Annotated in this window: 108 protein-coding genes and 1 tRNA gene; 60 read left to right on the forward strand and 49 right to left on the reverse strand. The window is 66.5% G+C overall.

Going from position 1 to position 111752, the window contains the following annotated elements:
- Window positions 1–173: 173 nt before the first annotated feature.
- Both nrdR and ITJ49_RS14450 read left to right on the forward strand, forming a co-directional pair.
- Window positions 174–650, forward strand: a complete 477-nt coding sequence (gene nrdR, locus ITJ49_RS14445) for a transcriptional regulator NrdR (protein WP_055957553.1) — start codon at window positions 174–176, stop codon at window positions 648–650.
- Entirely contained in the window at window positions 647–1714 is a 1068-nt protein-coding gene (locus tag ITJ49_RS14450) for a quinone-dependent dihydroorotate dehydrogenase (protein WP_194606303.1), read from the forward strand. Before nrdR ends, ITJ49_RS14450 begins: the two co-directional genes overlap by 4 nt.
- Window positions 1715–1806: 92 nt before the next feature.
- Here the strand turns inward: ITJ49_RS14450 and ITJ49_RS14455 are convergent, their stop codons facing one another.
- Entirely contained in the window at window positions 1807–2400 is a 594-nt protein-coding gene (locus ITJ49_RS14455; RefSeq protein WP_370544537.1) for a DUF3043 domain-containing protein, read from the reverse strand.
- Between the two features lie 44 nt (window positions 2401–2444).
- On the opposite strand from ITJ49_RS14455, the gene ITJ49_RS14460 reads away from it, so the two are divergent.
- From ITJ49_RS14460 to ITJ49_RS14480, 5 genes are all read left to right on the forward strand, one after another.
- Window positions 2445–3866, forward strand: coding sequence for a dipeptidase (locus tag ITJ49_RS14460; protein ID WP_194606304.1), 1422 nt, complete (start codon window positions 2445–2447; stop codon window positions 3864–3866).
- A 51-nt stretch (window positions 3867–3917) separates the two neighbouring features.
- On the forward strand, window positions 3918–4280 hold the full coding sequence (gene erpA, locus ITJ49_RS14465) for an iron-sulfur cluster insertion protein ErpA (protein WP_194606305.1): 363 nt from the start codon (window positions 3918–3920) through the stop codon (window positions 4278–4280).
- Window positions 4281–4531: 251 nt separating this feature from the next.
- Complete coding sequence (gene coxB, locus ITJ49_RS14470; protein ID WP_055957565.1) at window positions 4532–5428, forward strand: cytochrome c oxidase subunit II; 897 nt, start codon at window positions 4532–4534, stop codon at window positions 5426–5428.
- A 9-nt stretch (window positions 5429–5437) separates the two neighbouring features.
- Entirely contained in the window at window positions 5438–7183 is a 1746-nt protein-coding gene (ctaD, locus tag ITJ49_RS14475) for a cytochrome c oxidase subunit I (protein ID WP_194606306.1), read from the forward strand.
- Between the two features lie 7 nt (window positions 7184–7190).
- Entirely contained in the window at window positions 7191–7613 is a 423-nt protein-coding gene (locus tag ITJ49_RS14480) for a cytochrome c oxidase subunit 4 (RefSeq protein WP_055957571.1), read from the forward strand.
- Window positions 7614–8545: 932 nt separating this feature from the next.
- Here the strand turns inward: ITJ49_RS14480 and ITJ49_RS14485 are convergent.
- The 4 genes from ITJ49_RS14485 to ITJ49_RS14500 form a co-directional block, all read right to left on the reverse strand.
- Complete coding sequence (locus ITJ49_RS14485; protein WP_370544538.1) at window positions 8546–10234, reverse strand: cytochrome bc complex cytochrome b subunit; 1689 nt, start codon at window positions 10232–10234, stop codon at window positions 8546–8548.
- Entirely contained in the window at window positions 10231–11301 is a 1071-nt protein-coding gene (locus tag ITJ49_RS14490) for a ubiquinol-cytochrome c reductase iron-sulfur subunit (RefSeq protein WP_055961778.1), read from the reverse strand. Before ITJ49_RS14490 ends, ITJ49_RS14485 begins: the two co-directional genes overlap by 4 nt.
- Window positions 11302–11375: 74 nt before the next feature.
- On the reverse strand, window positions 11376–12230 hold the full coding sequence (locus ITJ49_RS14495) for a c-type cytochrome (RefSeq protein ID WP_123943708.1): 855 nt from the start codon (window positions 12228–12230) through the stop codon (window positions 11376–11378).
- 21 nt (window positions 12231–12251) lie between these two features.
- Window positions 12252–12887: a heme-copper oxidase subunit III gene (locus ITJ49_RS14500; RefSeq protein ID WP_084815852.1), complete on the reverse strand. Its 636-nt coding sequence runs from the start codon at window positions 12885–12887 to the stop codon at window positions 12252–12254.
- A 101-nt stretch (window positions 12888–12988) separates the two neighbouring features.
- Between ITJ49_RS14500 and trpD the strand changes: the two genes are divergently transcribed.
- Window positions 12989–14041, forward strand: a complete 1053-nt coding sequence (trpD, locus tag ITJ49_RS14505; protein WP_194606307.1) for an anthranilate phosphoribosyltransferase — start codon at window positions 12989–12991, stop codon at window positions 14039–14041.
- A 67-nt stretch (window positions 14042–14108) separates the two neighbouring features.
- On the opposite strand, the gene glpK is transcribed toward trpD, so the two are convergent.
- Window positions 14109–15626: a glycerol kinase GlpK gene (glpK, locus tag ITJ49_RS14510; protein WP_055957577.1), complete on the reverse strand. Its 1518-nt coding sequence runs from the start codon at window positions 15624–15626 to the stop codon at window positions 14109–14111.
- Between the two features lie 122 nt (window positions 15627–15748).
- The gene (locus ITJ49_RS14515) at window positions 15749–16468 is read right to left on the reverse strand and encodes an MIP/aquaporin family protein (protein ID WP_194606308.1); all 720 of its coding nucleotides are present in this window, start codon (window positions 16466–16468) and stop codon (window positions 15749–15751) included.
- A gap of 219 nt (window positions 16469–16687) precedes the next feature.
- Here ITJ49_RS14515 and dhaK point away from each other — a divergent pair, with 219 nt between their 5' ends.
- From dhaK to dhaM, 3 genes are read left to right on the forward strand one after another with little or no spacing between them, the layout of a single operon-like run.
- A complete protein-coding gene (gene dhaK, locus ITJ49_RS14520) occupies window positions 16688–17689 on the forward strand; it encodes a dihydroxyacetone kinase subunit DhaK (protein ID WP_055957583.1) in 1002 nt (333 codons plus the stop codon).
- A gap of 54 nt (window positions 17690–17743) precedes the next feature.
- The gene (gene dhaL, locus ITJ49_RS14525; protein WP_194606309.1) at window positions 17744–18388 is read left to right on the forward strand and encodes a dihydroxyacetone kinase subunit DhaL; all 645 of its coding nucleotides are present in this window, start codon (window positions 17744–17746) and stop codon (window positions 18386–18388) included.
- A 3-nt stretch (window positions 18389–18391) separates the two neighbouring features.
- The gene (gene dhaM / locus ITJ49_RS14530; protein ID WP_194606310.1) at window positions 18392–19084 is read left to right on the forward strand and encodes a dihydroxyacetone kinase phosphoryl donor subunit DhaM; all 693 of its coding nucleotides are present in this window, start codon (window positions 18392–18394) and stop codon (window positions 19082–19084) included.
- A gap of 13 nt (window positions 19085–19097) precedes the next feature.
- Here dhaM and ITJ49_RS14535 read toward each other — a convergent pair whose 3' ends face one another.
- Window positions 19098–19517 (reverse strand): YchJ family protein, encoded by a 420-nt coding sequence (locus ITJ49_RS14535; RefSeq protein WP_194606311.1) that lies wholly within the window; start codon window positions 19515–19517, stop codon window positions 19098–19100.
- 64 nt (window positions 19518–19581) lie between these two features.
- Here ITJ49_RS14535 and ITJ49_RS14540 point away from each other — a divergent pair, with 64 nt between their 5' ends.
- The 4 genes from ITJ49_RS14540 (at window position 19582) to ITJ49_RS14555 (ending at window position 23321) form a co-directional block, all read left to right on the forward strand.
- Window positions 19582–19764 (forward strand): hypothetical protein, encoded by a 183-nt coding sequence (locus ITJ49_RS14540; RefSeq protein WP_055957592.1) that lies wholly within the window; start codon window positions 19582–19584, stop codon window positions 19762–19764.
- 19 nt (window positions 19765–19783) lie between these two features.
- Entirely contained in the window at window positions 19784–21226 is a 1443-nt protein-coding gene (argG, locus tag ITJ49_RS14545) for an argininosuccinate synthase (protein ID WP_194606312.1), read from the forward strand.
- Window positions 21227–21447: 221 nt separating this feature from the next.
- Window positions 21448–22662 carry a histidine kinase gene (locus ITJ49_RS18270; RefSeq protein ID WP_194606313.1) on the forward strand — a complete coding sequence of 405 codons (1215 nt, stop codon included), beginning with the start codon at window positions 21448–21450 and terminating at the stop codon, window positions 22660–22662.
- Window positions 22659–23321 carry a response regulator transcription factor gene (locus ITJ49_RS14555; RefSeq protein WP_194606314.1) on the forward strand — a complete coding sequence of 221 codons (663 nt, stop codon included), beginning with the start codon at window positions 22659–22661 and terminating at the stop codon, window positions 23319–23321. Before ITJ49_RS18270 ends, ITJ49_RS14555 begins: the two co-directional genes overlap by 4 nt.
- Before the next feature lie 19 nt (window positions 23322–23340).
- Here ITJ49_RS14555 and ITJ49_RS14560 read toward each other — a convergent pair whose 3' ends face one another.
- From ITJ49_RS14560 to ITJ49_RS14570, 3 genes are all read right to left on the reverse strand, one after another.
- Window positions 23341–24498 (reverse strand): glycosyltransferase, encoded by a 1158-nt coding sequence (locus ITJ49_RS14560; protein WP_194606315.1) that lies wholly within the window; start codon window positions 24496–24498, stop codon window positions 23341–23343.
- Window positions 24499–24577: 79 nt separating this feature from the next.
- On the reverse strand, window positions 24578–25057 hold the full coding sequence (locus ITJ49_RS14565; RefSeq protein WP_194606316.1) for an NUDIX hydrolase: 480 nt from the start codon (window positions 25055–25057) through the stop codon (window positions 24578–24580).
- A 19-nt stretch (window positions 25058–25076) separates the two neighbouring features.
- Window positions 25077–25856, reverse strand: a complete 780-nt coding sequence (locus ITJ49_RS14570) for an SDR family oxidoreductase (protein WP_194606317.1) — start codon at window positions 25854–25856, stop codon at window positions 25077–25079.
- 137 nt (window positions 25857–25993) lie between these two features.
- On the opposite strand from ITJ49_RS14570, the gene ITJ49_RS14575 reads away from it, so the two are divergent.
- The 4 genes from ITJ49_RS14575 (at window position 25994) to ITJ49_RS14590 (ending at window position 28723) form a co-directional block, all read left to right on the forward strand.
- Complete coding sequence (locus ITJ49_RS14575) at window positions 25994–26491, forward strand: NfeD family protein (protein WP_194606318.1); 498 nt, start codon at window positions 25994–25996, stop codon at window positions 26489–26491.
- Between the two features lie 26 nt (window positions 26492–26517).
- Window positions 26518–27498, forward strand: a complete 981-nt coding sequence (locus tag ITJ49_RS14580; RefSeq protein WP_194606319.1) for an SPFH domain-containing protein — start codon at window positions 26518–26520, stop codon at window positions 27496–27498.
- Window positions 27495–28256 carry a glycerophosphodiester phosphodiesterase family protein gene (locus ITJ49_RS14585; protein WP_194606320.1) on the forward strand — a complete coding sequence of 254 codons (762 nt, stop codon included), beginning with the start codon at window positions 27495–27497 and terminating at the stop codon, window positions 28254–28256. The genes ITJ49_RS14580 and ITJ49_RS14585 overlap by 4 nt, the downstream gene beginning before the upstream one ends.
- 101 nt (window positions 28257–28357) lie before the next feature.
- Window positions 28358–28723, forward strand: a complete 366-nt coding sequence (locus ITJ49_RS14590; protein ID WP_194606321.1) for an RNA polymerase-binding protein RbpA — start codon at window positions 28358–28360, stop codon at window positions 28721–28723.
- 72 nt (window positions 28724–28795) lie between these two features.
- Here ITJ49_RS14590 and lnt read toward each other — a convergent pair whose 3' ends face one another.
- The 10 genes from lnt to ITJ49_RS14640 all read right to left on the reverse strand — a co-directional run bounded on the left by lnt (window position 28796) and on the right by ITJ49_RS14640 (window position 40230).
- Window positions 28796–30430 (reverse strand): apolipoprotein N-acyltransferase, encoded by a 1635-nt coding sequence (lnt, locus tag ITJ49_RS14595; RefSeq protein WP_370544539.1) that lies wholly within the window; start codon window positions 30428–30430, stop codon window positions 28796–28798.
- A gap of 44 nt (window positions 30431–30474) precedes the next feature.
- Window positions 30475–32994, reverse strand: coding sequence for a DEAD/DEAH box helicase (locus ITJ49_RS14600; protein WP_194606323.1), 2520 nt, complete (start codon window positions 32992–32994; stop codon window positions 30475–30477).
- A gap of 78 nt (window positions 32995–33072) precedes the next feature.
- On the reverse strand, window positions 33073–33828 hold the full coding sequence (gene tatC, locus ITJ49_RS14605; protein ID WP_194606377.1) for a twin-arginine translocase subunit TatC: 756 nt from the start codon (window positions 33826–33828) through the stop codon (window positions 33073–33075).
- 90 nt (window positions 33829–33918) lie between these two features.
- Entirely contained in the window at window positions 33919–34251 is a 333-nt protein-coding gene (locus tag ITJ49_RS14610) for a twin-arginine translocase TatA/TatE family subunit (RefSeq protein ID WP_194606324.1), read from the reverse strand.
- Between the two features lie 60 nt (window positions 34252–34311).
- Window positions 34312–35289: a WYL domain-containing protein gene (locus tag ITJ49_RS14615; protein ID WP_194606325.1), complete on the reverse strand. Its 978-nt coding sequence runs from the start codon at window positions 35287–35289 to the stop codon at window positions 34312–34314.
- Window positions 35282–36328 (reverse strand): WYL domain-containing protein, encoded by a 1047-nt coding sequence (locus tag ITJ49_RS14620; protein ID WP_194606326.1) that lies wholly within the window; start codon window positions 36326–36328, stop codon window positions 35282–35284. Before ITJ49_RS14620 ends, ITJ49_RS14615 begins: the two co-directional genes overlap by 8 nt.
- Before the next feature lie 32 nt (window positions 36329–36360).
- Entirely contained in the window at window positions 36361–37278 is a 918-nt protein-coding gene (locus tag ITJ49_RS14625) for an FKBP-type peptidyl-prolyl cis-trans isomerase (RefSeq protein ID WP_194606327.1), read from the reverse strand.
- Window positions 37279–37427: 149 nt separating this feature from the next.
- A complete protein-coding gene (locus tag ITJ49_RS14630) occupies window positions 37428–38402 on the reverse strand; it encodes an FKBP-type peptidyl-prolyl cis-trans isomerase (RefSeq protein WP_055961792.1) in 975 nt (324 codons plus the stop codon).
- An 8-nt stretch (window positions 38403–38410) separates the two neighbouring features.
- Window positions 38411–39514 (reverse strand): tRNA (adenine-N1)-methyltransferase, encoded by a 1104-nt coding sequence (locus tag ITJ49_RS14635; RefSeq protein ID WP_194606328.1) that lies wholly within the window; start codon window positions 39512–39514, stop codon window positions 38411–38413.
- Window positions 39511–40230: an HAD family hydrolase gene (locus ITJ49_RS14640; protein WP_370544540.1), complete on the reverse strand. Its 720-nt coding sequence runs from the start codon at window positions 40228–40230 to the stop codon at window positions 39511–39513. Before ITJ49_RS14640 ends, ITJ49_RS14635 begins: the two co-directional genes overlap by 4 nt.
- Before the next feature lie 127 nt (window positions 40231–40357).
- On the opposite strand from ITJ49_RS14640, the gene ITJ49_RS14645 reads away from it, so the two are divergent.
- On the forward strand, window positions 40358–41278 hold the full coding sequence (locus ITJ49_RS14645; RefSeq protein WP_123943759.1) for a proteasome assembly chaperone family protein: 921 nt from the start codon (window positions 40358–40360) through the stop codon (window positions 41276–41278).
- A 54-nt stretch (window positions 41279–41332) separates the two neighbouring features.
- Here the strand turns inward: ITJ49_RS14645 and ITJ49_RS14650 are convergent, their stop codons facing one another.
- Genes ITJ49_RS14650 through ITJ49_RS14665 form a run of 4 tightly spaced genes read right to left on the reverse strand, consistent with a single transcriptional unit; the run spans window position 41333 to window position 45334 of the window.
- Window positions 41333–41911, reverse strand: coding sequence for an AAA family ATPase (locus ITJ49_RS14650; RefSeq protein ID WP_194606329.1), 579 nt, complete (start codon window positions 41909–41911; stop codon window positions 41333–41335).
- Between the two features lie 15 nt (window positions 41912–41926).
- A complete protein-coding gene (gene mshC, locus ITJ49_RS14655; protein ID WP_194606330.1) occupies window positions 41927–43165 on the reverse strand; it encodes a cysteine--1-D-myo-inosityl 2-amino-2-deoxy-alpha-D-glucopyranoside ligase in 1239 nt (412 codons plus the stop codon).
- Window positions 43165–44004 carry an undecaprenyl-diphosphate phosphatase gene (locus tag ITJ49_RS14660; protein ID WP_055957644.1) on the reverse strand — a complete coding sequence of 280 codons (840 nt, stop codon included), beginning with the start codon at window positions 44002–44004 and terminating at the stop codon, window positions 43165–43167. The genes mshC and ITJ49_RS14660 overlap by 1 nt, the downstream gene beginning before the upstream one ends.
- Window positions 44005–44020: 16 nt before the next feature.
- Window positions 44021–45334: a M20/M25/M40 family metallo-hydrolase gene (locus ITJ49_RS14665; protein WP_194606331.1), complete on the reverse strand. Its 1314-nt coding sequence runs from the start codon at window positions 45332–45334 to the stop codon at window positions 44021–44023.
- A gap of 85 nt (window positions 45335–45419) precedes the next feature.
- Between ITJ49_RS14665 and ITJ49_RS14670 the strand changes: the two genes are divergently transcribed.
- From ITJ49_RS14670 to ITJ49_RS14715, 10 genes are all read left to right on the forward strand, one after another.
- Window positions 45420–45503: transfer RNA gene (locus tag ITJ49_RS14670), tRNA-Leu, on the forward strand.
- A 138-nt stretch (window positions 45504–45641) separates the two neighbouring features.
- Window positions 45642–46619, forward strand: a complete 978-nt coding sequence (locus tag ITJ49_RS14675; RefSeq protein ID WP_194606332.1) for an aldo/keto reductase — start codon at window positions 45642–45644, stop codon at window positions 46617–46619.
- Window positions 46620–46697: 78 nt separating this feature from the next.
- Window positions 46698–46961 carry a hypothetical protein gene (locus ITJ49_RS14680; protein ID WP_055957653.1) on the forward strand — a complete coding sequence of 88 codons (264 nt, stop codon included), beginning with the start codon at window positions 46698–46700 and terminating at the stop codon, window positions 46959–46961.
- 34 nt (window positions 46962–46995) lie between these two features.
- A complete protein-coding gene (locus tag ITJ49_RS14685; RefSeq protein ID WP_194606333.1) occupies window positions 46996–48321 on the forward strand; it encodes an NAD(P)/FAD-dependent oxidoreductase in 1326 nt (441 codons plus the stop codon).
- An 879-nt stretch (window positions 48322–49200) separates the two neighbouring features.
- The gene (locus tag ITJ49_RS14690) at window positions 49201–50760 is read left to right on the forward strand and encodes a sugar transferase (protein WP_194606334.1); all 1560 of its coding nucleotides are present in this window, start codon (window positions 49201–49203) and stop codon (window positions 50758–50760) included.
- Window positions 50760–51977: a glycosyltransferase gene (locus ITJ49_RS14695; protein ID WP_194606335.1), complete on the forward strand. Its 1218-nt coding sequence runs from the start codon at window positions 50760–50762 to the stop codon at window positions 51975–51977. The genes ITJ49_RS14690 and ITJ49_RS14695 overlap by 1 nt, the downstream gene beginning before the upstream one ends.
- Entirely contained in the window at window positions 51974–52741 is a 768-nt protein-coding gene (locus ITJ49_RS14700; RefSeq protein ID WP_194606336.1) for a CDP-alcohol phosphatidyltransferase family protein, read from the forward strand. Before ITJ49_RS14695 ends, ITJ49_RS14700 begins: the two co-directional genes overlap by 4 nt.
- Window positions 52738–53880 carry an archaellin/type IV pilin N-terminal domain-containing protein gene (locus tag ITJ49_RS14705; RefSeq protein ID WP_194606337.1) on the forward strand — a complete coding sequence of 381 codons (1143 nt, stop codon included), beginning with the start codon at window positions 52738–52740 and terminating at the stop codon, window positions 53878–53880. Before ITJ49_RS14700 ends, ITJ49_RS14705 begins: the two co-directional genes overlap by 4 nt.
- 2 nt (window positions 53881–53882) lie before the next feature.
- Window positions 53883–54320, forward strand: a complete 438-nt coding sequence (locus ITJ49_RS14710) for an adenylyltransferase/cytidyltransferase family protein (RefSeq protein ID WP_055961801.1) — start codon at window positions 53883–53885, stop codon at window positions 54318–54320.
- Window positions 54321–54479: 159 nt separating this feature from the next.
- On the forward strand, window positions 54480–55271 hold the full coding sequence (locus ITJ49_RS14715) for a hypothetical protein (RefSeq protein WP_194606338.1): 792 nt from the start codon (window positions 54480–54482) through the stop codon (window positions 55269–55271).
- A 57-nt stretch (window positions 55272–55328) separates the two neighbouring features.
- Here the strand turns inward: ITJ49_RS14715 and ITJ49_RS14720 are convergent, their stop codons facing one another.
- From ITJ49_RS14720 to ITJ49_RS14735, 4 genes are all read right to left on the reverse strand, one after another.
- Window positions 55329–55535, reverse strand: coding sequence for a hypothetical protein (locus tag ITJ49_RS14720; protein ID WP_194606339.1), 207 nt, complete (start codon window positions 55533–55535; stop codon window positions 55329–55331).
- 374 nt (window positions 55536–55909) lie between these two features.
- On the reverse strand, window positions 55910–57688 hold the full coding sequence (locus tag ITJ49_RS14725; RefSeq protein WP_194606379.1) for a DEAD/DEAH box helicase: 1779 nt from the start codon (window positions 57686–57688) through the stop codon (window positions 55910–55912).
- A 249-nt stretch (window positions 57689–57937) separates the two neighbouring features.
- Window positions 57938–59251 carry a DNA polymerase IV gene (gene dinB, locus ITJ49_RS14730; RefSeq protein WP_194606340.1) on the reverse strand — a complete coding sequence of 438 codons (1314 nt, stop codon included), beginning with the start codon at window positions 59249–59251 and terminating at the stop codon, window positions 57938–57940.
- 183 nt (window positions 59252–59434) lie between these two features.
- Window positions 59435–60598, reverse strand: coding sequence for an acyl-CoA dehydrogenase family protein (locus ITJ49_RS14735; RefSeq protein ID WP_194606341.1), 1164 nt, complete (start codon window positions 60596–60598; stop codon window positions 59435–59437).
- A 22-nt stretch (window positions 60599–60620) separates the two neighbouring features.
- On the opposite strand from ITJ49_RS14735, the gene ITJ49_RS14740 reads away from it, so the two are divergent.
- Window positions 60621–61421: an SGNH/GDSL hydrolase family protein gene (locus ITJ49_RS14740; RefSeq protein WP_055957681.1), complete on the forward strand. Its 801-nt coding sequence runs from the start codon at window positions 60621–60623 to the stop codon at window positions 61419–61421.
- Between the two features lie 146 nt (window positions 61422–61567).
- Here the strand turns inward: ITJ49_RS14740 and ITJ49_RS14745 are convergent, their stop codons facing one another.
- Window positions 61568–62764, reverse strand: coding sequence for a D-alanyl-D-alanine carboxypeptidase (locus tag ITJ49_RS14745; protein WP_194606342.1), 1197 nt, complete (start codon window positions 62762–62764; stop codon window positions 61568–61570).
- A gap of 44 nt (window positions 62765–62808) precedes the next feature.
- Window positions 62809–63636 (reverse strand): RNA methyltransferase, encoded by an 828-nt coding sequence (locus ITJ49_RS14750; RefSeq protein ID WP_194606343.1) that lies wholly within the window; start codon window positions 63634–63636, stop codon window positions 62809–62811.
- 74 nt (window positions 63637–63710) lie between these two features.
- Between ITJ49_RS14750 and ITJ49_RS14755 the strand changes: the two genes are divergently transcribed.
- Entirely contained in the window at window positions 63711–64565 is an 855-nt protein-coding gene (locus ITJ49_RS14755; RefSeq protein ID WP_194606344.1) for a Sir2 family NAD-dependent protein deacetylase, read from the forward strand.
- Window positions 64566–64614: 49 nt separating this feature from the next.
- Entirely contained in the window at window positions 64615–65253 is a 639-nt protein-coding gene (locus ITJ49_RS14760; protein WP_194606345.1) for a histidine phosphatase family protein, read from the forward strand.
- Window positions 65254–65338: 85 nt separating this feature from the next.
- Here the strand turns inward: ITJ49_RS14760 and ITJ49_RS14765 are convergent, their stop codons facing one another.
- A complete protein-coding gene (locus ITJ49_RS14765; RefSeq protein ID WP_194606346.1) occupies window positions 65339–66439 on the reverse strand; it encodes a glycosyltransferase family 1 protein in 1101 nt (366 codons plus the stop codon).
- A complete protein-coding gene (locus tag ITJ49_RS14770) occupies window positions 66436–67350 on the reverse strand; it encodes an alpha/beta fold hydrolase (RefSeq protein WP_194606347.1) in 915 nt (304 codons plus the stop codon). The genes ITJ49_RS14765 and ITJ49_RS14770 overlap by 4 nt, the downstream gene beginning before the upstream one ends.
- Before the next feature lie 145 nt (window positions 67351–67495).
- Between ITJ49_RS14770 and treS the strand changes: the two genes are divergently transcribed.
- The 14 genes from treS (at window position 67496) to ITJ49_RS14840 (ending at window position 82598) form a co-directional block, all read left to right on the forward strand.
- Entirely contained in the window at window positions 67496–69244 is a 1749-nt protein-coding gene (treS, locus tag ITJ49_RS14775; protein ID WP_194606348.1) for a maltose alpha-D-glucosyltransferase, read from the forward strand.
- 100 nt (window positions 69245–69344) lie between these two features.
- Entirely contained in the window at window positions 69345–70055 is a 711-nt protein-coding gene (locus tag ITJ49_RS14780) for an exonuclease domain-containing protein (protein ID WP_370544546.1), read from the forward strand.
- 91 nt (window positions 70056–70146) lie between these two features.
- On the forward strand, window positions 70147–71283 hold the full coding sequence (locus ITJ49_RS14785; protein ID WP_055957707.1) for a DUF475 domain-containing protein: 1137 nt from the start codon (window positions 70147–70149) through the stop codon (window positions 71281–71283).
- A gap of 61 nt (window positions 71284–71344) precedes the next feature.
- A complete protein-coding gene (locus ITJ49_RS14790) occupies window positions 71345–71935 on the forward strand; it encodes a TerD family protein (protein WP_123943795.1) in 591 nt (196 codons plus the stop codon).
- 51 nt (window positions 71936–71986) lie between these two features.
- Window positions 71987–72568: a TerD family protein gene (locus ITJ49_RS14795; protein WP_055957713.1), complete on the forward strand. Its 582-nt coding sequence runs from the start codon at window positions 71987–71989 to the stop codon at window positions 72566–72568.
- 178 nt (window positions 72569–72746) lie between these two features.
- Complete coding sequence (locus ITJ49_RS14800; RefSeq protein WP_055957718.1) at window positions 72747–73325, forward strand: TerD family protein; 579 nt, start codon at window positions 72747–72749, stop codon at window positions 73323–73325.
- Window positions 73326–73371: 46 nt separating this feature from the next.
- On the forward strand, window positions 73372–74601 hold the full coding sequence (locus ITJ49_RS14805) for a toxic anion resistance protein (RefSeq protein ID WP_370544541.1): 1230 nt from the start codon (window positions 73372–73374) through the stop codon (window positions 74599–74601).
- A gap of 94 nt (window positions 74602–74695) precedes the next feature.
- Window positions 74696–75205 (forward strand): hypothetical protein, encoded by a 510-nt coding sequence (locus tag ITJ49_RS14810; RefSeq protein WP_194606349.1) that lies wholly within the window; start codon window positions 74696–74698, stop codon window positions 75203–75205.
- Window positions 75205–75756 (forward strand): TerD family protein, encoded by a 552-nt coding sequence (locus ITJ49_RS14815; protein ID WP_228514537.1) that lies wholly within the window; start codon window positions 75205–75207, stop codon window positions 75754–75756. Before ITJ49_RS14810 ends, ITJ49_RS14815 begins: the two co-directional genes overlap by 1 nt.
- Window positions 75757–75758: 2 nt before the next feature.
- Complete coding sequence (locus ITJ49_RS14820; protein WP_194606350.1) at window positions 75759–76496, forward strand: hypothetical protein; 738 nt, start codon at window positions 75759–75761, stop codon at window positions 76494–76496.
- Between the two features lie 9 nt (window positions 76497–76505).
- A complete protein-coding gene (locus tag ITJ49_RS14825) occupies window positions 76506–77669 on the forward strand; it encodes an HpcH/HpaI aldolase/citrate lyase family protein (RefSeq protein ID WP_194606351.1) in 1164 nt (387 codons plus the stop codon).
- Window positions 77666–80179, forward strand: a complete 2514-nt coding sequence (locus tag ITJ49_RS14830; protein WP_194606352.1) for a phosphoribosyltransferase domain-containing protein — start codon at window positions 77666–77668, stop codon at window positions 80177–80179. The genes ITJ49_RS14825 and ITJ49_RS14830 overlap by 4 nt, the downstream gene beginning before the upstream one ends.
- Window positions 80176–81096 carry an HAD family hydrolase gene (locus ITJ49_RS14835; RefSeq protein WP_194606353.1) on the forward strand — a complete coding sequence of 307 codons (921 nt, stop codon included), beginning with the start codon at window positions 80176–80178 and terminating at the stop codon, window positions 81094–81096. The genes ITJ49_RS14830 and ITJ49_RS14835 overlap by 4 nt, the downstream gene beginning before the upstream one ends.
- Window positions 81093–82598: a hypothetical protein gene (locus ITJ49_RS14840; protein WP_194606354.1), complete on the forward strand. Its 1506-nt coding sequence runs from the start codon at window positions 81093–81095 to the stop codon at window positions 82596–82598. Before ITJ49_RS14835 ends, ITJ49_RS14840 begins: the two co-directional genes overlap by 4 nt.
- A gap of 93 nt (window positions 82599–82691) precedes the next feature.
- Here ITJ49_RS14840 and ITJ49_RS14845 read toward each other — a convergent pair whose 3' ends face one another.
- From ITJ49_RS14845 to glgA, 3 genes are all read right to left on the reverse strand, one after another.
- Complete coding sequence (locus ITJ49_RS14845; protein WP_055957737.1) at window positions 82692–82943, reverse strand: type B 50S ribosomal protein L31; 252 nt, start codon at window positions 82941–82943, stop codon at window positions 82692–82694.
- 229 nt (window positions 82944–83172) lie between these two features.
- Entirely contained in the window at window positions 83173–83955 is a 783-nt protein-coding gene (locus tag ITJ49_RS14850) for an ABC transporter ATP-binding protein (protein WP_055957739.1), read from the reverse strand.
- 67 nt (window positions 83956–84022) lie between these two features.
- Window positions 84023–85204 (reverse strand): glycogen synthase, encoded by a 1182-nt coding sequence (gene glgA, locus ITJ49_RS14855; RefSeq protein ID WP_194606355.1) that lies wholly within the window; start codon window positions 85202–85204, stop codon window positions 84023–84025.
- A gap of 47 nt (window positions 85205–85251) precedes the next feature.
- On the opposite strand from glgA, the gene ITJ49_RS14860 reads away from it, so the two are divergent.
- Window positions 85252–86493, forward strand: coding sequence for a glucose-1-phosphate adenylyltransferase (locus ITJ49_RS14860; protein ID WP_055957745.1), 1242 nt, complete (start codon window positions 85252–85254; stop codon window positions 86491–86493).
- Between the two features lie 22 nt (window positions 86494–86515).
- Window positions 86516–87154 carry a phosphoserine phosphatase SerB gene (gene serB, locus ITJ49_RS14865; RefSeq protein ID WP_194606356.1) on the forward strand — a complete coding sequence of 213 codons (639 nt, stop codon included), beginning with the start codon at window positions 86516–86518 and terminating at the stop codon, window positions 87152–87154.
- A gap of 60 nt (window positions 87155–87214) precedes the next feature.
- On the opposite strand, the gene fabG is transcribed toward serB, so the two are convergent.
- Window positions 87215–87925: a 3-oxoacyl-ACP reductase FabG gene (fabG, locus tag ITJ49_RS14870; RefSeq protein WP_194606357.1), complete on the reverse strand. Its 711-nt coding sequence runs from the start codon at window positions 87923–87925 to the stop codon at window positions 87215–87217.
- Between the two features lie 206 nt (window positions 87926–88131).
- Here fabG and ITJ49_RS14875 point away from each other — a divergent pair, with 206 nt between their 5' ends.
- Genes ITJ49_RS14875 through ITJ49_RS14885 form a run of 3 tightly spaced genes read left to right on the forward strand, consistent with a single transcriptional unit; the run spans window position 88132 to window position 89629 of the window.
- Complete coding sequence (locus ITJ49_RS14875) at window positions 88132–88506, forward strand: DUF3099 domain-containing protein (RefSeq protein WP_194606358.1); 375 nt, start codon at window positions 88132–88134, stop codon at window positions 88504–88506.
- Window positions 88503–88748, forward strand: a complete 246-nt coding sequence (locus ITJ49_RS14880) for a hypothetical protein (RefSeq protein WP_370544544.1) — start codon at window positions 88503–88505, stop codon at window positions 88746–88748. Before ITJ49_RS14875 ends, ITJ49_RS14880 begins: the two co-directional genes overlap by 4 nt.
- Window positions 88745–89629, forward strand: coding sequence for an SURF1 family protein (locus ITJ49_RS14885; protein ID WP_194606359.1), 885 nt, complete (start codon window positions 88745–88747; stop codon window positions 89627–89629). The genes ITJ49_RS14880 and ITJ49_RS14885 overlap by 4 nt, the downstream gene beginning before the upstream one ends.
- Before the next feature lie 123 nt (window positions 89630–89752).
- On the opposite strand, the gene ITJ49_RS14890 is transcribed toward ITJ49_RS14885, so the two are convergent.
- Window positions 89753–91351 (reverse strand): ABC-F family ATP-binding cassette domain-containing protein, encoded by a 1599-nt coding sequence (locus ITJ49_RS14890; protein WP_055957755.1) that lies wholly within the window; start codon window positions 91349–91351, stop codon window positions 89753–89755.
- Window positions 91352–91489: 138 nt separating this feature from the next.
- Between ITJ49_RS14890 and ITJ49_RS14895 the strand changes: the two genes are divergently transcribed.
- Entirely contained in the window at window positions 91490–92128 is a 639-nt protein-coding gene (locus ITJ49_RS14895; RefSeq protein ID WP_055957757.1) for a biotin transporter BioY, read from the forward strand.
- A gap of 175 nt (window positions 92129–92303) precedes the next feature.
- Here ITJ49_RS14895 and ITJ49_RS14900 read toward each other — a convergent pair whose 3' ends face one another.
- Genes ITJ49_RS14900 through sufB form a run of 5 tightly spaced genes read right to left on the reverse strand, consistent with a single transcriptional unit; the run spans window position 92304 to window position 96628 of the window.
- Window positions 92304–92636 carry a metal-sulfur cluster assembly factor gene (locus ITJ49_RS14900; protein WP_055957760.1) on the reverse strand — a complete coding sequence of 111 codons (333 nt, stop codon included), beginning with the start codon at window positions 92634–92636 and terminating at the stop codon, window positions 92304–92306.
- A 2-nt stretch (window positions 92637–92638) separates the two neighbouring features.
- Window positions 92639–93421 carry a Fe-S cluster assembly ATPase SufC gene (gene sufC, locus ITJ49_RS14905; RefSeq protein WP_123943814.1) on the reverse strand — a complete coding sequence of 261 codons (783 nt, stop codon included), beginning with the start codon at window positions 93419–93421 and terminating at the stop codon, window positions 92639–92641.
- A 43-nt stretch (window positions 93422–93464) separates the two neighbouring features.
- Window positions 93465–93812, reverse strand: coding sequence for a non-heme iron oxygenase ferredoxin subunit (locus tag ITJ49_RS14910; RefSeq protein ID WP_123943816.1), 348 nt, complete (start codon window positions 93810–93812; stop codon window positions 93465–93467).
- Window positions 93812–95209, reverse strand: coding sequence for a Fe-S cluster assembly protein SufD (gene sufD / locus ITJ49_RS14915; protein ID WP_194606360.1), 1398 nt, complete (start codon window positions 95207–95209; stop codon window positions 93812–93814). Before sufD ends, ITJ49_RS14910 begins: the two co-directional genes overlap by 1 nt.
- A complete protein-coding gene (gene sufB / locus ITJ49_RS14920) occupies window positions 95210–96628 on the reverse strand; it encodes a Fe-S cluster assembly protein SufB (protein WP_055961818.1) in 1419 nt (472 codons plus the stop codon). It abuts the gene before it with no gap.
- A gap of 239 nt (window positions 96629–96867) precedes the next feature.
- Here sufB and ITJ49_RS14925 point away from each other — a divergent pair, with 239 nt between their 5' ends.
- Window positions 96868–97830: a heme A synthase gene (locus ITJ49_RS14925; RefSeq protein ID WP_370544545.1), complete on the forward strand. Its 963-nt coding sequence runs from the start codon at window positions 96868–96870 to the stop codon at window positions 97828–97830.
- A gap of 247 nt (window positions 97831–98077) precedes the next feature.
- Here ITJ49_RS14925 and ITJ49_RS14930 read toward each other — a convergent pair whose 3' ends face one another.
- Entirely contained in the window at window positions 98078–99028 is a 951-nt protein-coding gene (locus ITJ49_RS14930; RefSeq protein WP_194606361.1) for a heme o synthase, read from the reverse strand.
- A 352-nt stretch (window positions 99029–99380) separates the two neighbouring features.
- On the opposite strand from ITJ49_RS14930, the gene tkt reads away from it, so the two are divergent.
- From tkt to pgl, 6 genes are all read left to right on the forward strand, one after another.
- The gene (tkt, locus tag ITJ49_RS14935) at window positions 99381–101483 is read left to right on the forward strand and encodes a transketolase (protein WP_055957774.1); all 2103 of its coding nucleotides are present in this window, start codon (window positions 99381–99383) and stop codon (window positions 101481–101483) included.
- A gap of 24 nt (window positions 101484–101507) precedes the next feature.
- Window positions 101508–102629 carry a transaldolase gene (tal, locus tag ITJ49_RS14940; protein WP_194606362.1) on the forward strand — a complete coding sequence of 374 codons (1122 nt, stop codon included), beginning with the start codon at window positions 101508–101510 and terminating at the stop codon, window positions 102627–102629.
- A complete protein-coding gene (locus ITJ49_RS14945) occupies window positions 102626–104239 on the forward strand; it encodes a glucose-6-phosphate isomerase (RefSeq protein WP_194606363.1) in 1614 nt (537 codons plus the stop codon). The genes tal and ITJ49_RS14945 overlap by 4 nt, the downstream gene beginning before the upstream one ends.
- Window positions 104240–104345: 106 nt before the next feature.
- Entirely contained in the window at window positions 104346–105902 is a 1557-nt protein-coding gene (gene zwf, locus ITJ49_RS14950) for a glucose-6-phosphate dehydrogenase (protein ID WP_055957786.1), read from the forward strand.
- A complete protein-coding gene (locus ITJ49_RS14955) occupies window positions 105899–106849 on the forward strand; it encodes a glucose-6-phosphate dehydrogenase assembly protein OpcA (RefSeq protein ID WP_055957789.1) in 951 nt (316 codons plus the stop codon). Before zwf ends, ITJ49_RS14955 begins: the two co-directional genes overlap by 4 nt.
- Window positions 106850–106851: 2 nt before the next feature.
- Window positions 106852–107622, forward strand: coding sequence for a 6-phosphogluconolactonase (gene pgl / locus ITJ49_RS14960; RefSeq protein WP_055957793.1), 771 nt, complete (start codon window positions 106852–106854; stop codon window positions 107620–107622).
- A 239-nt stretch (window positions 107623–107861) separates the two neighbouring features.
- On the opposite strand, the gene ITJ49_RS14965 is transcribed toward pgl, so the two are convergent.
- The 5 genes from ITJ49_RS14965 to gap are packed head-to-tail and all read right to left on the reverse strand — an operon-like array spanning window position 107862 to window position 111573.
- A complete protein-coding gene (locus tag ITJ49_RS14965; protein ID WP_055957795.1) occupies window positions 107862–108230 on the reverse strand; it encodes an RNA polymerase-binding protein RbpA in 369 nt (122 codons plus the stop codon).
- Entirely contained in the window at window positions 108230–108481 is a 252-nt protein-coding gene (secG, locus tag ITJ49_RS14970) for a preprotein translocase subunit SecG (protein ID WP_055957799.1), read from the reverse strand. The genes ITJ49_RS14965 and secG overlap by 1 nt, the downstream gene beginning before the upstream one ends.
- A 55-nt stretch (window positions 108482–108536) precedes the next feature.
- Entirely contained in the window at window positions 108537–109325 is a 789-nt protein-coding gene (gene tpiA, locus ITJ49_RS14975; RefSeq protein WP_194606364.1) for a triose-phosphate isomerase, read from the reverse strand.
- Window positions 109319–110530: a phosphoglycerate kinase gene (pgk, locus tag ITJ49_RS14980; RefSeq protein ID WP_194606365.1), complete on the reverse strand. Its 1212-nt coding sequence runs from the start codon at window positions 110528–110530 to the stop codon at window positions 109319–109321. The genes tpiA and pgk overlap by 7 nt, the downstream gene beginning before the upstream one ends.
- A 38-nt stretch (window positions 110531–110568) precedes the next feature.
- The gene (gene gap, locus ITJ49_RS14985) at window positions 110569–111573 is read right to left on the reverse strand and encodes a type I glyceraldehyde-3-phosphate dehydrogenase (protein ID WP_194606366.1); all 1005 of its coding nucleotides are present in this window, start codon (window positions 111571–111573) and stop codon (window positions 110569–110571) included.
- Window positions 111574–111752: the final 179 nt, after the last annotated feature.

A 111752-nucleotide genomic window follows, 5' to 3' on the forward strand; every position in this document is an offset into this window, starting at 1 on the left:
AAGCTCGGGCGCGGCGCGTGTCGCAGTGCCGGGTGGCCGAGCTTGTCGAGGTCCGGCTCCGCGACACGCGTCGCACCCATAAGCTCGGGCGCGGCGCGTGTCGCAGTGCCGGGTGGCCGAGCTTGTCGAGGTCCGGCTCCGCGACACGCGTCGCACCAATAAGCTTGAGCATCATGTTCTGCCCCTTCTGCCGTCACCCCGATTCCCGAGTCGTCGACTCCCGCACGAGCGACGACGGCACGTCGATCCGCCGTCGGAGGCAGTGCCCGAACTGCGGTCGTCGCTTCACCACGACCGAGACCGCGAGCCTCTCTGTGATCAAGCGCAACGGAGTCCTCGAGCCGTTCAGCCGCGAGAAGATCATCTCGGGTGTGCGCAAGGCGTGCCAGGGGCGACCCGTGACAGACGGCGACCTCGCTCAGCTGGCTCAGAAGGTCGAAGAGGCGGTCCGCGCGAGTGGTGCCTCGCAGATCGACGCGAACGAGGTCGGCTTGGCCATTCTCCCGCCGTTGCGAGAGCTCGACGAGGTCGCGTACCTGCGTTTCGCCAGCGTGTATCAGGCCTTCGATTCGCTCGACGACTTCGAGGCGTCCATCCGCACTCTTCGCGAAGATCACGCCACCGCGACCACGGCATCGGGCGACGAATGAGCCAGCACGACCGCAAGGGCCTCTACGACCTGATCTTCCGTACGGTCTTTGTGCGCATGGATCCTGAGAACGCCCATCACTTCGCATTCCGCTTCATCAAGCTCCTTCCCGTGAGCCCCGTGGTGGCGTCTCTTGTGCGGCGTTCCACCGGGCCTCACCGGTCGTTGCGCGTCGACACGCTGGGGCTCACCTTCTCCTCGCCGTTCGGTGTCGCTGCCGGTTTCGATAAAGACGCTAAGGGCATCGCCGGTCTCGGAGTTCTGGGGTTCGGTCACGTCGAGGTGGGCACCGTCACGGCCAAGCCGCAGCCGGGCAACGACCGTCCGCGCCTGTTCCGGCTCGTCGACGACCGGGCGGTCATCAACCGCATGGGCTTCAACAACGGCGGCGCGGTCAAGGCCGCCGGCGAGGTCGGTCGCGCCCGACACCTGCGCAATCGCCCGGTGATCGGCGTCAACATCGGCAAGAGCCGCGTGGTCGAGGTCGATGACGCCGTCGACGACTATCTCGTATCGACGCGCCTCCTCGCACCCCTGGCCGACTACCTGGCCGTCAACGTGTCGTCGCCCAACACCCCCGGGCTCCGCGGCCTGCAAGAGCTCGACAAGCTGTCGCCTCTCCTCACCGCGGTCCGCGATGCGGCGGGTACCACGCCCGTGCTGGTCAAGATCGCTCCCGATCTCGAAGACGATGCCGTACGCCGCGTCTCCGAGTTGGTCGTCGAACTCGGCCTGGCCGGAATCATCGCCACGAACACGACGCTGTCCCGCGAGGGGCTGGCAAGCGACCCATCGGTGATCGCGAAGGCGGGGGCCGGCGGCCTGTCGGGAGCACCGCTCGCGGCCCGCTCCCTCGCCGTGCTGCGAGTTATTCGCGCCAGCGTGCCGAGCGACCTCTGCGTGATCAGCGTCGGAGGGGTCGAGACGGCCGCCGACGTCCAAGAGCGAATCGACGCCGGAGCGACCCTGGTGCAGGGCTACACGGCATTCCTCTATCGAGGGCCGCTGTGGGCGAGACAGATCAACCGCGGGCTGCGCGAACTACGGCGGAATCGCAGCAAGTAGGGCGCTGGGCGCTGACAGGGCCAAAAACGAAGGATCCGGGGGCACGTGCCCCCGGATCCTTCGTCTTTGGCCCTGTGAAAGCCCGCGCGGCCCTACGCCGTCGGGAACTCGCCCCGCTTGACCTGCGGCTTCGGCAGGCGCATCGGCTTCATCTGCAGCGCGCGCATCGCGGCGTACCAGCGCAGGCCGGACTCGACCTTGTCGGCACCGCCGTGAGCGGCGGCCAGCTTGGAGCGGATCCGCTGGCCGACGAGGAGGCAGTCGATGATCGCGAAGACGAAGAAACCCCAGAGGGCGATGAGCGTGAACGCCGAGGCGGCGGGGATCAGGCTGAGGAGGATCACGATCACCATGATCGGGATCATGGCCTCGCCGACGCTCCAGCGAGCGTCGATGTAGTCGCGGACGTACTTGCGCTGTTCGCCCTTGTCTCGGGCGGGCAGGAACTTCTCTTCGCCGTTCGCGAGCCCGATGCGAGCCCGGTTGCGCTGTTCGGCGACGCGTCCGCGCTGCTCTTTGCGGGCCTCTTTGCCGACGGGGACGAGAGGTCGACGGTTGGCGGCCTCGCGCTCTTTGCGGCTGGGAGTCGGTCGACCCTTGCCGACCGGAGAGTCGACCGCGGTGGTGAACTCGGATGTCGTCTTCGACGCCGAGTTGTCAGGGGAGATGATGGGTGCCTTGGCCACGAGTGATCCTTGCAAGTTCGTCGGAGTACCTAAGATTACCTGTCATGACCGAGACCTCCTACCCCATCGAGCCGACCGACGCCGAACTCGCAGGGAAGCTGCGAGAAAGCGTCCACGCGGCTCTTCCGTCTTCCATCGCCGATCTGTCGACGCTCGTGAAGATCCCGAGCGTCTCGTGGGACAGCTTCGAGCCCGAGAACGTCGTGGCGAGCTCGCAGGCCGTCGCCGCGCTCGTCGAGTCGACAGGACTGTTCGACAGCGTGAAGACGAGTCGTGCGCCGATTGAGGGCGACGTGCTCGGTCACCCCGCGGTCCTCGCGACGCGAGCCGCCCGCAACGGCCGGCCCACCGTCCTCCTGTACGCCCACCACGATGTCCAGCCCGAAGGACGGGCTGAGCTGTGGGAGACCCCGCCGTTCGAACCCACGGTCCGCGGCGATCGGCTTTACGGGCGCGGTGCCTCCGACGACAAGGCGGGCGTCATGACGCACGTGGCGGCCCTCCGAGCGGTCCACGAGGTACTCGGCGACGACCTCAACGTCGGCGTCGTAGTCTTCATCGAGGGCGAAGAGGAGTTCGGCTCCCGCTCGTTCACGAACTTCCTCGCGCAGCATCGCGACGAACTCGCGGCCGACCTGATCATCGTTGCCGACGCCGACAACCCCTCGACGACCGTCCCCGGGCTCACCGTCGGTCTCCGCGGCAACGTCACGTTCAAGCTGACCGTCTCGACGCTGTCGCACGCTTCGCACTCCGGCATGAACGGGGGAGCGGTCCCCGACGGCATGCTCGCCATGATCAAGCTCCTGGCAACCCTGCACGACGACGAAGGATCCGTCGCAGTCGCCGGTCTTACCTCTCGTGAGGGCGACTACCCCGACTATCCCGAATCCCAGCTCCGCGAAGAGACCGGCCTTCTCGAGGGCGTCTCGCCGATCGGCACCGGCCACATCCTCAGCCGTCTCTGGTCGAAGCCCTCGATCACGGTCACCGGCATCGATGCGCCTAGCGTGCTCAACGCTTCCAACACCCTCAGCCCGGAGGTTTCGGTCAAAATCAGCGCCCGGGTCGCCCCCGGGCAGACGGCGGCTTCGGCGTTCGACGCTCTCGAAGCGCACCTGCGCGCGCACGCTCCCTTCGGTGCGCACGTCGAGATCGACGACGTCGACCGCGGTAACGCGTTCCTCGTTGACACGTCCGGCTGGGGAGTGGCCGAGGGCCTGCAGGCTCTCGAGGAGGGCTGGGGTGCGGCACCGCTCCAGGTCGGAGCCGGCGGATCGATTCCGTTCATCGCCGATCTCGCCGAGGTGTTCCCCGAAGCGCAGATCCTGGTCACCGGTGTGGAAGATCCCGACACCCGCGCTCACAGCCCGAACGAATCTCAGCACTTGGGCGTGTTCCACCGGTCAATTCTCAGCGAGGCTCTCCTGCTCGCGAGGCTCGACGGCCGAACCAACGAGGATTAGAATCAACTCAGTCGTGCACTCGTGCACATTCCGCTCTCGAAGGAGGCACTCATGACCGACACACTCACCACACCCGTCGACACCAAGGCCCACGGCATCGGTCTCACCGATGCTGCCGCGACCAAGGTCAAGAACCTCCTCACACAAGAGGGCCGCGACGATCTTCGTCTGCGCGTCGCCGTCCAGCCCGGTGGTTGCTCGGGGCTCATCTACCAGCTCTATTTCGATGAGCGTCTGCTCGAAAACGACGCCACGGTCGACTTCGAGGGTGTCGAGGTCGTCGTCGACAAGATGAGCGTCCCCTACCTCGATGGCGCTTCGATCGACTTCGAAGACACCATCGAGAAGCAGGGCTTCACGATCGACAACCCCAACGCGCAGGGTTCCTGCGCGTGTGGCGACTCCTTCCACTAGGGGTTACCAGGCGGCCGAATCGCCCGCGTGAAGGCTTCGCGCACTTGGCTCACAGTGAACGAAAGGGAACCATTCAGACGAATGGTTCCCCTTCGTTTTTTCGTCTCCACATCGAGCGAACCGCGGGAGCGAGCGGCGGAAGCACCCCCAGCCTGCGAGTAGGCTAAGCATGTTCCGTTTCTTACTGTGAGCCCTCGGGCCTGGTGACGAAATGGAGCGCGCCCCACAGTTGAGTCATCCGAGAGGTAACAGTGCGCTCAAAACGTCGTCTCCGACTCGCAGCCATTCCCGTGGCTGCAGTCTCGATCCTTGCCCTGTCGGGCTGCACCGAGCAGCAGATGATGGGATGGCTCCCGACGGAGCGCGGCACGACTAACCACGTCAACGCCACCATCGGTCTCTGGGTCACCTCCTGGATCGTTCTCCTCGGAGTGGGTCTCATCACCTGGGCGCTGATCATCTGGGCAGTCGTCGTGTACCGCCGCCGGAAGGCTGACACGGGCCTCCCCGTCCAGCTGCGCTACAACATGCCGATCGAGATCTTCTACACGATCGTGCCGCTGTTCCTCGTGCTCGGCTTCTTCTTCTTCACGGCCCGTGACCAGGCTGACATCGAGAAGCCAACGGCCAACCCCGACCAGACCATCACGGTCTACGGCAAGCGTTGGGCATGGGACTTCAACTACATGGACACCGCCAACAAGGCGAACAGTGTCTACTACCAGGGCATCCAGGCGCAGGAGCTCGGCGACGGCAACGTCGACGAGTCCAAGCTGCCTACACTGCACCTCCCCGTCGGCGAGACCATCAAGATCGAACTCAAGTCTCGCGACGTCATCCACTCGTTCTGGGTCGTCGACTTTCTCTACAAGAAAGACATGATCCCGGGCAAGACGAACTACGAGTACTTCACCCCTCTCAAAGAGGGCACCTTCACGGGTAAGTGCGCGGAGCTGTGCGGCGAGTACCACTCGCTCATGCTCTTCAACGTGAAGGTCGAGTCGAAGGCCGACTACCAGGCTTATCTCGACACGCTCCGTACCGAGGGGAACGTGGGTGACCTGGGCGACCAGTACAACACCAACACCAACGAACCCGACAACAAGGCCCCGGTCGCCGCAGGCACCGACAGCACCTCGAGCAAGTAAGGCCATTCGATGAGCTCAGCCACTGCAACCCGTCCTGCGACCGGCGGTCAATCGTCACAGCAGAACTTCAACACGACGCGCGTCGGCCGTAAGGGCAACGTCGTCGTCCGGTGGATCACCTCCACCGACCACAAGGTCCTCGGGTACATGTACCTGATCACCTCGTTCATCTACTTCCTCATCGGGGGAGTGATGGCTCTCGTCATCCGAGCGCAACTCTTCGCGCCCGGTGTCGACATCCTTCAGACCAAAGAGCAGTACAACCAGCTCTTCACCATGCACGGCACGGTCATGTTGCTGCTGTTCGCCACTCCGCTCTTCTCCGGCTTTGCGAACGCGATCATGCCGCTTCAGATCGGTGCGCCCGACGTCGCGTTCCCGCGTCTGAACGGCTTCGCGTTCTGGCTGTACTTCTTCGGTGCCATCGTGGTCATCGCCGGGTTCCTCACCCCGGCGGGTGCGGCATCATTCGGCTGGTTCGCCTATGCGCCGCTCTCCGACACGACCTTCACTCCCGGGCTCGGCGGAAACCTCTGGGTCTTCGGTCTCGCCCTGACCGGGTTCTCGACAATCCTCGGTGGCGTCAACTTCATCACGACGATCATCACCATGCGCGCCCCGGGCATGACCATGTTCCGCATGCCGATCTTCGTGTGGAACACCCTCGTCACGTCGATCCTCGTGATCATGGCCTTCCCGGTTCTCGCAGCGGCCCTCTTCGGCCTCGGTTTCGACCGAGTCTTTGATGCCAACGTCTTCAACCCCGCCAACGGCGGTGCCATCCTCTGGCAGCACCTCTTCTGGTTCTTCGGCCACCCCGAGGTCTACATCATCGCGCTGCCGTTCTTTGGCATCGTCTCCGAAATCTTCCCCGTCTTCAGCCGCAAGCCGATCTTCGGGTACAAGACCCTCATCTACGCGACCATCGCGATCGCTGCTCTGTCGGTGACCGTGTGGGCGCACCACATGTACGTCACGGGTTCCGTGCTCCTGCCGTTCTTCTCGCTGATGACGATGCTCATCGCGGTACCGACCGGCGTGAAGATCTTCAACTGGGTCGGCACCATGTGGCGCGGCTCGATCACGTTCGAGACCCCCATGCTCTGGGCGATCGGGTTCCTCATCACCTTTACGTTCGGTGGTCTGACCGGTGTGATCTTGGCATCGCCTCCTCTCGACTTCCACGTGTCCGATTCCTACTTCGTGGTGGCGCACTTCCACTACGTGGTGTTCGGTACGGTCGTCTTCGCCATGTTCGCCGGCTTCTACTTCTGGTGGCCGAAGTGGACGGGCAAAATGCTCAACGAGCGTCTCGGCAAGATCCACTTCTGGCTCCTCTTCGTCGGGTTCCACACCACGTTCCTGATTCAGCACTGGCTCGGCGTGATGGGTATGCCGCGTCGGTACGCGACCTATCAGCCCGAAGACGGCTTCGAGTGGATGAACCAGCTCTCGACGGTGGGTGCCATGCTCCTCGGCGTTTCGATGCTGCCGTTCATCTACAACGTTTACATCACCGCTCGGGTTGCTCCGAAGGTGGCCGTGAACGACCCCTGGGGTTACTCGCGTTCGCTCGAGTGGGCCACGTCGTGCCCGCCGCCGCGTCACAACTTCACGTCGATCCCGCGCATCCGTTCGGAGTCTCCGGCATTCGATCTGAACCACCCCGAGGCGGGTCTCCCCGTCGGTGTGGGTCCGTTGAAAGACGCCCCTGACGCCCCCACGTACGACGCTTCTGACGAGAAAGTAAAGTAGTCCGGCAATGAGAGCCCAATCGAACATCTTCTGGATCCTCGCGGTCTTCTTCTTCGTGGCCGACGCCGGCTACACCGTCTGGAGTCTCCTGTCGACTGAATTCCAGAAGGTGGAGTGGACGGGAACCCTCGGTATTGGCCTGGCCGGCATCATGTCGGTGTTCCTCGGCTACTACATGAACCGGTCGCACTTCGCCCAGTCGGGTGAACTGCCCGAAGACCGCCTCGACGCGAACATCGACGACGGCGACCCCGAGATCGGGTTCTTCAACCCGTTCAGCTGGTGGCCCATCTTCCTGGCCGCCGGTTGCACGATCGTCTTCCTGTCGCTCGCCGTCGGAATCTGGTTGATCTTCTTCGGTGTCGCCCTCACGGCGATTGCTCTCGTCGGCTGGGTCTACGAGAACTACCGCGGCGTCTACAAGCACTAAGCACCACTAACGCGTCTCGCGCCGAGCGGGGCACCACCTTCGGGTGGTGCCCCGCTTTCGTGTACGCCCGGGTTGCTAGGCGCCTCGGAGGCGCTCCTAACCGCCCGAGTCGTCCAGAGGCCATGATGACCGGAGGTAGAGGGTGACTGCGACGGCTGTGGAGGGTCCTGCGCCACGGGCGTTGAACCTCCGCGCCAGTGAGTGCCCGCGGGGTGCCCACCAGTCGACATGAGCCAGTGCGGACGGATGGTGAGCCGGGCTGCGATCACGGAGTGAGCTAGAGGCGGCGAGTGGCACGAGAGGCCGCAGGATCCGGCAGACGGGCTCTGGCCGGCTGCGACGGGCCTGGCGACGTCTGCCGGATCCTGCGGCCCCCTGGGGCCGTCCTGCGCTGGCGGGCTCCTGCCGAGCACCTCGCCCGCCCCGCCGAAGCACCGCTGACAAATCGCCTGCTATAGCGGCTCCGTCATCGCGCGCGTGATGAGGCAGGGCTCGCGCTTGCCGAATTTGACGAGACCACACGGGGCTCGCGGTACGTCACGAACCGTTTCACGCACGACTAACTGTTTTTGCGGTTAGCCATGCGTGATTCGGTTAGCCAAGGGCACGGCTAGCGGGGTTGCCCTGAGATGGTGCCTTCAGCAGGATCTCACGTTGGCCCCCCTCAACCGACGATGGCGTCGCACCTCATTCGCGGCGGCCCGACGGCATGGCGGCATGGCTCTTAGTCGCGTTTCGCACGTTTAGTCGCGAAATCGCGCGACTAGACCCGCAAAACGCGACTAGGAGTGCGCCCGCCCACGGGCCTCGGATGCGGAGCAGCGCGTCCTGCGCCCGAAGCGCGACTGCCCCAACAATCGACCATCGCGCCGCAACACGACGAAACCCGCCCGCACCGGAGGGTGCGAGCGGGTTTCGGGGGAGCGGAGCTGCTAGTGCTTGCCGCCGGGGCCGCCATCGATCTCGGCGTGCGAGTCGTGGTGCGCGGCCTCGATCTCGGCCTTGGTAACGGGCGAGATGCGATCTTCGAAGAAGAAACCCGACACGGATGCACGGATGCGCTCGACCGGAGTCACGACACCACGGGCATTCGGCCGAACCATGAGCGGCTCGTACTCGTTGTAGCTGACGAGGTTCCAGCGCTCGTAGTCGGTCAGCGGCTCGTGGACCTCGATGTACTCGCCGCCGGGGAGGCGGACAATTCGACCCGACTCGTGACCGTGAAGAACGATCTCGCGATCCTTCTTCTGCAGTGCGAGACAGACCCGCTTCGTGATCCAGAAGGCGATGAACGGACCGATCACCGTCAAGAACTGCATGACGTGGATCACCTGGTTCAGCGACAGCTTGAAGTGAGTCGCCATGAGGTCGGACGAAGCTGCGGCCCAGAGCGCTGCGTACAGCGTCATGAGAGCGGCACCGATCGCCGTACGGGTCGGGGCGTTGCGCGGGCGGTCGAGGATGTGGTGCTCCCGCTTGTCGCCAGTGACCCAACCCTCGATGAAGGGATAGAAGGCAACGGTGGCGAGCAGACCCATCAGCACGACGATCGGCACGAGGATGTTGAACGAGACGGTGTATCCGCCCCAGACGACTTCCCAGTGCGGCGGTGCGAGACGCAGAGCACCGTCGGCGAACCCGATGTACCAGTCAGGCTGGGTACCGGCGGAGACGGGCGAGGGGTCGTACGGGCCGTAGTTCCAGATCGGGTTGATCGTGAACAGCGAGGCGATCAGCACGATCACACCGAAGACGATGAAGAAGAACCCACCGGCCTTCGCGGCGAAGACGGGCATGACCGGAACGCCGACGACGTTGTTGTTCGTCTTGCCGGGGCCAGCGAACTGCGTGTGCTTGTTGATGACGAGCAGGAGCAGGTGAGCGCCGAGCATGGCGATCAGGAGAGCCGGCAGCAACATGATGTGCAGCGAGTAGAGGCGGCTGACCACCGCGGTACCGGGGAACTCTCCACCGAAGAGGAGGTAGCTGATCCAGACGCCGATGACGGGGATGCCCTTGACCATTCCGTCGATGATCCGCAGACCGTTACCGGACAGCAGGTCGTCGGGGAGCGAGTAGCCGGTGAAGCCCTCGGCGAGAGCCAGGATGAACAGGACGAAGCCGATGAACCAGTTGATCTCGCGGGGCTTGCGGAACGCACCGGTGAAGTAGATGCGCAGCATGTGCAGGCCGATGGCCGCGATGAAGAGCAACGCCGCCCAGTGGTGGATCTGGCGGAACAGGAGACCACCGCGGATGTCGAACGAGATGTTCAGCGCCGACTGCATCGCCGCCGACATATCGATTCCCTTGAGCGGCACATACGAGCCGTTGTAGGTGACCTCGGCCATGGACGGCTGGAAGAAGAAGGTCAGGAACGTACCCGACAGCAGGATGACGACGAAGCTGTAGAGCGCGACCTCGCCGAGCATGAACGACCAGTGGTCGGGGAAGATCTTGCGACCGACCTCTTTGACGAGTCCGGAGATGCTGGTGCGCTCGTCGACGTAGTTGGCGGCGGCACCCATGAACTTCATGCCCTTGGCCGGTCGAACCGGGGCGTTGCCCTGTTCGGCGTAGCTGGTGGGCTGGGATTCGGTTGTTGTGGTGGTGGTGATCATGCGCGGTCACGCTCCCAGAAACTCGGGCCTACGGGCTCGTGGAAATCGCTCTGAGCCACGAGGTAGCCTTCGGCGTCGACCGTGATGGGCAGCTGGGGGAGCGGCCGAGAGGCCGGGCCGAAGATGACCTTGCAGTTGTCGGTGACGTCGAACGTCGACTGGTGGCAGGGGCAGAGCAGGTGGTGGGTCTGCTGTTCGTACAGCGCGACCGGGCATCCGACGTGAGTGCAGATCTTGGAGTAGGCAACGATTCCGTTGTACTGCCAGTTCTCGCGACCCTCGGGCTCATTGAGGTCGTCGGGGTTGAGCCGCATGACGAGGACGGCGGCTTTGGCTTTCTCTTCGAGCAGATCTTCGGATTCGAGCAGGCTTTCCGGGATCACGTGGAAGGCCGAACCGAGGGTCACATCGGCAGCCTTGATGCGCGTGCCGGAAGGGTCAAGGGTGAGGTGCATGCCCTTTTTCCAGAGTGTATGCCGCAGGACGACATTGGGGTCGACCTTGGGGCCAAGGTCGCGGAAGATGACCACGCCAGGAAGGATGAAGGCGAAGAGCGCACCGAAGAGGCTGTTGCGGATCAGGCTGCGTCGGCCGAAACCGGACTCTTTGTTACCGAGTTCGAAGACTTCAGCGGCTTTGGCGCGAGTTGCGTCGGAGCCACGGGTGCCGTGGCGCATCTCGGTGATTTCGCGCGCCGGCATGATGGTTTTCGACCAGTGAACGGCACCGATGCCGATGGCCAGGAGGCCGAGTGCGATACCGAGACCGAGGAAGAGGTTGTTCAGCCGGATCGAGCCGGTGTCGCCCGGGGTGATCGGGAACGCGATGTAGGCGGCCACCGCGAGGCAGCTGAACACGATCGAGGCGAAGAACAGAGTGGAGACCTGGCGGGCCGCCTTCTTCTCTTCGACCGGGTCGATGTCGGTGACGCGAAGGTGGTGCGCGGGCTCACCCGGGTTCTCGAAGGGATCCGTCGGGATGACCGCCGTGCCGGCGGAGACCTTCAGCGGCTCGCTCTTCTCGACAGCCGAGCCCGCCTGGGGGGTCTCGTCGTCGTGATCTGCCATGGTGCTGCCTTTCGGTGAGCTCTTCACTCTATAAATCGTTGACTCTGGGCCTAGAGAGCCCGGGGATGATGCTGCTAGTTCGAGCGGGCCGTCAGCCACACGGTGATCGCCACGATGGCGCCGAGACCGAAGATCCAGATGAACAGACCCTCAGAGACCGGACCGAGGTTGCCCAACTCGAAGCCACCGGGAGAAGGGTTCTTCTCGAGGTACTTCAGGTAGGTGATGATGTCGGCCTTCTCCTGAGGAGTGATGTTCAGGTCGTTGAACACCGGCATGTTCTGCGGGCCCGTGAGCATGGCCTCGTAGATGTGCTTCGAGGTGACGCCCTTGAGTGCCGGCGCAAACTTGCCCTGCGTGAGCGCTCCGCCGGCGCCGGCCACGTTGTGGCACATGGCGCAGTTGATGCGGAAGAGCTCGGCACCCTTGGCGGTGTCGCCGTTGGCCTGGAGGTACTTCGTCTCGGGCTCGGACGGACCAGTGCCGAGCGAGGCAACGTAAGCGGCCATCGCCTGGATGTCTTCGTTGGTGAACTGCACGGGCTTCTTCAGCGCCTGCGGGCCATTCGCCGCCGCGGGCATGCGCCCTGTTCCGACCTGGAAGTCGACCGACGCCTCGCCGACGCCGACCAGGCTCGGTCCGGCCTCGGTGCCGGAACCATTGACGTTGTGACAGGTGGCGCAGTTCGCAGCGAAGAGCTTCTTACCCTCGTTGACCGTGGCCTGCGAGTTGCTGGAGGTGCTGGTCTCGGCGGTGGCGGTCGACGTGAACAGCGCGTAAGCGCCACCCGTGGTGAGGAGGCCCACGACGATGAGCGAGACGGTCGCGAGGGGAGACCGGCGACCCGTTCGCTTCGACTTGGCGCCGGCCGATTTGCGGGCGCCCTTTGTCGCTGACGAAGCGAGCTTTGCTGAGGGAGAGATCTTCATGGGGAGCAGGGGATCCAATGCCTATTTGAGGATGTAGATGACCAGGAACAGGCCGATCCACACGACGTCGACGAAGTGCCAGTAGTACGAGATCACGATGGCGCTCGTGGCCTCCCGGTGACCGAAGTTCTTCACCGCGTAGGCGCGACCGATGATGAAGAGGAAGCAGAGCAGACCGCCGGTGACGTGCGCGGCGTGGAAGCCGGTAGTCAGGTAGAAGGCGGAGCCGTAGGCGCTCGACTGCAGCGTCACGTGCTCGGAAATGAGGTTCGTGTATTCGTACATCTGGAGAGACACGAACACGGCGCCCATGGCATACGAGAGGAAGAACCATTCGACGAGGCCCCACTTGGAGACCTGGAAGAGCTTGCCGGTGCGCTTGCCCTGGAGGCGCTCCGCCGCGAAGACACCGAACTGGCAGGTGACGCTCGACAGCACCAGGGTGATGGTGTTGAAGGCGGCGAACGGAACGTCCAGCTTCTCGGTCTGGGAGGCCCAGAGCTCGGGAGAGGTGCTCCGCAAGGTGAAGTAGATCGCGAAGAGCCCGGCGAAGAACATCACCTCGCTTCCGAGCCAGACGATGGTGCCTACGGCAGCGGTGCTGGGCCGGTTGACAACCGGTCCGCCTGAAGGTCTCGAGAGAGAGGTACTTGTCACAGGTTCATTATGGCCGATAAACCGCCGAGAATTTCGCCTCCACAGACTGCCAGTCTCGATGACGAGATATCTGAAAGAAGCCGCTCAGTAAGCTGAGAGCCATGTCGAACGCACTCTCGTGGCCCCGTCTTCTCGATTCCCTCCTGGAGGGGAACGACCTCTCGATCGCCGATGCCACCTGGGCCATGGAGCGCGTGATGGTGGGCGAGGCGACCGACTCGCAGCTCGCCGCGTTCCTCATCGCCCTGCGTGCCAAGGGCGAGACCGTGGACGAGATCGTGGGCTTCCGTGACGCGATTCTGGCGCACGCGTTGCCCCTCGCCGTCGACACCATGGGGGTCGACATCGTGGGTACCGGCGGAGATCGTTTCGGCACGGTGAACGTCTCCACCATGGCCTCGATCGTCGTGGCGTCGGCCGGAGTGCCGGTGATCAAGCACGGCAATCGGGCCGCGAGCTCCTCATCGGGGTCGTCTGATGTCTTGAGTGCTCTCGGAATCGATCTCGATCGTGACCCCGCGCGTGTCGCCGCGGTATTGGGTGAGGTGGGCATCACCTTTGCGTACGCCGCGGCGTTCCACCCGGGCTTCAAGCACGCGGCCGCCACTCGTCGCGAGATCGGCGTGCCGACCGTGTTCAACTTTCTCGGTCCGCTCACGAACCCAGCACGGCCCGAGGCGAGTGCGGTCGGTGTGGCCAATGCCTCCAAGGTCAACCTCGTGGTCGGTGTGTTCCAGACCCGCGGCGCCACGGCTCTGGTGTTCCGCGGCGACGACGGTCTCGACGAGCTCACCACCACCGGCCACAGCCACATCTGGGAGATCTCGGGCGGCTCGGTGACCGAGCACGACCTCGATCCGCTCGAGCTCGGAATTCCTCGCTCCCGGATCGACGACCTTCTCGGCGGAGACCCCGAGCACAACGCCGAGGTGGCCCGTCGAACGTTGGCGGGGGAGCGGGGCGCGGTGCGCGACATCGTGCTTCTGAACGCGGCGGCCGGTCTGGTCTCGTTCCGACTGGCCCAGGATCCGGCCCAGCGCGATCGACCCATCGCCGAACGCTTCCGCGAGCAGCTCGTGGTCGCCGCCGACGCCGTCGACAGTGGGCGTGCGACCGCGAAGCTCGCGGAGTGGGTGGCCGCCACGCGGGCGTGACCGCAGGCAGAAAGCCCCGCCAGGTGGATCCTGACGGGGCTTTCTCTGTGTCTCTCGGGTCAGCGCGCTAGTTCACGTCTTCGTCGACCCAGTCGAAGGTCTTCGTGACCGCCTTCTTCCAGAGTCGGATCTGACGGTCGCGTTCGGCCTCGTCCATCGACGGGGTCCAGCGGGCGTCTTCCTGCCAGTTGGCGCGGAGGTCGTCGAGGTTCGCCCAGAAGCCGACGGCGAGGCCAGCGGCGTAGGCGGCTCCGAGCGCGGTGGTCTCGGCGACCACCGGGCGGACGACGGGAACGCCCAGGATGTCGGCCTGGAACTGCATGAGAACGCTGTTCGCGGTCATGCCGCCGTCGACCTTGAGTTCGGTCAAATCGACGCCCGAGTCGGCATTGACCGCGTCGAGCACCTCGCGGGTCTGGTAGGCGGTCGCTTCGAGTGCCGCGCGGGCGATGTGACCCTTGTTCACGTACCGAGTCAGGCCGACGAGGGCTCCGCGGGCGTCGGAGCGCCAGTACGGAGCGAAGAGCCCGGAGAAGGCCGGTACGAAGTAGGCCCCGCCGTTGTCGTCGACGGTTGCGGCCAGCGTCTCGATCTCGGGAGCCGACGAGATCAGCCCCAGGTTGTCTCGCAGCCACTGCACGAGGGAGCCTGTCACTGCGATCGACCCCTCGAGGGCGTAGTGGGTCGGGCCGTCTCCGAGCTTGTACCCGATGGTCGTGAGCAGGCCGTTCTCGCTCTTGACCTTCTCCTCACCGGTGTTGAAGATCAGGAAGTTACCGGTGCCGTAGGTGTTCTTCGACTCACCCTTGTCGAACGCGGCCTGGCCGAACGTGGCGGCCTGCTGGTCGCCGAGGATGCCCGCGATAGGCACTTCGCGGAGGAGCGAGGACGAGGAGGCATAGCCGTAGATCTCGGACGACGACTTGACCTCGGGGAGCATGGAGGCCGGGACGCCGAAGACGTCGAGGATGTCTTGGCGCCACTCGAGGGTCTCGAGGTCGAGGAACAGGGTGCGGGAGGCGTTCGTCACGTCGGTCACGTGCACGCCGCCGTCGACTCCGCCGGTGAGGTTCCAGAGCACCCAGGTATCGGTGGTACCGAAGAGGAGATCGCCCGCCTCCGCCTTCTCGCGGGCACCCTCGACGTTCTCGAGGATCCAGACGATCTTCGTTCCGGCGAAGTAGGTGCTGAGGGGGAGACCGACGATGTCTTTGAAACGCTCGACCCCGCCGTCTTTCGCAAAGCGATCCACGATCTCTTGCGTGCGGGTGTCTTGCCAGACGATCGCGTTGTACACGGGCTCGCCGGTGTTCTTATCCCAGACAACAGCGGTCTCACGCTGGTTGGTGATGCCGACGGCCTTGATGTTGTGCCGCGTGATGTTGGCACGGCTGAGCGCCTGGCCGATGACCTCGCGGGTGTTCTCCCAGATCTCTTTGGGGTTGTGCTCGACCCAGCCGGCGCGGGGGAAGATCTGTTCGTGCTCGAGTTGACCCGTCGACACGATCGAGCCCGAGTGATCGAAGACGATCGCGCGGCTCGAGGTGGTGCCCTGGTCAATTGCGAGGATGTAGTCGTCGCTCACTAGTGGTGCTCCTTCGTCGTTGATGGATGCTGCAGAGAAAGCTGATGGAGAGGTGTCGAGGCGAAAAGAACGGGTGACCTCACTCTCGCGAAATCACCCGTCCTTAGTCTGTGAGGCCCGTGTCAGGCCATGGGGAGGAGGGCCATCGACGCGAAGGCGGCGAGAGCGCCACCGACGAGCGGGCCGACGACGGGAACCCAGGCGTAGCCCCAGTCGCTGCCACCCTTGCCCTTGATGGGAAGGAAGGCGTGGGCGATGCGCGGGCCGAGGTCACGCGCGGGGTTGATCGCATAGCCGGTCGGGCCACCGAGGGAGGCGCCGATACCGACCACGAGCAGTGCGACGGGGAGAGCGCCGAGTTCGGAAGGCGACTTGCCGTTGCCGATACCGATGATGACGAAGACGAGCACGAAGGTCGCGATGACCTCGGTCACGAAGTTCCAGCCGTAGCTGCGGATCGCCGGGCCGGTCGAGAACACGCCGAGCTTGGCAGCCGGTTCGGGCTCCTCATCGAAGTGGTTCTTGTAGGCCAGGTACACCAGCACGGCGCCGATGATGGCACCGACCATCTGCGCCAGGACGTAGATCAGGAACTGCGGGAAGTCGATGTTCCCGAGGATGAGCTGCGCGATGCTGACGGCCGGGTTCAGGTGGGCACCCGACTTGTACGACACCAGGATTCCGGCGAAGACCGCGAGGCCCCAGCCGAAGTTGACCATGAGCGTTCCGCCGTTGAAGCCCTTGCTCTTGACGAGAGCGACGTTCGCGACGACGCCACCACCCAGGAGCAGGAGCATTGCGGTTCCCACCGTTTCGGAGAGAAAAATTGTTCCCAGATCCACTTCGACCGTCCTTATGTCGTCTAGGCAGAAACTCCCCTGCTGGGTGCTCTGCGGTGAGCGTGTGTCAACACAGTAGCGCTGTGCCGAGGCATTCCGATACAAACACCCTCGGACTTTGTTTCGTGTCTGGCTGTGTCCGTTAGAAGAAGGCTACGGTGGGGCAACACCCCCTGTCGTGGCGCACGTCACGGCGTGTCGCCCGCAGCCTGGAGGCCTTCAATGAAGAAGCTCATCAACGATCCGAAGAACGTCGTCGACGAATCCGTCGAGGGATTCGGGCTGGCGCACGCCGACCTGGTGACGGTCTCGCCGGATCCTTTGTTCGTCGTCCGCGCGGGGGGAGCGACGCAGGGGCACGTCGGCATCGTCTCCGGCGGTGGCTCCGGCCACGAGCCGCTTCACGCGGGCTTCGTCGGCCACGGAATGCTCACCGCCGCCGTGCCCGGTCCGGTGTTCACCTCGCCCACACCCGACCCCATCGTCGCCGCCACGATCGCCTCAGACGGCGGCGCGGGCGTGCTGCACATCGTGAAGAACTACACGGGCGACGTCTTGAACTTCGAGACCGCCGCCGACCTCGCCGACGCCGAGGGAATCCGCGTCGTCTCGGTGATCGTCGACGACGACGTCGCCGTCAAAGACAGCCTGTTCACCGCTGGGCGGCGCGGTGTCGCCGGCACCGTCGTCGTGGAGAAGTGCGCCGGAGCCGCGGCGGAACGGGGCGACGACCTCGATGCCGTAGCTGCCGTGGCGACGAAGGTGAACTCGGTGACCCGCACGATGGGTGTGGCCCTGGCAGCAGGCATCGTGCCGCACGCGGGGGAGCCGAGCTTCACCCTGAGCGACGACGAGATCGAGATCGGCATCGGGATCCACGGCGAGCCCGGCCGCGAGCGGATCGCGTTGGAGCCCGCCGACGCGATCGTCGATCGGATGCTGGGGCCGATCCTCGACGACCTGCCCTTCGAATCGGGTGACCGAGTGCTGCTCTTCGTCAACGGAATGGGCGGTACTCCACTGCTCGAGCACTACATCGTCTATCGCCACGCCGCCTCCGTGCTCGCCGAGAGAGGCATCGAGGTCACGCGTAGCCTCGTAGGCAACTACGTGACGAGCCTCGAGATGCAGGGCATCTCCATCACCGTCACGAAACTCGACGACGAGTTGACCGAGCTGTGGGACGCCCCTGTCGAGACCGCCGCCCTCCGGTGGGGTCGCTGAGCAGTCGGATCCTTCGGTCTGTCAGTCGAACGCAACACGAAAGGACGCCATTACATGAGCCTCGGTATCTCCTGGGTCACTGCCTGGATCGACGACACCGTAGAGGTCGTCTCTCACAACCGGACCCGCTTGAGCGAACTCGACCGCGAGATCGGCGATGGCGATCACGGCGAGAACCTCGATCGGGGTTTCTCCGCGGTCAAGATCAAGTTCGACACCCTGCCCGACGACGCGACCCCTGGGTCGGCGCTCAAGCTCGTGGCCACCACGCTGATCTCGACCGTCGGCGGCGCTTCGGGCCCTCTCCTCGGCACGGCGTTCCTCAAGGGCGCGCAGGCACTCGGAGACGCGTCCGAGATCGATGCCGACGGTGTCGTCGCCCTGCTCACCGCGGCCCGCGACGGCGTCGTGCTGCGCGGCAAAGCAGAGCCGGGTGACAAGACCATGATCGATGCGTGGACCCCTGCCGTCGACGCGGCGGGGGAGGCCGCCGCAGCAGGTGGCTCACCCGCCGATGTTCTTCGCGCCGCGGCGGCAGCCGCGTCAGCCGGAGCCGAATCCACCGAGCCGCTCGTCGCTCGCAAGGGCCGCGCGAGCTACCTCGGCGAACGCGCTATCGGTCACCGAGACCCCGGGGCGGAATCCTCCGCTCTCATCATCACGGCTGCTGCCGACGCGGCCGCCGCCACGGAAGGCTAATTCATGGCATCACCGGTTGGAATTCTGATCGTCTCGCACAGCGCGAAAATCGCCGAGGGGGCACTCGAGCTCGCTAAGCAGATGGCTCCGAGCGTCACCGTGGTCGCTGCCGGCGGCACCGACGAGGGCGCCTTGGGCACAAGCTTCGAGAAGATCTCGTCCGGAATCACCGCCGCCCAGCAGGGAAGCGGCGTCGTGGTCCTGTGCGACCTCGGTTCGGCGATCCTCACGGCCGAAACGGCTCTCGACTTCCTGGACGACGCCGAGCGAGCCCTCGTGGTCATCGCCGACGCGCCGATCGTCGAGGGGGCTGTCGCGGCAGCCGTCGCATCGGAGACGGGCGGATCCCTGCATGACGTCACGGCCGCGGCCCGGACTGCCACGGGCATCGCCGATCCCCACGCCGACGAACGGAGCCTCAGCCGCGCCGAAGTGCAGGGCGCAGTCGAGCGGTCTGCGACCCTCGTCAACCCTTCGGGGCTGCACGCGCGACCGGCCGCCGAATTCGTCAAGCACGCCGGCGCCTTCGAATCGACGATTCAGATCAACGGTGTCGACGCGAAGAGCCTGCTTCGCATCATGGGTCTCGGGCTGCCCAAGGGCTCAACAGTGTCGATCGTGGCAACCGGACCGGATGCCGGTGAGGCGGTGGACGCGCTGATCGAGCTCGTCGAGGGTGGTTTCGGCGAGCTCTGACTCGTCTGCTGCATCAGACGGCGCTCACATACAACCAGCGGCCCGACTTCTTCGAGAACGTCGAGCGCTCGCGAAGAATGTGGGCGCCGTCGTCGTCTCGATAGTGCGCCCGGAACTCGACGATTCCCGTGGTGTCGAGCATGCCGCCGCGTTCGGTGGCGATGATGTCGAGACGGTACCAGCGCACGCCCTCGTCGAGGTCGAGCGAATCGGGCCGAAGCGCAGGATCCCACGTGGCGAGCAAGTAGACCGCGTCGCCGACCGCAAAGGCCGAGTACCGAGACCGCATTAGGCGTTCTGCAGTCGGTGCTACTGCCAGGCCCCGGTGTAGTGGCCCGCAGCAGGCGCCGTACGTCTCGCCACTCAGGCACGGGCAGCGGGCGGTGTCGGCGAGCGTCGTCGAGGGGAAGTCGGACGCGGGGGAGGAGGTCACGGTGGCGCGGATCCTTTGCTCGGTCGGGAGCGTAACGTTCAGCTACACCCAGAAGGAGAATGCCATGCGTGCCTTAGTCCTCGTCGTCGCAGCCGTAGCGACCACCCTGTTCGTCGTCAACTCTCGAAAGAACGGTGCCCTTGCGCCGAAGTCGACGAAACGAAAGAAGGCGATTGGGCGTGCGGCGAAGCAGAAGCCCGGGCAGGTGGTCGTGCCGAAGACCCCGAAGGTCAAGCGCGGGGTCTGATCCCGCTAGGGTTTTGGGTATGTCCAAAGTCTTGAGCTCTCTTCCCGTCGGCGAACGCGTCGGCATCGCGTTCTCCGGTGGTCTCGACACGTCGTGTGCCGTCGCCTGGATGCGAGAGAAGGGTGCCGTTCCCTGCACGTACACGGCCGACATCGGCCAGTACGACGAGCCCGATATCGACTCCGTCGCGGTGCGGGCGAAAGAGTACGGTGCCGAGGTCGCTCGGCTTGTCGATGCTAAGAGCGCATTGGTCGAAGAGGGCCTCGTCGCTCTCCAGTGCGGTGCGTTCCACATTCGCTCCGGCGGCAAGACGTACTTCAACACGACGCCCCTCGGCCGCGCCGTGACCGGCACGATGCTGGTGCGCGCGATGAAAGACGACGATGTCGATATCTGGGGCGATGGCTCGACCTACAAGGGCAACGACATCGAACGCTTCTACCGTTACGGCCTCATGGCGAACCCGCGCCTGCGCATCTATAAGCCATGGCTCGACGCCGACTTCGTGAACGAGCTCGGTGGCCGCACCGAGATGAGCGAATGGCTCGTGGCGCGAGGCTTCCCGTATCGCGACTCCACCGAGAAGGCCTACTCGACCGACGCCAACATCTGGGGTGCGACTCACGAGGCGAAGAGCCTCGAAGAGCTCAGCGCCGGCATCGACTTGGTCGAGCCGATCATGGGTGTCGCCGCCTGGCGCGACGACGTCGAGGTCGCCACCGAGGTCGTCGCGGTCCGCTTCGAGGCGGGCCGCCCGGTCGCCATCAACGGCGTCGAGTTCTCCGACCCCGTCGCACTCGTCTACGAGGCCAACGCCATCGGTGGTCGTCACGGCCTCGGGGCCTCCGACCAGATCGAAAACCGCATCATCGAGGCGAAGAGCCGCGGCATCTACGAGGCGCCCGGAATGGCCCTGCTCCACCTCGCCTACGAGCGCCTGCTCAACGCGATCCACAACGAAGACACGGTCGCCGCCTATCACAACGAGGGCCGCCGTCTTGGCCGACTCATGTACGAGGGGCGCTGGCTCGACCCGCAGTCGCTCATGCTCCGCGAATCCCTGCAGCGGTGGGTCGCCTCCGCCGTCACCGGCGAGGTCACCGTGCGCCTTCGCCGCGGTGACGACTACACGATCCTCAACACGACGGGGCCGCAGCTCAGCTATCACCCCGAGAAGCTGTCGATGGAGCGCGTCGGCGACTCAGCGTTCGGTCCCGACGACCGCATCGGTCAACTGACCATGCGCAACCTCGACATCGCCGACTCGCGGTCTCGACTCGAGCAGTACGCGGCAGCGGGGCTCATCGGGGGAGCGACTGCCGAGTTGGTCGGAGAGCTCGAGGCGGGCGAGGCCGACCAGATTCTCGGTGGCGCCGGCGCGCCCGACTCGGCCACCGACGCACTCGGGCGGGCGACCGACGCCGCCTCCGAGTCGGCCGCGTTCGATTCCGGCACCGACTGACCCTGTCTCACGGCGTCACGCTAGACGCCACGAATGGCCCGTGTCTTTCTAAGACATGGGCCATTCGTGGAGTCTGGACGGGTGATGCGGTGAGGGGACGAAATGCGTGCTACTTGACATAATGTGCATTATCGGCGAACAGAGCGACACGAGGAGAGGGGTCTCGGAGCGTGCCCGCGGCTACCGGGACCACAGCTCCGCCGCACGCTAGCGTTACTCCTGTGTGGACCACCCTCGAACGTCGGCCGATGGTCTTCGACGCCATCATCGCCATCGTGGCGTTTGCCTTCTTCGGTGTGCTCGATGTCAGCCGCACCGGATGGGCGACTCTGCCCATCGACGCGGTGTTCGCCGTCGCGTTGCTCTTCCGTCGTCGTTCTCCCGGCGCGGCGCTCGGTATCGCCTGGGCCGGCGCCATCGCGCAACTGTTCGTCTTGCCGACGTTCATTAACGGCAACGTCCTCATCGCCGTCGTCATCTACGGCACCAGCGTCGCCGACAGTCGCCTCGTGAGTCGCCTGGGGCTCATCTCGAGCGTCGTCGGCGGAATCCTGGCAAGCGTCAAGCTCGTGTTGATCACGGGGCTGTTCCTGCCAGCGCATCAGCAGGATGGCGAGGCCGCCCTCTCGAAGGTGCTCTACTTCGTGGGCGTCGCGGGCGTCATCGCGGCGACCCTCTCGTTGTTCTGGCTGCTGGGAATGATCACCAGGATCCGCCGCGCCCTTATGAGCGAACGCGTCGACCGGCTCGAGAGCTCTCAAGAACTCCTCCGTGCCGAGTTGCGGGTGGCGCAAGAGACCGAGCGCACGCGGATCTCGCGTGAGATGCACGACGTCATTGGTCACTCCCTCGCGGTCATAATCGCGCAGTCAGACGGTGCCCGATACGCCGTAGCGAAGAACCCTCAGGTGGCGATCGAAGCTTTGGGTGTGATCAACAGTTCGGCACGCTCTGCCCTCGATGACGTCAGTGAGCTGCTGAGCGTCCTCACCGGGTCGGACGGACACGAGGGCTCGCTCGGCGTCGCCGACCTCGAGGGGCTTGCGAAGAACACTCGGGCAGCTGGCCTTGTGGTCGACATCCACGAGACGGGAAACCGGGCCCCGCTGGCGATCGGCCCTGATCTCGCGCTCTACCGTGTCGTCCAGGAAGCCCTCACCAACGCTCTCAAGCACGGCGGGCCCGGCACGACTGTCAAGGTCGATCTCGACTGGTCGGACGACGCGGTCTCGGTCCGCACCGAGACGACCGAAGGCGACGGTCCCGGTCTCCTCGGAGACGAACTGCAACCCAGCATCGGCGGCTACGGCATTCCCGGCATGATGGAGCGGGTCAGGCTCGTCGGCGGCACGGTCGACGCCCGCCCTCGCGACGACGGCACACCCGGCTTCCGAGTCGACGCGCGAATCCCCCACTCCCCCGGAGGCCCCGAGTGAACCTCATCCGAATCGGCTTAGCCGACGATCAACCGCTCTTCCGGGCGGGCATCCGCATGATCCTCGACTCACAAGACGACTTAGAAGTCGTCTGGGAGGCCTCCGACGGCGCCGAAGCCGTGCGACTCGCCGTCGAGCAACCCGTCGATCTGGTGCTGATGGATCTCGAGATGCCGGTGACCGACGGGGTCGAGGCGACCACCAGGATCCTCGACTCCACCGAGACAGGAGACGTCGCGACCCGCACCAGGGTCGTCGTTCTCACCACGTTCGAGTTGAACGACAAGACGTTCCACGCCATTCAGGCCGGTGCGAGCGGCTTCCTACTGAAGAACGCCGACCCGGAGTTCTTGCTCGCGTCGCTGCGGACGATCCACTCGGGATCAGCGGTTGTAGCGCCCTCGGTGATGAGCGGGCTCGTCGAGCGGTTCGCCCGAAAGACGCCGCGGGTCGAGACCGAGGCGCTCGGGCCGCTGACAACGAGGGAGCGCGACATCTTCGCCGCGCTGGCCTCCGGGCTCAGCAATAACGAGATCGCCGAGAAGCTGCACCTGAGTGACGCGACGGTGAAGTCGCACGTGAGTCGGATCCTCGCCAAGCTGGCGCTTCGCGACCGTGTGCAGCTCGTGATCTATGCCTATGAGAACGGGCTCGTCTGAGCCTGGTCGAACGAGGCGATCAGACGGGCTCGGTGGCTTTCACGGGGATAGCGGGCTCGTCGGCGCGAGCCTCTTCGGCCTCGATGATGTCGTCGAGGGTCGGCTCGGGCGCCATCTTCTTGTAGACGATGCGCGACTGGTAGAGGTAGCGCAGCGAGAAGCCGACGGCGATGAGCGCGGCCTGCACGAACACGCTGTGGAGCGACGTGTTCTCGACGATCACCCAGAGCACGAAGGTGCGGACGATCGACTCCGTGCCGTTGAAGGCGAAGGTGTGCCACCAGCGCTTCCACACCCCGCGGGCGCCGTGCTTCAAATCGTTAAAGATGAAGCGCTCCTGCAGCAGGAAGTTGCCGATGATGGTGACGAAGGCGGCGATGCAGGCGGCGGCGAGGTAGCCGACGCCGAACGTCTGCAAGCCGGCGAGGATCGCGAGGTTCGCCACGGCGCCGAGCGCGCCGATGGCCGCGAAGCCCGAGATGCGCCCGAATTTGAGGTCGAAGAGCTGCCGGCCGAGCGCGATGCCCTGCTTCATGTCGGCCTTCGACGTGCCGGCGAGGCGCGCCTCGAAGACGAGAGGCACTTCGGCGACCTGCAGCGGTTGGCGGGCGAGGATCTCGAGGAGGATCTTGAAGCCGCGAGCATGCAGCCCGTCGAGCTGGATGGCCCCGGTGCGGACGCCGAAGAAACCGCTCATCGGGTCGGTGGTGCCGTGCAGGCGGGTCGGGAACAGCGCCTTGGTGACCTTGATCGAGGCCTGCGACACAAGGCGTCGCACTCCCCCGGACAGCCCGTCGCTCGAGCCGCCGTCGACATGACGGGAGGCGACGACGACATCGGCGCCCGAGGCGTCGCCCTTGGCGATGATCGACGGGAGCGTCTCGGGGCGGTGCTGCAGGTCGCCGTCCATCACGATCGACCAGCGGCTGGTCGTCGACCGAAGGCCCTCGATGACTGCACCGGAGAGGCCGCCGACGGGAGTCTCGCGGTGGATGAGTCGCACGGGGAGATCGTGCTGGGCCGCGATCTCGCGGATCACGTCGGGCGTGTTGTCTCGGGAGTCGTCGACGAAGAGCACCTCGGCGTCGATACCGACGACCGCAGCCTCGACACGGCGCACGAGCTCAGCCACATTGGGCGCCTCGTTGAACGTGGGGACGATGACTGTGAGCTCCATAGCTTCAAGCGTACGGATCGGCCTTCGCGGGGGCACCGGCCGATCGGCCGCTTTTCGGCCTCATCACAAAGTATGAGGCTCAGGCCAAAAGCCGCTCGATCAGCTCTGGCAGGTCTTCGGGCTCGAATTTCTCATCGGACGTGCGCAGCTCGTCGCGGCTCCACCAGCGCGACTCGACGATGTCGACGCGCTCCTCGTCTGTCCAGTCGTCGTCGACGATCTCGAAGTGCGGCAGGCGCACGACATAGAACTCGGCGTGACCGTGGGTGTGGTCGGCGGCGTCCCACTCCACTTCGAAGTCGGACGTGTAGACGACCTCGCCCGGATCGTCGATCACCTGCCCGGTTTCTTCGTGCAGCTCGCGGATCGCGGCGTCGCGGTGCGACTCCCCCGGGTCGACGCCGCCGCCCGGCGTGATCCAGCGCGAGGCGCCGGAGGTGTCGGGCGACTTGGTGTCCATCAGTAGAATGCGGCCGTCTTCGTCGACCACGATCAGTCGCGAGGTGAGCCGCAGGATCTTTCTGGTCCCGTTCTCGGCGTCGGGCTCGGTATCAGACATGGTCGCGCGGCCGCTCGGCTCAGACGGCCTGGAAGTCGGCGGTGTCGCCGACCAGCCGCGTGTGATCGGCGGGGATGCCCTCGACGGCCGCCAGGGCGACCTCGGCGGCGAACTCGGCGACGTTGTAGAGCTTGCCCGCGGCCTCGCGGCGAGCCGAGATCGCACCGGGGTTGGTGCGCTCGAGAAGCGTCGCCGTGATGGTGCCCTCGATCATGTCGCCGGAGACGACCACGAAGTCGATGCCCTTCTCGGTGAGGCCGGGGATGAGATCGCGCAGAGCGTCTTCGCCGGCCCGCTTGGAGAGCGCTACGGGGAGGTACTCGGGCATCGTCTCGGTCGTCTTGATGAAGTGCGCCTGGTGGCTCGTGACGAACACCACTCGCGAACCGGCGGCCATGAGCGGCAGAGCCCGCGTCAGCACGTCGACCTGCGCGTCGCGGTTCAGCAGGAGGGCGTAGTTCTCGGCCATGCCCGACTCCATGCCGCCGGAGGCGTTTAGGACCAGGATGTCGAGGCCGCCGAACTCCGTTTCGACCTGATCGATCATGGCCTGGACGGACTCGCCGTCGGTCAGGTCGGCACCGATGGAGACGGCCTCGCCGCCTGTCTCTTCGATCTTCGAGACGAGTTGCAGGGCACGCTTCTCTTTATTGCGGAAATTGATGACGACCCGGGCGCCCGCGGCGGCGAGGTACTGGGCCGTGTCTGCTCCGACGCCGCGCGACGAACCGGTGACGAGGGCGCGCTTGCCCGAGAGGGAACCGGCCGCGAGGGGGGCGGAAGCGAGGTCGAGTGGCACGGGGAGACTCCTGTCGGTGCTGGCATTGAGGCAGTCCCCAGGCTACCAAGTGCCTCTGACGGAGAGGACCATCCGACTGCTAGCGTGGAAGCGCAAACAAAAATGCAGAACACCACCGAAGGAGATGGGTAGCTCAGATGGACAACCTGGTCGACTTCTTACAGCAGTATTCGTGGGTCGTCTGGCTGGCGCTCATCCTGATCTTCATCATCATCGAGGTGACGACGGTCGAGTTCACCTTCCTCATGCTCGCCATCGGCAGCGTCGGCGGTCTCCTCACCGGTCTCTTAGGCGGGCCCTTCTGGCTGCAGGTGATCGTCGCGGCGGTGGTGTCAGTCCTCCTCCTCTTCTCAGTCAAGCCACCCCTTCTTCGAGCCCTGAAACGCGGCGGCGACCCGACGCCGAGCAACGTCGAGGCTCTTCTGGGCCTCGGCGGCTCCGTGGTCGTTCCCATTCCCGGCGGTGAGGTGCACCCGGGTCTCGGTCAGGTCAAGCTGGCCAACGGCGAGACATGGACCGCCCGGCTTCTCGCACCGGCCGGGGTGAGTCTCCTCGACACGGGGTCGGCCGTCGTCGTCACGGCCATCGAGGGGTCGACCGCAGTGGTCGTCCCGTCCGACATCAAGTCTCTTTAGCCACCCCTACGCGAAAGGCATCACCAATGACCGACGGAGCAGCAATCGGCGGAGTCGTCCTCGCCATCTTCCTTATCATCGTCGTCATCTTCGTTCTGGTGATCCTGTTCCGGTCGGTGCGGATCATCCCTCAGGCGACAGCGGGTGTCGTCGAGCGGCTCGGCAAGTACCACAAGACCCTGACGCCGGGTCTGAACATCCTGGTGCCGTTCATCGACCGTGTGCGTCCCCTCCTCGACATGCGCGAGCAGGTCGTCTCCTTTCCCCCTCAGCCCGTCATCACCGAAGACAACCTCGTTGTCTCGATCGACACGGTCGTCTACTTCCAGGTGACCGACGCGCGAGCTGCGACCTACGAGATCGCCAACTACCTGGGTGCGGTCGAACAGCTCACCACCACGACCCTTCGTAACGTCGTCGGTGGGCTCAACCTCGAAGAGGCCCTGACCAGTCGCGACAACATCAACGGCCAACTCCGCATCGTGCTCGACGAGGCGACGGGCAAGTGGGGAATCCGCGTCGGGCGAGTCGAGCTCAAGGCGATCGAGCCGCCCCTGTCGATCCAAGACTCCATGGAGCAGCAGATGCGCGCCGAGCGCGACCGCCGTGCGCAGATCCTTCGCGCCGAGGGCACGAAGCAGGCGGCGATCCTCCAGGCAGAGGGTTCCCGGCAGGCCTCGATTCTCGAGGCCGAAGGCGCGGCGAAGTCGCAGGTCCTCCGGGCTCAGGGTGAGGCCGAGGCCATCCAGACGGTCTTCAAGGCCATCCACGACGGCGACCCCGACCCCAAGCTGCTCGCTTACCAGTACCTCCAAACTCTGCCGAAGATCGCCGACGGTGCTGCGAGCAAGGTCTGGATGATCCCGTCCGAATTCACCGAGGCGCTCAAGGGTGTCGGTGCCGGATTCATGGGAGCCAAAGAGGCCATGTCGGGAGAGGCTCCTTCGACGAAGAGCGCCCCGGCCACGGGCTTCCCCACCGCGACGACGGCACCCTCCGCCGAGTGACGGCGAGCTGGTTCACACCGGCCCCGCCGCGGGTGATCGCGCACCGGGGGCTGGCAACGGAGGTGCCGGAGAACACTCTTCCGGCATTCCTCGCTGCCCTGGCCCTCGGTGTGACACACCTCGAGACCGACGTGCATGCGACGCGCGACGGCGTGGCGGTTCTCAGCCACGATGCCGACCTGGGCCGGGTCGGTGGGCCGGCCACCGGGATCCTCGGGTTGACCTCCCGAGAAGTCGCGAAGCTGCGCTTGACCGACGGCACAGAGGTTCCGAGCCTGGATGACGCCCTCTCCGCTTTTCCCGATGCGCGTTTCAATATCGACATCAAGGTCGACGAGGCTCTCGAGCCGACGGTTGCGGCGATCAAGCGGCACCGTGCCGCCCCTCGCGTGCTCGTCACATCGTTCGACGATGCCCGTCGCAAAGCGGCCGTGGCAGCCCTGCCCGGTGTGGCGACATCGCCCTCGACGAGAGGCGTCGTGCGTGCAGCGCTGGCGGCGCGAACCCCGCTCCCCTGGTTCCGGCGCAGCGCACTTCGAGGCATCGACGCCCTGCAGATCCCCGAAAAGCACCGCGGGGTTCCGGTCCTCTCGGCAGCCCTCCTCGAAGCCGCTCACGCTGCCGGCGTCGAGGTTCACGTCTGGACCGTGAACGATCCGGTCGACATGGCCCGACTGCTCGACCAGGGAGTCGACGGCCTCATCACCGATCGATCCGATCTGGCGCTGGCTCTGCTCCGAACAAGGAGTAGCAGGTAGCGGCGAGGCCTGGGAGGGCACTGTGAAATCTCACCTCGCGAAACAAACCTTCATCTTAAGTGGTTATAACGGGAGATTGCAACGCGAGAGGAGACCACGCAATGGCAGATCGCAGTTTGCGCGGAATGAGGCTTGGTAGCCAGAGCCTCCAAAGCGAAGAGGGCGTGGAATTTTCACCCCGCAAAAAGGCCGTCTACCAGACGACCGACGGAGCAACGTTCGATGTCGTCTTCGCCGCAGAGGCGGAGATTCCCGACTCGTGGCAGTCGCCGAACAGCGGTCAAGAAGGACTTCTGCTCTCGGCCGACGGCAAGCCCGTCGACATCGACCGCGGCGACGTGAAAGTGCCCCGAACCCACTGGGACATGCTGCTCGAGCGTCGCACGCGACCCGAGCTCGAAGAGTTGCTGCAAGAGCGACTCGACTACCTGCGGGCCCGCAAAGGGCAGCAGAAGATCGGCGCATAGCCTCACCGCGCCTCACACGTCCATCTACCTCGACCGGCCTCTCGGCCTCGGGGTGGGTGGACTTTTTTACGCCTACTCGGCGGCAGGACCGAGACGACGAGACCGGCGGGCCAGACGATCAGACTGCTTCGCCTGACGCGCAGCATCGCCATACCCGGACCGTCTCAGCAGAACACGAGATAGCACGAGGGCCGCAGCCGCGAAGAACATAGTGAGCTGCTCGAGAGCGGCCCCGCCCCACACCGCGGGAGTCGTGCCCGTGCCGAGGGGGACCTTGGTGACCATCGCACCGGGCTGGAATGCCGGAATGCTATCGATGGTCTTGCCGTCGGCGGAGATGACGGCACTCGATCCGACGGTCGAGATGTTCACGAGCGGCCTAGACGTCTCGATGGCTCGCAGGCGGGCGATCGCGAGCTGCTGGGTGTTCTCGTCGGTCTGGCCGAAGTCGGCGTTGTTCGTCTGAGCGAGGATGACCTGCGCTCCCCCGTCGACCATCTCGCGAGTCAGGGCGTCGTCGACGATGTCGAAGCAGATCGAGATGCCCGCCTTGATCGATCCGACGTCGAGCACGTTCGTATTCGTGCCCGGGGTCAGGTCACGCGTGAGCAAGCCGACGAGCGAGGGGGCGAGTGCGTTGAAGAAGGGGCGATCGGGCACGTACTCCCCGAATGGAACGAGATGCCTCTTGTCGTATTGCGCCTGGACCGTGCCGTCGTCCCAGACGATCGACGAGTTGTAGTCTTTCGACCCGCGCTCGGTGATGACGCCGGAGACGATCGGAGCGCCGTACGCGTTCGACAGCACATCGAAGATGTAGGCACCGAAACGATCCCGAGTGGGATCGCGGTCGGATGCGCCCTCGGGCCACACGAGCATGTCGATGTCATCGGACGGCAGAACGCCCTTGTACGTCGCGTCGACCTGCGCGTTGCTCAGGTCGCCGTACGTGCGCTGCTGGAAGAAGCCGGCTTTGCTGTTGCCCTGAACAGCCGCGATCGTCGAGGATCCGGCAGACGCGCTCGGCCAGGCGGGAACGGCGAGGACAGCCACGATCGCCGTCGCCGCTACGAGAGCGCGGGTCGTGAGGCGAACCGGCTGCTCGACGAGCAGCTGCATGACCGCGGCCACGAGCGCGACCATGACGAAGCTCAGCCCGGAGATGCCCAACCAGGCGGTCAGCGAGGCGAACGGGCTCTGCGACTGGCTCTCAGCGACGCGTCCCCACGAGAAGCCCCCGTAGGGGTAGTGCCCCGCAACGAACTCGCGACCGACCCAGAGTCCGGCGACAACGACCGGCAGGAGAAGCGTGCGGCCCAGCGTGCCCTGCCAGACGCGAGGAACCCACCGGTACGCCAGGGTGATCGGAATGGCGCCGAGGGCGAAGATCATCGCCTCAAGCCCCGCTAGGGCGATCCACGGCACCGGGCCCAGGTAGGTGGCCACCCAGTCGATGAGGACGAAGAAGAAGGTCATGCCCGATGCCAGGGCCACCAGGAGGGATCCGCCGATGCTTCTCCCCTTCAGCGCCAGAAGGATCAGGCCGATGCCGACAAAGGTCAGGGGCCAGATGCCGCGGTCGGGAAACCCGAACTCCATCAGTGCCCCGCCCCCGACACCCGTGACGAGGGCGATCCAGAGGGGAAGACGGAAGTCGGAGGTGCGCGGGTCGCCCGAAGGGCTCGGCACGCCGGAGAAACGGGGCACGCGTGAATTGTAGGGTGCCGACACTGTGGAGTGACTCTGTCGAATCACACCGCGGTGTAGGCGACGATGCCGCGCCGGACGGCGTCGAGCGCCTTCCGCGCCACCGGACCGACGGGCGGATCGGCGACGACCGACAACTGGTCGAGGAGGTCGATCGTCTGCTTGGTCCAGCGCACGAAGTCGCCGGCCGCGAGCTCGGCGTCGTCGAGGACCGTGTCGAGCGACGCTCCTCGGGCCCAGTGGTACATGGCCAGCGCGATACCCGGCGACGGCTGAAGGGTTCCCGGGAGCCGATGCGCCTGCTCGAGGTCGTCGAGTTCGGCCCAGATCGTCCGGGTTCGATCGAGTGCTGTGCGGAACTCTCCGGGCGGGAGGTAACGGTCGCCGAGCATCCCCTCGTCGCGGCGAGGCTCATAAACGAGCGTCGCCGCCATGGCCGCCAACTGCGGTGCGTCGAGCGAGTTCCAGGATCCTCGTCGGAGGCACTCGGCCACGAGAAGGTCTCGGTCGCCGTAGATGCGCCGCAGGGTTTTGCCGGGGGCGGCGACGTCGACCTCGGCCACGCGGGAGAGCCGCGACGAATCGGCGATTCTGTCGGCCGACCCTGCACTCGGCTCCGCACCTCGAGGAACCAGGTAGCCGAGGTCGACCAGCACGTCGGTGACCCGGTCGAAGACCTTCGCGACCGCACCCGTTCGGCTGCGGATCTGAGCCGACAGCTGATCGGTCTGCTTCTTCAGCTTGTACCAGCGCTCCGCCCAGCGTGCGTGCTGCTCGCGCTCCGGGCAGTTGTGGCAGACATGCTGCCGTAGTTGACGACGGAGGGCGGTGATCTTCTCCTGGCGGGAGTCGCGCTCCTTTCGACTCTGCACCTCAGAGCGGGATGCGCCCTGCTTCTCGAGTTCGGCGATGTCTTGACGCAGGGTCATGTACTCGCCGAAGTCGCCGAGATGGCACTCCATCGACTTGGCGTACCCGTCAAGCGACTGCTGCTGCGACCGGACCTTACGGGCCAGGTCGACCACGGCCCGGTCGGCCTGGAACTGGGCGAACGACGTCTCGAGCACCTCTCGCGTGCGGGATCGGCCGAACCGCTCGATCAGGTTGACCGCCATGTTGTAGGTCGGCCGAAAGCTGGAATTGAGCGGGTACGTGCGGCGCGAAGCGAGGGCTGCGACCGCCTGCGGGTCGAGACCCTGCGCCCACTGGATGACGGAGTGACCCTCGATGTCGATGCCCCGGCGACCCGCGCGGCCGGTGAGCTGGGTGTACTCCCCCGGTGTGATCGGGACGCGCGACTCGCCGTTGTACTTCTCGAGCTTCTCGAGTACGACGCTGCGAGCAGGCATGTTGATGCCGAGCGCCAGGGTCTCGGTGGCGAAGACCACCTTGACGAGCTTCTTCTGGAAGAGCTCTTCGACGACCTCTTTGAAGGCAGGGAGCAGGCCCGCATGGTGCGCCGCGACACCGCGCTCGAGACCCTCCACCCACTCGTAGTAGCCGAGGACGGCGAGGTCTTCGTCGCGAAGGGTGCGGCAGTGTTCGTCGACGATCTCGCGGATCTCATCGCGATCCGCGGCGGTCGTGAGCCGGATGCCGGAGCGGAGCACCTGCCGGACAGCCTGATCGCAGCCGACGCGGCTGAAGACGAAGAAAATGGCCGGTAGCAGGTTCTTTCCGTCGAGCAGCTCGACGATCTTCCAGCGGTCCATCCGGCCGAAGTTCTGGGGCCCGGACGACTGGGGGCGCGAGTCTCGCTTGGGCTTGTAGCCGTGGGAGCCGGATCCTGGTCGGCCGTTTCTCGAGCCCGGCCTCGAACTGAGCGATGCCGCCCGTACCAACTCGGGGTTGACCCGATTGGTCGCGGCCTTGCCGGTCGAGTCGAACAGGTCGAGGTATTTGGACCCGACCAGGACGTGCTGCTGAAGAGGAACGGGGCGCTCCTCGGAGACGATCACGTCGGTGTCGCCGCGGACCGTCTGGAGCCAGTCGCCGAACTCCTCGGCGTTCGAGACGGTCGCGCTGAGCGACACCATGCGGACGTCGAGTGGGAGGTGGATGATGACCTCCTCCCAGACGGCACCCCGGAACCGATCGCCGAGGAAGTGGACCTCGTCGAGCACGACCCAGCGCAGGTCGGTCAGCAGGTCGGAGCCGGCGTAGAGCATGTTGCGGAGCACCTCGGTCGTCATGACGACGATCCGCGCGCGGGAATTGACGTTGGTGTCGCCGGTGAGCAGCCCCACCTCGGACGCGCCGTATTCTGCGACGAGCTCCTGGTATTTCTGGTTGCTCAGCGCCTTCATCGGAGCCGTGTAGAAGACCTTGTCACGGGGGTGCTGCATCGCGAGGTGAATGGCGAACTCGGCGACGAGCGTCTTACCGGCCCCCGTCGGAGCCGCGACGAGCACACTGCGACCGGCCTCGACGACCTCGCAGGCAGCGATCTGGAACCCGTCGAGCGCGAAGCCCAGACGCTCGCGGAAACCCTGGAGCTGCGGGGTGCGAGTTCGGGCCCGGGAGGCCGCGAATCGCTCGGACGGAGACAGTTCGCTGCTGGTCACGTGGTCGATTCTGTCACGCGCGGCCTCCGAGCCCGTGCACAGGAGACCGCTGCCGGGAGGGGCCGGCGCCGGGAACTGCTAGGCCCCGGCGAGCTCGGCGTCGAGGGCGGCCACCCGTTTGGCGAGACGTCGATCGTGGAGGGTGGTGACGAGGCAGGCGATCAGGTAGAGCCCGACCATGGGGATGGCCAGCAGGATCATCGAGATGACGTCGGCGGAGGGGGTGACGATGGCGGTGAAAAGGGTGATGAGGATGATCGCCACGCGCCAGCTCTTGCGGATCGACACCGCTGTCAGCACACCGATGAAGTTCAGCAGAACGAGGAAGACGGGAAGCACGAAGGCGACGCCGATGGCGAGCACCAGCTTGAGCACGAAGTCGTAGTACGTCTTGGCGTCGATGATGCTGGAGTCTTCGGAGGCGATGAACGAGGTCATCACCTGCACGATATGCGGGAGCACGAAGAATCCGGCGCAACAACCGGCGAGAAAAAGTGGGATCGCGGCACCGAGAAAGCCGATCGCATAGAGCTTCTCTTTGCGGACCAGAGCCGGCACGATGAACGCCCAGATCTGGTAAAGCCACACCGGGCTCGAGATGATGACGCCGACGGTGATCGTGATGGTGAGTTTGAGGTCGAACGCGCCGGTGACATTGGCGAAGTTCAGTGAGGCGAGACGACGACCGTTGCCGGAAATCTGTTCTACGGGTGAGCGGAGCACGTCGAGCACGTACGGCGAAAGGAACCAGCCGGCCACCGAGCACACGGCAATGGCCACCGCGGCGAAGAAGAGACGCTTGCGCAGCTCGAGAAAATGCTGCCCGAGCGACATACGCCCCTCAGCCGGGCTCCGCTTCGCACCGCGAGGACGAGCCGTGCCACCGCCCTGAGCACCGCCCGGCGCCGAGGTCGTGGCCACCGACTAGAGCTTCGGTTTGTCGGTGTTGAGCGGAACCGCGTTGCCGGACGGTGCAGGCGTGGTAACGGTGGTGGTGGTGCTGCCGTCGGGGTTCACCGTGGTGTGTTGCACGGGTGCAGCCGGAGTCGGCGCCACGGTCGTGGGTGCGGCGTTAGCCGGCGCCGTGGTGCCGGCGTCGGTCGAACCGTCGCGGTTCGGCCCGATCTCGGTCTTGAAGATCTTCATCGACTGAGCGACGCTCTTCGCGAGGGCGGGGAGCTTCGGCGCTCCAAATAGGAGGAGCAGGATCACCAGAATGATCAGAAGGTGGGGTAGGCCAAAAGCACCTGAAAACATCAGTCGCCTCCTAAGACGTGTGCGGAAAGGCAATTCTAACGCGGACGCCCCGGAAAAGCGTCAGGGCTGGTCGTACCTGTGAATGGCTCGGGTGGCCCAGTCGGCAACAGCCGCCCGTGCCGCGGCCGGCGTGACGACGACGGGCCCTCCGGGGAGCCCGGCGACGAGGCGAGCCAAGGATCCGAAATGGTTGACCCGTAGCGCAAGTCGCGAGCGACCCTCGGGCCTGCCCTCGATCGTCTCAGGGGCGTAATCGTCGAGCAGCGTCGAGGCCGCGGCGTCGATCTCGATCTCGACCACGATGTCGTCAGGCGAGCCTTCGAACAGCGTGTCGGGAAGCGACACGTCGGCGGCGCGGAACGAGATGGGCTGGTCGCTGACAGCAGCATCGCTCACCCGGTCGAGGCGGAAAGTGCGGACGGCCTCGCGCAGGTGGTCGTAGCCCCGGAGGTACCAGTCGGCGTCGAGGGATTCGACTCGAAGCGGATCGACACGTCGCCGCTCGATCTGCCCGCGGACTCCGGAATAGTCGAATTCGAGCTGTACACCCTCGTCGACCGCGCGGCGGACGAGGGCGAGGAGCTGGTTCGTTTCGGAATTCTCGACGGCGACCTGGCTGGGGGCCCCGGAGGCTCCGCGCGCCAGCTTCGACATCAGGGTGGCGATGGCCTGCCTGTCGGCGTTCTCGGGCAGGGACGAGAGGTATTGCAGACCCGCGATGAGGGCGGCGGCCTCTCGCGCCGAGAAGCGAGGCGAGTCGTCGATAGCGACGAGGTTGGTGAGGACGATCACGTCGTTCTGCTCGAAGTCGTCCCAGGCGATGTCGAAGAGGTCGCCGTGCTGGTACTGGGTCGTCTCGCCCGGAATGCCCGAGACGGCGATGAGCTCGACCGCGCGCCGGATCTGCGTGACGGGAACACCGAAGTGAGTGGCCGCCTCGGCGACGCTGACGCTTCCGCGATCCATCAGGTAGGGAACGAGGGAGAGCAGGAAAGCGAGTTTGTCTTGCGCCTGGAGGGCGGGTGCGCGTTCAGCCACGGGGTGCCTTTCGAGAATCGGCGTGCTGAGTCGCGAGTGCGCTGAGACGCTCGACGACGAGCTCGCGCACCCCCTCCGGTTCGACGACGCGCACCTCGGGCCCGAACGAGGCCAGCTCGTCGGCGAGGAGGAAGCGATCCGACCAGTGGATGGTCAGGGTTCCGTCGTCACCTCGGGTCGTGCCGCGGCGCTTCAGCAGTCTGGTCTCTGCATCGGAGGCCGGTTCGACCTCGACGACGGCCGTCTGTGCCGCCCATAGGTCTTCGAGGTCGGCGAGCGAGCGCTCGGCTGTCGCCTCCGGCGGGACCGTGACGCTCTCGTTCGTCACCGTGACTTCGCCGGTGATCCGGGAGAGGAGGAACGTTCGCCAGCCGCCCGTCTCGGTGTCGATCGCCGAGCACATCCAGCGTCCCTGGAACTGGACGAGGGCATAGGGAACCACTCGCCGGGCCCGAGGAGCACTCTCGCCGGGCTTGAGGTAGTCGAACAGGACCACGGCCGACCGATCGAGAGCGGTGCGCAGCGGCTCGAACGCGGAGTCGCGCGAGCGAATTCTGGGGGCGTAGTCGAGCTCGGGAACGGGCGCCGCCCCTCCGAGGCTGCGGAGCTTGAGGAGGGCACGACGGGACTCCCCCGAGAGCGTCCCCTCGCGCCAGACCATCGCGGCGAGGGTCAGTAGGGCCGTCTCTTCGGACGAGAAGGCGATGTCGGTGGGGAGCTCGTAGTCACCGCGGAGAATTCGGTAGCGAAGGTTCTGGTTGTTGCCGCTCGAACCGAGTTCTTCGATGGTCTCGAGGGGAACGCCGAGCTCGCGGATGTCGTCTTTGTCGCGCTCGAACTGTCGCTCGAGGGCGAGGTTGTCACCCCGGCTCCATCGTTGCCGGTAGCCCTGGACGGTCGACAGGATCTCGGTCTTTGTTAGACCCGTGTCGGTGGCGAGCAACGCCAGAACGAGACTGAACAGCCGCTCTTCAACCGGGACGCGTGGGGCGCGCCCAACGGACCCGGCACTGGAGGAAGGAGCGGCTTTCTTCGGCACGAAAGGGATCTTAGGTCAGCCGAGGCGGATCGTCAGAGCGATCCCAGAAGGTCGAACACGTAGACCAGGGTCGACGTGGAGCCACTCTCGGCCGTCGGCGGGATGACGATCATGACCTGCGAGCCGACCCGCTGGCCGATCAGGGCTTTTCTCACGGTGCTGGGGATCTTGTCGGACGAGAGGTCGATCGTCGTCGCGGCATCGCCGTTGACCCAAGTGGAGCCCTGAACGGTCGGCTCGGCCGCCCAGTCGACCGCGGTGAACTGCGCGACGGCGGTGGACTTCGCGGTGAGCTTCGCCCCGTTGCCCTTGCGGACCAGCTGCACCTTCTCGGTCTTGGGAGCGGCGACGTCGGGGATACTGATGCCAGGTGCGCCGTTGGAGGCGGTCACTACGGCCGGCATGTTGTTGACGCCGAACTGGAGGGCGCCGTCGGCCTTGGGAAGGAAGGCGCGGACGACGTCGATGACGGCGATGTAGGCCGGGCCCGACTTGTCGTCTTTCTTCGCCGTGGTCGAACTGAGATCGCTGACCTTGACGGCGACGGCGATACGCGACCCGACCTGGGCGCACTCGAGAGCGTCGACGAGGGGACCACCGGTGGTGGCACCGACGGTAACGGGGGCCGCGGCGGCAGCATAGGCCTGGACCGCCTTGCCGGTCTCACCCGAGTACACGGCGAACTTGATCAGCGCGGGAGTGCCGTCGGTGAGGGTCTGGCCGTCGCCCTGCACGAGTGTGGAGACCTGGGTGTGCCGGGTGTTGATCGGCGTGGGGATCGTGACTTTGGTCGGCGCTTCGCCGACCGACCCGCTCGCCGAGACAACGGACGAGGCGTCGCCCGAGGCGGGGGTCGTGCAGCCGGCCGAACCGGGGGCGGAGCTCGTGGAGCAAGCGGTCAGCGTCGCCAGAAGCCCGGCAACAACGATCAGCGCGGGGATCTTGCGCACGAATCCTCATTTCTTTACTGCACTTGAGAGAGCCGGCCCCTGAGGGCACGGCCCGTTCAGCCTATCGGGTGTTCGTGGGGGTCGAAGCCGCTGGTCACAGGCCCTTCGAGGGGCTGCGGCCGCGGCTCCGACCGCTCAGTCGCGACGGGTCACGACACCTTGCCGAGCAGGTCGACGACGAACACGAGCGTCGAGTTGGCGGGAATCGAATCCCCCTGCGCGGTGGCTCCGTAGCCGTCGGCCGGAGGCACGACCAGCAGCACCTGGCTGCCGATCTTCTTGCCGGCGAGACCCTTGACCCAGCCGTCGATGAGCTGACCCGAGGTCAGGCTCCCGACGAAGGGCTGACCCTTGGCCCACGACGAATCGAACACCTTGCCGTTCTTGTAAAGCACGCCCGTGTACTGCATCATCACCGAGTCGCCCTCCTTGACGGTGGCGCCCGAGCCCTCGATGAGCGTGGTCGAGACGAGCTTGCTGGGAGCCTTCGTCTTCGGCACGGTGATCGTGGGGGCCCCGTCTTTGGCGAGGGTGACGGTGGGCTCGCCGGACACGGCTTTCTGCTTCTCGCCGGTCGCCCTCGAGGGGAACGCCTTCAGGATGTCGGCGACGAAGACGACGCTGTCTTTCGCGCCGATCTTGTAGTCGCTGATGCCCTGACCGTTCGTCGAGTCTTCGGGGCTGCCGGCGATCGCGACACGGTCGCCGACGTGCGAGCACACGAAGCCCTCGCTGAGAGCGGCGAGGCTGGTGCCCGAGGCCGGCTTACCCGCGACCAGGTACGTGCCGCCCTGAGTCGACGTGTAGGTCGAGGTGGCCTGCTTGCCCGTCGACCCGTTGTAGAGCGAGACCTGGAAGATGACCGGCTGGCCGCTCTTCACGAGGGCGCCGTCGCCCTTGACCAGCGTCGTCTTCTCGGTGGTCTTCGTCGACAGACCCTTGTCGAAGGTGACCTTGGGGGCCTTGCCCACGTCGCCGGTCGCCTTGATCGACTCGGAGACGCTGCCCGACGACGTGCCTCCCGAGCAGCTGGCGCTCGGCTCGGCGGAGGAGCAACCGGCGAGCGACAGGGAGACGAGAGCCCCCACGGCGGCAGCGGCGGCGAGTGTCTTGGTGATCTTCATCTGCACGGTCAGTCCTGTTCGGTTGTGGTGGACGGAGTCGGGAGGTCGGTGCCGGGCGCGGGAGCCTCGGATCCTTCGCTTGCGGGCCGGATCGCATCGGCGCCGGCGACGGCCTTGGCCGCGGCGTCCTGAGCCTGCCTCGCAGTCTTGCGAAGCTTCTTCGCTGTGGCCGAACGCTCGCCGAGAGCCCCGGGAGTCCAGAGCTCGACATCTTCTTCGGAGTAGTCGGACTTCGACGCGCGGCGCTTCAGCTGCGGGAGGACGGCACCCGGGGCGAGACGACGGGCCGTCAACAGAAAGCCGGTGTGCGCGATCATGCGGTGGTCAGGCCGAACGGCCAGGCCCTCGACGTGCCAGGACCGCACGAGCGTCTCGGAGGAGTCGGGTTCGGTGAAGCCGCCGAAGTGACGGAACGCCTCGGCCGTCCGGGAGAGCTGGGTGACGGTGGCCACGTAGCAGACCACCAGACCGCCGGGCTTGAGGGCCGTCGCGACCGCCTCGACGTTCTCCCACGGGGCGAGCATGTCGAGCACCACGCGGTCGGCTGTTCCGGCCTCGACCACGCGGGGCAGTTCTTCTAGCAGATCGCCGACCGTGACCGACCAGTTGCTGGGCGTGGCGCCGACGAAGCTCGTGACGTTGCCCCTAGCGACGTCGGCGAACTCTTCGCGGCGCTCGAACGACGCGAGGCGACCCTCGGGGCCGATGGCGCGCAGCAGGGAAAGCGACAGGGCACCCGAGCCCACCCCCGCCTCCACGACGGTGGCTCCGGGGAAAATGTCGGCGAACGTGACGATCATCGCCGCGTCTTTCGGGTAGACGATCGCGGCGCCCCGGGGCATCGACATGACGAAGTCGGCGAGGAGCGGCCGGAGAGCGAGGTATTCGTCGCCGGTCGTGCTGATGAGCACCGAGCCGTCGGGCAGGTCGACGACGTCGTCGTGTCGGATGATGCCGCGGTGCGTGTGGAATTCGCCGCCGGGGGTCAACGTAATGGTGTGCATGCGGCCCTTGGGCCCGGTCAGCTGCACCTTGTCGCCCCAGAGGAACGGCCCGCTCTGCCGACGGAACTGGGCGTCCGCCTGCGAGGTGTCGGTCTGGTGGTCGGTCATGAGTCGCCTTCCGGGAGTGCGTCGAGCCCGCGGGCAGAGTCAAGGATCCGCGAGAGCTCGCTTAGCGAGACGTCACTCAGCGAGTGCCGGTGCGTGAACCCGCCGTCCTGCGGTAACGGCGCATGATGCTCGACTCCGATCGTCGCAGCGCCCGAGGCCATCGCCGCAGCGAGGCCGGTGGGGCTGTCTTCGATCGCGACGCAGTGCCGCGGGTCGACGCCGAGCTTCGCGGCCGCGGTGAGGTACGCCTCGGGGTGCGGCTTGCCGTGCTCGACTTCGTCACCGGCGACGACGAGGTCAAAGGCGGGGAAGTCGATGATCTCGACGATCTCGACGGCCATCCGCCGGAACGACATGGTCACGAGAGCCGTCGGGACGCCGGCGTCGCGCAGCTCGCGGAGGAGCTCGCGCGCACCCGGACGCCACGGCACGTGGACCCGGACCCGCTCGAGCACATCGTCCGTCATCCGGTCGATGATCTCTTGGGCCGTGAGGTCGACGCCGTGATCTTGGAGCACCTTGGCGGAGTGCCAGAGGCTCGAGCCGATCAGCGAGTCGCCGTCTTCCTGGCTCCAGACACCGTTGTGCTCGGCGACGAGAGCGACCTGCGACTCCTGCCAGTACGGCTCGGTGTCGACGAGCGTGCCGTCCATGTCCCACAGGACGGCGGCCGGGATGATCTCGGCGCGGAGGCGCTCTGCAGTCGAATCGGTCACGACAGGCGAGTCTAGAGCAGGGCGGTGACGCCGACGGGAGGTCCGGGACCGGGCCGCTGCTGCTAACGGCTATCGTGGAGAGCTGACGCGGAGGGCCGAACGAGGGTCTCCGCAGTAAAGGAGTCCGGTGTCGCCATCGTCACGATTCGCTGAGGGTCGACTGCTCGTCGTCGCCTTCGAAGGCTGGAACGACGCCGGCGAAGCCGCCAGCAACGTTGCCAGGTCGCTCGTCGACACCCTCGAGATGACGACGCTCGCCGAGCTCGACGGTGAGGCATACATCGACTACCAGTTCAATCGTCCGCAGGCCTCGCATGACGATGACGGCAGCGCCAGCCTCATCTGGCCGCGAATCCAGCTGCACGGCACGCCTCAGGTCGTCTCCCCCGTGATCGACATCTCCGGCGTCCTCGACACCGCCGACGGTCCTGCCGACGGGGGTCTCTTCGTGTTGCTCGGCGCCGAGCCCTCGCGCAGCTGGCGCAGCTTCGCCGCCGAGATCGTCGACCTGGTCGACGTGCACGACATCACGGGTGTGGTCTTTCTCGGCGCGATGCTCGCCGATGTGCCCCACACCCGACCCATCTCGATCTTCGTCGGCAGCGAGAACGCCGACGTCCGTCAAGAGTTCGACGTCGAGCGCTCCACCTACGAGGGGCCCGTCGGTATCCTCTCCGTACTCGGGCACGCCCTCGAGGCAGCGTCGATCCCGACCCTGTCCATCTGGGCGTCTGTGCCGCACTACGTGCACAACGCCCCCTCCCCCAAGGCCTCCCTCGCGATCCTCGACAAGGTCGCCGAGATCACCGGTGTGGTCATCCCCCGAGACGAGCTCGTCGACGAGGCATCGGCCTGGGAATCCGGCATCGACGCGCTCGCAGCCGACGACGAAGACATGGCCGGCTACATCGAGCAGCTTGAACAGGCGCGCGACACGGTCGACTCCCCCGAGGCCAGCGGTGAGGCGATCGCGCAGGAGTTCGAGCAGTACCTCCGCAAGCGCGACGGTAAAAGCGGCGACGAGCCCTGGCGTCCGCCCGCGGTGTGACACCGCGCATCGATGGCGCGGTAGTCAGCGACCCGCCGTGAGGGCAGGCCGGACCTACGAGTCGAGCTGGTCGGCCCGGTGGGTGCCGGCCGCGAAGACGAACTGCTCCACCTCATGCCGCGAGCGGAGGCGAATCACCTGCAGGTGCGGGTGCGACCGCGCGAGTCGGTCACCGAGGTCGCGGTATTTGCGGCGGGTGCGAACGGACCAGCGGATGATGTGCTCCGGGTCGGTGAGGATCGCGCTGAGGGGGCCCTCGATGTTGCCGTTCCAGAGCGGCTGCCGCCGGATCCTGCGCGTCAGAGTGCGACGAACCACCCGGGCGAAGACCAGCCGATAGGGCAGGTCGAGCCACACCAGCGTGTCGGCGCGCTCGGCCAGCGGCGCGCGAGCGGATTCGTACTGCCACTCGGTGATCCACCGGTCGCCGCTGGTGAACGCATCGACGTCGGCGACGAATTCCTCGCGCGGTGTCCAGTTCGGGCCGTGGAAGAGCGCGTCGAGTTCGACGTAGTCGAGGCCAAGGATCCGGGCGAGGCGCCTCGCGAGAGTCGATTTGCCGGCCCCCGACACGCCTGCCACCAGCACTCGGCGTGGGCTCGTGGTGAGGGCGTCGAGGGGCCCGAGCGTCATGCCGAGAACCCGCTGTCAGGCCGAGACACGGATGCCGAGAAGAGCATCGACAGCCTCCACGTCGATCGATGACGGCGCCTCGCCGGACGCCACCGCGCGTTCGACCGCCGCGATGGCACCGGGCGTGTCGAGGTCGTCGGAGAGATGACGGCGCAGTTCGGTGAGGAGCGGTGTGACCTCAGCGCCATCGACGGCTCGCTCCGCCCACCGCTGCCACTCGGCGAGGCGTGCGACGGCCGTGAGGAGCGAGTCGTCGAACCACTCCCAGTCACTTCGGTAGTGGTGGTCGAGCAGCGCGAGCCGGATGGCACGGGCGTCGACTCCCGAGGCCACGAGCTGAGAGACCTTGACGAGGTTGCCTAGCGACTTCGACATCTTCTCGCCCTGATACGCGACCATGCCCGAGTGGGCGTAGTGCGAGGCGAACGTCTCACCGGTCAGTGCCGTGCCGTGGGCCGCGCTCATCTCGTGGTGCGGAAAAATGAGGTCGGAGCCGCCGCCGTTCACCGACACCGGCAGAGCCAGGTGGTCGAGGGCGATCACCGAGCACTCGATGTGCCAGCCGGGGCGTCCGTCGCCGACGGCGCTCGCCCACGAGGGCTCGCCGTCGCGGGCAGAACGCCACAGCAGCGGGTCGAGGATTGCGTGCTTGCCGGGTCGCTCGGGGTCTCCCCCGCGCTCGGAGAAGAACCGCAGCATGTCGCCCGCGCCGAGACGGCTTTCGAGACCGAGATGCCACGCCGTCTCGGATCCTGCCCTGTCGACATCGAAGTAGACGTCGTCACCCGCGGTCGAGTCGGGTGTGTCGACCCGGTAGGCGAAGCCGTCGGCCAGGAGCTTCGCGACGGCCTCGCCGATGGGCTCGATGACGTCGGTGACTGCCACGAAGTGGTCGGGCGGGCTCACACGGAGGTGCTCCATGTCGGAGCGGAACAGGTCGGTCTGCGAGGCGGCGAGCTCACGCCAGTCGACGCCGGTGGCCGTCGCGCGTTCGAGCAGCGGGTCGTCGACGTCGGTCGTATTCTGCGCGTAGACGACCTCGACGCCCGCATCGCGCCAGACCCGCCCGAGCGTGTCGAAGGCGAGGTACGTGTTGGCGTGACCGAGGTGGGTGGCATCGTACGGGGTGATCCCGCAGACGTAGAGGCGACCACCGTCGGTGACGTGCCGCCCGCCGGTGGCGGTGTCGAAGAGGTCGGGCGCGGATCCTTCGCCCGGAAGAACCGGGATGACCGGGGCGTTCCAGGAGCGCATCAGCCGATGACCCCGACGCCGAGGAGGATGAACAGGACGATTCCGAGCAGGATCCGATAGATCACGAAGGGCAGGAAGCTCCGCTTCGAGATGTAGTTCATGAAGAAGGCGATGACGACGAAGCCGACCACGAACGAGACCACGGTCGCCGCGATGGTGGCGGGCCAGGTGAACTCGTTGGTGGCCCCGCCCGAAAGGGCCTGGTAGACCTCGAACAGCCCGGAGCCAAAGACGGCGGGGATTGCGAGGAGGAACGAGAAGCGGGCGGCCGCCGGACGGGTGTAGCCGAGTGCGAGACCGGCAGATGTCGTGGCGCCCGAGCGTGAGACGCCGGGCACCAGTGCGAGCACCTGCGCGATGCCGATCGCAATGCCGTGCCCCCACTTCATGTCTTCGAAGCGCGCGAGCTTCTTGCCGAAGATGTCGGCGGCGGCCAAGACCAGGCCGAAGACGATGAGCACGGTCGCGAGCAACCAGAGCGACCGGAACTCGTTCGCGATGAACTTCTGGGTGAGCACGCCCACGATGACGATGGGGAACGTGCCGATGATCACCAGCCAGCCCATCCGGACATCCTGGTCGCGCTTGTCGACCCGACCGAAGAGCGACCCGAACCACTTCGAGACGATGCGAGAGACGTCTTTCCAGAAGTAGATCAGCACCGCCAGCTCGGTGCCGAGCTGAATGATCGCGGTAAAAGCCGCGCCGGGATCGAACTCCTCGGCGCCGTGCGGGAAGAACAGCGCGACGAGGCGGATGTGACCGCTCGACGAAATGGGGAGGAACTCCGTGAGGCCCTGGACGAGGCCGAGAAGGAGTGCCTGAAGAAGGTGTTCCACGTGAGGAAGGAGCCTCTCAGTAGCTGGCGAGAAGGTCGCGGAGCACGCGACTGCCAAAGGTTAGCGCCTCGAGCGGCACTCGCTCGTCGACACCGTGGAACATGGCCGGGAAGTCCATTTCTTCGGGCAGGCGGAGCGGCGCGAAGCCGTAGCCCTTGATGCCGAGCAGGCTGAGGGCCTTGTTGTCGGTGCCGCCGCTGAGCAGGTAGGGCAAGACGGGGGCTCCCGGATCATGCCGCTCGAGCGTGGCCTTGATCGACTCGACGAGCGGGCCCGAGAACGGTGTCTCGAGGCCGATGTCGGTGTGCATGGTCACGATTTCGATGTCGTCGCCGATGAGTGCGCGCACCTGGGCCAGGACGTCTTCCTCTTCGCCAGGCATGCAGCGGATGTCGACGAGCGCCTCGGCCGTGTCGGGCACGACGTTGTGCTTGTAGCCCGCCGTCAGCATGGTCGGGTTCGTCGTGACTCGAAGGCTGCCCTTGATGAAGCCCGACGCCGTGCCCGTCTTCAGCACCAGCTCGTCGGGGCTCACCCGCTCGGGATCGACACCGAGGATCCGAGACACCTCGCGCAGCAGCCCGGACGTCGTCTCGGTCAGTGCGACGGGCCATTCCTGACGCCCCAGGATCGCCACGGCCTCGGCGAGTCGGGTGACCGCGTTGTTCGCGATCATCTGCGACCCGTGCCCCGCGGTGCCTCGAGCGATGAGCTTGATCCAGATGAGCGCCTTCTCGCCCGTCTGCAGCAGGTACGAGCGCTTGCCGTCGATGTACGTCGAGTAGCCGCCGACCTCGCTGATCGCCTCGCCCATGCCGTCGAAGAGCTCGGGGTGGTTCTTGACCAGGAAGTGCGACCCGAGCACTCCCCCGGCCTCCTCGTCGGCCAGGAATCCCAGCACGAGGTCACGCGCCGGGCGCTCGCCGGCACGCAGCAGGTCCCCGACAGCCGTCAGCATCATGGCATCCATGTTCTTCATGTCGACCGCGCCGCGGCCCCAGAGCATGCCGTCTTTGACGACGCCGCCGAACGGATCGACCGTCCAGTTCGCAGGATCCGCGGGAACGACATCGAGGTGACCGTGCACGACGAGCCCCGGCTTTGCCCGGTCGCGGCCCTCGACCCGCGCGATCACGCTGTGACGGCCGGGCTCGGATTCGAACGTCTCCGGCTTCAGGCCCAGGGCCTCGAGCTTCGCCGACACGTATTCGGCGGCATCGGACTCGCCATTGGACTTGCCCCCTCCGTAGTTGGAGGTGTCGAAACGGATGAGGTCGCGCGCGATCTCAGCCGTCTCGTCGAGCTGGGTGGTGTCGACGTGTTCGGTCATGCCGCAACGCTACCCGGAGGCGGGTGTCAAAACCGCCGCTCAGATCGTGCTAATGTCTTCGAGGCGGTTACGCCGCAACACACCGGTCCGGGTGGCGGAAATGGCAGACGCGCTAGCTTGAGGTGCTAGTGCCCTTACGGGCGTGGGGGTTCAAGTCCCCCTTCGGACACCCAACAAAACGAAAAAGGCTCTGCCCTCCAAAGGGGCAGGGCCTTTTTCGTTCGGGCGCCCCTGCGATGCTCCGCATCGCGATCGCGTCGCTCCGCTGGGGCACTTCGGGCAGCCAGGAGCGGCGTAGGGTCGGGCCATGGATTATGTGCGTCTCGGCAACAGCGGCCTCGAAGTCTCGGCGATCACCCTCGGAATGATGAGCTACGGCGATCCGGCCCGTGGCGGGCACTCCTGGAGTCTCCCCGAAGACCAGAGCCGCCCCTTCATCAAACAGGCACTCGAGGCCGGCATCACCACCTTCGACACCGCCAACGTCTACAGTGACGGCTCGAGCGAAGAGATCACCGGACGAGCGCTCGCCGACTTCGCCTCACGCGAGGAGGTCGTGATCGCGACCAAGGTGCACGGACGAATGCGCCCCGGCCCCGGAGGGCAGGGATTGTCGCGCGGATCGATCATGACCGAGGTCGACGCGTCGCTGAAGCGCCTCGGGACTGACTACATCGACCTCTACCAGATCCACCGCTACGACCCGAACACGCCCGTCGAAGAGACGATGGAGGCGCTGCACGACGTCGTGAAGGCCGGCAAGGCCCGCTACATCGGCGCGTCGAGCATGTGGGCGTGGCAGTTCGCCACCATGCAGCACGCGGCCGACCTCGGCGGCTGGACGCGATTCGTCTCGATGCAGGATCAGTACAACCTGATTCAGCGCGAGGAGGAGCGCGAGATGCTGCCCTACTGTCTGGACCAGGGGGTCGGCGTGCTGCCGTGGAGCCCTCTCGCCCGAGGCCGACTCACCCGCGACTTCGACGACACCACGACGCGCAGCGAGACGGATGCTTTCGGCAAGACTCTCTATCGCCAGCAGGAGGAGGCGGACCGCCGGGTCGCCGACGCCGTGAAAACGATCGCCGACGCCCGTGGTGTCTCCCGTGCGCAGGTGGCACTCGCCTGGGTCCGGCAGCAGGAGGCGGTGACGTCGCCGATCGTGGGGGCCACGAAGCCTCAGCACCTCGACGACGCGATCGCGTCCGTCGAGCTCCACCTCGACGACGACGAGCTCGTCGCACTTGAGGGGCCCTACGTCCCCCGTGCGCCCGAAGGTTTCTGACCTCCCGCCCCCGGAGGGTGCATACTCGACCCACCAGGGCGGTGACGGAGCCGCCCGGCACGACGAACGGAGCCGCCCGTGAGCGACGACAAGCACGACCACAACGAGGCCCAGGCCGCGCAGACCGGGGCCAAGCAGACGGACGCCGGAACAGATGCTCCCCTCAACGGTGGCGAGCACATCAAGGCGGGCTCGTACACGGGAACCCAGGAGGACGGCGTCGAGTACGACGGCGCTTTCACCGACAGCGAGATTCCCGAGGAAGCAACGAAGCCGGGCGAGACCGAGGCTGATCGTGCAGGCTTCGAGGGCAGCTACACCGAAAGCGACGGCGTCGAATAGCAACCACTGGTGACTCAGGAGTAGCGTCGTCGTCATGACAACACGAATCGTTATTCTGGGTGGTGGTTCGGCGGGTCTTCAGACCGCTCTGGCTCTTCAAAAGAAGCGACCTCCCCAGAGCGCGAGCATCACGGTGATCGACCCGAGCCCCTACATGACCTATCAGCCGTTCCTGCCCGAAGTGGCGGGCGGGCACATCGATCCCAAAGATGTGACGGTTCCGCTGCGCAAGACGCTTAAGCGCTCCAAATTCATTCAGGGGGCGATGTCGGGTATCGACACCGACTCCAAGAAGGTGACGGTCGACCTCGTCGACGGCCGCACCAGCGAGGTCGCCTACGACCACCTGGTCGTCGCCATCGGTGCGGTCACGCGAACGTTCCCGACGCCCGGGCTGGCTGAGAACGCCGTCGGTTTCAAGAGCGTCGAGGAAGCGTCGTACGTGCGGGCCCGGATCCTGGGCAACATCGAGAAGGCGGCCTCGACCACTGACCCGGCGGAACGGGCCAAGCTCCTGACAGTCGTCTTCGTCGGTGGCGGCTACACGGGCGTCGAGGCGATGGGCGAATTGCTCGACACCGCGAACTCCGCGGTCGACCAGTACCCGGTTCTCTCCCGGCACGAGGTGCGCTTCGTGCTCGTCGAAGCTCTCGACCGTGTCGCTCCCGAGGTCGGCCCCGAGCTGTCCAAGTGGACCCTGGGTGCACTCCGCGCCCGTGGCATCGACATCCGACTGAAGACCACGATGCCGTCATGCGAGAACGGCGATTGCGTGCTGAGCGACGGCGAGACGGTCCCCGCCGGCACGATTGTGTGGACGGCAGGCGTCAAGCCGAACCCAGCGCTCGACAGCACCACCCTGCCCCGCGGGCCCAAGGGTCACGTCAACGCCAACGCCAAGCTCGAGGTCGTCACCGACGAGGGCAAGCGCGTCGACGGGGTCTGGGCACTCGGCGACAACGCCCAGGTCCCGGACCTGACTGCCGCTAAGCAGCCGGCCTACTACCCGCCGAACGCGCAGAACGCCGTCCGTCAGGCTGTGACGGTCGCCGAGAACATCCTCGCGTCGATGGCCGGAGAGCCTCTCGTCGAATACCGTCATGAGTCGGTCGGAACCGTTGCGAGCTACGGCATCGGAAAGGGTGCGGCTCTCATTCAGGGCGTGCACCTGAAGAACCTGTTCGCGTGGCTGGCCCACCGCGGGTACCACCTGCTCGCCATGCCGACCTTCACGCGCAAGTGGCGCATCCTGACCGGATGGGTCACCAACCTCGTCGGTGGTCGCGACGAGACCACCCTGGAGAACATGAACGACCCGCGAGCGAACTTCGTCGCTCTCGCGGGTGGGGTGAAGAAGTAGCGTTTCATCTCGCCGAATATCGGGCCCCCGTCGCATTCGTCCGGCGGGGGCCCTTTCGTGTCCGAGGGGTGGCTCACGAGCGGTCAGTGCGCTTCGCGCAGGTGAACGGGCCGTGAACGCTGGAAGCCGAGACTTCACCCCCTCTCGCCCGTTCGGATCAGAATGGGGTACAGCGCTTGCGGTCATTCGGGAGGACGCGCACAACTTGCGTCGAAGAGATAATCGACGCCTGTTGTCTAATCCGTTCTTATCGGAACGGGACGGGGCGCCTGGATCCGCGTGCTGGTGGGCATCAGGTGTGCCTCATGCCGAACCAAACTGTTTCGTGCTTTGGTGTTGCGGTAAGGCCCCCCGGAGGGGGGTCCGGTCCCCCGAAGGCATCACCCGTTGGCGAGGCGGCGTCACCCGTTGGCGCGTACCTCGTGCGGGGGGCATGCGGTCCCCCGAAATGGGGGCATGTGGAGCGAGCGGTCGATGGCCTACCTTCGGGATATACCCGCTGAGGCCATGGGCTGACAACTGGAACCCATCCGCTTGTCATTTCCGTCCACGGTCCGCCGAGCTCCATCGCACGACACCCGAATCGCACCACACCCGATCACCGCCTCACCCGAACCCTTCCCGATCGTCGACGCGCACCGAACCTCGAGATCTTCCGTACCCGACGGGAGCTCGACGGATCGAAATCGCCGTCGTCACTCCGATACTCCGACAGGAACCCGATCTCTTGTCGAAGTACCGGATTCAGGCTGTGACCCGTACCCGAAATACGAGTCAGAGCTATTGCACCGCCTACCCGAATCCTGGATCCATGCTTACCCAGCCTCTTCTGCGTACGTTTTCGCGTACCCGCTTCCGTCCCGAATCGGAAGCGGCATCATGATCGGCATCAGCCGCGACGTCGGCGAACAACGCCGCCTGCCGTGGACCGCACCGGTCCGAAACCCCAGCGCAGGATGGACGGAATCCAGAGATCGAGTAGGCGGTGCCACAACCGGCATCGGCTGGGCGCTGCGATACCGCCGTCGACTCCTCGCCAGCGACGCGCTCGTGATCCTCGCCAGCGTCGTCACCGCCGCCGTCGTCGAGACCATCCGAGACGGGGTCGACCAGACCTTTGCCGGCCTTGCCGCCGCCGACGCGAAACCTCTCGTCGAGTTCATCGGCTACCCCGTCGGCATCGGTCTCCTCTGGGCTCTGTGCCTGGCGTTTCAGCGCACCCGCGACCTCTCGGTCGTCGGAACCGGAGCAGCCGAGTACAAGCGCGTGCTCAACGCCACGATCCTCGCCTTCGTGCTCATCGCCCTTGTCATCTCGATCACCGGCCATGAGTCGATGCGCGCCTACTTCTTCGTCGCCCTCCCCGGAGGCTCGGTCGGCCTCATCGCCTCGCGATTCCTCCTGCGCAAGTGGCTGATCCGCCAGCGCCAGCTCGGCAACTACCTCTCGCGAGCCATCGTCGTCGGTGGCCGCAGTGACGTCCGCTACGTGATCGATCGAATCGACGAGAAGCCGGGCGCCCTCTACGACGTCGTCGGAGCCGTCGTCGAAGACGAGGACGGCAGCGCCGTAGCCGCCGGGTCGCGGGTCGTTCCGATCGTCGCGTCGCTCGACGACGTATCGCGCGCCGTCTGGAAGATGAACGTCGAGAGCGTCATCGTCGCCGGCGACCCGCGTGCCGGCACCGACTACATCCGTGACCTCGGGTGGAGCCTCGAAGGCCGCGCCACCGAACTGGTGATCGCCTCTCGCCTGGCCAACATCGCCGGGCCCCGCATCCACTTCCGTCCCGTCGAGGGGCTCCCGCTGATGCACGTCGAGCTGCCCCAGTTCGACGGCCCGAAGCATGTCATGAAGCGTGCGACGGACGTCATTCTTGCCGGATTCGCGTCGCTTCTCCTGCTCCCCCTCATGCTGGTGATCGCCCTGGTGATCAAGAGCGAAGGATCCGGCCCGGTGCTCTTCAGGCAGGAGCGAGTGGGGCGTGACGGACGCCGCTTCACCATGCTCAAGTTCCGCACGATGGTCGTCGACGCCGAAGCTCGTCTCGCGGCTCTCGCCGAGCAGTCGGAGGGGAACGGCGTGCTCTTCAAGATGCGAGACGACCCCCGCGTCACCAGGGTGGGCCGGATCCTTCGGAAGTACTCCCTCGACGAGATCCCGCAGCTCTTCAACATCATCGGCGGAAGCATGAGCATCGTCGGGCCGCGTCCGCCGCTTCCTCGCGAGGTCGACGGCTACACCGACCACGTGCACCGCCGTCTCTACATCAAGCCCGGCCTCACCGGCATGTGGCAGGTAAACGGCCGCAGCGACCTCAGCTGGGAGGAGAGCGTCCGGCTCGATCTGTACTACGTCGAGAACTGGTCGATGACCGTCGACTTCGTGCTGATGTGGCGCACCGTGAAAGTGATTCTGCGGCCGAACGGGGCGTACTGATGACTCCCGACGAAGCCGTGAACGAGACGGCCTCCGCCCTGCCCGGCGATGCGGGCGCGGCACGCCGCAGCGGGCGTCGCGGGCGGGTCCTCGTCGTGCACTCGTCTGACGAGCTGTACGGATCGGACCGCATCGTGCTCGAAGTGGTCGCGGAACTCGTGGCGGCCGACGAGCTCGACGTCACCGTGTGGCTACCGAGCGACGTCGCACCGGGCCCCCTCGGCCCGATGCTCCGCGAGCTCGGAGCCCGGGTCGAGCGGCACCCGCTGCCCATCCTGCGGCGGATGAAACTCAGCCCGGGCGGATTCCTCCGCCTCGGGCGCGACGCGGTGCGCACTCTGGCGAGGCTCCGCGGCCGTCACTTCGATCTCGTCTACTGCGCTACCAGCGCATGCTTGCCCGTCGCACCCCTCGCACGCCTCACGGGCGTCCGTCGAGTGGTCGGGCATCTCCAAGAACCATGGAGTGCGAAGGACCGGGTAGGTCTTCGTCCCCTGGCGAGTGCGTGCACGGCCCTCGTGGCTGTGTCGCACTCGGTCCTCGGCGCGTCGGGTCTCGCCGAGGACCCGCGGGCGGTGGTGGTTCACAACGGTGTTCCCCATCGCTCGCGTGAGCTTCCGACGGCTCCCCCGGAGCACCGTCGACCGCACTACGTCATCGCGAGCCGCTGGAACCCGCACAAGGGCCACGGCACCCTCCTTCGCGCATGGGACGCCGCTGGCTGCCCCGGCGAGCTGGTGATTCTAGGTGCTGTCCCCGCGGTGGGGCTCGGCATCGACGTCGCGGCCCTGGTCAAGAAGCACGTCTCCCGACCCGAGACGGTTCTCGTCGTGGGCGAGGTCGACGACGCGACCCCGTATCTGCAGGCGGCCGACGCCGTCGTGCTTCCGACCGACACCCTCGAGGGGTTCGGGCTGGTCACCGTGGAGGCCTTCAGCGAAGGGCGCCCCGTGATCGCCAGCCGGTCCGGAGGCCCCGAGGAGGTCATCGACGACGGCGTCACCGGTTGGCTGTTCGACCGCGAGGACGTCGACGGCCTGGCATCGCTCTTCCGCGACCTCGACGTCGCCACCCTCGGCGCAGCCGGCCGCCGAGCCGAAGCGGCCTACCACCGCGACTTCACGCCCGCCCGCATGCGTTCCCGCATCGCAGCGGTAGTCGACGGCGAGCTGGGCCGCCCCACCCGCATCACCACCGAATTGGCGGAGGCCTCATGACCACGACTGCTGTCCGCGAGACGTACGCCGACTCCCTCGCCCGCCTCGCCGGGGCCCAGAAGGGGTCGAGCGGCGCCCCCGCCTACTCGCGCTTCATCAACCGCCGTCTCGGTCGCTACCTCGCGGCGGCGGCCTATCAGATGGGCATGACGCCGAACCAGGTGACCGCCGTGAGCGCCCTGTTCACGTTCGCCGGCATCGCGGTGATCGCCTTCGTCCCCACCTCGATCGTCGTGGGCATCGTGGTGATGCTGCTCCTCGTGATCGGTTACGCACTCGACTCCGCCGACGGGCAGCTGGCCCGCCTTCGCGGTGGTGGCAGCCCGGCTGGTGAATGGCTCGACCACGTGATCGACGCCACCAAGATCGGCGTTCTCCACCTGGCCGTCTTTGGAAACTGGCTGCGCGAGCCCGACGGGCGCCACGCGGTGCTCGGCGTGCCGCTCGCCTACGCTGCCATCGCGGCGGTCGCGTTCTTCGCGATCGTCCTGACCGACCAGCTGCGCCGCGCCGAGCACGTCCGCACCGGGATCCCGACGCGCGGCAGTCGCTCGACGAGCACGCTGTACTCGCTGGCCGTCGTGCCCACCGACTACGGCCTCATGTGCCTGTCGTTCGTCCTCCTGGCGTGGCCTCTCGGATTCACCGTCGTGTACATCGCCTTCTTCGCCGCGAACACCCTGTACCTCGCGCTCGCCCTGCCCAAATGGTTCCGCGAGCTCAAGGGCCTCGGCGAGCTTCCTGATCGATCGGTCGCTCCGTGACACGCCGCGTAGCCCTTGCCGACGCCGTCGCTCAGCTCGGCCGACGGTGGATCCTCGTCGCCGCGTCGGCGCTGCTCGCTCTCGTCGCGGGCGTGGCCCTCGTCGAGGCGCTCGACGGACGCGACGATCGGGGACTCACGCCCATCGGCGCCCTCGTCATCCTCTTCGCGTTCCTCCTCGCCGGTGGAGCGCTCGGCCTCGCGGCAGGCATCGTCCTGACGCGACTTGAACCCCGTGTCACGACGGCCGACGATGTTCGTCGTGTCACGGGCCTTCCCGTTGTGGCGCAACTCCCGCGGGGTGTCGTTGACGCTGACGACCTCGCGATCCGTCCGACGTCGAGCCGCATGCGATCGGCGCTTCGCGAAGCCGTCATGAACGTCCGGTCGCTCGCTGGCGGCGAGTTGCCGTCGCGACTCGTGCTGGCCCGCGCCGATGATGTCGGCGAAGTCTCTGGGGTGGACGGCGGCTACGCGCGTGCCCTGCTGGAGAGTGGATTCCGCCCAGCCCTGGTTCAGGCCGACATCGAGTCACAGCTTCTCGCTCGACCGTCCACCGTCCGCGACACGGCCCTTGATGCGGCCGCCTATCCCGACGCCGCGGGCTACCAGCGGGTGCCGGTGCCGGATCTGGTCGCCTCGGCTCGCCCCGAGCGCCTCATCGGCCAGGTCGAGAACCTCTTCGGATCTCTCGGCGAGCGGTACGACGCGGTCGTCACGCTCGTCGCCAGCAATTCGCACCCGCTGCCGCTTCGAGCAGTGGCACCGCTCGCGGATGCCGTCGTGATCGTCGTCCGGTCGAACCGGACCACCGTCGAGGATCTCCTGGCGATGCACGGCGAACTCGTCGGGATGGGCGTCGAACCTCTCGGTGTGCTCATGACGAGCGTCGCGGGCCGCCACCGGATCGCCGTCCGGCGCGACTGGGCGGCGACGGACATCCGCGAGGCACGTGCGGGCAGGGGTCCGGTACTGCAGGCGGGCTCCGCGGATCCTGATCTCGATCTGGTCAGCGCTCCCCCGCGTTCGCGACTTTCCATTGCCGACCTTGCACGTCTCGCCGAAGAGCGAGAGGCATTCTCCGCTGTTTCTGACCCCTCGCGCGTCAAGCGCGACTCCCTTCGAAAGGACCGCTCGTGACCCTGAAACGACGCGTCGGCTACGCGGCCGGTGCCTACGACCTGTTCCACATCGGCCACCTCAATCTGCTTCGTCATGCCAAGACCCAGTGCGATTACCTGATTGCCGGTGTCGTCGCCGACGAGATGCTCGAACTCACCAAAGGCATCTCGCCCATGGTGCCGCTCGCCGAGCGCCTCGAGATCGTCAGCCACATCGACTTCGTCGACCTCGCCCACGCCGAGGTCGTCCCCGACAAGATGGACGTCTGGCGCGAGCTGCAGTTCGACGTCTTCTTCAAGGGTGACGACTGGCGCGGCACCGAGAAGGGGCTGAAGCTCGAGCGGGAGTTCGCCGAGGTCGGAGTCGAGGTCGTCTACTTCCCGTACACGATGTCGACGTCGTCGACCATTCTTCGTCGGGCCGTGTCGGCACTGGACGAGGGCTCGATCGCCCGATAGCGGTCGCGGTTTCTCCTGGGCTTGGTCTTGGTCTTGGTCTTGGTCTTGGTCTTGGTCTTTGTCTCGGTCTTGGTCTTCTCAGCTCGGTCCGGGCCGAGGATCCGACGGGGCTGTGGATAACGCCGGCGAGCCTCGCGGCATCTGCACGATGCTCTTCGCATGACAACGACCACTTCAACCGACGCCCCGTCCACCACCTGCCCCTGCCCGCCCTCGACCGAAGTGCTCGACTCGCATCGCGAGCTCCGCACTCGGGCCGACCTCGACGAACGCATCCGGCAACTCATCCCCTGCGCGACGCAACGTCAGCTCTGGCTCCTGCTCCTCGACGGCGACGACGTTCAGATGCCGGTCATGGTGCCCATCGGCGATCTCCCGCTCTGGGGCGGGTCCGACGTCAAGGGCGGTGCGGACGGGGAGGGGCTCATCGAGCTCCTCCGGTCGGTCAGCGATGAGTTCCACGCCGTGTCGTACGTTTTCGTGCTCGAACGGCCAGGCTCTGCCGCGCTTGACAGCGACGACGTCTCGTGGCTCGAGCACCTCCTGACCTGCGGCGATCGCGCCGGGTTCACGGTGCGGGCCGCCTACGTCTGCCACGAGTCCGGGCACGCGGGCTTCGAGGCGGGCGACATCGAGGCGCTCGTTCCCGGCGCCGAGCTTCCCCGCTACGAGACGCGGTGCGTGACCTGCCCGGTGTTGGCGACGGCCGAGGAGGCGAGGGCCGAGATCGCGCGGGAGGAGACGAGCCGGGGCGAGGCCGTGCCGGCGGGTGCGTCCGCGGGTGGCTCTGCGGTTGGCTCTGCTAGTACGTCTGCTTTAGCTGGTGCTTCTTCACGTGCGTCCGCGCGGGCGTCTTCGCAAGCGTCCAAACGGGCGTCTTCGCAAGCGTCCAAACGGGCGTCCGCACAAGCCGATGTCTCGGACTGGAGCGAGTCGGAGCGATGCTGGTGACGGGGTCTCGCGCGGGTGCCGTGGTTCGGCGTCTCGCCCTTCAGCGTGGTGCGGCGGCTACGAGTTGGCGCCGTCGAGGTGCCGCCACCAGGCGGTCTCGGCGTGGGCGGCCGAGGTGTAGACGCCGAGGTTTTCTTGGTCGCTTTCGGTGAGCGACCAACTCGTGAGTCGGTAGCCGGACGCGAACTCCTCGACGAGGGCTTCCGGCGGCGAATCGTCGTGGGCACGGACGAGCCAGCTTCCGGGGCCGGTTTCGTCGAGCACGCGTCGATTTTAGCCGGTGCCGGGTGGCGGCCTGGGCGGTGGGTAGTTAGTTGGCCGTCGGTTTTTGCCGGCTGCTGGCTACTCGTGGCCTCGGTACCGGCTGTTTGTTGCATCGCTAACCGAATCACGCATCACGAACCGATCTTTCGGTAAGCGACGCAGATTTCGGTTAGCGATGCGTAACCGCGAGGCGGGCTGCGGCTGGCAAGCGCCGCCGGCTCTGCTACCTGGCGCAATTAGTCGCGAATCGCGGGTTTAGTCGCGCTATAGCGCGACTAAGCCTGCGAAACGCGACTAGGCAGCCGCGAGCCGCGAGCCGCGAGCCGCGAGCCGCGAGCCGCGAGCCGCGAGCTGCAAGCCACCGCATCCGCGCGCTACTTGCGGTTGCCGATGCGGCCGCGGAGCACGTCGATGCGCTTCTGGATCTGCTCGGTGCTGGCCTGCGCCACCGACGGGCCTCCCGACACACGGCGGAGTTCAGCGTGGATGACCCCATGCGGCTCGTTAGAGTGGCGCGACCAGATCGACACGAGTCGGCTGAGCTCCTGGCGCTGCTCCTTGATGGTCAGGTAGAGAGGGCGCGCCTGCTCCTCGACCTGAGTCGGCAGGCCAGTCTTCGGCTGACGCTTGGAGCGGCCGGCCTGGGTCGCCTGGCGCTGCCGGAGCAGCTCTCGCACCTGGTCGGGCTCGAGCAGGCCGGGAAGACCGAGGAAGTCGAGTTCTTCGAGACTGCCGACCTCGCTGGCCGTGCCGAACTCGCCGCCGTCGTAGAGAACACGGTCGAAGTTCGCCTGGGCGTCGAGGGCTTCGAACGGTTGCTGCTCAAGAAGGCTCGATGCTTTCTCTTCGCGGTTGGCATCGGCGACCATGGCGTCTTCTTCAGAGGTGAAGATGCCATCGTCGGCGTTCGTGGGGCGGTCGAGAGCGTGGTCGCGTTCGAGTTCGAGCTGGCCAGCAAGTGCCATAAGCCCGGGCACGCTCGGAAGGAAGATCGAGGCGGTCTCACCGCGACGCCGTGCTCGGACGAAACGCCCGACGGCTTGGGCAAAGAAGAGAGGCGTCGAGGCCGACGTGGCGTACACGCCGACCGCGAGGCGAGGCACGTCGACGCCCTCCGACACCATGCGCACGGCGACCATCCAGCGAGAGTCGGAGGAAGAGAAGGCGCCGATGCGGTCGCTCGACGCTTTCTCGTCGGAGAGCACCACGGTCGGTCGCTCGCCCGTGATCTTGGCGAGGATCGCGGCGTAGGCACGAGCTGCGGTGGTGTCGGTGGCGATAACGAGCCCGCCCGCGTCGGCGACACCTCGGCGCACCTCGGTGAGTCGCTTATCGGCGGCCGAGAGGACGGACGCGATCCAGTCGCCCTGCGGCGAGAGGGCGGTGCGCCAGGCCTGAGCGGTGATGTCTTTAGTGACGTGCTCGCCGAGAGTGGCGCTCATCTCGTCGCCCATGCGTGTGCGCCAGCGCATGGCTCCGGCGTAGGCCATGAACAGCACGGGACGAACGACGCCGTCGGCCAGCGCGCGGCCGTAGCCGTACGAGTAGTCGGACTGCGAGGTACGGATGCCGTGCTCGTCGGGGGCGTACTGCACGAACGGGATCGGCGCGGTGTCGGAGCGGAAAGGGGTTCCGGTCAGCGAGAGTCGGCGTGTCGCTTTGCCGAAGGCCTCGCGGATGCCGTCACCCCAGGTAAGGGCATCGCCACCGTGGTGGACCTCATCGAGGATGACGAGCGTGCGCCCGGCTTCGGTGATGGCCTTGAGCACCTCAGGCTTCATGCCCACCTGCGCGTAGGTGATCGCGACGCCGTGATAGTGCCGGCCGAAGGTGACGTCGGCGTTCTTGAACATCGGATCGAGCCGAAGATTGACGCGATCGGCCGCATCGGCCCACTGTCGCTTCAGGTGCTCGGTCGGGGCCACGACGACGATCCGATCGACATCGCCGCGCGAGAGAAGCTCGGTGGCGAGGCGCAGAGCGAATGTCGTCTTGCCGGCTCCGGGGGTCGCGGCGGCGAGGAAGTCTCGGGGCTCAGCGGCGAAGTATTTCTCGAGAGCCTCGGCCTGCCACGCGCGGAGTTTGCCCGCGGTGCCCCAGGCGGCGCGCTCGGGGAATGCCGGCGACAGGTGCTCGGCAGCCGCCCGCCCGATTTCGGTGGGCTCAGGCTCAGTGGGCCCAGGATCGCTGCCCTGCGACGCGCTGCCCTGCGACGTGCTGCCCTTCGGCGCGCTGCCCTGCGGCGCGCTGCCCTGCGACCCGGTCGAGCTCGGCCCGGACGCGCGGGGTTCGATAGGGGCCGAGGCGCCGGGTTCGTCGAAGGTCGAGCCGCGGGGCTCGTCGGGGTCTGGTGCGGTGGCGATACTCACTTCTCTCCGATTTTAGTCGTCACCGGGAGCCGCCTATGACGCATCGGTAGCCGAGGCCCCTCGCTGGGCGGCGCCGTTGGTGTCGCGATCGCCGCGCGAGATGCGCTTGGTCGAGCCCCCGAGCAGGCTCGCGCTTGTGACGCTGCCGGGCCCGAAGCGAGCTCGGAGCGCGTCCATCGTGGTCTCAGCCTCGCGCCAGTCGGCATCGTCGTCCCACAGGCCGACGGCGCCGCCCGACGACCCCTCGAAGGCGAGCTGCTCCATGCGCACCCCCACGAGCCGGAGTGGCGTGGGGTGCCGCGAGAGCGAGCCGGCGTGCCCGCTCGTCTCGTACACTCCGCGGACCTCCTCGTAGATACGCCGCCCCAGGTCGGTCGGCTCGGCGAGCGTCTTGGAGCGGGTGATCGTCTCGAAGTCGCCGAAGCGCAGCTTGAGCACGACGGTTCGACCCGTCGCTCCGGCCGCGCGCAGCCGTCGGCCGACCTGGTCGCTCAACCGGAGGAGTTCGCTGCGAATGCGGTCGGCGTCGCCGACGTTCGACTCGAACGTGACCTCGTGGCCGACGCTCTTCTCTCCGCTCTCGGTCGTCACGTGCCGAGGATCGCGGCCCCAGGCGAGCTCGTGGATCTTCTGACCGCCCGCCGCTCCGATGGCCCTCACCAGCATGTCGAGAGGAGCCGACGCGACGTCGCCGATAGTGGCCAGCCCGTAGCCCCGGAGCACTTCTTCGGTGCGACCGCCGACGCCCCACAGCGCGCTGATCGGCCGAGGATGAAGAAATGCCAGGGTCTCGCGATGCGGCACCAGCAGCAGCCCGTCGGGCTTGGCGACGCTCGAGGCGAGTTTGGCGACGAATTTGGTCGAGGCGATACCGATGCTGCAGTGCAGACCCGTCTCGGCGTGCACCCGCTGGCGGAGTCGAGTCGCGATCTCGTACGGCGTGCCGAGCAGGCGCAGCGAACCGCGCACGTCGAGGAACGCTTCGTCTATTCCGAGTCGCTCGACCAAGGGGGTGACGTCGTCGAACATCGACATGACCTGCTGCGAGTAGTGCTTGTACCGCTCGAAATGCGGCTCCAGGATGATCGCCTGGGGGCACTTGCGAAGGGCGATCGCCATGGGCATGGCCGAATTGACGCCGTATTTACGGGCCTCGTACGTCGCGGCCGTGACGACTGAACGCTGGGATCGATGGCCGACGACGACCGGCAGGCCGCGAAGCTCCGGCCGCTCGAGAAGCTCGACCGACGCGAAGAAGGCGTCCATATCGACGTGGAAGATCGTCGCGGTCGCATCGTCAGTGGGCTCAGCCGTGACCTGACGCCCGCTGCCGTCTTGCTTGCTCATCGATCACCTCCGGGGGCAATCCTCACACGGGCCACTGACATCCGATCCTCGAACGGGGCCGCCTCGGATCCTGCGCCCGAATTTGAAGGAGAAACGCCTGCACGCCGACGACGACATGCCGATCGAGAGCCCCCGCGCTCCGGTTTCTCCTTCAAATTCGGCAGGGGGACGACAAGAACGAGCTCAGCCGACGGGCCCCAACCAGCGCGCCGCCACCGTCGCGTGAGCCGAGTCGCTCGACGACGGGTGGAATCGCCCTGCCAGCACGTCGCGATAGAGCCGCCCCAGTTCCGAAGTCGAGCGGAACGAGGATCCGCCGGCCACCGTCACGGCGCGGTCGACCACGCGGGCCGCCGTCTCGGTCGCCCGGACTTTCAGCCCGACGAGCTTCGGGAACCAGTCGGCGCCGTGGTCCACGAGCCCGTCGAGGTCGGCGGCGATCCGATCGACCTGGGGCTCGAGCCCGTCGAGGTCGATGGCGGAGTCGGCGATCCGCCACCGCACGACGGGGTCGCTCGACGTCGGGAGCCCGGTGCGGCGCGAGTCGCGGGCGAGGGCGGAGCCCACCGCGAGGTCGAGGGCGCGCCGGGCGATCCCGCGGTAGACAGCGGCGATCAGGGTCTCGAACGCCGCGAAGATGCCGAAGACGAACGGGTCGACGGAGGGGCCGACCGGAAGGATCCGCACCACCCGCGATGCGGCCACCGGGGCCTCGACCAATCGCGTCGTGTGGCTCTGCGTCGCCCTCATGCCGACGGTTTCCCAGTCGTCGAGCGATTCGTGGCCGCCGTCGGCGCGGCGGAGGAAGCCGTGGACGATCGAGGGCGCCGCCGGATCCTCGTCGTTTCGACCGAAGACGCCGAGCCTCGTCCAGACCGGAGAGAGCGAGGTGAAGATCTTGGTGCCGGTGAACGTGTATCCGCCGTCGCCGGTCGGGGTGGCCGTCGTCACCGAGTCGAAGAGCACGAGGTCGTTGCCGGGCTCGCTGACTCCGAACGCGAAGATCTCTCCGGCGGCCGCGTCGTCGAGCACGAGTCGCAGGGAGTCGTCGCCGCGGGCCGCGAGGAGTGCAGCGGTGACGGTCCAGACGAGGTGCATGTTGACCGCGAGTGCGGTCGCGGGCGCCGCGGTGGCGAGCCGGCTCTGGAGGGCGGCGATCGCTTCCACGCCGAGCCCGAGGCCGCCGAGTTCGCGCGGGACGGCCGCCTTGAGGTACCCCAGCGCGGCGAGCTCATCGAAGTCGTCGTGCGGAAACGCGTTGGCTTCGTCGTAGCCGGCCGCTCGCGCTCGGAATCGCTCGAGCAGGTCGTCGTCGAGAAGGGCAAAAGGATCCGCGATGGTCGCCATACGACAACGCTACGGTGGTTGCATGACACAAGCCCACCCGTGGTCCCGTTACGTCGCGATCGGCGACTCCTTCACCGAGGGAATCGGCGACCCGGATCCGGGGTCGACCGGTGGGCACCGAGGCTGGGCCGACCGTGTCGCAGAGGTGCTCGGGTCGACGGTCGACGACTTCGCGTACGCCAACCTCGCCATCCGCGGGCGGCTGCTGCAGCAGATCATCGACGAGCAGGCCCAGGCCGCGCTCGACCTCCGCCCCGACCTCATCACGGTCTCGGCCGGCGGCAACGACATCATCCGCCCCGGCACCGACCCCGATGAGGTCGCCTCCCGACTCGAGGGTCTCGTCGCGACGCTGTCATCTCAGGGGGCGACGGTCGTGCTCTTCAACGGGCCCGACATCGGGGCTACTCCCGTGCTCGGGCGCATCCGCGGCAAGGTCGCGATCTACAACGAGAACGTGCAGGCCATCGCTCTCCGGCACGACGCCGTAGTCGCGAATATGTGGGCTCTCCGCGAGCTCGCCGACAGCCGCATGTGGGCTCCCGACCGGCTGCACTTCTCTCCTCTCGGGCACCACCGGATCGCCCGGATGGTCCTGGCGTCGTTGGCTGTCGAGAACGATCTGCAGGAGTACGTGCTGCCGGATCCTGATCGTCGCCTGTGGCGGGAGGCGCGCCGCGAAGACATGGGGTGGGCACGCGAGTACCTGGTGCCGTGGGTGCTGCGCCGGGTGCGCCACCAGTCGTCGGGCGACGGGCTCGGACCGAAGCGGCCGGAGGCTGTCGCGGTGCTGTACCGCGAGAGCACGAACCGGGAGCAGTAGGCGCGAGCAGCCGCCACCGGCTGCGACCAGCGACCAGCCTTGCGACCTGACGAGTTTCGGCCAACCTCGTGCGCCGCGGCGCTGTGACATCGGCCGATCCGCGCGAGGTCAGTCCCCGGCCACGGCCGCGACGCCCCGTAGCGCGGCTAGAAGACCAGCGACGGGTTCGTCAGCCGCCACCACGCGTCGGGCGCCGGAATCGGATGGTCGAGCTCGAGCGGCACGGTCGTCGTCGTCTCGCCGATAGTGACTTTGAGGGTTCCGGCCCGGTCTCCGGTCGACGCCTCCGAGACGGCGTCGAGCGACGGGACGGCTCTCACCGCTGCCTTGCCGTAGACGAGCTTCGACACCGTCTTCGAAGCCACGGCGTGCGCATTCGCGCCCCACTCGGTCGCGTAGGTGCCGAACGCGGTGCCCTCGGTGACGGCCGTCACAGTCTGAAACCCCGACCTCACGCTCGCCAGGAGTTTCTGGATGTCGGCGTCGAGTGAGTCGTGGTCGACTCCGCCGAGCATCACGCCGATGACGGTGACCTCTTTGCCCTCAATGGTCTCGCGCGAGGCGAAGAGCAGGCAGGCGCCGGCCTCGTCGAGGGTGCCGGTCTTGATTCCGACGACCGAGTTGATGCCGAGCAGCTTGTTGGAGTTCTCGATCGTGCCGACCGTAGGTATCTCGACCGACTTCGTCGACACGATCTTCGCCACGTCCGGGTTGGCGAGAGCGAGCTTTCCGATCTTCACGAGATCGGTCGCCGTCGACTGGTTCGCGGCGCTCAGGCCGGTCGGCTCGACGAGTCGGGTGTGGTCGAGGCCGTTCTTCTTCAGCCAGGCAGAGACGGCGTCGACGAAGGCGTCGTTGGAGCCATAGGCCCAGTAGGCGAGGGCGCTCGCGTAGTTGTTGGCCGACTTGATCAGGGCGACCTGCAGAGTCTGCCGTTCGGTCAGCGTCAGACCCGTCGGCATGTCGGCCACCTCGCCGTTCTGGGCCAGGTAGCGCGCATACAGCGCGTGGTCGGAGGCCGTGAACGTGATTTTGGGGCTCTGAGAGCCGTCGAGGGGTTTCTTGTCGAGCACCACGAGTGCGGTGACGATCTTCGAGATGGAGGCGATCGAGCGCGGCTTGGCATCGCCCGAGGTCTTCAGGCTGTCGGTGAAGCCGACGGCCTCGACGGCGGTCGCGCCATACGACGGGAACGATAGCGACAGCGATTTCTCGGCCGGTGCCGTGAATCTCGTGACGGTCGCCGAGGCCGGAGCGATCGGGGCGAGCAGCGTGGCCGGAACGTAGACGCCGACGGCCACGACGACCGCCAGGGCGAGAACCGTCAGGGTCCGGCGCCTCACATAGTGCGGACGACGCGCCGACCCGCGGCCCCGCGCTCCCCGGCTCACGCCTGCGCCCCGGGCCGCGCCGCGCCTGGGCGCAATGCCCACAACACGACCGCCGAGGCCGCGGCGACGTTCAGGCTGTCGACGCCGTGGAGCATGGGGATCGTGACAACTGTGGTCGCGGCCTCGAGCGCCCGGTGTGACAGCCCGTCGCCCTCGGTGCCGAACAGCATCGCGATCTTCTCGGGAGCCCGAGCGGCGTACTCGTCGAGGGTCACCGCATCGTCGCTGAGCGCCAGGGCGGCGATGTCGAAGCCGGCCTTGCGCAGCACGTCCGCCCCCTCCGGCCAGTCGGGCAACCTGGTCCACGGCACCTGTAGCACCGTGCCCATCGAGACGCGGACGCTGCGACGGTACAGCGGGTCGGCCGAACGGGGCGTGACGAGGACGGCGTCGGCCCCGAGCCCCGCTACGGCGCGGAAGATGGCCCCGACATTCGTGTGGTCGACGATGTCTTCGAGCACGACGACGCGTCGGGCGCCCTCGAGCACCGACTCGACGCTCGGAAGCTCGGGGCGGTGCATTGCGGCGAGCGCCCCGCGGTGCAGGTGGAAGCCGGTCAGTCGTTCGAGCACGTCGGACTCACCGACGAAGATCGGCCCGTCGTAGTCGGCCACGAGCGGCTCGATGTCGGCCAACCACTTCTCGCTCAGGAGGACCGACCGGGGCACGTGGCCGGCGGCGAGAGCGCGCGCGATGACCTTCGACGACTCGGCGATGTACAGGCCGCCCTCGGGCTCGGTCTTGCGGCGCAGGGCCACGTCGGTGAGGCGGGAGTAGTCGGCGAGCTCGGCGGAGTCGAGGTCGGTGATGCGGGTGACGCGCAAGGAGGGCTCCCGGAAACAAAACGGCAAGAGAACGCGTTTAGGCTAACGTCACCCGCCTTTGAGGAGCCCCACCTATGGCGCAAGCCGCCACGCCCGACAGCTCGACCGACGGAGCAGCCACCCTCGATGAGGCCGTACGCGTCCTCCGGGGGCGCCGCCTCGCAGTGCTCACGGGTGCGGGGGTGTCGACCGATTCGGGGATCCCGGATTACCGCGGGGAGGGTGCGCCGGTGCGTCGCCCGATGACCTTCCAGCAGTTCAAGGGCGATACCGATTTCCAGAAGCGCTACTGGGCCGGCAGCCACCTCGGCTACCGTCACTTCGCCGCCTCCCGCCCGAACGACGGCCACCGCGCGCTCGCCGCACTGGAGCAGGCCGGTGTCACCAACGGTGTCGTCACGCAGAACGTCGACGGGCTGCACCTGCGGGCGGGATCCTCGCGTGTCGTCGATCTGCATGGCACCGTCGACCGGGTCGTCTGCCTCACCTGCGGTCAGGCGTTCGCGCGCGAGACGGTCGCGGAGCGCATGGCCGAGGCGAATCCCTGGCTCGAGCGTCCCGACGAGATTCGCCTGAACCCCGATGGCGATGTCGACGTCTACGACATCGACGCCTTTGTGCTGCCGGTCTGCACCGTGTGCTCGGGCGTGCTGAAGCCCGACGTGGTGTTCTTCGGCGAGTTCGTTCCGGTCGAGCGTTTCGCGGAGGCCCGAGCGATGGTGCAGTCGGCTGACGCCCTCGTCATCGCGGGGTCGAGCCTCGTGGTCAACTCCGGTATCCGCCTGCTCGAGACGGCCCTCCGCAAGAAGGCCCCGGTCGTCATCGTCAACCGGGGCGTCACCAAGGGTGACGCCCGCGCCGCGGTTAAGCTGAGTGCCGGCGCGTCAGAGACGCTGGCAGCCCTGGCCGAGCGGCTCATCGACGCGTAGTCCCGTCGAGGGGTGGTCGCACGGCCTCGTCGACACGAAGGACTCCCCCATGACACGGCTCTACCTCGTCCGCCACGGTGAGACCGACTGGAACAGGGCGCGAAGGATCCAGGGCTCGACCGACATCCCCCTGAACGACACGGGCCGGGCCCAGGCCCTCGACACCGCCCGCCTGCTCTCTCGCCGCTCGTTCGACCGCGTCGTCGCGAGCCCGCTCTCCCGCGCACTCGAGACGGGTTCGATCATTGCGAGCCACCTCGGGCTCGACGAGCCCGAGATCGACCCCGGAATGATCGAACGGAACTACGGCGAGGCCGAGGGGTTCACGTTCGAAGATATCGCGCTGCATTTTCCCGATGATGCGCCGGTGCCCGGTCGGGAGCGTCGCAGTGTGCTTCGCACCCGGGTCGAGACCGCCCTGCTGGGGATCGCCGAGCGTCACCCCGGAGAGACCGTCGTGGTTGCGACGCACGGCGCCGTGATCCGCGCCATCGTCAACCACATCTCACCCGAGACGTCGGCCGATCGTTCGGTGCCGATCCGCAACGGGTCGATCCACTCGTTCGACGTAAACGACGGTGCCCTGTCGCTGATCGCGTTCGACGATCCGATCGAAGTCGAGTCGGAGGCCGCGGGCCGCTACTCGTTCGAGTACCAGAACGCGCTCGAGGGTCGCGCCGACGCGTAGCGCGGGCCGCCATCCGACGCGGATCGGCCATAGCGACGTGGCGCGCCGCGTCGGTTCGGGCGATCCGCGTCAGCTCGCTGCCGGGCTAGCGTCGACCGATCCGCTCCAGCACCTCGAGCAACGTCGTCGCCGACGAATCCCAGCTGAACAGGGCGGCCTGCGCGACCGACGCTTCCGAGCGACGCGCCCACTCCCCCGGCTCGGCCAGCTTCAGCACGGCCTCGGCGATCGACGCCGGCGAGTCGGGGTCGAAGTAGACCGCCGCCTCCCCGCCGACCTCACGGAAGATCGGGATGTCGCTGACGACGGCGGGGGTTCCGAGTGCCATGCCCTCGATGACCGGAATGCCGAAACCCTCGGCCTTCGAGGCTGTGACGACCGCCGTGGCGCCCAGCAGCACGTCGCGGTACTCCTCGTCGCTCGCCCCGTCGTGGAACACCAGGGATCCGGGTGGGGCGAGGCGTTCGAGCTCTTCCCGCTCGCTGTCGGAGACCCGGCTCATGAGGTGCAGGCGGTACCCGTCGAGGCGGAGCAGGGCTCGGGTGAGCGACCGGACGTTCTTGTAGGGCATGAAGCTGCCCATGTAGACCAGGTTGCGGGCGGTGGGCTGGATCCTCGGTTCCGCCGTCTGCGGGTCGGCCGCGTTGTACACCACCGTCACCGGCTTCGACGTGAGCTGGTGTGCCGTGATCTCGGCCGCGGTGGTCTCGCTGACGGTCGCGATCTCGTCGGCTCGGTTCAGAAGCAGCCGCTGCGGCCACCAGGCGAGGTGGTAGAGCCGCCAGAGCAAACGGATCGGCAGCGCGAACTCGGGCGGGGGTGTGCGGTTGGTGTAATAGATGAGGTCGTGCAGGGTCAGCACGAGCCGGTAGCGACGCCCGAACGAGCCCATCGTCTGCATGGGCGACCACACGACGTCGGGCTTCAGCCGGTTGACCTGGAGGGCCACCAGGGGTTCTCTCGGGCTCGTGGGGGCGCTGACGAGCTGGTGGGGCGCCTCGGGCAGCTTGTCGAGCTGACGGTCGTCGTTGACCAGCAGCGTCACGTCGTGCCCCGCAGCACGAGCCAGCGGAACGAGAGCCGATGCCACCCCGGCCGTGAATCGGCTGATGCCGTCGTGCCGACCCACCCGCACATAGCGGCAGTCGACGACGAGGCGGAGCGGAGCGGTGGAGGTCCGAGTCATCGGACGAAGTCCTGGATCGCGACCGCCGCCTCGCGGGGCTTCTCGTAGTGGATCAGGTGCCCGACCCCGCGGATCACGTCGAGCTGGGCGTCGGCGAACAGGGTCTGCAGCTCGTATTGCGCGGGCAGCGCAGTGATGTCGTCGCGGTCGGCGGCCACCAGCAGAACCGGCACGCGGATGTCACGCGCGTACGTCGACACGTCGCTCGACACCGACGCTTGGAACGCCTCGAGCACCACCTGCCTCGAGGCGAATCGCGAGAAGTAGACGTCGTGCTGGTCGTGCACCCAGGCCCGCAACGCGCTCTGCTTGGTCTTGACCATGGCGAGACTGGCGATCCGGGTCACGAGACGGGAACCGAGGATCCGATACCCCGCCCGTTCGGGCAGCCGTGCGCCTGCCCAGTAGTAGAAGACGGCGAGCCTCGTCAGTACGCCGCGCGGCCCCGAGAGCGCGGGAGCGGCGATCGGGTTGACGAGGATCAACTTCGCGACGTCGAGCCCCGAGGCACACGCGGCGCTCGACACGATCGACCCGAAGGAGTGACCGAGCAGGATCGTCTCGGGGCCGAGGTCGAGAGCACGGAGGAAACCGCGGAGCCATTCGGCATAGGTAGCGACACTGTGCTCGCGACCGGGCAGTGCCTCGGACTCGCCGAAGCCCGGCAGATCGGGCGAGATCACCCGGACGCGCTCGCCGGGAGCATCGGGCCCCGCGAGGAAGGCGACGACGGGTTCCAGCCCGTGATGGTCGCCACGGAAGCCGTGGACCGCCACGATCGTGGTCGGTGCGGTGGCATCGCCATACACCCAGTAGTGCGCGGCTCGACCCCCGACCTCGACGAGGCCTTGCTCAGTGGGGATGGCTCCGAGCCGGTCGGCATAGGGCGAGGGGACTCTCGGTTCAGGCACGCGTTCAGTCTAGGCAGGCGAGTTTCGGCGAGTGGGCGAGTTTGGGCGGGTGGGCGACCGCCCGCCCTAGAGTAGAAGGACCGCTGCAAACGCGTTCGCGTGCCGATACCCGGTCAGCCCAACCCGCACAGTCGCAAGGAGAACGGTGAGCTTTACTGCCCCCATCCAAACGCCCGGACTCACCCTCGATCCGCAGTGGTATCGACGAAGCGTCTTCTACGAGGTGATGGTCCGCTCATTCGTCGACAGCAACGGTGACGGCGCGGGCGATATCGCCGGTCTGTCGTCACGGCTCGACTATCTCCAGTGGCTCGGCATCGACGCGCTCTGGATGCCGCCCTTCTTCCAGTCGCCCCTCCGTGACGGTGGCTACGACATCTCCGACTACAAGGCGATCCTGCCCGAGTTCGGCACGCTCGACGAGTTCCGCGACCTGGTCACCAAGGCGCACGAGCGCAATATGCGCATCGTGATCGACATGGTGATCAACCACACCTCCGACGCGCACGACTGGTTCCAGCAGTCGCGAGAAGACCCCGACGGTCCCTACGGCGACTTCTACACCTGGAGCGACACCGACGAGAAGTACGAGAACATCCGCATCATCTTCGTCGACACCGAAGAGAGCAACTGGACGTTCGACCCCGTCCGCCGCCAGTTCTTCTTCCACCGCTTCTTCTCACACCAGCCCGACCTCAACTACGAGAACCCGAAGGTGCACGAGGCGATCTACGACGTCATCCGGCACTGGCTCGACCTCGGAGTCGACGGGATCCGACTGGATGCGATCCCCTACCTGTATCAGTCCGAAGAGGGCAACGGCGAGGGTGAGCCGGCCACGCACGAGTTCGTCAAGAAGCTCCGCGCCATGATCGACGAGGAGTACCCCGGTCGCATCATGATCGCCGAGGCCAACCAGTGGCCCCGCGAGGTCGCCGCCTTCTTCGGCACCGAAGACGAGCCCGAATGCCACATGGCCTTCGACTTCCCGGTCATGCCGCGCATCTTCTACTCACTGCGCTCGCAGGATGCCGGTGAGCTGACCCGGATCCTCTCCGAGACGACCGACGTGCCCGAGAGCGCCGGCTGGGGGGTGTTCCTCCGCAACCACGACGAGTTGACCCTCGAGATGGTCAGCGAGGAGTATCGCCAGGCCATGTATGGCTGGTACGCCTACGACCCGAGAATGCGATCGAACATCGGGATCCGGCGGCGCCTCGCTCCGCTCCTCGACAACTCGCGCGCCGAGCTCGAGCTCGCCCACGCCCTCCTCTTCGCACTCAAGGGCTCGCCGTTCCTCTACTACGGCGACGAGATCGGCATGGGCGACAACATCTGGCTCAACGACCGCGATGCTTCGCGCACACCGATGCAGTGGACGCCCGACCGCAACGCCGGGTTCTCCACCGCCGACCCGGGAAAGCTCTACCTGCCGACGATCCAGTCGCTCGTGTACAACTACACGCTCGTGAACGTCGAGAGCCAGCTCGCGCAGTCACGGTCGCTCCTGCACTGGATCCGCAACGTGATCCACGTGCGGAAGGCACACCCGACCTTCGGGCTCGGCACCCTGGACGTGCTTCCGACCAACCACGAGTCGACCCTCGCCTTCGTGCGCTCATACGCCGGATCGGGAACGCAGTTCGGAGACTCGGCGGAAGACATCCTCTGCGTCTTCTCGTTCGCGCACAACCCGACCTCGGTCACGGTCTCGGCACCGCAGTTCGCGGGACGGACGTTGTTCGACCTGTTCGGCGGGGGGCAGTTCCCGTCGTTCGACGAGAAGGGCGAAGTGACACTGACTCTCGGCACCCAGGCGTTCTTCTGGTTGCACGTCGGTGGGCCCGATACCGCGACCACGGAGGACGCGGCGGCGGTGTCTGCCCAGGGCTGACGGTGGCTGGCTCTAGGCTTCTCGCGTGACTGATGCAGCGATCGACGGTTCCGGTTCGAGCGACGAAGCCGGTGCCGCGGTCGGTGCGGTCGCCGGTGACGTGGAGATCGGGCCGGTCCCCGTCCGCTGGTGGGACGGCCTCGGGGTGTTCGATCTCGAGACCACCGGCATCGATGTAGAGACGGCGCGCATCGTCACGGCGCACGTAGGCGTGATCGACTCGACCGGGGCGTCGATCGCCGCTGGCGAATGGCTCGCCGACCCCGGCGTCGACATCCCGTCGCAGGCTTCCGCCGTGCACGGCATCACGACCGAGCGCGCGCAGGCCGAGGGGCGGCCCGCGGTCGAGGTCGTCGCCGAGATCATCGCGGCTCTCCGCGCCGTCTTCCTGCGAGGCATCCCCCTCGTCATCTACAACGCGCCCTACGACCTCACCGTGCTCGACCGTGAGGCTCGTCGCCACGGTCTCGAGCCACTGGCCGACGCCTTGCTCGACGGGTGCGTCGTCGATCCGCTCGTGATCGACAAGGCCGTCGACAAATACCGCAAGGGCAAGCGCACGCTCGAAGCGGCCGCCCAGTTCTACGAGGTCTCGCTGACCGACGCCCACGACGCCGGTGCCGACGCGGTCGCTGCCGGCCGCGTCGCACAGGCCATGGCCCGCAAACACCAGGCCACGCTCGACGTGCCGGCACCCGACCTCCACACCCTGCAGGTGGGCTGGTGTCGCGACCAGGCGGCGAGTTTCCAAGAGTTCAAGCGGCGCACCGACCCCACCTTCACGGCGTCCGGTTCCTGGCCTTCCCGCTAGACGGCTCGCGTCTCTCAGACGCGGTTCAGTAATATCGATGTAGGAGCGAAATACGTTCCGACAGCAGCGCGATCCCTTGGGGGCCACACCCTTGTTCCTGAAGACCTTCGGTTGGTCGCTCGTGATCACCGTCCTCGCCTTGGCCATCGCATTCCTCTACGGCGGGCCATCGGCCCTCGCCCTGGCGGCGATCCTGGGTGTTCTCGAGATCAGTCTCAGTTTCGACAACGCGGTCGTCAACGCTCGCATCCTCGAGCGCATGAGCCCGTTCTGGCAGCGCATCTTCCTGACGGTCGGCATCCTCATCGCCGTCCTCGGCATGCGGATCCTGTTCCCCCTCGTCATCGTGTCCGTCACCTCGGGCCTCAACCCCGTCGAGGCCGTCAAGCTGGCGCTCGAAAAGGGGTCGATCGAGACACCCGGCACGTACGCGTACATCCTCCACGACGCCCACCCGCAGATCGCCGCCTTCGGTGGCATCTTCCTGCTGATGATCTTCCTCGACTTCATGTTCGAGAAGCGCGAGATCCGGTGGATCGGCTTCCTCGAGAAGCCCCTGGCCAAAATCGGCCAGATCAATGCCGCCTCGGTCATCGTCGGGCTCGCCGGCCTGGTCGCCGCGTCGTTGGCCGCCGGCGACAAGCAAACGATCGTGCTCATCGCCGGTATCGCCGGAATGATCCTCTACTTCCTGGTCAACGGGCTCGGCGATCTCTTCGACGTCGGTGACGACGAGGTCGAAGAGGAGAACGGCGAGAGCGAACTCGACGCCGATTCCATCGACAAGCGGGCCGCGAAGGTCGGCGGAGGCAATCGCGAACTCGGCAAGGTCGTCGGCAAGGCCGCGTTCCTTTTGTTCCTCTACCTCGAGGTGATCGACGCGTCGTTCTCCTTCGACGGTGTCATCGGGGCGTTCGCCATCACGTCCGATCCGATCATCATCGCCCTGGGCCTCGGCCTCATCGGCGCCATCTTCGTCCGGTCGCTCACGGTGTTCCTCGTCCGTCAGGGCACCCTCGACGAATTCGTCTACCTCGACCACGGCGCCCACTGGGCGATCGGTGCCCTCTCGGTGATCCTGCTCGTCACGATCACCACCGAGGTTAGCGAAGTGGTCACCGGCCTCATCGGCGTCCTCTTCATCCTCGCCGCATTCATCACCTCGGTGATGCGCAACAGACGCCTCGCCGAGGCGGCCGACCACCCGGTCGAGTCCGTCTCCGTCTAGCTGAATATCCGGTCGGCCGACCGCCGACTCCCCCGCACCACCAATCGAAGGAGATCACGTCATGGGTTTGAGCCTCTCCAAGGGTCAGTCGCTGTCACTCACGAAGTCCGACGGCGGTGCACTCAGCAAAGTCCGCATGGGCCTTGGCTGGGACAGCGCGGCACCCGTCAAGCGTGGTCTCTTCGGCCGCGGCAAGGCCGCCGAAGTCGACCTCGACGCGTCGGCCATCTACTTCGACCAGGCCGGGCAGCCGCTCGACAAGATCTGGTTCAAGCAGCTCAAGAGCACCGACGGCTCTGCCCAGCACACCGGCGACAACCTCACCGGTGCAGGTGACGGCGACGACGAGACGATCCTCGTCGACCTCACGAAGGTGTCGCCTGCCGTCGCCCAGATCGTCTTCGTCATCTCCAGCTACAGCGGCCAGACGTTCGATCTCGTGCAGAACGCGTTCTGCCGCCTGGTCGACGACTCGACGGCCGGCTCACCGGAGGTCGTCCGGTTCGAGCTCACCGACGCGGGAACACACACGGCGATGGTGATGGCGAAGGTGTCTCGCGAGGGCGCGGGCTGGAAGTTCACGGCCGTCGGCAATCGTGCCGCCGGGCGCTCCGTCCTCGACCTCATCGCCCCGGCTGCCCAGGCGCTCTAGCGCGGGCATCCGCCTCACACCAGTCGAACCCCTTCCGCCGAAAGGATCACCATGGCCAGCCTGTCGCTCTCCAAGGGCAACAACCTCTCTCTAACGAAAGCGGATCCGGGGCTCAAGCGCGCCATGATCGGCCTCGGGTGGGATCCCCGGACGACCAGCGGGGCGGAGTTCGATCTCGACGCGTCGGCCCTCCTCATCGGAGCCAACGGCAAGGTGCGGTCGAACGACGACTTCATCTTCTACAACCAGCTGCAGACTCCTAATGGGTCGGTGATCCACCAGGGTGACAACCGCACGGGCCTCGGCGACGGAGACGACGAGCAGATCCTCATCGACCTGTCGCTCGTCGAGGCCGACGTCCAGCGAATCGTCATCACGGTCACCATCGATCAGGGAGACGTGCGCGGGCAGAACTTCGGCCAGGTGCGCGACGCCTTCTGCCGGGTCGTGAACGAAGACAGCCAGCAAGAGATCGTCCGGTACGACCTCAGCGAAGACGCCGCCGCCGAGACCGCGATGATCTTCGCCGAGATCTACCGGAACGGCGCTGAGTGGAAATTCAGGGCCGTGGGCCAGGGTTATGTGACGGGCCTGCGCGGAATCGCGACCGATTTCGGCATCGTCCTCGACTAGCTCTGGCAAGCCCCACCAGCCAGGCAAGCCCCGCCAGCTGGGCCAACTCCACTAGCCAGCACAGCCCCACTAGCCAGCACAGCCCCACGACCCAGCACAGCGCAACTAGCCACTCAGGCCGACGAGCGATCCGACGCTCGTCGACACAGACCATCAGCACCTCGAAGGAGCACTCGAAATGGCCGGACTCACGCTCGAAAAGGGCAACAACCTCTCGCTCACGAAGACGAGCCCCGGGCTCACCGTCGCCACTGTCGGCCTCGGCTGGGATCCCCGCACTACCTCGGGCGAAGAATTCGACCTCGACGCCTCCGCCCTGCTCGTCGGCGCCGACGGCAAGGTCCGCTCGTCCGCCGACTTCATCTTCTACAACCAGAAGAAGTCGGCGAACAGCTCGGTCGAGCACCTCGGCGACAACCGCACGGGTGAGGGCGACGGCGACGACGAGCAGATCATGATCGACCTCAAGAACGTCGAGGCCGACGTGACGCGCGTCGTCATCGCGGTCTCGATCGACAAGGCCGACGAGCGTCGCCAGAACTTCGGTCAGGTGCGAGCCGCGTACTGCCGCGTGGTCGACCAAGACAACACCGAGATCGTTCGTTTCGATCTGAGCGAAGACGCAGCGCCCGAGACCGCGATGGTCTTCGCCGAGGTCTACCGCAACGGCTCGGAGTGGAAGTTCAAGGCCGTCGGCCAGGGCTACACGACCGGCCTCGCCGGCATCGCAGCCGACTTCGGCGTCAACCTGGGCTAATACGCCCGCCCATTCCCGATCCCTTCCACTCGACGAGGATTCCCCCGTGGCCACTCCCCTCACTCCCCCTGAAGACACCGGCAGCGAAGCCGGTCTGGTGCTGCGCGCTCCCGACGCACCCGAGATCGTTACTGCAGACGACGCGCCGGGCATGGTTCCCGTGCCTGCTGAGCGTCAGACCGAGATTCAGCGGCAGGCGCGAGAGTTCGTCGCCGAGGTGGCGTCCCTGGATCCTCGGTCCCCGCAGTTCACCGAGAAGGTGGAGGGCATCTCCGCGATCGCCAGCACCGAGATGACCACCTCGGGGTCGTTCTCGTCGCGCATGCTGGAGCGCTCCTCGACCTCGGTGGCGGGGTCGAAGCGGAGCGGGTCGAGCTCGCAGGTGAAGGTCGCCGCAACACTCGGCGATCTCCGGTCGACAGTCGAAGACCTCACCCCGAATCAGGCTGACCTGGGCGTGGGTCGCAAGATCCTCGGCTTCATCCCCGGTGGCAACAAGCTGGCGAAGTACTTCCAGAAGTACGAGTCGGCTCAGACCCAGCTCGACGCGATCATCAAGTCGCTCATGTCGGGTCAAGATGAGCTCCTCAAAGACAATGCGTCGCTCGCGGGCGAGAAGGTGCAGCTGTGGGAGACCATGCAGCAGCTGAGCGAGTACGCCGTATTCGCCAAGGCCCTCGACGCGGCCACCGTTGAGAAGATCGACGCGATGCGGTCGTCGGGCAAGGTCGACGAAGCATCGAAGCTTGAATCCGACGTGCTGTTCACCGTGCGCCAGAGGCACCAAGACATCCTGACTCAGCTCGCCGTCTCGGTGCAGGGCTATCTCGCGATGGACCTCATTCGCAAGAACAACGTCGAGCTCATCAAGGGCGTCGACCGGGCACGCACCACGACCATCGCGGCCCTGCGTACGGCCGTCGTCGTCGCTCAGGCGCTGGCGAACCAGAAGATGGTGCTCGATCAGATCGACGCCATCAACACGACGACCAACAACATGATCCTGCAGACGAGCGAGATGCTGCGCGATCAGACGACCCGGATTCACGAGCAGGCGTCGAGCTCGGGTGTGAGTGTCGAGACGCTGCAGAAGGCATTCGACAACGTCTTCGCGACGATGGACTCGATCGACACGTTCCGCGCCCAGGCGGCCACGAACATGGCCGGAACAGTCGCGGCCCTCGAGACGGGTATCCAGCGTGCTCGGCCCTATCTCGAGCGCAGCCGTCAGAGCGAGGGCACGGAGCCCGGCGCCATCGGCACCGGTCGCTCCTGAAGCCCGGCCCGTCGCCGAGAGTCCGCTCAGCGCAGGGGGCCCGGCACAGAAGAGACAACAGCACGAGAATTGACGGCAGAGAGGTGAGGCGCTGATGCGGCGATTCGTCGAGGCGATCTTCGGCCGGCCAGCCGTGCCGGTCGACGACTCCCGACCCGCCGAGGTCGTCGAGACCGAGGCGCAGCGCACCGCCCGGGCACTGGCCGATTTCCAGGCTCTGGTACGCCGGTCGGGCCGAGACATGCCGACGCTGGTCTCGTCGCAGCTCGGCCAGATCGCCGACCTGCTTGGAGTGGTCGTCGATGCGGCGGCCTCCGAAGACGCGTCGACCGAGCAGCGGTACCTGCTCGACGCGATGGTCGGCGACTATCTGCCGACGCCGGTGCACACCTACCTCGCGCTTCCGAGCGACGATCGCCGGGAGTCGAGCAGGGCCACCGGGATCCTCGTCGACCAGCTGACTCTGCTCGAAGAGACCATCCGCGATCTGCTCAACCAGATCCGCACCGGAGCGATCGCCGAGCTGTCCACGCACGGTCGGTTTCTCGCCGCCAAGTTCGACGGACCCGAGCTCACGCTCGCGCCCTCCTCCGAGAACGCCTGATGGCGAGCATCGTCGCCGGCGGCAATGCCGCGCTCACCGCCGAGAATCCCGGCCTCGACGAGGTCGTGGTCGGCCTCGGCTGGGACGTCATCCCCAGCCGCGGCCCACAGTCCGAACTGACGGCCATGGCGCTCCTCCTCGGTGCCGATGGCAAAGCACTCTCTAATGAGCACCTCGTCTACTTCAACCAGATCGAATCGGCCGATGCCTCGGTGGCGTTCCTCAGCGACGACGACGACGACGAAATCGACGTCGACCTCGCGCACGTGCCGCCGGCCGTCGACACGATCATGTTCATCGTCTACGTCGACCCCGACGTGCGGGGCCCCGGCAGCTTCGCCTCCGTACGGTCGGCGCACATCCGGGTCGCTCGACGCGACGGGTCCGAGCTGGTTCGCTTCGACCTCGCGACCATCGACGACAAGGCCATCAACGCGCTGCTATTCGGCGAGCTGTACCGCCACCGCGACGAGTGGAAGTTCCGGGCGCTGGGCCAGGGGTACCGCACCGGCCTCACCGGAGTCGCCAAAGACTTCGACGTCTCGATCTGACCGTGACCTCGCCCGTTCGTCACGACCTGCCCTTTCTGAAGCGCAGGATCCGGCCCGCCGTCCCTCCCCCGCCCCCGCCCGCGCCCCCTGTCGCTCGCCCCGCCTCCCCCGCGATGTCGCACCCCGTGGTCCGTTCGGCGCCGTCCCGCACGGCCCCTGCCGCCCGCGTCGCTCCGTCCGCGGCCCCGCCGAGGCCCCCGCTCCGCTCTCCGAGCCGCTCCGCCCGCTCCCGCCTCTTTACCGCTCCCGCCGTGTCGGGTCGCGCCGAACTCGACGTGGAGAGCCCGGTCGCCCGTCTCGACCTGCTGCGGTCGTCGATCGGCACGCTCCTCGTCGAGGGGGCGACGGAAGTCGTCTGGGAGTCGACCGACCTCGTCTCGGGCACGGCCGCGGTCTCGGGTGAGACCACCGGCACCGTCGTCATGACCGCCGGCAATCGCCCTCTCGTGGGGTTCCACGGCGATCTGGCCGCGGTGACTCTCCGCCACGTCCGCGAGTTGCGTCGCGCGCTCTTCGTCGGTGGTGCGGGCCGCAGCATGGGCATCCGGCTGGTCGACGGTTCGGTCGTGACAGCGTCGAGCGACGGCGCCGGGCCGACGGTGGTCCTGCTCCTCGTCATCGACGGCGTCATCGAGCTCCGGGTCGCCAGCGCCTCGAGGGGCGATTCGTCGTCTGCCGTTCACGCGGAGTTCGGCTTTGAGGTCGCGGAGCGGTTCGACTTTCTCAGCCGAGATACCTGAGAATCAAGGATGCGCCACTTCTCGTTCCTGAGCGACGACTACCGATCCAGGCTCTTCCACCGGCAGCCCGTCGAATTGACGACCGCATCGCCCGCCCGACTGCTCAGCACGGCGCTCGGTGCGACGCTGTACACCCCGGGTGATCGACCGGACCTCGCGGGGTCGGTGATCCGGCAGACGGCGCGCGGCGCGATCAGCATGGTTCTCTGCCTCGAAGACAGCATCGCCGACGACGTCGTGCCGATGGCCGAAGACAACGTGGTGCAGGCACTGCGTGACCTCGATGGTCGCGACGGGCTCCCGCTCCTATTCGTGCGGGTGCGGACTGCCGCGCAGATCACGATGCTGGCCGAGCGCGCGGGTGACGCTATCGGAAGCCTCGCTGGCTTCGTCGTGCCCAAATTCCACAACGACGACGGTTATGGGCAGGACTTCCTCGATGCCCTGCACGAGGCTCAGTCCGCTCGGCCGGCCCGAGCCGGGTCGCTTCGGATCATGCCGATCCTCGAGTCGCCGGCCATGATCCACGCGGAGTCGCGCACGCGCGTGCTCTCGGACATCGCGAGCCTGCTGCAGGCGAACCGCGACGACGTGTTGGCCGTCCGCATCGGCACGACCGACCTCTCGAGCGTGTTCGGCCTGCGGCGCTCGCGCGACCTCACCATCTACGACGTCAACGTCGTGGCCTCCGTGATCGGTGACATCGTCAACATCCTCGGCCGCGGGAGCGACGGATTCACCATCACGGGCCCGGTCTGGGAGCATTACGCCGACACAGAGCGCCTCCTGCGCCCGCAGCTTCGCCTCACGCCGTTCGCCGAGGCCCACGAAGAGAACCTCCGCCGCCAGCTGCTGGTCAAGAACTACGACGGCCTGCTCCGTGAGATCACGCTCGACCACGCCAACGGCCTGCTCGGCAAGACCGTCATCCACCCCTCGCACGTTCCGCTCGTGCATGCGCTCTCGGTGATCAGCCACGAGGAGTATCTCGACGCCGTGGCGATCACTGCCCCCGGGTCGGCCGGAGTAGCCGCCTCCCCCTACAGAAACAAGATGAACGAGATGAAACCGCACCAGATGTGGGCCGAGAAGACCCTGCTGCGCGCCGATGCCTTCGGCGTGGCCTCCCCGGAGGCGACGTTCGTCGACTTCCTCGAAGCGAGCATGCTGTGATCCGCACCTGGACGGGCTTCTACGTCAGAGACGAGTTAGGGCTCGAAATCGACCAGGATCCGGCGAACAGCGTCGTTCCAGTCGATGCCCTGGTCGGTGTCGCGCTCCGGCGGAATCCCCGCCGCGCCCACCTGCTGGTCTCCACCGTTCTCGCCAAGCACGTGCCGACTCCCCCGCTTCTCGTCGAGAGCGCGGGCGCACTCCTCGGCACCCTCGTCGCGGAGCAGCTCGGGAGTCCCGCCGAGCCGGGCCTCGTCGCCGATGCGTCACGGCAGCTCGCAGAGGCCTTAGCGACGCCCGGGCCTGCGCGCGACAAACTGCTCGCGCTCCGCAGCCTGCTCCGCGGAGCCGAGGTGGTCGTGCCCGACGCGGTCGCGCTGGGCTACGCCGAGACGGCGACCGGTCTCGGGCGCCTGGTGGCCGACCAGCTCGGCTGCTACTACATCCACTCCACCCGGAGATCGTCGCCCGGCGACCGTCCGGTGGGCGGGTTCGATGAGGCCCACTCGCACGCCACCCGCCATCAGATCGTGCCGACCGACGAGGGCTGGCTTCGGCCCGGGAGCACCCTCGTGCTCGTTGACGACGAACTCAGCACGGGGTCGACGATCATCAACACGATTCGCGAGATCCACGCCATAGCCGCTCCCCGACGCGTCGTCGTGGCCGCGCTCGTCGACCTCCGCTCCGAGACCGATCGTGCGCGATTCACCGAGCTCGAGCACGAACTCGACACCGTGATCGACGTCGTGTCGCTCGGGAGCGGCGCCGTCCGGATTCCCGACGGGTTTGCTGCAGCCGCGGCGGAGCGGGTGGCCGAGACGGTCGAGACCGCCCCGGTGCCCGCCGATGAGCGGGGGTTGGCGCGGATCCTCGACGCTGCTGTCGTCGGGGTGCTTGCTCCCGACCGCTCGGGCGCCCCTTACCGCGATCGCTCTGACGGAGCCGTCGCTCGGGCGGTGGCCGATGCGGTGGAGGCGCGCTCGCGAGAGTCGACCCCAGCGTCGACCCTGGTGCTCGGGACCGAGGAGTTCATGGCGTTCCCGCTCGAGGTCGCCGCTCTGCTCGACACTCGTCGAACCGGAGTGTTGTTCTCGTCGACGACCCGCTCGCCGATCGCGGCGATCGACCGTGACGACTATGCGATCCGCTCGGTGCACTCGTTTCCCTCGCATGACGAGACGATCGACGGTCCCGGCCCGCGGTTCGCCTACAACCTGACGCCCGGCGGTCGACGCTTCGAGCAGATCGTGCTCGTGCCGGAGCCCGGTGTCACTCGCGGCGACCTCGCCGATGTGCTCGACGTGCTCGCCACCGCCTGCGACGAGGTCGTCGTCGTGACCGTCAGCGCACCCGTCGACGAGGAGGGAGCGAGACCCCTCCGCGGCCCCGCGTTCGGGTCGTACCGTGCCGATGAGGTGAGCTGGTTGCTGCAAGACCTCGGTAGCCTCGCTCTCGAGGCCCCCTCGGCTGACCGCGAGGCGGCCATCCAGTCAGGGCGAGCACATTACGCCGAGTCGCTCCCGCAGGAGTACGTCCCGTCGCCCGAATATCGCGCGCTCTACGCCGACGCTCTGGAGCGGTCGGCCCGCCGCGTGGCTCTCGCTGTCGGAGTGGCGGCCGAGATGGTACTCGACGGCCGCGAGCGGCCACCGGTGCTGGTCTCGTTGGCTCGCGCGGGGACGCCGATCGGCATTCTCATGAAGCGCTGGATCGAACGGTCGAGATCGATCGGCGTCGACCATTACACGATGAGCATCGTCCGTGGTGTCGGTATCGACACAACAGCGCTCGACTGGCTGGCAGACCACCACGACCCCGCCGACGTCGTCTTCGTCGACGGCTGGACCGGCAAAGGCGCGATCGCCCGCGAGCTGACCGCAGCTCTCGACGTCTATGCGGCGGCGGGCGGCCCGCGCTTCTCCGATGACCTCGTCGTGCTCGCCGACCCCGGCCACTGTGTGCCTGTCTTCGGCACCCGCGACGACTTCCTCATTCCCTCCGCGTGCCTCAATTCGACGGTCTCGGGGCTCGTGTCACGGACCGTGTTCAGCGAGCGGCTCATCGGCCCGGGCAAGTTCCACGGTGCGAAGTTCTACTCCGAGCTTGCGGCCGACGACGTCTCGGGCGAGTTTCTCGACACGGTGTCGGAGCACTTCGCCGCGGTGCACGCCGAGGCCGCTGCCGCAGCGATCGACCTCCTGGCCATCGACCGGACCCCCACCTGGGAGGGCTGGGCCACGGTCGAGCGCCTCCAGCAGGAGTACGGCCTCGACGATGTCAACCTGGTGAAGCCGGGTGTCGGCGAGACCACCCGCGTGCTGCTGCGGCGGGTGCCGTGGAAGATCCTGGTGAGGCCCGACGCCCTCGACGAAGTCGCGCACGTGCTGCTGCTGGCTGAGCAACGGGGTGTCGAAGTCGTTCACGTCGAGGGGCTCCCCTACAGCTGCGTCGGTCTCATCCGTCCGCTGGCCAGCGACTCGCTCGACCCCGCCCAGGGTGCGCTGTGAGTGGCGATCTCGTCGCGTCCGACCTCGACCGCACCCTCATCTACTCGGCACGGGCACTGCACCTCGACGAGACGAGTGCGGGAGTCGGCAGTTCGACGGTGTCGGGCCCCGGTACGTCAGACGGCAGCGCCTCCGACCGCAGCGCGCTCGACCTCGATGCTCCGTTGCTCACCGTCAGCGAGATCTACCGGGGCGAGCCCCTCTCCTTCATGACGCGGGCGGCAGAAGAGCAGCTCGCCGCCCTGGCCGCCGAGGTCGTCTTCGTGCCGGTCACCACCCGCACCGTGGCTCAGTTCCGACGCGTTCGCCTGCCGACCGTCCGATTCGAGTACGCAGTGACGACCAACGGCGGGGTCCTCCTCCACCACGGGGAGCCCGACGACGACTGGGCCGACACCGTGACGCGGCGCCTGGAGGGGCGGTGTGCTCCGCTCGGCGAGGTCGAAGCGCTGCTGCCCGATCCTCACGACGACGGCTGGATCCTTCGGTTCTCTCGTGCGGAAGACCACTTCGTGTACGCCATTGTGCAGCGCGACCAGCTGATCGCGGGCAGCGCAGCAGCCGACAGTCTCGCCACCCTCACGACAGAGGTCGAACGACGGGGCTGGACGGTCTCGCTTCAGGGGCGGAAGCTGTATCTGGTGCCGGCACCGCTGACCAAGAGCGCCGCCATCGCCGAGGTCGCGTCGCGGGTGGGGGCGAGCCGAGTTCTGGCGGCCGGAGACTCGCTCCTCGATCTCGACCTGCTCGACTTCGCCGATGTCGCCTACCGGCCGGCGCACGGCGAACTGCACGATCTCGGGGTTGCTCGGCCGCACCTCGGCGTGACCGAGGCGAGGGGTGTTCGTGCGGGAGAGGAGATCGTCTCCCGCCTCCGCGCCGACGTCGCAGCGGGAGTGCCCTCGGTCGCCCGGTGACACCGCGGCTTCACCGCGTCGCGCGACCGGCTCTGTTCGGCGTCGTGGCGTTTCTCGTCTCATTCGCGTTCTCGTGGGTGCCGTCGCCCTGGGGCGACGAGGCGGCGACCGTGCTGTCGGCGGATCGGCCCTGGCTCTCTCTCGCGCGAATGCTGACCACGGTGGATGCCGTCCACGGTGTCTACTACGCCCTCATGCACGTCTGGATCGATGCGTTCGGGCAGTCGATGATGGCTCTCCGGCTGCCGAGCGCGGTGGCCGTCGGGTTCGCGGCGGCGGGGGTCGTCGTTCTCGGCGATCGGCTCGGGAACCGCCGAATCGGGGCCGTCGCCGGCGCGGTTTTTATCGTCTTACCCCGGGTCACCTTCATGGGCGGGGAGGCCCGGTCGTACGCCCTGAGCGCCGCCGCGGCGGTCTGGCTCGTGGTGCTGATCGTCCACCTGCTCCGCAGCCCGGGGCTTCGGCGACGTGTGTGGTTCGCATATTCGCTTGCCCTGGCCGCCAGCATCGGCGTATTCCTCTATCTGGGGCTGCTGCTTCCGGCGGTGGCAGTCGCTGTGGTCGTGTCGTGGCTGTGGCGGGGGCGGCAGAGGGGGCGATGCGTGGTGGTCGAGCCAGCACGCTGGATCCGCTTCACGCTCCTCGGGATCCTGCTCGCCGGCCCCGTCATCGGCTTCGCCGTCGGGCAGCGCAACCAGATCAGCTTTCTTGGCGACCAGCAGGCGGTCACCCCTCACACGCTGGTCGTGACGCAGTGGTTCGGTAGTTCTCCGGTAGCTGTCTTCGGCTGGTCGGCGATCGCCGTGGCCCTCATCGTCGGGGTCTGGAGGAGTCGGCGGCACACTCGTGCGCACGAGGCCGCACCGTCTTTGCTCGCGCTTTCCACGGCTGCGGTGTTCGTGCCGATGCTCATTCTCACGGTCGTCAACGCGCTCGTCGCACCGATCTACACGACGCGTTACCTCTCGTTCGCGACGCCGTTCGTGGCGCTGCTGATGGCTCTGGGCATCTCGACGATCACCCGCCGATTCGCGGTTCACGCGGTCGTCGTCGTCGGGCTCGCTGTGCTGGTGCTTCCTGTGTACGTCGCACAGCGACAACCCTTTGCAAAAGACGGCGGCAGCGACTGGGCTGAGGTCGCCCGGGCGGTGGGCGATCGGGCTCGCCCCGGCGACGCGATCGTGTTCGACGATGACGTCGGCAACTCTCGCAAGCCCCGTGCGGTGAAGTACCTCTATCCGAGCGATTTCTCCGACCTCGTCGACGTCGCCCTGAAGACGCCCTACGCCCAGACCTCGGGAATTCGTGATGTGACGCGATCGATCGAAGCGTCGGCCGCTGCGCTCCGGGCTACTGACGGCCGAGTTTGGTTCGTCGACTACCGGGGGCACTCGTACGATCGCCCGAACCAGCTCGCCGAGTTGGAACGCCTCGGGTACCGCGTCACGCTGACCGTGGAGCTGCATCGCGACACCCTGTACCGGCTCGACCGCCGAGCGTGACGACGAGCACTTGACCGTCTCCATAGACGCAGAAACGCCCCGTGTCTGCCAAAGCAGAAACGGGGCGTTGTGCGGAGCACGAGGCGCTCGGGCCTACTTGCTGCCGAAGTTCTTGAAGCGCTGGTTGAACTTCTCGACGCGGCCGGCGCTGTCCATGATGCGCTGCTTACCCGTGTAGAACGGGTGCGAGGCCGACGAGATCTCGACGTCGATGACGGGGTACTCGACGCCGTCGAGCTCGATGGTCTTGCTGCTGGTGACGGTCGAGCGCGTGAGGAAGGTCTCACCCGAGGCGAGGTCGCGGAACACGATCGGGTTGTAAGACGGGTGGGTGTCGTTCTTCATGGGGTTCCTCAAAGGCTAGGGGTGAACTGGTTTTTGCCAGCTCGTGGGAGTGCAGGCACAGTGAGGCCCGCAAACAGCCTCTAACGATACCAGACAAAGAGCCGCGAGCCGAGCTGCGGCTTATGCGCAGGCTCCACTGAACATCGGGGCTTCCCGACGCGGTTCGGCCGAAGTGACGCGGATCGCCAGGTCGCTTTGGCCGATTCGCGTCACTTTTTGGCGAGAACGCCTAGACGGCGCGAGCGGTGTAGCGCCCAGCGTCTTCGACGACGGTCAGCTCGAGGCCGAATGTGTCGCCCAGCGTGGATGCGGTGAGCACCTCGGCGAGCGGACCCATCGCCCGCACTTCGCCCCCGGCCAGCAGCAGCGCGTGCGTGAAGCCGCGCGGGATCTCTTCGACGTGGTGGGTGACCATGACGATGGCGGGCGACCCCTCGCTCGATGCGTAGCCGCCGAGCATGCGGAGGAGCTCTTCGCGGGCACCAAGGTCGAGCGACGCGGCGGGCTCGTCGAGCAGGAGGAGCTCGGGGTCGGTCATCACGGCACGGGCGATCTGCACTCGCTTCTGCTCGCCGTCGCTGAGGTCGCCGAAAGACCGGTCGGCGAGGTGACCGAGCTTCCACTCGTCGAGCACACGGTGGGCCCGACGCACGTCGACGCCCTCGTACTCTTCGTTCCAGCGGCCGGTCACGGAGTACGCCGCCGTGAGAACGACGTCGAGGACCTTCTCTTTCGGCGGGATCCTTCGCGCGATCGTGGTCGACGCGAAGCCGATGCGGGGTCGGAGATCGAACAGGTCGACGCTGCCGAGGTCTTCACCCAGGATCTCGGCCTCACCGGACGACGGATGCGTCTGCGCGGCCGCCACCTGGAGGATCGTGGTCTTGCCGGCACCGTTAGGCCCGAGCACGACCCAGCGCTCATCGGAATCGACGGTCCACGACACTGAATCGACCACCGGCGAGCCATCTCGAACAACGGACACATCGGTGAGCTGCAAAACGGTGGCCATGACAGAACTCTATTCCACGGGGGTGCTCGAAGCCGTCACTATTCCACAGGTGATGGATCGATCGGCGTCAGAGCAGCGAACGGTAGATCTCGAGGGTCCGATCGGCGATGCCGCCCCACGAGAAGTCGGCCTCGGCGCGGAGACGACCGGCTCGGCCCATCAGAGCCGCCAGCCCAGGATCCGAGACGGCGTGCGTCAGGGTCGCGGCCAGATCGTTCACGAAGCGCTCCGGGTCGAGCGGGGTTCCGGTGCCGTCGGTCGCCTGGTCGATGGGCACGAGCCAGCCGGTGAGCTGGTCGGCGACGACCTCGGGGATTCCGCCGGTTGCCGTGCCCACGACGGGGAGACCGCAGGCCATGGCCTCGAGGTTGACGATGCCGAGGGGCTCGTAGATCGAGGGGCAGACGAAGACCGTCGCGGCCGACAGGACGGCACACAGCTCGTCGCGCGGCAGGATGCGCTCGATCCACACGACGCCGGAACGCTCCGCCTGGAGCTCCTCGACGAGGCCGGTCACCTCCTGCATGATCTCGGGGGTATCGGGGGCTCCGGCGCAGAGAATGAGCTGCACGTCGTCCGGGAGCAGCTTGGCCGCGCGCAGCAGGTACGGCAGGCCCTTCTGACGCGTGATGCGACCGACGAAGACCACGGCGGGGCGATCGGGGTCGATGCCGAGCGAGCGGACCAGCTCGGGCTCGTCAAGGCGCCGCCACGACGTGAGGTCGATGCCGTTGTAGACGACGTCGACCTTCGTCTCGTCGATCGACGGGTACGAGCGGAGGATGTCGCGCTTCATGCCCTCGCTGACCGCGATGACCTTGTCGGCGGTTTCGTATGCCTGCTTCTCGATCCAGCTCGAGACGCGGTAACCGCCGCCGAGCTGCTCGGCCTTCCATGGGCGAAGCGGCTCGAGGGAGTGCGCAGTGAGAACGTGGGGAACGCCGTGGAGCATCTGGGCGAGCTGCCCGGCCGCGTTGGCGTACCAGGTGTGCGAGTGCACCACGTCGGCACCCGCGACGTCCTGGGCGATCGCGATATCGACGCCAAGGGTCTTGAGTGCACCGTTGGCGTCGGCCAGCTCGGCAAGATCGGGGTAGCCGGTCGTGCCACTCTCGGTGACCGCCGCGCCGAAGGCTCGAACCTCGACGTCGATGGAAGAACGGAGGGCCTTGACCAGCTCCGTCACGTGGACGCCCGCTCCCCCGTAGACGTTGGGCGGGTATTCCTTGGTAATCACATCGACTCGCACGGCCCTTACCGTAGTCGTCCGGGGGCGAAACGTGCCATTCTGGGCCCATGGCATCAAAGAAGATCTTCGGCATCGTGTTGGCAGGCGGAGAAGGCAAGCGGCTCATGCCGTTGACCGCTGACCGGGCGAAGCCCGCCGTGCCCTTCGGCGGAAACTACCGTCTCGTCGACTTCGCTCTGTCGAACTTGATCAACTCCGGGTTGCGGCAGATCGTCGTCCTGACCCAGTACAAGTCGCACAGCCTCGACCGGCACGTGTCGCAGACCTGGAGCATCGAGGGCCTCCTTGGCGCCTACGTCGCGTCCGTGCCTGCCCAGCAGCGCCTCGGCAAGCGGTGGTTCGCGGGGAGCGCCGACGCGATCCTGCAGAGCCTCAACCTGCTCCGCGACGAGAAGCCCGACATCGTCGTCGTGGTGGGTGCCGACCACGTCTACCGCATGGACTTCGAGCAGATGGTCGAGGCGCACATCGCCTCGGGCAAGAGTGCGACCGTCGCGGCGATCCGTCAGCCCATCTCGCTGGCCGACCAGTTCGGCGTCATTCAGACGAACGCCGACGACGCGACGCTGATCGACGCCTTCCTCGAGAAGCCGAAAGACCCGGTGGGTCTCGCCGACTCGCCCGACGAGGTGCTGGCCTCCATGGGCAACTACGTCTTCAACGCCGACGCGCTGATCGACGCGGTGCTCCGTGACGGAGAGAACCCCGAGTCCGACCACGACATGGGTGGCGACATCATCCCCGATTTCGTGTCGCGCGGTGACGCGGCCGTCTACGACCTCAATCGCAACGAGGTACCAGGAGCGACCGAGCGCGACCGCTACTACTGGCGTGACGTCGGCACCATCGACTCGTTCTACGACGCCCACCGCGACCTCATCGCCGCGCTGCCGGTCTTCAACCTCTACAACACCGACTGGCCCATCTTCAGCCAGCAACTGAACTCGCCCCCGGCGAAGTTCGGTCGCGACGAGCACGGCAACCCGGGGTCCGTGATCGAATCGATCGTTTCGCTCGGCACCCTCGCGGTGGGCTCGCACATCGAGCGGAGCGTCGTCGGGCCGTGGAACACGCTCGACTCAGGATCACGCGTGGTCGATTCGGTGCTCTTTGACCGCATCTACGTCGGCAAGAACTCGATCGTCAACCGCGCGATCCTCGACAAAGACGTGGTGATCGCCGACGGAGCGCACGTCGGGCTCGACGCCGAGGCCGACCGAGCTCGCGGCTTCACGGTCACGCCCTCAGGAATCACCGTGGTGGGCAAGGGCGTTCGCGTCGAGTCCTGACGCCGCCCACTACCCTGAGACCGTGCCGCGCTTCCTCATCGTCCTCGACGTCGACTCCACCCTCATCGAGAACGAGGTGATCGAGATGCTCGCCGACGCCGCCGGGTCTCACGACGAGGTGCGCGACATCACCGCGCGGGCGATGGCGGGCGAACTCGACTTCGCCGAGAGCCTGCACGCCCGAGTCGCAACGCTCGGGGGGCTCCCTGAAAGCTGCTTCGCCGACGCCTCGGCGAGAGTGCAGGTCACTGCGGGGGTTCCCGAGATGATCGCCGGTGTGCATAAGGCAGACGGAATAGTCGCCGTGGTCTCGGGGGGATTCCACGAGATCCTTGACCCACTGGCTCGTGAGCTCGGTCTCGACCACTGGCGGGCCAACCGGCTCCAGGTCGAAGACGGCCACCTCACCGGTCGCGTCGAGGGGCCGATCGTCGACGCCGACGCCAAAGCCGCGGCCCTGGTCGAATGGGCTGCGAACGCCGGCATCCCCCGGTCTCAGACAATCGCGGTCGGCGACGGCGCCAACGACCTTCAAATGATGCGGGCCGCCGGGCTCAGCGTCGCCTTCGACGCCAAACCCCGGGTCCGTGCGGCGGCGGACGTCTCGCTCAGCACCCGAGACCTCGCGTCGGTGCTGGCACTCGCGGGCCTACGCGGATGACGAGAGCCCAGGATCCGGCCCGCCGGATCCTGGGCTCCTCGCCCCACGCGCTCTCGAGCCCTAGTGGCCCATGCCGAGGCCGCCGTCGACCGGGATCACGGCGCCCGAGATGTAGCCGGCGTTGTCTGACGAGACCCAGACCACGGCGTCGGCGATGTCGTCGACGGTGCCGAACCGGCCGGCGGGGATGCTCTTCTTGTATTCGGCCTGCTGCGCCTCGGGCAGCACGGCGGTCATGTCGGTCTCGACGAAGCCTGGTGCGATCACGTTCGCCGTGATGCCGCGCGCGCCCAACTCGCGGGTGACCGAGCGAGCGAAGCCGACGAGGCCGGCCTTCGACGCCGAGTAGTTGACCTGGCCCGCTCCGCCGTAGAGTCCGACGACGCTCGAGATCAGCACGATGCGCCCGAATCGCGCCTTGAGCATGCCCTTCGAGGCGCGCTTGACGACGCGGAAGGTGCCGCCGAGGTTGGTGTCGATGACCGACGTGAAGTCGTCTTCTGACATGCGCATCAGCAGGGTGTCTTTGGTGATGCCGGCGTTGGCGACCAGAATCTCGATCGGCCCGAGTTCTTGCTCGACGGTGGTAAACGCGGCGTCGATCGAGGCCGAGTCGGTCATCTCGGCGTGGACGGTGAGGGTGCCTTCGGGGCCTGCGCCAGAGCGGGCCGTCACGGCGACGCGGTGGCCGGCGGCTACGTAGCGGGCAGCGATGGCGTAGCCGATGCCACGGTTTCCGCCGGTGACGAGGACGGTGCGAGGGGTTTCCATGTGGGTCTCCATGTCTTCTCGCCGGGGCGCACGGGCCCCGACTTGCTCGGGATCGAGAGATCACACCCGGGAGATGTCACGGCCTCGACCGGAGCGACCGCGATAAGCCTAGTCTCGCCATAAAGGGCGGATACCCAAGACGCCTTACGATTATGTGGTGCCCTCCCGTTCGGCCGGGCATCGACGACGCCTGAGCCCGTGAGTGAATGAGAACGACGAAGAAGACGACCAACGCGATCACCTCGCTGCCGCCGTCGCCCGACGAAGAGCGACACGGCCGGATGATCCGCTACAGCCTGGCGATGTTCATCCGGCTGGTGTGCGTAATCGTCGCATTCCTCATCCCGTTCGGTTGGTGGACGGCCCTTCCGGCCGTCGGCGCCATCGTGCTCCCCTACGTCGCGGTCGTGCTGGCCACGGTCGGCTCCGAGGGGCCGCAGGGTCAGGTCGTGCGCCCCGGCGGAGTCGAGATCTACCGACCCGAGCAGGGTGTTCCGGGATACGAGGGTCAGGATCCTCGAGAGCGTCCCTTCACCGGCGCCTCGGGCGAACCGACGTCTCCCGGCCCACACCGCCCGTGATCATCGGTTCGGCCGGCCCCGACATCCCCCAGTGCTCCCGTGCGGGCTGCCGCGCCGACGCGACCCACCAGGTGAACTGGCGCAACCCGAAGATCCACGGCATCGAACGCGTGAAGGTCTGGGCCGCCTGCGCCGAGCACGTAGACTTTCTCGCAGAATTCCTGCGCAACCGCGACTTTCCCGTGGAGGTGACAGAACTGGGCGTGACCGTGTCGGCGGTCGGAACGGAGGCCACCTCGTGAAGGAGTGGCGTTTCGCGCTCTCGAAGAAGTGGGTCGGCTACCTGTCGGTCGCCGTCGTCTTCGCGATCATCTGTGCGGGGCTCTCGCACTGGCAGTGGGAGCGACGCGGCGAGAACCTCGCTCTGCAAGAGAAGCTCGACGCCAACTACAACGCCCGGCCCGTCGAACTGTCGACGGTGTTACCGAACCTCGACTCGTATTCGACGTCCGACGAGTTCACGCCGGTGCGGGTGACCGGCACCTATCTGGCCGACGACTACTTTCTGGCTCGCGACCGCAGCTACAACGGGTTCCCCGGCTTCGAGGTGCTGGTACCGCTCGAGACCGAGAGCGGTGAGATCTTTGTCATCGATCGCGGCTGGGTTCCGACCGGTAACACCCACGACTATCCCGACTCGGTGCCCGCTCCCCCGAGCGGCACGGTCACCGTCGTCGCCCGACTCGCTCAGACCGAGCCGGACGTACCGGGTCGCACCGACATTCCCAACACCAACGAGCTCGCCGTCATCAAGCCGGCCACGATCGGCAAGCGGCTCGATCTGCCGACCTACACCGCGGCATTCGGTCAGCTCAAGAGCGAGACACCGTCGGCGGCGACACTGCCCAAGCTGGCTCAGAAGCCCCAGGTCGACTACGGCCTCAACGTGTCGTACGCCGTGCAGTGGGTGCTCTTCGCCCTCGCCGGCTTCGGTTTCTTCGCCTACGTGATCCGCCAAGAGTACGACCTCCACAACAGCGACGAAGAAGACCAGCGCTGGCTCGAGGAGGAGCGCGAGCGCAAGCGACTCAAGCGCGGCCCGAGCGACGCCGAAATCGAAGACGGCGATCTCGACGAGTCGGGTTACGAGAGTTCGGCGCCGGGTACCCGCATCAGTCGCTGAGCGCCGTAAGACGTATCGCGGACTCCCCCACCTGCCGCGGCGGGTCTGAGAGTCCGCGATACGTGTTGCGGCGGTGCGCTATGCCAGCGTCCTGTGCTCGATGGTCACGCTGGCTCCGCTGCGCTACGCCAGCGTGATCAAATCGGAGTAGTCGGGCGTCCAGTGGTCTTCGGTGCCCTCGGGCATGATCAGCACGCGCTCGGGGTTCAGCGCCTCGACAGCACCCTCGTCGTGACTGACGAGCACGACAGCACCCTCGTAGTTGTTGAGCGCGTCGAGGATCTCGAGCCGCGAGGCCGGGTCGAGGTTGTTCGTGGGCTCGTCGAGCAGCAGCACGTTGGCGCCCGAGACGACGATCATCGCCAGGGCCAGACGGGTCTTCTCACCACCGGAGAGCACGCCGGCCGGCTTGGCCGAGTCGTCACCCGTGAAGAGGAACGATCCGAGCACCCGGCGCGCCTCCATCTCGGTGATGTTCGGTGACGACGACACCATGTTCTCGAGCACGCTGCGCTTGACGTCGATCGTCTCGTGCTCCTGTGCGTAATAACCGATGCGGAGGCCGTGCCCCGGCTCCAGCTGACCGGTGTCGGGCGCGTCGACACCCGCGAGGATGCGCAGGAGGGTCGTCTTACCGGCACCGTTCAGACCGAGGATGACCACCTTCGATCCGCGGTCGATGGCGAGGTCGACAGCTGTGAAGATCTCGAGGGAGCCGTAGCTCTTCGAAAGGTTCGTCGCCATGAGCGGCGTCCGCCCGCAGGCGGCGGGGGTCGGGAACCGGAGTTTCGCGACCCGGTCGACAGCACGCACCTCGTCAAGCCCTGCAAGGAGCTTCTCGGCGCGAGCGACCATCTGGTGCGCCGCGGCGGCCTTAGACGCTTTCGCGCCGAAGCGGGCGGCCTGCTTCTGCAGCTGACCGGCCTGCTTCTCGGCGGTGGCGCGCTCTTTTTTACGACGCTCCTCGTCGGAGGCGCGCTGGCGCTGGTAGTGCTTCCAGCCCATGTTGTAGATGTCGATCTGCTGGCGGTTCGCGTCGAGGTAGAAGACACGGTTGACGACCTCGTCGACGAGCTCGATGTCGTGGCTGATCACGATTACGCCGCCCTGGTACGTCTTGAGGTACTCCCGCAGCCAGACGACGCTGTCGGCGTCGAGGTGGTTTGTCGGCTCATCGAGGATCATCGTGTCGGCAGCCGAGAACAGGATGCGCGCGAGCTCGATGCGGCGACGCTGACCACCCGACAGGGTCGACAGGGGTTGGTCGAGGATGCGGTCGGGCAGGCTGAGGTTGCTGGCGATCGACGCGGCCTCCGCTTCGGCGGCGTACCCGCCGAGGGCGTTGAAGCGGTCGTCGAGGTCGCCGTAGCGCTTCATGGCCTTCTCGGCCACGGCCGGGTCGTCGCTGCCCATGGCGAGCGACGCCTCCTGGATGCCGAGGAGGATCTGGCCGAGACCACGGGCATCGAGGATCCGGGTGCGAGCCAGGTCTTCCGGGTTACCGCTGCGGGGATCCTGTGGCAGGTATCCGATCTCACCGGTCTTGTCGATCGAGCCACCGGTGGGCATCGTCTCGCCCGCCAGGGTCTTGGTCATGGTCGTCTTGCCCGCGCCGTTTCGGCCGACGAGGCCGATCTTGTCGCCCTTTTCGACGCGGAAGGTCACGCCCTCCATGAGGAGGCGGGCGCCTACGCGAATCTCGAGGTCGTGCACGGAGAGCACAGCGAAAGTCCAATCATCTGGTGAGGTGTCCACAACGCCGCCCGCCGTTGGGTCGCCCCTAGGATGAAGAGGAATCAGCGTGGAACCGAGTCGTCGGAGCAGACTGCGCCGATCGACCTACCTATTCTAGGAGATTGCATGACCAACCCCGCAGCATTGTCCGCTGGCGCCCTTCTTCCGGCCCGCAAGTCGGTGCTCGCCGATCGCTTCGTCACGCGGAGCATCGCGACCGATGCCGCGCTCATCGCGGGCGGAGTCGCCGTCATGGGCGTTCTCGCACAGGTCGTCGTGCCGCTGTGGCCCGTCCCGGTCACCGGCCAGACTCTCGGTGTTCTGCTCGTCGGCGCGACTCTCGGCGCCCGCCGTGGTGCGCTGTCGCTGCTCGCCTACGCCCTCGTCGGCCTCGTCGGTCTGCCGATCTTCGCCGAGCACAACGGCGGCTTCGCCAGCGTCATGCTGCCGAGCTTCGGATTCATCGTCGGATTCATCCCGGCCGCCTTCGCCATCGGCTGGCTGTCGGAGCGCCAGTGGGATCGCCACGTCGTCCGCTCGCTCGTGGGCTTCTTCCTGGCATCACTGATCCCCTTCGCCGTCGGTCTCCCGTTCCTCGGGTTCGCGTTGGCTCGACTGGGCTACCCGCACGACGTCTCCGCGGTGCTCGCGGCCGGCTTCACGCCGTTCATCGTGGGTGGCATCGTCAAGTGGGTCATTGCGGCCGGCATGCTGCCGCTGCTGTGGCGCGGTGTGCGCGCCCTCGACTCGAAGAAGAACGACTAGCCGCCGGATCCTTCGCTTTCGGGCCCCCGTCGTATGCGGCGGGGGCCCTTTTCCGTGCCGGGCGTCCTCTGCGCGGGCAGCTTCTGCGCCGGGGAACGCAAAACCCGCACGTCCGGCCAAACCATCTGCCCAGAGGCACATGCTTTCGCCGACCGTGCGGGTCGGAACAGCTCAGTTAGATCGAGAAGCCGATGGCGCGCATCATGTCGCGCCCGTCGTCCGTGATGCGGTCGGGACCCCACGGCGGCATCCACACCCAGTTGATGCGGAAGGCGTCGACGACCCCGTCGAGCGCGTTGGCCGTCTCAGACTCGATCACGTCGGTCAGGGGGCAACCGGCGCTCGTCAAAGTCATGCTGATGATCAGCGCGTCTTCGACCTCGTCGTCGAGGGCCAGGTCGTAGATCAGGCCGAGGTCGACGACGTTGACGCCGAGCTCGGGGTCCATGACCTCTTTCAGGGCCTCTTCGATCTGGTCGAACTTCTCGGGCGCGAGTGCGATCGGCATGTCTAGGCTCCGGCCGGTGCAGCGGCCTCGGCCGAGGCAGCGACATAGCGGTCGTAGCCCTCGTTCTCGAGCTGGTCGGCCAGTTCGGGTCCGCCCTCGTCGGCCACGTGGCCGTCGACGAAGACGTGCACGAAGTCAGGCTTGATATAGCGAAGGATCCGCGTGTAGTGCGTGATCATCAGAATGCCGAGGTCGGTCGACTGGTGAGCGCGGTTGACGCCCTCCGAGACGATCTTGAGAGCATCGACGTCGAGCCCGGAGTCGGTCTCGTCGAGGATCGCGAACTTCGGCTTGAGGAGCTCGAGCTGCATGATCTCGTGGCGCTTCTTCTCGCCGCCCGAGAAGCCCTCGTTGACGTTGCGCTCGGCGAAAGAGGAGTCCATTTTGAGGTCGCTCATGTGCTGGCGGAGGTCTTTGACCCAGGTGCGGAGGGCGGGTGCCTCCCCGTCAAGGGCGGTCTTCGCGGTGCGAAGGAAGTTCGCGACGGTGACGCCGGGAATCTCGACCGGGTACTGCATGGCCAGGAAGAGGCCCGCCTTGGCGCGCTCGTCGACGGTCATGTCGAGCACCTCGACACCGTCGAGGGTGATCGATCCGCCATCGACCTTGTACCGGGGGTGGCCGGCGATCGTGTAGGCGAGGGTGGACTTGCCGGAGCCATTGGGCCCCATGACGGCGTGGATCTCACCCTGCTTGATGGTGAGGTCGACGCCCTTCAAGATGGGCTTGTTGCCCTGCTCGGTGTCGATCGAGACCTGGAGGTCGCGGATTTCGAGGGTAGCCATGATGTTCCTTTAGTTGAATCTGGAGCTGAAGATCGGGAGGCCGCTACGCGACCGGAGGTGCCGTGACCGGTGTGGTGTCGATCCAGACGTCACCGTCGACGACCGTGACCGGGAAGACCGGCACGGGTTCGTAGGCGGGAAGGGTGAGTGGCTTGCCGGTGGTCAGCTCGAACTTCGAGCCGTGGGCCCAGCACTCCAGGGTGTCGTCTTCGACGAACCCCTCGGAGAGTGAGATGTCGCCATGGGTGCAGGTGTCGCCGAGGGCGTGCAACTGCCCCGCCGAGTCGCGGACCACGGCGACGGGGATTCCGTCGACCACGACTCGCAGGGCCTCGGACACGCTGACGTCGGCCTCGGCGCAGACCCGCTGCCCCACAGGTGTCGTAGCCATCAGTGCGTGCCTCCGGGTGCCGTGCCCTCGTCGGTGACTCCGGCCGCGACATCGGGCTCGCTCGACACGTGGTCGGTGCCCGTCGCTACGGCGGCACCGGGCTGCGAGTCGACGTACGGCGAACGTCGCGCTGCCGTCGAGCCACCCGCCGCGTTCGCAGCCGAGCGCACATCGGCGCCGTCTGCGAGCTCGGCCTCAAGAGCCGCGATCAGGCGCTCCTGCAGGGCGGGCTCACCGATGTGCTGCACGATCTCGCTGAGGAAGCCGAGCACCACGATGCGGCGCGCTTCTTCTTCGGGAATGCCGCGCGACTCGAGGTAGAACAGGTGCTCGTCGTCGAAGCGGCCGGTGGCCGATGCGTGGCCGGCGCCCATGATGTCACCGGTCTCGATTTCGAGGTTCGGGATCGAATCCGCGCGGGTGCCCTCGGAGAGAACGAGGTTGCGGTTCTGCTCGTAGCTGTCGGTGCCAGGGGCCGTGCGCCCGATGAGGACGTCGCCGATCCAGACGGTCCGTGCACCCTCGCCCTGAAGAGCGCCCTTGTAGTTCACGCGGCTCTTGGTGTTGGGGGCGTCGTGATTGACGTAGACCTGCTGCTCGAGGTGCTGCCCCGCATCGGCGAAGTACACGCCGTTGAGGTCGGCGTCGGCACCCTGCGCCGCGAGGTGCGCGGACGGGTTGACCCGCACGATGGAGCCGCCGAGGCTCACGACGAAGTGTTTGAGCTGTGCGTCGCGGCCGATCTTGGCGAAGTGGCTCGAGAGATGGACGCCGGAGTCGTTCCACTCTTGCACGCTGACCACCGTGAGGTGAGCACCCTCGTCGACCACGATCTCGACGTTCTCGACGAGCTGCGCATCTCCGGAATTCTGGAGGATGACGAGACCGGTCGAGTTCGGCTTGGCGTGGATGACCGTGTGGCCGGCGCGCGGCGCGGTGTCGAGGCCCGAGCGACCGATCGTGATCGACGTCGGCTCGTCGCCGGAGACGGTCACGAGAAGGACGTTCTCGGTGCTTGCCCAGGCATTGGCCGAGGCCTTGTCTTCGGGCGTGCCGGCAGTGCCGACGAGCTCGTGCTCCGGTGTCACCCAGTCGACGGACGCGCCGGGCGTCTCGCGGGCCAGATAGGCGTACGGGGAGCCGTCGAGCGGACCGTCGATGAGGGGACGGAGCGCCTGGACCGGGCTCAGCTTCCAGTCGACCTCGCGGCCGGTGACGGTCGGGAAGGCCGCCGGGTCGGTCGAGGCGAATCGACCGGAGCGGGTCTGGACGGGGATGGGCCGGTCGGCCCAGGCCCCGTCGGTGTGCGCCGCAGAGCCGGGCACGACGGCACCGTTCGGCACCGCCGCTTCGACGATCGGCGTGGATGTGTCGGTCGTTGCGGGAGTGGCGGACATCTAGCCGACGGATCCTTCCATGCTCATCTCGATGAGCTTGTTCAATTCGAGTGCGTACTCCATCGGGAGCTCGCGGGCGATGGGCTCGATGAAGCCTCGGACGATCATGGCCATGGCCTCGTCTTCGGCCATTCCGCGCGACATCAGGTAGAAGAGCTGCTCTTCGCTCACCCGGGAGACAGTCGCCTCATGGCCGAGCTGGACGTCGTCGATGCGGATATCGATCGCCGGATAGGTGTCGGAGCGCGAGATGGTGTCGACCAGGAGCGCGTCGCAGCGAACCGTGTTGGCGGAGTGGTGCGCACCCTCATCGACGCGGACCTCGCCGCGGTAGCCGGCTCGGCCACCGCCACGCGCGATCGACTTGGAGACGATCGACGACGTCGTGTAGGGCGCCATGTGGATCATCTTCGCGCCGGCATCCTGGTGCTGGCCGGGGCCAGCAAACGCGACAGAGAGGGTCTCGCCCTTGGCGTGTTCACCAGCGAGGTAGATCGAGGGGTACTTCATCGTCACCTTGGAGCCGATGTTGCCGTCGATCCACTCCATGGTGGCGCCCTCGTGGGCGATGGCGCGCTTCGTGACGAGGTTGTAGACGTTGTTCGACCAGTTCTGGATCGTCGTGTAGCGAACGCGGGCGTTCTTCTTGACGATGATCTCGACGACGGCCGAGTGCAGCGAGTCGCTCTTGTAGATCGGAGCCGTGCAGCCCTCGATGTAGTGCACGTAGCTGCCCTCGTCGGCGATGATCAGCGTGCGCTCGAACTGGCCCATGTTCTCCGTGTTGATACGGAAGTAGGCCTGAAGGGGAATTTCGACCCGGACGTTCTTCGGAACGTAGACGAAGGATCCGCCGGACCAGACAGCCGTGTTGAGCGCGGCGAACTTGTTGTCGCCGGCCGGGATCACGGTGCCGAAGTACTCCTGGAAGAACTCGGGGTGCTCACGAAGAGCCGTGTCGGTGTCCATGAAGATGACACCCTGCTCTTCGAGGTCTTCGCGGATCTGGTGGTAGACGACCTCGGACTCGTACTGGGCGGCGACGCCGGCGACGAGGCGGTTGCGCTCGGCCTCGGGGATGCCGAGCTTCTCGTAGGTCGCCTTGATGTCGTCGGGCAGCTCTTCCCAGCTACCGGCCTGCTTCTCGGTCGACCGCACGAAGTACTTGATGTTGTCGAAGTCGATGCCGGAGAGGTCGGCGCCCCAGGTGGGCATGGGCTTGCGCTCGAACAGGGCGAGACCCTTGAGGCGGTTCTTGAGCATCCACTCGGGTTCGCTCTTGAGGTTCGAGATGTCGGTCACGACCTCGGGGTTCACGCCACGGCGCGCGGATGCGCCAGCGGCATCGGAGTCGGCCCAGCCGAACTCGTACTGGCCCAGTCCTGCGAGCTCCGGGCGGTCGATCAACACGTCAGACATACCTACCTCTTTCTTCGTCGTCTCGAACCGATACGTTCGTTGCGACATTCCCTGGCGGGCGGGACTCGGTCTCGCAGCTGCGAGAGGAGTCGAAATTCAAGGGCGACCACCCAGATCGATGTCTCTACACTCGAGACCGAGAGATCTGTGGTCTGCGTCGACGCACCGAAACCGGGTGTGTTCCTGAACCCCACAATGCTACAGGCCAGGCATCCAAAAGTAACGAAGGACAGCAATCCGTGAGCAATGCACAGGCAACGTCGATGGGCGTCATCGCCCGAGTCTGGTCGTGGCTCCCGGCTCGGATCGACCGGCGTGTCCGGTTCATCGCCTGGGCGTCTCTCGCCTGCCAACTCTTGCTCGTGGGCACCGGCGGCCTCGTCCGCCTCACCGGCTCCGGCCTCGGCTGCCCGACCTGGCCCGAGTGCACCGCTGGTTCGATCGTCACGACACCCGAGATGGGCTTCCACGGCATCATCGAGTTCGGCAATCGGCTTCTGACGTTCGTCCTCGTCATCATCGTGATCCTCGCCTTCTTCGCCGTGTTCCGCATGCGGAAGGTGCGACGCGACCTGTTCTGGCTAACGCTCATCCAGGCACTCAGCATCCCGTTCCAGGCGGTGCTCGGCGGCATCAGCGTCCTGGCCAAACTCAACCCCTACGTCGTGGGATCGCACTTCATCGTCTCGATGGTCCTGGTCCGCATCACGGCGACTCTCGTCTACCGCGTCTATCACGGGCCGCGTGGCACCTCAGCCGCGACTCCCCCGTGGTACGCGCTCACCACGCGAGTCGCCGCGGTCTTCGTCGCGATCACGGTCGTGCTCGGCATCCTGACCACGGGTGCCGGTCCCCACGCCGGCGATGAGAACACCCACCGCAACGGGTTCGACCCCAAGCTCATCGAGACGCTGCACGCCGTGCCGGCGTTCGCGGTCTTCGTGCTGACGCTCGCCCTCGTGGTGGGCGCGATTCGACTCGGGCTCCCCCGGCGCTTCCCCCTCCTGCTCCTCGCCGTCGAGGTCCTCCAGATCACCGTGGGGCTCGTCCAGGCCAACACCGGTCTGCCGCCGTTCCTCGTCGGCGTCCACCTCGTGCTCGCCGGGCTCCTCGTCGCCGCGATGACGGCGGTCACGCACACGCTCGAGAGCGACGCCGACCTCACGAAGCCGGCGCGGGAGGCAGCGACTATCGCTGCGTAGCGCTGCGGAGCTCGTGTCGAGCGGCGGGCCGCAGGATCCTGCGCCTCTGCCGATCTTGACGGCGTGTTCTGCGCCGGGCTCCCCTGTGCCGCACCCGCCTGCCTTCCGAATTTGAAGGAGAAGCGCGAGGCTCACCCCCGCCGATCCGCATGGACTGGTTTGCGCCCGTCGGTTTTTCCTTCGAATTCGGGTGCGCCGACCACGGTCGGCGGAGTCGAGGTGCTGCGGCGGCCCGCCGCGCTAAGAGCTAGAAGGGAAGCAGCGGGTCGATGCCGACGGCCAGGAACAGCAGCGTCAGGTACGTGATGGAGGCGTGGAAGACCTTCATCGGCTTGACCTCGGCCACCTGGGTGATCGCCCGGCTGTAGAGGCGGTGCGACTCGACGACGAACCAGGCACCGCTCGCCAGCGCGACGACGGTGTAGAGCACACCCATTTGGGCGACGGGGATGAGGAGGAGCGAGCAGACGACGGTGGCCCACGCGTAGAGGATGACCTGCAGACCGACGTGGGCTCGACCGCGAACTACGGCGAGCATGGGCACGTCGACGGAGGCGTAGTCGTCGCGGTACCGCATGGACAGAGGCCAGTAGTGCGGCGGGGTCCAGAGGAAGATGACGGCGAACAGGATGACGGGCGCCCAGGTCAGCGAGCCGGTGACTGCGGCCCAGCCGATCAGGACGGGCATGCAGCCGGCGATTCCGCCCCAGACGATGTTCTGCGGCGTGCGGCGCTTGAGCCAGAGCGTGTAGACGAACACGTAGAACACGATCGCGAACAGCGACAGTGCCGCGGAGATCAGGTTGACGGTGTACGCGAGCCAAGCGATGGACGCGACGCCCATGACGTACGAGAAGATGAGCGCTTCGCGGTCGGAGACATCACCCGTGACGAGGGCCCGGTCTTTGGTTCGCTTCATGACGCGGTCGATGTCGCGGTCGATGTAGCAGTTGAACGACGACGCCGAGCCGGCGCTCAAGGCCCCGCCGATCAGGGTGGCCACCACGAGCCAGAGCCTCGGAATACCCCCCTCGGCAAGGAACATCGTGGGAATGGTGGTGACGAGCAGCAGCTCCATCACACGCGGCTTCGTGAGCGAGACGTAGGCGCGGAACTTGCGTTTGACGCCGATTCGCTTGGCGGAAGATACCGCGGGCTGCGAGTCGGTGGGAGTGGTCAAAGCGCTATGGGTTGTCATACATCCTCTGATTGCTGGGCCGTTTCAGGCACGGGCCGCGAAGAATCGCCGGAGGCAGAGCAGTGCCTGGCGAAACCGAAGCCATAGCAAGTGTAGGCGATGAATGTGGCGATCAGGGGCTGTTCCTGGCCGTTCGACGGGCGCTGTGACAGTGCACGTCGCTATGCTGGGAGTTGCTTGCCAGTTGCAGGGCTCAGGGCGCCGATCCCACGTTCGTGTCGATGTCGCCCTAGAAGTATGCCCGGCAGCAGGCCCAGGGAACACACCCGGACTGAGTCGAAGGCGCCTCGGTAGGCATGTCAGTGCGGGAACGACACCCGCGCAATCTCGCATCAAGAAGGGTCATCTTCAAGTGGCAGATCTGCAATGGGAATCCATTGACAACAAGGCAGTGAACACTGTCCGCGTTCTCGCGGCCGATGCGGTTGAGAAGGTGGGAAACGGTCACCCGGGTACGGCGATGAGCCTTGCTCCCGCTGCTTATCTGCTCTTCCAGAAGGTCATGGCGCGCGACCCCAGCGATAGCACCTGGATCGGGCGAGACCGCTTCATCCTGTCTGTCGGCCACTCGTCGCTGACGCAGTACATCCAGTTCTACCTCGGTGGCTACGGCCTCGAGCTCGAAGACCTCGAGGCGCTCCGCACTTGGGGCTCCAAAACTCCCGGTCACCCCGAGTACGGCCACACCGACGGCATCGAGATCACCACCGGCCCCCTGGGCCAGGGTCTCGCAAGCTCGGTGGGCTTCGCCTACGCGGCCCGCTTCGAGCGCGGTCTGTTCGACCCCGAGGCTGCCGCCGGCACGAGCCCGTTCGACCACTTCGTCTACGTGATCGCCGGCGACGGCGACATGCAGGAGGGCGTCACCAGCGAGGCCGCCTCGCTCGCAGGCCACCAGCAGCTCGGCAACCTCATCGCGATCTACGACTCGAACCAGATCTCGATCGAGGACGACACCAACATCGCCTTCACCGAAGACGTGCACAAGCGCTTCGAGGCCTACGACTGGGATGTCCAGGTCGTCGACTGGAAGAAGACCGGCGAGTACGTCGAAGACGTCGCCGAACTGCACGACGCCATCGAGCGCGCCAAGGGAATCACCGACAAGCCGTCGCTGATCATCCTCAAGACCATCATCGCCTGGCCGTCCCCGACCAAGCAGGGTTCGGGCAAGTCGCACGGCTCCGCTCTCGGTAAAGATGAGATCGCCGGCCTCAAGCGCTTCCTCGAGTTCGACCCCGAGAAGTCGTTCGACGTCGACCCCGAGGTTCTGTCTCACACCCGGAAGGCCGTGGAGCGCGGCCAGGCTCTGCACGCCGAGTGGAACACCAAGCTCGACGCGTGGGCCGCTGCCAACCCCGAGAAGAAGGTCCTCCTCGACCGCATCCTCGCCGGCGACCTCCCGGAGGGCCTCGAAGAAGCCCTCCCGGTCTTCGAATCCGGCAAAGAGGTCTCGACCCGTGCCGCTTCCGGCCAGGTCATCAACGGCATCGCCGGTGTCCTCCCCGAGTTTTGGGGCGGTTCCGCTGACCTCGCCGAGTCGAACCTCACGTCGATCAAGGGTGCAAAGTCGTTCGTGCCGACCGAGTGGTCGACCCACGAGTGGAGCGGCGACCCCTACGGCCGCGTTCTCCACTTCGGTATCCGCGAGCACGCCATGGGATCGATCCTCAACGGAATCGTCCTGCACGGCAACACGCGCCCCTTCGGCGGCACGTTCCTGATCTTCTCCGACTACATGCGTCCGGCCGTTCGTCTCGCCGCGCTCATGAAGGCTCCGGTCACCTACGTGTGGACTCACGACTCCGTCGCCCTCGGTGAAGACGGCCCGACGCACCAGCCGGTGGAGCAGCTCGCCGCCCTTCGTGCGATCCCCGACTTCTCGATGGTCCGCCCTGCCGACGCCAACGAGACGGCCTACGCGTGGCTCACGATCCTGCAGCGCTTCAACGGCCCGGCCGGTCTCGCGCTCAGCCGCCAGAACCTCCCGGTCTTCGAGCGCGGTGACGGTGACGCCACCGGCGAGACCTTCGCCTCGGCGAAGAATGTCGCCAAGGGCGCTTACGTGCTGGCCGAGGCGCCGGGCGGAACCCCCGACGTGCTCCTCATCGCCACCGGTTCCGAGGTTCAGATCGCTGTCGAGGCCCGCGAGGTGCTTCGTGGCGAGGGAATCAACGCCCGCGTCATCTCTGCTCCGAGCCTCGAATGGTTCGACGAGCAGAGCGACGACTACAAGGAGTCGGTCCTCCCGACCGCCGTCAAGGCGCGCGTCTCCATCGAGGCCGGCGTGGCGATGCCCTGGAAGGGCATCGTCGGTGACGCCGGTCGCAGCGTCTCGATCGAGCACTTCGGTGCCTCGGCCGACTACAAGACTCTCTATCAGAAGTTCGGCATCACGACCGAGGCTGCGGTCGCCGCAGCCAAAGACAGCCTGGACTCGCTGGCCGCTCACTGAGCGCCCGCAGAAAGAAGAACAGCAATGACTGACACCACAGCAACCACCCCCACCGCCCAGCTCTCCGCCGCTGGCGTGAGCATCTGGCTCGACGACCTGTCGCGCGAGCGCATCAAGTCGGAGGGTCTGCAGAAGATCATCGCCGAGCGCAACGTCGTCGGCGTCACGACCAACCCGACGATCTTCGCGTCGGCTCTCGCCAAGGGCGAGGCCTACGACGAGCAGGTCGCCGAGCTGGCCAAGGCCGGCACCGGTGTGACCGACGCCGTCTTCGAGATCACCACCGACGACGTCGCCGACGCTTGCAATGTCTTCAAGCCGATCTACGACGCCACGAACGGCTTCGACGGCCGCGTCTCGATCGAGGTCGAGCCCGGTCTGGCGCACGACGCCGCCGGCACGATCAGCCAGGCCAAGCAGCTGTTCGACAAGGTCAATAAAGAGAACGTCCTCATCAAGATCCCGGCGACCATCGAGGGCCTCGAGGCCATCACCGCCGTCATCGCCGAGGGCATCAGCGTCAACGTCACTCTGATCTTCTCGCTCGAGCGCTACCGTGCCGTCATCAACGCCTACCTGACCGGTCTCGAGCAGGCGAAGGCCGCCGGCAAAGACCTCTCGAAGATCCACTCGGTCGCCTCGTTCTTCGTGTCGCGTGTCGACACCGAGATCGACAAGCGTCTCGACGCCGTCGGAACGGACGAGGCGAAGGCACTCAAGGGCAAGGCGGGCGTCGCGAACGCTCAGCTGGCCTACGAGGTCTACGGTCAGGCCTTCGCAACCGAGCGCGCTGCCGGCCTTCTCGCCGAGGGTGCGAACAAGCAGCGCCCGCTGTGGGCATCGACCGGCGTGAAAGACCCCAACGTCCTCGATACCACCTACGTGGTCGAGCTCGTCGCGGCCGACGTCGTCAACACCATGCCGGAGAAGACCCTCGAGGCCACCTTCGACCACGGCGTCATCGTGGGCGACACCATCACGGGCTCCTACGCCGCCGCTAACGAGGTCATGGACGCCATCGCGGCCCAGGGCGTCTCGTATGACGACGTCGTCGGTGTGCTCGAGTCGGAGGGCGTCGACAAGTTCATCGTCTCCTGGAACGAGCTCCTCGACACCGTGACGGCGGCGCTGGAATCCGCTAAGTGACCATTGCTCTAACCGCGTCGGGCCCGGCTGCTGATGCAGTCGGGTCCGTCGTCCCCTCGCTCGTGCGCGACCTGGTCGCGTCGGGCATCACGGTTCAGGATCCCAGCCTCTGGGGTCCTGACGCCGAGCACGAGGCTTCCACGCGACTCGGCTGGACCGAGTCCGTGGCGTCCTCGGCTGAAATAGTCCTCCGGATCCTTGCGCTTCGCGAGAAGCTCACGGCCAAGGGGCTCACGCACTTCGTGTTGGCAGGGATGGGCGGATCCTCGCTCGCCCCCGAGGTCATCACTCGCACCTACGGCGTCGATCTCACCGTGCTCGACGCCACGGTGCCGGGGCAGGTCCTCTCGGCTCTGAACGACGACCTCGAGCACACCGTGCTCATCGTCTCGTCGAAGTCCGGATCGACCGTCGAGACGGCCAGCGCACGTTCCGTGTTCGAGAAGGCATTTTCTGACGCCGGCTTCACCGACCTCGCTGATCGCATCGTCGTGGTCACCGACCCCGGCTCGCCGCTCGACGAGTCGGCTCGCGCGGCCGGCTACGAGGTCTTTGCGGCGGATCCGAACGTCGGTGGGCGCTATTCGGCTCTTTCGGCTTTCGGGCTCGTTCCTGCTGGTCTCGCGGGAGCAGACATCCAGGAGCTCCTTGCCGAGGCAGACGCCGTCACTGTCGAGCTCGCTCAGGATCGCCCTGACAACCCCGGTCTCGTACTCGGGGCCGTTCTGGCGGGCACCACTCCCCTGCGCGACAAGATCGTGCTCGTCGCCGACGGCACGCACCTGCAAGGCTTCCCCGACTGGGCAGAGCAGTTGATTGCCGAGTCGACGGGTAAGAACGGTCGCGGGCTCCTGCCCGTGGTGGTCGGCGTCGACGCCCCCGAAATCACGGCCGGTCTTGACGACGTGCAGGTGATTCGGCTCGTCGGCTCGACCGAAGAGACTCGTGAGGTCTCCCCCGGAGAGGTCGAGATCTCAGGATCCCTCGGGGCACAGTTTTTGGTGTGGGAGTACGCGGTTGCAGTGGCCGGACGCCTTCTCGGCGTCAACCCGTTCGACCAGCCTGACGTGGAGTCGGCCAAAGCGGCCACGCGTGCGCTGCTCGAAGGCTCCCCCGCGCCTGTATCCGCGGCGCCCTCGCAGTCTGCGATGGTCACGGACGGCATCGCGGTTCGCACGAGCCCCAGCCTCGAGCCCGGTGAGTCGGTCTCATCCGCGGTAGCTGCCTTGCTGGCACATCTAACTGGCGATGGATACGTCGCCCTTCACGCCTACGTCGACCGGTTCGAGAATCCCGAGATCGTCGGCCTCCGCGACGTGCTCGCGGAGAGAACCGGGCGCCCGGTCACCTTCGGGTGGGGGCCTCGGTTCCTGCACTCGACCGGCCAATACCACAAGGGTGGCCCGGCCAACGGGGTCTTCCTTCAGATCACGCAGACCCCCGGGGTCGACCTCGAGATTCCGAACAGCAGCTTCACGTTCGGCGCTCTCGTGGTCGCTCAAGCCGCGGGCGACGCCACAGTGCTCGCCGAGCACGGCCGTCCCGTCCTGACCCTTACGGTGACGGATGTGGCGGAAGCACTTCCCGTAATTCTCAGCGCACTCCGCTGATCCGAAGGCGGGCGCGGGTCGACCTCGTGCTCGCCTTCGTGTGAGAGGGCCCGACACCATTCCGGTCGCAGCCGACCACGACGACGCAAGGACGATGAATACTCACATGGCACCGGTGGAAATCACTCCGGAGTTCAACCCGCTGCGGTTGCCCTCCGATCGCCGACTCAACCGCATAGCCGGTCCGAGCGGCCTCATCATTTTCGGCGTGACAGGCGACCTGTCCCGCAAAAAGCTCATGCCGGCCGTCTACGACCTGGCTAACCGCGGCCTCCTCCCCCCGGGCTTCGCACTCGTCGGCTTCGCCCGACGTGAATGGGAAGACCAGGATTTCGAGCAGGTCGTGTACGAGGCGGTCAAGGAGCACGCTCGTACGCCCTTCGACGAAGACGTCTGGCGCCAGCTCAAAGAGGGGATCCGGTTCGTCCAGGGTTCGTTCGACGACGCCGATGCATTCGCCGAGCTCAAGCAGACGATCGACACGCTCGACGTCGAGCGGGGCACGATGGGCAACCACGCGTTCTACCTGTCGATACCGCCGAAGTTCTTCCCGCTCGTCACCGAGCAGCTTCGCAACTCGGGGCTCACCGACGACAGCGTCGACGCGAATGGCGAGAAGCCCTGGCGTCGTGTGGTCATCGAGAAGCCGTTCGGCAGTGACTTGAAGACGGCGCGCGAGTTGAACGCCGTCGTCGAGACCGTCTTCGAGCCCGATTCGGTGTTCCGCATCGATCACTACCTCGGCAAGGAGACGGTCCAGAACCTCCTGACGCTCCGGTTCGCGAACCAGATGTACGAACCGCTGTGGAACAGCAAGTACGTCGACCACGTGCAGATCACGATGGCCGAAGACATCGGCGTCGCCGGCCGAGCGGGCTATTACGACGGCATCGGTGCCGCACGCGATGTGATCCAGAACCACCTGCTCCAGCTTCTCGCCCTCACCGCGATGGAAGAGCCCGTCAGCTTCAACGCCCGTGATCTGCGAGCGGAGAAAGAGAAAGTGCTCTCCGCGGTCCGCATCCCCGCCGATCTCGCTGCCGGCACGGCCCGCGGCCAGTACGCGGGTGGCTGGCAGGGTGGCGAGAAGGTCCTCGGGTTCCTCGACGAGGCCGGAATGAACCCCGAGTCGGTCACCGAGACCTTTGCGGCCATCAAGCTCGAAATAGCCACCCGTCGCTGGTCGGGAGTGCCCTTCTACCTCCGGGCCGGCAAGCGCCTGGGCCGCCGCGTGACCGAGATCGCCGTGGTCTTCAAGCGCGTTCCCGAGAATGTCTTCGGTCTCGGCGACGGAGCCGAGCTCGGCCAGAATGCCCTGGTCATCAGAGTGCAGCCCGATGAGGGTGTGACCCTCCGGTTCGGCTCGAAGGTGCCCGGAATCGGAACCCAGGTGCGCGATGTCACGATGGACTTCGGCTACGGCCACGCGTTCACCGAGGCGAGCCCCGAAGCCTACGAGCGTCTGATCCTCGACGTCCTGCTGGGCGACCCGCCGCTCTTCCCGCGCCACGAAGAGGTCGAGCTCTCCTGGAAGATCCTCGATCCCATCGAGGAGTTCTGGGCCAAGCAAGGCCAGCCCGATCAATACCGACCCGGCACCTGGGGCCCGAGCTCCGCCGACGAACTCATGGCCCGCGACGGTCGTACCTGGAGGCGACCGTGATCGTCGATCTGCCCGACAGCACCATCAGCCATGTCTCGAAGGCGCTGGTCAAGATCCGCGAGGAGGGCGGCGTCGTCGCTCTGGGCCGTGTGCTCACCCTCGTGATCTCGACCAACCTCGGTCACGAAGAAGAGGCCATCGAGGCCGCCAACGAAGCGTCGCGCGAGCACCCCATGCGCGTGATCGTCATTTCGACGGCCGACGAGCCGACGGGGCATGACGAACCTCGACTCGACGCTCAGATCCGCGTCGGCGGTGACGCCGGGGCGAGTGAGGTCATCCTCCTCCGCGCCTACGGAGAGATGTCGTCCGACGAGGAGGGCCTCGTCACGGGTCTTCTGCTGCCAGACGCCCCCGTCGTCGCGTGGTGGCCGGGCAAGGCACCGGCCATCGTCTCTGAGTCGCCCCTCGGCCGAATCGCGCAGCGGCGCATCACCGACGCCGCCGCTCAAGACAACCCCCGCCAGTCGATCATCGATCTCGCCGACACCTATGCGCCCGGCGACACCGACTTCGCGTGGACGCGGCTCACACTCTGGCGCACCCAGCTCGCGGCGGCTCTCGACCAGCCGCCGTACGAGCCCGTAAACGAGGTGGAGGTCGCCGGTGCGATGGACTCCCCCTCGACGCTGCTTCTGGCCGCGTGGCTTCGATTGCAGCTCCAGGTTCCCGTGCGCCACGAGATGACGACACGCGCCACCGGCTCGAGCGGCATCCACGGCGTACGTCTGCACCGTGCCTCCGGCGTCATCGAGCTCGACCGATCGGTCGTCAACGTGGCGACTCTCTCGCAGCCCGGACAACCCGTCCACGACCTGTCGTTGCCACGCCGTAGCCTGCGCGATTGCCTGGCCGAGGAACTCCGTAGACTCGACCCCGACTCCCTCTTCGGGAATGTCGTGATGACGGGCGTGAAGCAATTGCGCGACGACCAAGAAAGCAACTGAGTGTGACGAACGATCGACGGGTGCTAGTTCACCCCGACAAACAGAACCTGGGCGCATCCGTTGCCGCTCGATTCATCACCAAGATCATCGACGTGATCGAAGAACAGGACTACGCGTCCGTTGTCTTGAGCGGAGGGTCGGTTAGCACACTCGTGCTGGCAGCCATCAACCGCTCCGAGGCGCGCGACAGCGTCGACTGGTCGAAGGTCTCGTTCTGGTGGTCTGACGAGCGGTGGGTCGAAGCGGGTTCTGACGACCGCAACGATCGCGCGAACGGGGCCGACCTCCTCGACCACATCGGCGTGCCTGCCGAGAACGTGCACCGCTTCGGTGCGGTCGGCGACTACCCCACCGTCGACGAGGCTGCCGCCGCCTACGTGGCCGAGCTCAAAGAGCACGCGCAGGGTGACGACGAGTCTCCCCGCTTCGACATCACGCTCCTCGGAGTCGGACCCGACGGGCACATCGCGTCGCTGTTCCCCGACAAGCCGCAGATCAGCATGACGACGCCGACCGTGCTCACGATCGACGACAGCCCGAAGCCGCCGCCGGTGCGCCTCACGCTGAGCCTCCCGGCGATCAACAACTCGCAGCGGGTGTGGATGATCCTCGCGGGCGCCGAGAAGGCCTCGTCGCTCGGGCTGGCCCTCGCCGGTGCCGGTGCCGACCAGGTTCCGGTCGCGGGCGTCAAGGGTCGCAAGCGCACGGTGTTCTTCGTCGACAAAGACGCGGCCGCCGAGGTGCCGGAGCAGCTCATCGCGTCGACCTACTGAGACAGACCCCCCCCAACGAAGGATCCGAGACCGCCCTGGTCTCGGATCCTTCGTTTTTCGCGTTCGACCCGGTGGTCCCCCGCCGCCTCGGCCCGCCCTTCCGAATTCGAAGGAGAAGCGTCATCGGGCCGACGACTTCATGGGGATCGGGGCCTTCGGCAAGGATTTCTCCTTCGAATTCGGAAGGGCCCGGCGCACGCAAAAACCCCCGGCCGAAGCCGGGGGTCTTGACGATAGGACTACTTCTTTGCGGGGACCTTGCCGCGGCGAACGCGCAAAGCCTGCAGCGCCTCGTCGAGAAGCTGAGCAGCCTCTTCTTCGGTGCGACGTTCTTTGACGTAGGCCAGGTGCGTCTTGTACGGCTCGAGCTTCGCGACGACCGGAGGGTTCTCTTTGTCGCGGCCAGCGGGAAGACCACTGGAGGGCGAGTCGACCGTCTCGGGAATTTCTTCGTCGGGCACGTTGGCCGCGAAGTGACGGACGACCTCGTTGCCGAGGGCGTCCCAGTACGAGATCGTGATGCGCTCTGCCTGGAACCCGCGATCCTGTTCGCCCATGGGCCCTGCGCCGACGCGTGACCCCCGAATTGCGCTACCGCCTGATGCCATTACGAACCTGCCGAAAACTTGGTGATGAGGCCCAGAACCACGATCGATGCGATCCAGATGAGGCCGAGGATGACTGTGATGCGATTGAGGTTGCGCTCTGCGACGCCGGAGGCGCCGAGGTTGCTGGTGACGCCACCGCCGAACATGTCGGAGAGGCCACCGCCACGACCACGGTGAAGAAGGATGAGCAGGGTCAGCAGGAGACTCGTGATACCGAGTACCACCTGCAGGACGACCTGGAGAATTTGCACGGAGAACCTTTCGAGGGGCGGGCCGTCAGCAATTATAGCCCGCGACCGGGGAGTTTCAGACTCCGACGTGGTTCTGGAAGCGAACGATGCTCGCGAACTCGGTGATGTCGAGACTCGCGCCACCGACGAGTGCGCCGTCGACGTCGGGTTCGCGCATGAAGGTCGCGATGTTCGCCGCCTTGACGCTGCCACCGTAGAGAACTCTCGTCGAGGCGGCAGCATCGGCCCCCAGCTCGTCGACCAGCGTTGCCCGCAGGGCTGCGCAGACTTGCTGAGCTTGGTCAGGAGTCGCGGCCTGACCGGAGCCGATGGCCCAGACGGGCTCGTAGGCTACGACGATCTCGGCGGTCTTCGGAACGGACGCCAGCGCCGCCTTCAGCTGGGCAACAGGCACAGCGCTCGGCCCGTGCTTCTCGAGGTCTTCGGCGGTCTCGCCGACGCACAGCACCGGTACGAGGCCGTGACGATGCGCCGCGGCGACCTTGGCGGCCACGACCTCGTCGGTCTCGCCATGGATCGTACGCCGCTCGGAGTGCCCGACGATCACGTACTTAACATCGAGTCGAGCGAGGAATGCTCCTGAGATGTCGCCGGTGAAGGCACCCGAGTCGTTCTCGGACAGGTCTTGGGCACCCAGCTCGAGTTCAAGCTTGTCAGCGTCGATCAGCGTCTGGACGCTGCGGAGGTCGGTGAACGGCGGGAAGATGGCCGACTCGACCTTCGCGAAGTCGTGCTTCGCGTCTTTCAGGCTCCACGCGAGCTTCTGGACGAACGCGATCGACTGCAGGTGGTCGAGGTTCATCTTCCAGTTGCCGGCGATGAACGGGGTGCGTGCGGTTACCATCCGAGGACCTCCAGGCCGGGCAGTTTCTTTCCCTCGAGGAATTCGAGGCTTGCTCCACCACCGGTGGAGATGTGGCCGAACTGATCGTCGGTGAAGCCGAGAGCGCGCACGGCTGAAGCCGAATCGCCTCCCCCGACGACGCCCAGGCCATCGACCTCGGTCAGCGCCTGAGCAACCGTCTTCGTACCGGCGGCGAAGGCGTCGAACTCGAACACGCCCATGGGGCCGTTCCAGAAAACGGTCTTCGACGCGGCGATGACGTCAGCAAAAGCCGACGCCGTGTCGGGGCCGATGTCGAGGCCGAGGCCGTCCGCTCCAAAGCGGGTCGACTCGATCGCGTCAGATGCGACCGTCTCGTGGTCGGCGTCGGCAGCGAATCCGGATGCGACGACGACGTCGGTCGGCAGCACGAGATTGACGCCGCGAGCCTCGGCGTCGCGGATGTAGCCGCGAACGCGATCAAGCTGGTCGGTCTCGAGCAGACTCTTGCCCACGGAGTGGCCCTGAGCCGCCAGGAACGTGAACAGCATGCCGCCCCCGATGAGGAGGTTGTCGACGCGGGGCAGGAGGTGCTCGATCACTCCGAGCTTGTCGGAGACCTTCGAGCCGCCGAGCACGACCGAGTAGGGGCGCTCGGGCTTCTCGGTGAGGCGCTCGAGCACGTCGAGCTCGGTCTTGATAAGGGTTCCGGCTGCGCTCGGCAGGATCTGCGGCAGATCGTAGACGCTTGCCTGCTTGCGGTGGACGACACCGAAGCCGTCCGAGACGAAGGCCTCGCCGAGAGCTGCGAGCTGCTCGGCGAATGCCTTCCTCTCGTCGTCGCTCTTCGAGGTCTCTGCTGCCTGGAACCGGAGGTTCTCGAGCACGATGATCTGCCCGTCGGCGAGTGAGCCGACAGCGGCGGTCGTCGCCGGGCCAGTCGTCTCCGGCGCGAAGCCGACCGACTTGCCGAGCAGTTCGCTGAGCCGCTGGGCGACCGGAGCGAGACTGTATTCGGGCTTGACCTCGCCGTCGGGTCGACCGAGGTGCGAGATGACGACGACGCGAGCGCCGGCATTGATCAGGGTGTTGAGAGTGCCAAGCGAAGCGCGCACGCGCCCGTCGTCGGTGATCGTTCCGTCTTTCAACGGGACGTTCAAGTCGCAACGGACGATGACGCGCTTGCCGGACAGGGTTCCGAGGGAATCGAGGGTTCGAAGAGCCATATGCCTAGATCTTGTCGAGGTGCAGCGGGTGAACGGGACTAGAGCTTCGCGGCCACGTACTCGGCGAGGTCGACGAGACGGTTGGAGTAGCCCCACTCGTTGTCGTACCACGAGGTGATCTTGACCATGTTGCCGATGACCTTGGTCAGGCCCGAGTCGTAGATCGACGAGTGCGGGTCGGTGCGGATGTCGCTCGAGACGAGCGGGTCTTCGGAGTAGAGCAGGATGCCCTTGAGGTCACCCTCGGAGGCTTCTTTGTATGCCGCGTTGATCTGGTCGACAGTGACGGGCGTCGAGGTCTCGAGCGTCACGTCGGTGATCGAACCTGTGGGCACGGGCACGCGAAGCGCGTAGCCATCAAGCTTGCCGGCGAGCTTCGGGATAACGAGGCCGATGGCCTTGGCCGCACCGGTCGAGGTCGGGACGATGTTCAGAGCGGCTGCACGGGCGCGACGCGGGTCGCTGTGCGGGCCGTCCTGGAGGTTCTGGTCGGCGGTGTAGGCGTGGACCGTGGTCATCAGACCGCGCTCGACGCCGAACTTGTCGAGGAATACCTTCATGAGCGGCGCGAGGCTGTTCGTGGTGCACGACGCGTTTGAGATGATGTTGTGCGAAGCGGGGTCGTACAGGCCCTCGTTGACGCCGAGGACAATCGTGATGTCGTCGCCGGTGGCGGGAGCAGAGATGATGACCTTCTTGGCACCCGCGTCGATGTGCTTCTGCGCGTCGGCGGCCTTGGTGAAGAAACCGGTCGATTCGATGACGATGTCGACGCCCAGCTCGCCCCAGGGCAGGTTGGCGGGGTCGCGCTCGGCGAGGACCTTGATGGGCTTGCCGTTGACGACGATGCTGTCGCCGTCGAGCTCGACGGTCGCATCGAGACGGCCCGTGATCGAGTCGAACTTGAGCAGGTTGGCGAGGGCTGCGTTGTCGGTCAGGTCGTTGACCGCGACGATCTCGAGGTCGCTGCCCTTGGCGAGGGCGGCGCGGAAGTAGTTACGGCCGATGCGGCCGAAGCCGTTGATGCCGATCTTGACGCTCAATGAAACTCCAGGTTGTCAGGCGTCAGAAGACGCACGTGGGTGGGGCTAGATGCTGAAAATGACGGCTTTTGGCCTCTACGACAGTAGCGCAGGGGCCCGACGGCGGGTCTTAGAAGACGAGGAGGCCGTCGGTTTTGGTGGTCGCGGCGGTGTAGCGGGCCTGGACGTTCTCCCACGAG

The organism is Frondihabitans sp. VKM Ac-2883 (assembly GCF_015350875.1).
In the GTDB taxonomy this organism is placed as follows: Bacteria; Actinomycetota; Actinomycetes; order Actinomycetales; family Microbacteriaceae; genus Frondihabitans.

Bases quoted from the DNA above. Each gene is read 5' to 3' on its own strand.
- nrdR (WP_055957553.1), top strand. From the start codon at position 174: ATGTTCTGCCCCTTCTGCCGTCACCCCGATTCCCGAGTCGTCGACTCC.
- ITJ49_RS14450 (WP_194606303.1), top strand. From the start codon at position 647: ATGAGCCAGCACGACCGCAAGGGCCTCTACGACCTGATCTTCCGTACG.
- ITJ49_RS14460 (WP_194606304.1), top strand. From the start codon at position 2,445: ATGACCGAGACCTCCTACCCCATCGAGCCGACCGACGCCGAACTCGCA.
- erpA (WP_194606305.1), top strand. From the start codon at position 3,918: ATGACCGACACACTCACCACACCCGTCGACACCAAGGCCCACGGCATC.
- ctaD (WP_194606306.1), top strand. From the start codon at position 5,438: ATGAGCTCAGCCACTGCAACCCGTCCTGCGACCGGCGGTCAATCGTCA.
- ITJ49_RS14480 (WP_055957571.1), top strand. From the start codon at position 7,191: ATGAGAGCCCAATCGAACATCTTCTGGATCCTCGCGGTCTTCTTCTTC.
- ITJ49_RS14485 (WP_370544538.1), bottom strand. From the start codon at position 10,234: ATGATCACCACCACCACAACAACCGAATCCCAGCCCACCAGCTACGCC.
- ITJ49_RS14490 (WP_055961778.1), bottom strand. From the start codon at position 11,301: ATGGCAGATCACGACGACGAGACCCCCCAGGCGGGCTCGGCTGTCGAG.
- ITJ49_RS14495 (WP_123943708.1), bottom strand. From the start codon at position 12,230: ATGAAGATCTCTCCCTCAGCAAAGCTCGCTTCGTCAGCGACAAAGGGC.
- trpD (WP_194606307.1), top strand. From the start codon at position 12,989: ATGTCGAACGCACTCTCGTGGCCCCGTCTTCTCGATTCCCTCCTGGAG.
- dhaK (WP_055957583.1), top strand. From the start codon at position 16,688: ATGAAGAAGCTCATCAACGATCCGAAGAACGTCGTCGACGAATCCGTC.
- dhaL (WP_194606309.1), top strand. From the start codon at position 17,744: ATGAGCCTCGGTATCTCCTGGGTCACTGCCTGGATCGACGACACCGTA.
- dhaM (WP_194606310.1), top strand. From the start codon at position 18,392: ATGGCATCACCGGTTGGAATTCTGATCGTCTCGCACAGCGCGAAAATC.
- ITJ49_RS14540 (WP_055957592.1), top strand. From the start codon at position 19,582: ATGCGTGCCTTAGTCCTCGTCGTCGCAGCCGTAGCGACCACCCTGTTC.
- argG (WP_194606312.1), top strand. From the start codon at position 19,784: ATGTCCAAAGTCTTGAGCTCTCTTCCCGTCGGCGAACGCGTCGGCATC.
- ITJ49_RS14560 (WP_194606315.1), bottom strand. From the start codon at position 24,498: ATGGAGCTCACAGTCATCGTCCCCACGTTCAACGAGGCGCCCAATGTG.
- ITJ49_RS14565 (WP_194606316.1), bottom strand. From the start codon at position 25,057: ATGTCTGATACCGAGCCCGACGCCGAGAACGGGACCAGAAAGATCCTG.
- ITJ49_RS14575 (WP_194606318.1), top strand. From the start codon at position 25,994: ATGGACAACCTGGTCGACTTCTTACAGCAGTATTCGTGGGTCGTCTGG.
- ITJ49_RS14580 (WP_194606319.1), top strand. From the start codon at position 26,518: ATGACCGACGGAGCAGCAATCGGCGGAGTCGTCCTCGCCATCTTCCTT.
- ITJ49_RS14590 (WP_194606321.1), top strand. From the start codon at position 28,358: ATGGCAGATCGCAGTTTGCGCGGAATGAGGCTTGGTAGCCAGAGCCTC.
- tatC (WP_194606377.1), bottom strand. From the start codon at position 33,828: ATGTCGCTCGGGCAGCATTTTCTCGAGCTGCGCAAGCGTCTCTTCTTC.
- ITJ49_RS14610 (WP_194606324.1), bottom strand. From the start codon at position 34,251: ATGTTTTCAGGTGCTTTTGGCCTACCCCACCTTCTGATCATTCTGGTG.
- ITJ49_RS14630 (WP_055961792.1), bottom strand. From the start codon at position 38,402: ATGAAGATCACCAAGACACTCGCCGCCGCTGCCGCCGTGGGGGCTCTC.
- ITJ49_RS14635 (WP_194606328.1), bottom strand. From the start codon at position 39,514: ATGACCGACCACCAGACCGACACCTCGCAGGCGGACGCCCAGTTCCGT.
- ITJ49_RS14650 (WP_194606329.1), bottom strand. From the start codon at position 41,911: ATGACGCTCGGGCCCCTCGACGCCCTCACCACGAGCCCACGCCGAGTG.
- mshC (WP_194606330.1), bottom strand. From the start codon at position 43,165: ATGCGCTCCTGGAACGCCCCGGTCATCCCGGTTCTTCCGGGCGAAGGA.
- ITJ49_RS14665 (WP_194606331.1), bottom strand. From the start codon at position 45,334: ATGACCGAACACGTCGACACCACCCAGCTCGACGAGACGGCTGAGATC.
- ITJ49_RS14675 (WP_194606332.1), top strand. From the start codon at position 45,642: ATGGATTATGTGCGTCTCGGCAACAGCGGCCTCGAAGTCTCGGCGATC.
- ITJ49_RS14685 (WP_194606333.1), top strand. From the start codon at position 46,996: ATGACAACACGAATCGTTATTCTGGGTGGTGGTTCGGCGGGTCTTCAG.
- ITJ49_RS14690 (WP_194606334.1), top strand. From the start codon at position 49,201: ATGATCGGCATCAGCCGCGACGTCGGCGAACAACGCCGCCTGCCGTGG.
- ITJ49_RS14695 (WP_194606335.1), top strand. From the start codon at position 50,760: ATGACTCCCGACGAAGCCGTGAACGAGACGGCCTCCGCCCTGCCCGGC.
- ITJ49_RS14700 (WP_194606336.1), top strand. From the start codon at position 51,974: ATGACCACGACTGCTGTCCGCGAGACGTACGCCGACTCCCTCGCCCGC.
- ITJ49_RS14715 (WP_194606338.1), top strand. From the start codon at position 54,480: ATGACAACGACCACTTCAACCGACGCCCCGTCCACCACCTGCCCCTGC.
- dinB (WP_194606340.1), bottom strand. From the start codon at position 59,251: ATGAGCAAGCAAGACGGCAGCGGGCGTCAGGTCACGGCTGAGCCCACT.
- ITJ49_RS14735 (WP_194606341.1), bottom strand. From the start codon at position 60,598: ATGGCGACCATCGCGGATCCTTTTGCCCTTCTCGACGACGACCTGCTC.
- ITJ49_RS14740 (WP_055957681.1), top strand. From the start codon at position 60,621: ATGACACAAGCCCACCCGTGGTCCCGTTACGTCGCGATCGGCGACTCC.
- ITJ49_RS14755 (WP_194606344.1), top strand. From the start codon at position 63,711: ATGGCGCAAGCCGCCACGCCCGACAGCTCGACCGACGGAGCAGCCACC.
- ITJ49_RS14760 (WP_194606345.1), top strand. From the start codon at position 64,615: ATGACACGGCTCTACCTCGTCCGCCACGGTGAGACCGACTGGAACAGG.
- ITJ49_RS14765 (WP_194606346.1), bottom strand. From the start codon at position 66,439: ATGACTCGGACCTCCACCGCTCCGCTCCGCCTCGTCGTCGACTGCCGC.
- ITJ49_RS14790 (WP_123943795.1), top strand. From the start codon at position 71,345: ATGGGTTTGAGCCTCTCCAAGGGTCAGTCGCTGTCACTCACGAAGTCC.
- ITJ49_RS14795 (WP_055957713.1), top strand. From the start codon at position 71,987: ATGGCCAGCCTGTCGCTCTCCAAGGGCAACAACCTCTCTCTAACGAAA.
- ITJ49_RS14800 (WP_055957718.1), top strand. From the start codon at position 72,747: ATGGCCGGACTCACGCTCGAAAAGGGCAACAACCTCTCGCTCACGAAG.
- ITJ49_RS14810 (WP_194606349.1), top strand. From the start codon at position 74,696: ATGCGGCGATTCGTCGAGGCGATCTTCGGCCGGCCAGCCGTGCCGGTC.
- ITJ49_RS14815 (WP_228514537.1), top strand. From the start codon at position 75,205: ATGGCGAGCATCGTCGCCGGCGGCAATGCCGCGCTCACCGCCGAGAAT.
- ITJ49_RS14825 (WP_194606351.1), top strand. From the start codon at position 76,506: ATGCGCCACTTCTCGTTCCTGAGCGACGACTACCGATCCAGGCTCTTC.
- ITJ49_RS14845 (WP_055957737.1), bottom strand. From the start codon at position 82,943: ATGAAGAACGACACCCACCCGTCTTACAACCCGATCGTGTTCCGCGAC.
- ITJ49_RS14850 (WP_055957739.1), bottom strand. From the start codon at position 83,955: ATGGCCACCGTTTTGCAGCTCACCGATGTGTCCGTTGTTCGAGATGGC.
- ITJ49_RS14860 (WP_055957745.1), top strand. From the start codon at position 85,252: ATGGCATCAAAGAAGATCTTCGGCATCGTGTTGGCAGGCGGAGAAGGC.
- fabG (WP_194606357.1), bottom strand. From the start codon at position 87,925: ATGGAAACCCCTCGCACCGTCCTCGTCACCGGCGGAAACCGTGGCATC.
- ITJ49_RS14875 (WP_194606358.1), top strand. From the start codon at position 88,132: ATGAGAACGACGAAGAAGACGACCAACGCGATCACCTCGCTGCCGCCG.
- ITJ49_RS14895 (WP_055957757.1), top strand. From the start codon at position 91,490: ATGACCAACCCCGCAGCATTGTCCGCTGGCGCCCTTCTTCCGGCCCGC.
- ITJ49_RS14900 (WP_055957760.1), bottom strand. From the start codon at position 92,636: ATGCCGATCGCACTCGCGCCCGAGAAGTTCGACCAGATCGAAGAGGCC.
- sufC (WP_123943814.1), bottom strand. From the start codon at position 93,421: ATGGCTACCCTCGAAATCCGCGACCTCCAGGTCTCGATCGACACCGAG.
- ITJ49_RS14910 (WP_123943816.1), bottom strand. From the start codon at position 93,812: ATGGCTACGACACCTGTGGGGCAGCGGGTCTGCGCCGAGGCCGACGTC.
- sufD (WP_194606360.1), bottom strand. From the start codon at position 95,209: ATGTCCGCCACTCCCGCAACGACCGACACATCCACGCCGATCGTCGAA.
- sufB (WP_055961818.1), bottom strand. From the start codon at position 96,628: ATGTCTGACGTGTTGATCGACCGCCCGGAGCTCGCAGGACTGGGCCAG.
- ITJ49_RS14930 (WP_194606361.1), bottom strand. From the start codon at position 99,028: ATGACAACCCATAGCGCTTTGACCACTCCCACCGACTCGCAGCCCGCG.
- tal (WP_194606362.1), top strand. From the start codon at position 101,508: ATGACTGACACCACAGCAACCACCCCCACCGCCCAGCTCTCCGCCGCT.
- zwf (WP_055957786.1), top strand. From the start codon at position 104,346: ATGGCACCGGTGGAAATCACTCCGGAGTTCAACCCGCTGCGGTTGCCC.
- ITJ49_RS14965 (WP_055957795.1), bottom strand. From the start codon at position 108,230: ATGGCATCAGGCGGTAGCGCAATTCGGGGGTCACGCGTCGGCGCAGGG.
- tpiA (WP_194606364.1), bottom strand. From the start codon at position 109,325: ATGGTAACCGCACGCACCCCGTTCATCGCCGGCAACTGGAAGATGAAC.
- pgk (WP_194606365.1), bottom strand. From the start codon at position 110,530: ATGGCTCTTCGAACCCTCGATTCCCTCGGAACCCTGTCCGGCAAGCGC.